Annotated in this window: 77 protein-coding genes, 1 tRNA gene and 5 pseudogenes; 43 read left to right on the forward strand and 40 right to left on the reverse strand. The window is 71.2% G+C overall.

The genetic code is table 11. The features are described 5' to 3' along the window. Nucleotides 1-482: pseudogene (locus AC792_RS17190) on the forward strand (hypothetical protein); the annotation flags it as partial. A gap of 31 nt (nucleotides 483-513) precedes the next feature. Here the strand turns inward: AC792_RS17190 and AC792_RS02525 are convergent. Beyond that, entirely contained in the window at nucleotides 514-1,008 is a 495-nt protein-coding gene (locus AC792_RS02525) for an ArsR/SmtB family transcription factor (RefSeq protein ID WP_049829019.1), read from the reverse strand. 166 nt (nucleotides 1,009-1,174) lie between these two features. On the opposite strand from AC792_RS02525, the gene AC792_RS02530 reads away from it, so the two are divergent. Next, nucleotides 1,175-1,516 (forward strand): hypothetical protein, encoded by a 342-nt coding sequence (locus AC792_RS02530; protein ID WP_049829020.1) that lies wholly within the window; start codon nucleotides 1,175-1,177, stop codon nucleotides 1,514-1,516. A 15-nt stretch (nucleotides 1,517-1,531) separates the two neighbouring features. Here AC792_RS02530 and AC792_RS02535 read toward each other — a convergent pair whose 3' ends face one another. Continuing rightward, the gene (locus tag AC792_RS02535) at nucleotides 1,532-1,786 is read right to left on the reverse strand and encodes a putative acetyltransferase (protein ID WP_049829021.1); all 255 of its coding nucleotides are present in this window, start codon (nucleotides 1,784-1,786) and stop codon (nucleotides 1,532-1,534) included. 144 nt (nucleotides 1,787-1,930) lie between these two features. Here AC792_RS02535 and fdxA point away from each other — a divergent pair, with 144 nt between their 5' ends. From fdxA to AC792_RS02550, 3 genes are all read left to right on the forward strand, one after another. Then, the gene (gene fdxA / locus AC792_RS02540; RefSeq protein WP_049829022.1) at nucleotides 1,931-2,257 is read left to right on the forward strand and encodes a ferredoxin; all 327 of its coding nucleotides are present in this window, start codon (nucleotides 1,931-1,933) and stop codon (nucleotides 2,255-2,257) included. Further along, nucleotides 2,258-3,412 carry a succinyldiaminopimelate transaminase gene (gene dapC, locus AC792_RS02545; protein WP_268753331.1) on the forward strand — a complete coding sequence of 385 codons (1,155 nt, stop codon included), beginning with the start codon at nucleotides 2,258-2,260 and terminating at the stop codon, nucleotides 3,410-3,412. A 166-nt stretch (nucleotides 3,413-3,578) separates the two neighbouring features. Then, entirely contained in the window at nucleotides 3,579-4,862 is a 1,284-nt protein-coding gene (locus AC792_RS02550) for a citrate synthase (protein ID WP_049829023.1), read from the forward strand. Nucleotides 4,863-5,039: 177 nt separating this feature from the next. Here the strand turns inward: AC792_RS02550 and galE are convergent, their stop codons facing one another. From galE to dapD, 3 genes are all read right to left on the reverse strand, one after another. Continuing rightward, a complete protein-coding gene (gene galE / locus AC792_RS02555) occupies nucleotides 5,040-6,059 on the reverse strand; it encodes a UDP-glucose 4-epimerase GalE (RefSeq protein ID WP_049829024.1) in 1,020 nt (339 codons plus the stop codon). An 84-nt stretch (nucleotides 6,060-6,143) separates the two neighbouring features. After that, nucleotides 6,144-6,968, reverse strand: coding sequence for a hypothetical protein (locus tag AC792_RS02560; protein WP_152915984.1), 825 nt, complete (start codon nucleotides 6,966-6,968; stop codon nucleotides 6,144-6,146). 51 nt (nucleotides 6,969-7,019) lie between these two features. Continuing rightward, nucleotides 7,020-8,018, reverse strand: a complete 999-nt coding sequence (gene dapD / locus AC792_RS02565) for a 2,3,4,5-tetrahydropyridine-2,6-dicarboxylate N-succinyltransferase (RefSeq protein WP_049829026.1) — start codon at nucleotides 8,016-8,018, stop codon at nucleotides 7,020-7,022. A 33-nt stretch (nucleotides 8,019-8,051) separates the two neighbouring features. Between dapD and dapE the strand changes: the two genes are divergently transcribed. Further along, nucleotides 8,052-9,143, forward strand: a complete 1,092-nt coding sequence (gene dapE / locus AC792_RS02570) for a succinyl-diaminopimelate desuccinylase (RefSeq protein WP_049829027.1) — start codon at nucleotides 8,052-8,054, stop codon at nucleotides 9,141-9,143. A gap of 188 nt (nucleotides 9,144-9,331) precedes the next feature. On the opposite strand, the gene AC792_RS02575 is transcribed toward dapE, so the two are convergent. From AC792_RS02575 to AC792_RS02590, 4 genes are all read right to left on the reverse strand, one after another. Then, a complete protein-coding gene (locus AC792_RS02575) occupies nucleotides 9,332-10,201 on the reverse strand; it encodes an amino acid ABC transporter permease (protein ID WP_049829028.1) in 870 nt (289 codons plus the stop codon). Next, nucleotides 10,198-10,875, reverse strand: a complete 678-nt coding sequence (locus AC792_RS02580) for an amino acid ABC transporter permease (RefSeq protein ID WP_049829029.1) — start codon at nucleotides 10,873-10,875, stop codon at nucleotides 10,198-10,200. Before AC792_RS02580 ends, AC792_RS02575 begins: the two co-directional genes overlap by 4 nt. Before the next feature lie 76 nt (nucleotides 10,876-10,951). Then, a complete protein-coding gene (locus AC792_RS02585; RefSeq protein ID WP_049829030.1) occupies nucleotides 10,952-11,791 on the reverse strand; it encodes a glutamate ABC transporter substrate-binding protein in 840 nt (279 codons plus the stop codon). Between the two features lie 56 nt (nucleotides 11,792-11,847). Next, nucleotides 11,848-12,624, reverse strand: coding sequence for an amino acid ABC transporter ATP-binding protein (locus AC792_RS02590; RefSeq protein WP_049829031.1), 777 nt, complete (start codon nucleotides 12,622-12,624; stop codon nucleotides 11,848-11,850). Between the two features lie 116 nt (nucleotides 12,625-12,740). Between AC792_RS02590 and AC792_RS02595 the strand changes: the two genes are divergently transcribed. The 5 genes from AC792_RS02595 (at nucleotide 12,741) to AC792_RS16010 (ending at nucleotide 16,213) form a co-directional block, all read left to right on the forward strand. Further along, a complete protein-coding gene (locus tag AC792_RS02595; protein WP_082177307.1) occupies nucleotides 12,741-13,586 on the forward strand; it encodes a TIGR00730 family Rossman fold protein in 846 nt (281 codons plus the stop codon). Between the two features lie 34 nt (nucleotides 13,587-13,620). Next, nucleotides 13,621-14,025 (forward strand): DivIVA domain-containing protein, encoded by a 405-nt coding sequence (locus tag AC792_RS02600; protein ID WP_049829032.1) that lies wholly within the window; start codon nucleotides 13,621-13,623, stop codon nucleotides 14,023-14,025. Between the two features lie 8 nt (nucleotides 14,026-14,033). Then, the gene (locus AC792_RS02605; RefSeq protein ID WP_235436313.1) at nucleotides 14,034-14,639 is read left to right on the forward strand and encodes a DNA-3-methyladenine glycosylase I; all 606 of its coding nucleotides are present in this window, start codon (nucleotides 14,034-14,036) and stop codon (nucleotides 14,637-14,639) included. Then, nucleotides 14,636-15,880, forward strand: a complete 1,245-nt coding sequence (locus AC792_RS02610; RefSeq protein ID WP_049829034.1) for a hypothetical protein — start codon at nucleotides 14,636-14,638, stop codon at nucleotides 15,878-15,880. Before AC792_RS02605 ends, AC792_RS02610 begins: the two co-directional genes overlap by 4 nt. Before the next feature lie 165 nt (nucleotides 15,881-16,045). Then, nucleotides 16,046-16,213, forward strand: coding sequence for a DUF3117 domain-containing protein (locus tag AC792_RS16010; protein ID WP_082177308.1), 168 nt, complete (start codon nucleotides 16,046-16,048; stop codon nucleotides 16,211-16,213). A gap of 54 nt (nucleotides 16,214-16,267) precedes the next feature. Here AC792_RS16010 and AC792_RS02615 read toward each other — a convergent pair whose 3' ends face one another. Next, nucleotides 16,268-16,906 carry an O-methyltransferase gene (locus AC792_RS02615; RefSeq protein ID WP_049829077.1) on the reverse strand — a complete coding sequence of 213 codons (639 nt, stop codon included), beginning with the start codon at nucleotides 16,904-16,906 and terminating at the stop codon, nucleotides 16,268-16,270. A gap of 283 nt (nucleotides 16,907-17,189) precedes the next feature. Between AC792_RS02615 and sigE the strand changes: the two genes are divergently transcribed. The 3 genes from sigE (at nucleotide 17,190) to AC792_RS02630 (ending at nucleotide 19,319) form a co-directional block, all read left to right on the forward strand. Next, nucleotides 17,190-17,831 (forward strand): RNA polymerase sigma factor SigE, encoded by a 642-nt coding sequence (sigE, locus tag AC792_RS02620; protein ID WP_235436317.1) that lies wholly within the window; start codon nucleotides 17,190-17,192, stop codon nucleotides 17,829-17,831. Nucleotides 17,832-17,838: 7 nt separating this feature from the next. After that, nucleotides 17,839-18,816 carry an anti-sigma factor family protein gene (locus AC792_RS02625; protein ID WP_049829036.1) on the forward strand — a complete coding sequence of 326 codons (978 nt, stop codon included), beginning with the start codon at nucleotides 17,839-17,841 and terminating at the stop codon, nucleotides 18,814-18,816. A 95-nt stretch (nucleotides 18,817-18,911) separates the two neighbouring features. Next, nucleotides 18,912-19,319, forward strand: a complete 408-nt coding sequence (locus AC792_RS02630) for a sec-independent translocase (RefSeq protein ID WP_049829037.1) — start codon at nucleotides 18,912-18,914, stop codon at nucleotides 19,317-19,319. A gap of 37 nt (nucleotides 19,320-19,356) precedes the next feature. Here AC792_RS02630 and AC792_RS02635 read toward each other — a convergent pair whose 3' ends face one another. Genes AC792_RS02635 through AC792_RS02645 form a run of 3 tightly spaced genes read right to left on the reverse strand, consistent with a single transcriptional unit; the run spans nucleotide 19,357 to nucleotide 22,371 of the window. Further along, a complete protein-coding gene (locus AC792_RS02635) occupies nucleotides 19,357-20,499 on the reverse strand; it encodes an Mrp/NBP35 family ATP-binding protein (RefSeq protein WP_082177310.1) in 1,143 nt (380 codons plus the stop codon). Then, on the reverse strand, nucleotides 20,496-21,095 hold the full coding sequence (locus AC792_RS02640) for a DUF1003 domain-containing protein (protein WP_049829079.1): 600 nt from the start codon (nucleotides 21,093-21,095) through the stop codon (nucleotides 20,496-20,498). Before AC792_RS02640 ends, AC792_RS02635 begins: the two co-directional genes overlap by 4 nt. Continuing rightward, complete coding sequence (locus AC792_RS02645; RefSeq protein ID WP_049829038.1) at nucleotides 21,088-22,371, reverse strand: magnesium transporter MgtE N-terminal domain-containing protein; 1,284 nt, start codon at nucleotides 22,369-22,371, stop codon at nucleotides 21,088-21,090. The genes AC792_RS02640 and AC792_RS02645 overlap by 8 nt, the downstream gene beginning before the upstream one ends. 115 nt (nucleotides 22,372-22,486) lie before the next feature. On the opposite strand from AC792_RS02645, the pseudogene AC792_RS17985 reads away from it, so the two are divergent. Then, nucleotides 22,487-22,753 (forward strand): annotated as a pseudogene (locus AC792_RS17985) (general stress protein); the annotation flags it as partial. A gap of 813 nt (nucleotides 22,754-23,566) precedes the next feature. On the opposite strand, the gene AC792_RS02650 reads toward AC792_RS17985, so the two are convergent. Further along, on the reverse strand, nucleotides 23,567-25,147 hold the full coding sequence (locus AC792_RS02650; RefSeq protein ID WP_049829039.1) for an aminopeptidase P family protein: 1,581 nt from the start codon (nucleotides 25,145-25,147) through the stop codon (nucleotides 23,567-23,569). A 114-nt stretch (nucleotides 25,148-25,261) separates the two neighbouring features. Here AC792_RS02650 and AC792_RS02655 point away from each other — a divergent pair, with 114 nt between their 5' ends. After that, nucleotides 25,262-26,104, forward strand: a complete 843-nt coding sequence (locus tag AC792_RS02655) for a PHP domain-containing protein (protein ID WP_049829080.1) — start codon at nucleotides 25,262-25,264, stop codon at nucleotides 26,102-26,104. A gap of 106 nt (nucleotides 26,105-26,210) precedes the next feature. Further along, the gene (locus AC792_RS02660; RefSeq protein ID WP_160317592.1) at nucleotides 26,211-26,831 is read left to right on the forward strand and encodes a hypothetical protein; all 621 of its coding nucleotides are present in this window, start codon (nucleotides 26,211-26,213) and stop codon (nucleotides 26,829-26,831) included. 189 nt (nucleotides 26,832-27,020) lie between these two features. Here AC792_RS02660 and AC792_RS02665 read toward each other — a convergent pair whose 3' ends face one another. The 4 genes from AC792_RS02665 to AC792_RS02675 all read right to left on the reverse strand — a co-directional run bounded on the left by AC792_RS02665 (nucleotide 27,021) and on the right by AC792_RS02675 (nucleotide 31,422). Next, complete coding sequence (locus AC792_RS02665; RefSeq protein WP_049829041.1) at nucleotides 27,021-27,890, reverse strand: DNA-methyltransferase; 870 nt, start codon at nucleotides 27,888-27,890, stop codon at nucleotides 27,021-27,023. A 6-nt stretch (nucleotides 27,891-27,896) separates the two neighbouring features. Beyond that, nucleotides 27,897-29,564: a DEAD/DEAH box helicase gene (locus AC792_RS02670; RefSeq protein ID WP_442853593.1), complete on the reverse strand. Its 1,668-nt coding sequence runs from the start codon at nucleotides 29,562-29,564 to the stop codon at nucleotides 27,897-27,899. 314 nt (nucleotides 29,565-29,878) lie between these two features. Next, a complete protein-coding gene (locus AC792_RS17635; RefSeq protein WP_235436318.1) occupies nucleotides 29,879-30,040 on the reverse strand; it encodes a hypothetical protein in 162 nt (53 codons plus the stop codon). After that, a complete protein-coding gene (locus tag AC792_RS02675; RefSeq protein ID WP_235436314.1) occupies nucleotides 29,989-31,422 on the reverse strand; it encodes a ribonuclease catalytic domain-containing protein in 1,434 nt (477 codons plus the stop codon). Before AC792_RS02675 ends, AC792_RS17635 begins: the two co-directional genes overlap by 52 nt. A 147-nt stretch (nucleotides 31,423-31,569) precedes the next feature. On the opposite strand from AC792_RS02675, the gene AC792_RS02680 reads away from it, so the two are divergent. Beyond that, nucleotides 31,570-32,364 (forward strand): ferritin-like fold-containing protein, encoded by a 795-nt coding sequence (locus tag AC792_RS02680; RefSeq protein WP_082177312.1) that lies wholly within the window; start codon nucleotides 31,570-31,572, stop codon nucleotides 32,362-32,364. Between the two features lie 117 nt (nucleotides 32,365-32,481). Here the strand turns inward: AC792_RS02680 and AC792_RS02685 are convergent, their stop codons facing one another. Both AC792_RS02685 and AC792_RS02690 read right to left on the reverse strand, forming a co-directional pair. Further along, nucleotides 32,482-32,706, reverse strand: coding sequence for a DUF3107 domain-containing protein (locus tag AC792_RS02685; RefSeq protein WP_049829042.1), 225 nt, complete (start codon nucleotides 32,704-32,706; stop codon nucleotides 32,482-32,484). A gap of 47 nt (nucleotides 32,707-32,753) precedes the next feature. After that, nucleotides 32,754-33,374, reverse strand: a complete 621-nt coding sequence (locus AC792_RS02690; RefSeq protein ID WP_049829043.1) for a TetR/AcrR family transcriptional regulator — start codon at nucleotides 33,372-33,374, stop codon at nucleotides 32,754-32,756. Between the two features lie 99 nt (nucleotides 33,375-33,473). On the opposite strand from AC792_RS02690, the gene moeB reads away from it, so the two are divergent. Beyond that, nucleotides 33,474-34,652, forward strand: coding sequence for a molybdopterin-synthase adenylyltransferase MoeB (gene moeB, locus AC792_RS02695; protein ID WP_049829044.1), 1,179 nt, complete (start codon nucleotides 33,474-33,476; stop codon nucleotides 34,650-34,652). On the opposite strand, the gene AC792_RS02700 is transcribed toward moeB, so the two are convergent. From AC792_RS02700 to AC792_RS02710, 3 genes are all read right to left on the reverse strand, one after another. Then, complete coding sequence (locus AC792_RS02700) at nucleotides 34,649-34,882, reverse strand: hypothetical protein (protein WP_049829045.1); 234 nt, start codon at nucleotides 34,880-34,882, stop codon at nucleotides 34,649-34,651. The genes moeB and AC792_RS02700 overlap by 4 nt on opposite strands. Before the next feature lie 85 nt (nucleotides 34,883-34,967). Next, a complete protein-coding gene (locus AC792_RS02705; RefSeq protein ID WP_235436315.1) occupies nucleotides 34,968-35,597 on the reverse strand; it encodes a DinB family protein in 630 nt (209 codons plus the stop codon). A 25-nt stretch (nucleotides 35,598-35,622) separates the two neighbouring features. Beyond that, the gene (locus AC792_RS02710) at nucleotides 35,623-36,987 is read right to left on the reverse strand and encodes a glutamyl-tRNA reductase (protein ID WP_049829046.1); all 1,365 of its coding nucleotides are present in this window, start codon (nucleotides 36,985-36,987) and stop codon (nucleotides 35,623-35,625) included. A 181-nt stretch (nucleotides 36,988-37,168) separates the two neighbouring features. Here AC792_RS02710 and hemE point away from each other — a divergent pair, with 181 nt between their 5' ends. The 8 genes from hemE to hemL all read left to right on the forward strand — a co-directional run bounded on the left by hemE (nucleotide 37,169) and on the right by hemL (nucleotide 45,860). Then, the gene (hemE, locus tag AC792_RS02715; protein ID WP_049829047.1) at nucleotides 37,169-38,230 is read left to right on the forward strand and encodes a uroporphyrinogen decarboxylase; all 1,062 of its coding nucleotides are present in this window, start codon (nucleotides 37,169-37,171) and stop codon (nucleotides 38,228-38,230) included. A 41-nt stretch (nucleotides 38,231-38,271) separates the two neighbouring features. Beyond that, a complete protein-coding gene (gene hemG, locus AC792_RS02720) occupies nucleotides 38,272-39,720 on the forward strand; it encodes a protoporphyrinogen oxidase (protein ID WP_049829048.1) in 1,449 nt (482 codons plus the stop codon). Nucleotides 39,721-39,792: 72 nt separating this feature from the next. After that, entirely contained in the window at nucleotides 39,793-40,509 is a 717-nt protein-coding gene (gene hemQ / locus AC792_RS02725) for a hydrogen peroxide-dependent heme synthase (RefSeq protein ID WP_049829084.1), read from the forward strand. Next, nucleotides 40,506-41,711, forward strand: coding sequence for a ferrochelatase (locus tag AC792_RS02730; protein WP_049829049.1), 1,206 nt, complete (start codon nucleotides 40,506-40,508; stop codon nucleotides 41,709-41,711). The genes hemQ and AC792_RS02730 overlap by 4 nt, the downstream gene beginning before the upstream one ends. After that, nucleotides 41,711-42,652, forward strand: a complete 942-nt coding sequence (hemC, locus tag AC792_RS02735) for a hydroxymethylbilane synthase (protein WP_049829050.1) — start codon at nucleotides 41,711-41,713, stop codon at nucleotides 42,650-42,652. The genes AC792_RS02730 and hemC overlap by 1 nt, the downstream gene beginning before the upstream one ends. A 7-nt stretch (nucleotides 42,653-42,659) precedes the next feature. Continuing rightward, entirely contained in the window at nucleotides 42,660-43,547 is an 888-nt protein-coding gene (locus AC792_RS02740; protein WP_049829051.1) for a uroporphyrinogen-III synthase, read from the forward strand. After that, entirely contained in the window at nucleotides 43,544-44,524 is a 981-nt protein-coding gene (gene hemB, locus AC792_RS02745) for a porphobilinogen synthase (RefSeq protein WP_049829052.1), read from the forward strand. The genes AC792_RS02740 and hemB overlap by 4 nt, the downstream gene beginning before the upstream one ends. Nucleotides 44,525-44,534: 10 nt before the next feature. Then, nucleotides 44,535-45,860, forward strand: a complete 1,326-nt coding sequence (hemL, locus tag AC792_RS02750) for a glutamate-1-semialdehyde 2,1-aminomutase (protein WP_049829053.1) — start codon at nucleotides 44,535-44,537, stop codon at nucleotides 45,858-45,860. 147 nt (nucleotides 45,861-46,007) lie between these two features. On the opposite strand, the gene AC792_RS02755 is transcribed toward hemL, so the two are convergent. After that, nucleotides 46,008-46,769 carry a 3'-5' exonuclease gene (locus AC792_RS02755; RefSeq protein WP_049829054.1) on the reverse strand — a complete coding sequence of 254 codons (762 nt, stop codon included), beginning with the start codon at nucleotides 46,767-46,769 and terminating at the stop codon, nucleotides 46,008-46,010. A 73-nt stretch (nucleotides 46,770-46,842) separates the two neighbouring features. On the opposite strand from AC792_RS02755, the gene AC792_RS02760 reads away from it, so the two are divergent. The 3 genes from AC792_RS02760 to AC792_RS02770 are packed head-to-tail and all read left to right on the forward strand — an operon-like array spanning nucleotide 46,843 to nucleotide 54,128. Further along, complete coding sequence (locus AC792_RS02760) at nucleotides 46,843-47,259, forward strand: MGMT family protein (RefSeq protein ID WP_082177315.1); 417 nt, start codon at nucleotides 46,843-46,845, stop codon at nucleotides 47,257-47,259. Nucleotides 47,260-47,310: 51 nt separating this feature from the next. Then, nucleotides 47,311-50,601: an ATP-dependent helicase gene (locus AC792_RS02765; RefSeq protein WP_082177316.1), complete on the forward strand. Its 3,291-nt coding sequence runs from the start codon at nucleotides 47,311-47,313 to the stop codon at nucleotides 50,599-50,601. Further along, a complete protein-coding gene (locus AC792_RS02770) occupies nucleotides 50,598-54,128 on the forward strand; it encodes an ATP-dependent helicase (protein ID WP_049829055.1) in 3,531 nt (1,176 codons plus the stop codon). Before AC792_RS02765 ends, AC792_RS02770 begins: the two co-directional genes overlap by 4 nt. Before the next feature lie 86 nt (nucleotides 54,129-54,214). Here the strand turns inward: AC792_RS02770 and AC792_RS17990 are convergent, their stop codons facing one another. Next, entirely contained in the window at nucleotides 54,215-55,732 is a 1,518-nt protein-coding gene (locus AC792_RS17990; protein WP_082177317.1) for a phosphotransferase, read from the reverse strand. Between the two features lie 160 nt (nucleotides 55,733-55,892). Between AC792_RS17990 and nudC the strand changes: the two genes are divergently transcribed. The 3 genes and pseudogenes from nudC to AC792_RS02790 all read left to right on the forward strand — a co-directional run bounded on the left by nudC (nucleotide 55,893) and on the right by AC792_RS02790 (nucleotide 59,506). Next, nucleotides 55,893-56,849 (forward strand): NAD(+) diphosphatase, encoded by a 957-nt coding sequence (nudC, locus tag AC792_RS02780; RefSeq protein ID WP_049829057.1) that lies wholly within the window; start codon nucleotides 55,893-55,895, stop codon nucleotides 56,847-56,849. 56 nt (nucleotides 56,850-56,905) lie between these two features. Next, nucleotides 56,906-58,956: pseudogene (locus AC792_RS02785) on the forward strand (ATP-dependent DNA helicase UvrD2). Further along, nucleotides 58,949-59,506: a M48 metallopeptidase family protein gene (locus tag AC792_RS02790; protein WP_049829058.1), complete on the forward strand. Its 558-nt coding sequence runs from the start codon at nucleotides 58,949-58,951 to the stop codon at nucleotides 59,504-59,506. The pseudogene AC792_RS02785 and the gene AC792_RS02790 overlap by 8 nt, the downstream one beginning before the upstream one ends. 10 nt (nucleotides 59,507-59,516) lie before the next feature. Here the strand turns inward: AC792_RS02790 and AC792_RS02795 are convergent, their stop codons facing one another. Then, complete coding sequence (locus AC792_RS02795) at nucleotides 59,517-61,022, reverse strand: zinc-dependent metalloprotease (protein WP_049829059.1); 1,506 nt, start codon at nucleotides 61,020-61,022, stop codon at nucleotides 59,517-59,519. A 315-nt stretch (nucleotides 61,023-61,337) separates the two neighbouring features. On the opposite strand from AC792_RS02795, the gene AC792_RS02800 reads away from it, so the two are divergent. From AC792_RS02800 to AC792_RS02810, 3 genes are all read left to right on the forward strand, one after another. Continuing rightward, nucleotides 61,338-62,432, forward strand: coding sequence for a YlbL family protein (locus tag AC792_RS02800; protein ID WP_049829060.1), 1,095 nt, complete (start codon nucleotides 61,338-61,340; stop codon nucleotides 62,430-62,432). 287 nt (nucleotides 62,433-62,719) lie between these two features. Continuing rightward, a complete protein-coding gene (locus tag AC792_RS02805) occupies nucleotides 62,720-65,653 on the forward strand; it encodes a UPF0182 family protein (RefSeq protein ID WP_049829086.1) in 2,934 nt (977 codons plus the stop codon). Between the two features lie 65 nt (nucleotides 65,654-65,718). Continuing rightward, nucleotides 65,719-65,792, forward strand: a tRNA-Met gene (locus tag AC792_RS02810). Between the two features lie 163 nt (nucleotides 65,793-65,955). Here AC792_RS02810 and AC792_RS02815 read toward each other — a convergent pair. The 3 genes from AC792_RS02815 to AC792_RS02825 form a co-directional block, all read right to left on the reverse strand. Continuing rightward, on the reverse strand, nucleotides 65,956-67,344 hold the full coding sequence (locus AC792_RS02815; RefSeq protein WP_049829061.1) for a cryptochrome/photolyase family protein: 1,389 nt from the start codon (nucleotides 67,342-67,344) through the stop codon (nucleotides 65,956-65,958). Between the two features lie 99 nt (nucleotides 67,345-67,443). Further along, nucleotides 67,444-68,226, reverse strand: coding sequence for a PspA/IM30 family protein (locus tag AC792_RS02820; RefSeq protein WP_049829062.1), 783 nt, complete (start codon nucleotides 68,224-68,226; stop codon nucleotides 67,444-67,446). Nucleotides 68,227-68,285: 59 nt separating this feature from the next. Continuing rightward, on the reverse strand, nucleotides 68,286-70,382 hold the full coding sequence (locus tag AC792_RS02825; RefSeq protein WP_326947593.1) for a TPM domain-containing protein: 2,097 nt from the start codon (nucleotides 70,380-70,382) through the stop codon (nucleotides 68,286-68,288). Nucleotides 70,383-70,735: 353 nt separating this feature from the next. Between AC792_RS02825 and AC792_RS02830 the strand changes: the two genes are divergently transcribed. The 4 genes from AC792_RS02830 to AC792_RS02845 all read left to right on the forward strand — a co-directional run bounded on the left by AC792_RS02830 (nucleotide 70,736) and on the right by AC792_RS02845 (nucleotide 75,073). Further along, nucleotides 70,736-72,253, forward strand: coding sequence for a S1C family serine protease (locus AC792_RS02830; RefSeq protein WP_049829063.1), 1,518 nt, complete (start codon nucleotides 70,736-70,738; stop codon nucleotides 72,251-72,253). Between the two features lie 251 nt (nucleotides 72,254-72,504). Beyond that, entirely contained in the window at nucleotides 72,505-73,329 is an 825-nt protein-coding gene (locus AC792_RS02835) for an electron transfer flavoprotein subunit beta/FixA family protein (RefSeq protein ID WP_200903346.1), read from the forward strand. 40 nt (nucleotides 73,330-73,369) lie between these two features. Continuing rightward, a complete protein-coding gene (locus AC792_RS02840; RefSeq protein ID WP_049829064.1) occupies nucleotides 73,370-74,317 on the forward strand; it encodes an electron transfer flavoprotein subunit alpha/FixB family protein in 948 nt (315 codons plus the stop codon). A 3-nt stretch (nucleotides 74,318-74,320) separates the two neighbouring features. Further along, nucleotides 74,321-75,073, forward strand: coding sequence for a PIG-L deacetylase family protein (locus tag AC792_RS02845; protein WP_049829065.1), 753 nt, complete (start codon nucleotides 74,321-74,323; stop codon nucleotides 75,071-75,073). A gap of 19 nt (nucleotides 75,074-75,092) precedes the next feature. Here AC792_RS02845 and AC792_RS02850 read toward each other — a convergent pair whose 3' ends face one another. The 5 genes from AC792_RS02850 to AC792_RS02870 form a co-directional block, all read right to left on the reverse strand. Further along, nucleotides 75,093-75,986, reverse strand: coding sequence for an anti-sigma factor (locus AC792_RS02850; RefSeq protein ID WP_160317593.1), 894 nt, complete (start codon nucleotides 75,984-75,986; stop codon nucleotides 75,093-75,095). A 16-nt stretch (nucleotides 75,987-76,002) separates the two neighbouring features. Then, entirely contained in the window at nucleotides 76,003-76,611 is a 609-nt protein-coding gene (gene sigK / locus AC792_RS02855) for an ECF RNA polymerase sigma factor SigK (protein ID WP_082177318.1), read from the reverse strand. 157 nt (nucleotides 76,612-76,768) lie between these two features. After that, nucleotides 76,769-77,599, reverse strand: a complete 831-nt coding sequence (locus AC792_RS02860) for a class I SAM-dependent methyltransferase (RefSeq protein WP_049829067.1) — start codon at nucleotides 77,597-77,599, stop codon at nucleotides 76,769-76,771. A gap of 19 nt (nucleotides 77,600-77,618) precedes the next feature. Beyond that, nucleotides 77,619-78,086, reverse strand: coding sequence for a tRNA (cytidine(34)-2'-O)-methyltransferase (locus AC792_RS02865; RefSeq protein ID WP_049829068.1), 468 nt, complete (start codon nucleotides 78,084-78,086; stop codon nucleotides 77,619-77,621). A 9-nt stretch (nucleotides 78,087-78,095) separates the two neighbouring features. After that, complete coding sequence (locus tag AC792_RS02870) at nucleotides 78,096-79,079, reverse strand: DnaJ domain-containing protein (RefSeq protein ID WP_049829069.1); 984 nt, start codon at nucleotides 79,077-79,079, stop codon at nucleotides 78,096-78,098. A gap of 322 nt (nucleotides 79,080-79,401) precedes the next feature. Between AC792_RS02870 and AC792_RS02875 the strand changes: the two genes are divergently transcribed. From AC792_RS02875 to AC792_RS16020, 3 genes are read left to right on the forward strand one after another with little or no spacing between them, the layout of a single operon-like run. Then, entirely contained in the window at nucleotides 79,402-80,628 is a 1,227-nt protein-coding gene (locus AC792_RS02875; RefSeq protein WP_049829070.1) for a cysteine desulfurase family protein, read from the forward strand. Beyond that, nucleotides 80,625-81,764: a tRNA 2-thiouridine(34) synthase MnmA gene (mnmA, locus tag AC792_RS02880; protein WP_049829071.1), complete on the forward strand. Its 1,140-nt coding sequence runs from the start codon at nucleotides 80,625-80,627 to the stop codon at nucleotides 81,762-81,764. Before AC792_RS02875 ends, mnmA begins: the two co-directional genes overlap by 4 nt. A gap of 40 nt (nucleotides 81,765-81,804) precedes the next feature. Further along, the gene (locus AC792_RS16020; protein ID WP_082177322.1) at nucleotides 81,805-82,227 is read left to right on the forward strand and encodes a chorismate mutase; all 423 of its coding nucleotides are present in this window, start codon (nucleotides 81,805-81,807) and stop codon (nucleotides 82,225-82,227) included. A gap of 957 nt (nucleotides 82,228-83,184) precedes the next feature. Here the strand turns inward: AC792_RS16020 and yczE are convergent. The 6 genes and pseudogenes from yczE to AC792_RS17195 form a co-directional block, all read right to left on the reverse strand. Continuing rightward, a pseudogene (yczE, locus tag AC792_RS18125) lies at nucleotides 83,185-83,844 on the reverse strand (membrane protein YczE); the annotation flags it as partial. A gap of 19 nt (nucleotides 83,845-83,863) precedes the next feature. Further along, nucleotides 83,864-84,532 carry a DUF4166 domain-containing protein gene (locus tag AC792_RS02890; protein ID WP_049829072.1) on the reverse strand — a complete coding sequence of 223 codons (669 nt, stop codon included), beginning with the start codon at nucleotides 84,530-84,532 and terminating at the stop codon, nucleotides 83,864-83,866. Further along, a complete protein-coding gene (locus AC792_RS02895; RefSeq protein ID WP_049829073.1) occupies nucleotides 84,529-85,515 on the reverse strand; it encodes a phosphotransferase family protein in 987 nt (328 codons plus the stop codon). Before AC792_RS02895 ends, AC792_RS02890 begins: the two co-directional genes overlap by 4 nt. Further along, nucleotides 85,512-86,804, reverse strand: a complete 1,293-nt coding sequence (locus AC792_RS02900) for a DUF58 domain-containing protein (RefSeq protein ID WP_049829074.1) — start codon at nucleotides 86,802-86,804, stop codon at nucleotides 85,512-85,514. Before AC792_RS02900 ends, AC792_RS02895 begins: the two co-directional genes overlap by 4 nt. Before the next feature lie 77 nt (nucleotides 86,805-86,881). Further along, nucleotides 86,882-87,979 carry an AAA family ATPase gene (locus AC792_RS02905; RefSeq protein ID WP_082177320.1) on the reverse strand — a complete coding sequence of 366 codons (1,098 nt, stop codon included), beginning with the start codon at nucleotides 87,977-87,979 and terminating at the stop codon, nucleotides 86,882-86,884. Further along, nucleotides 87,976-88,484: pseudogene (locus AC792_RS17195) on the reverse strand (DUF4350 domain-containing protein); the annotation flags it as partial. The gene AC792_RS02905 and the pseudogene AC792_RS17195, both read right to left, overlap by 4 nt.

The raw sequence follows: 88,484 nt of genomic DNA on the forward strand, positions 1-88,484 counted from the left end.
GGGTGATGGGGGACAGGGCCCGGACCGTGGGCACGGACGGCGGCGGGGCGAGCGTGTCCGGTCGTGCCGCCGGTGATCGGCCGCAACGCGGCCCGGGCCGGCTCGTCGCGCTGCTGGGAGCCGTCGTGGGCGGGCTGGTGGCGGGGGTCTTCGGCACGCTCCTGCACGGCCACCTCGTGTACGCCGGCGGAACGGGGATCCCCGTGGGGGCCCTCGGTGCCCTGGTGCTTGCGTTCAGCGTCTTCCTGCTGTGCGGACTGTGGGCGAGGAACATCCTGACGACGGCGGTGGCGGGGGCCGCGGCCTACGTGGTGGTGGCCGTGCTGTCCACGTCGCGGCAGACGCTGGTGGTCACCGGGTCGAACGCCGCAGCCCCCGCGGTCTCGCTCGCCGGTAATCTCTGGCTGTTCGGGGTCGTGGTGACGACCCTCGCCGCAGTGGTGGTCACGAGCGTGGTGCTGCGGAGGTCGGGGCGCCGGTAGGGGCCGAACAGGTCAGGCGGCGTCCGGCACGTCAGTCGGCGGTGCGGTCGAGGTGGTGCGCCAGCAGGATCGAGGTCGCGGTGCCGTCGGCGTCCGGGCCGCGCCGCGCGTAGTCCTCCAGGACCTCCCGGAGCCGGTGCATCATCTCGGTGCGGTGCTCGTCGTTCAGCTTCACGCCGAGGCGCCAGACGTCGATCTCCTCGGGCTGCAGGCCCTCGATCTCCTGCAGGAAGGTCTCCACCAGCACGGGGGCGGCGTTGGGGATGCGGCTGGTCCAGGACAGGCCGGTGGCGCGGTACGGGATCTCCTTCGCGCCGCGGTTGCCGGTCCGCGGCTGGTCGGCGACCAGGAAGCCCGTCGCCAGGAGCGTGCGTACGTGGTGGAGCGCGGTGGCCGGGTTGAGCTCGAGGACCTCGGCGATCTCCTTGTTGGTCCTCGGCTGGTGCAGGCAGAGCCGGAGGATGCGGAGCCGGACCGGGGAGCTGAGCGCCCGTCCCCGGGCCTGGAGGTCCTCGTTCGTGTCCATCCGCCCAGTGTACGGGAGGACGAGCTTCTGATTGATGGGTCCCAATCGCTGATTGACCGGTGGTGCACGGCGGATGGTCGATGGTTCCCCACGAACCATTGCTTGCTGGGATGAAAGGTGGTTCGGTGAAGCTCCGGATGCTGTGCAGGACCGGAGGGGAGACATCATGGGTGAACAACGGGCGGCGGACGAGGAACGGGAGGTCGGTGGAGCGAAGCCCTGGGAGGTGGTCCTGACCTGGGGTGTGATCCTCGGGCTCGTGGGGATCCTGCTCGCGGTCCTCGGTCCGCAGCTGATCAATGGCGGCATGGGCGGCACTACCGCCCTTCCGATCTGGACCCTCGGGCTGTACTCGGTCGTCGCCTCGGCGATGATCCCGTTCTCCGCCGCATTCATCGGCGCTGCCATCGTCATGCGGTTCCTCCACCCTCTCGCTCCGATGCGGCGGACGGGCGCTGTGACCGGGGAGTCGCTGTCACATGGGGACGACGGGTCGCCCTCGGACTGAGGTTCCTGCCGTCCGTCACTCCTGTCGTGAGGCGTCGGTGCCGTGACGTCGCGGTCCGCGCCTGGGGGGCGGTGGCGGCACCTGCCGGGCAGCCGTGATCTCGGCGAGCAGGACGACGTCGTCGCCCTTCCGCGTGCGCACGGTGCAGGTGGTGTCACCGAACTCCACCAGCTCCCCCAGCGAGTCGGTGAACCCGTGCTCCAGCCGGCGCCGGATCACCACCCTGGTGTCCAGGGGCAGGGAGGCGAGGAGGGCGAGGGGGCTCTGCACCCATCAAGGGTAGGCCCGGACGGCGTCGGGGGGAGCCGCGCGGATGCCGATCGGTCAGGTGCCGGTGGCCCGGGCCCTTGCGTTAAGCTGGAACCCGTACCCAAGGTGCGTCAGCCACCCCAGTCACCAGGAAAGGCGTGGGAAGTGACCTACGTAATCGCGCAGCCGTGCGTGGATGTCAAGGACAAGGCCTGTATCGAGGAATGCCCCGTCGACTGCATCTACGAGGGTGAGCGGTCGCTCTACATCCACCCCGACGAGTGCGTGGACTGCGGCGCGTGCGAGCCGGTCTGCCCGGTCGAGGCCATCTACTACGAGGACGACACCCCGGAGCAGTGGGCCGAGTACTACAAGGCCAACGTGGAGTTCTTCGACGACCTCGGATCACCGGGCGGCGCGGCGAAGGTGGGCAACACCGGGTTCGACCACCCGATCATCGCGGCGCTGCCGCCCCAGAACCAGCCGGCCTAGGTGGGGGACGCGGAGCCGAGGTCCTTCGGCCTGCAGCTGCCCGACTACCCGTGGGACGCCATGGTGCCCTACCGGGACATTGCGTCCCGTCATCCCGACGGGATCGTGGACCTGTCCATCGGCACCCCCGTGGATCCGACACCGCGTGTGGTCCAGGATGCCCTGGCCGCCGCGACCGATGCCCCCGGTTACCCCACCACGCACGGGACGCTCGCGCTGCGTGAGGCCATCAGCGGGTGGTTCGCCCGGCGCAGGGGAGTGCCCGGGATCGATCCGCAGCACATCCTCCCCACCGTGGGATCCAAGGAGCTCGTGGCCTGGCTGCCGCTGCTGCTGGGTCTCGGCGAGGGCGACGTGGTGGTGCGCCCCCGGGTCGCGTACCCCACGTACGACGTCGGCGCCCACCTGGCCAGGGCCACGCCCGTGGCCGCCGACTCGCTGGACGAGCTGCCCGAGGACGTCCGTGCCCGCGTCCGGCTGGTCTGGGTCAACTCACCCGGTAATCCCACGGGGGAGGTGCTCGACGTCGCGGGTCTCCGCTCGATCGTGGACGCAGCACGCTCGCTCGGTGCCGTGGTGGCCTCCGACGAGTGCTACGGCGAACTGGGCTGGGGTCCGTGGGACCCCGCCGAGGGCGGCGAGCCCGTGCCGAGCGTCCTCGACCCCCGGGTGAGCGGGGACTCCCACGAGCTCCTGCTGGCCGTGTACTCCCTGAGCAAGCAGTCCAACCTCGCCGGGTACCGGGCCGCCTTCACGGCCGGCGACCCGGCGCTCATCGCCACGCTCGTCAACTCCCGGAAGCACGCCGGCATGATCGTCCCGTACCCGGTGCAGGAGGCCATGCGCGCGGCGCTCGGCGACGACACCCACGTGGCCGGGCAGAAGGACCGCTACCGTCGACGTCGGGCCGCGCTGGTCCCGGCGTTGGAGACCGCAGGATTCACCGTGTCGGGTTCGGCGGCGGGCCTGTACCTGTGGGTGTCCGACGGCAGGCCCACCTGGGACGCCATCGCCGCACTCGCCGAGCTCGGCATCCTGGCCGGACCGGGAACCTTCTACGGTGAGGCCGGGAACGGCTTCGTCCGCGTGGCGCTGACCGGGAGCGACGAACGGATCGACGCCGCGGTGCGGAGACTCACGGGCTCCGGGCGCTGACGCGCGCCGACATTGCTGTTCCACAACGAAGGCCGTCCGGATTAGTGATCATGGGCGCCTGGAGGTAGCGTGTGGCCTGAATGTGCCGGCGCCTGCACGGACCACCGTCCGCGGGCGCGGCGATGATTGCGGCGAGAACCTCGCTCCAGCTCCTGAAGGGGAATCCATGACCGAGCAGAATGCTGCTTCCCTGCACTACGACGGCGGGGAGCTCAGCCTGCCCCTGGTGCCCGCAGCCGAGGGCAACCACGGCTACGACGTGTCGAAACTGCTGAAGCAGACCGGCCAGGTCACCTACGACCCCGGGTTCATGAACACCGCGGCCACCACCTCCGCCATCACCTACATCGACGGCGACGCCGGGATCCTGCGCTACCGCGGGTACCCCATCGAGGAGCTCGCGAAGCACTCCAGCTTCCTGGAGGTCTCCTACCTGCTCATCTACGGGAACCTGCCCACCCCGGAGGAGCTGAGCTCCTTCGACGGACGCATCCGCCGCCACACCCTGCTGCACGAGGAGCTCAAGGGCTTCTTCGGCGGCTTCCCCCGCGACGCGCACCCCATGCCCGTGCTCTCCTCCGCGGTGTCGGCGCTCTCCACGTTCTACCAGGACTCCCTGGACCCCTCCGACGACGAGCAGGTGGAGGTCTCCACCTTCCGGCTCATGGCGAAGCTCCCCGTGATCGCGGCCTACGCGCACAAGAAGTCCATCGGCCAGCCGATGCTCTACCCGGACAACTCCATGAATCTCGTGGAGAACTTCCTGCGACTGTCCTTCGGTCTGCCGGCCGAGCCCTACGACGTCGATCCCATGATGGTGAAGGCTCTCGATCTGCTGCTCATCCTGCACGCGGACCACGAGCAGAACTGCTCCACCTCCACGGTGCGCCTCGTGGGCAGCTCCAACGCGAACATGTTCGCGTCCATCTCCTCCGGCATCAACGCCCTCTCCGGCCCGCTGCACGGCGGGGCCAACGAGGCCGTGCTCAACATGCTCCGGGACATCAAGAGCAAGGGCACGAAGCCCGAGGACTTCATGGAGAAGGTGAAGAACAAGGAGGACGGGGTGAAGCTCATGGGCTTCGGTCACCGCGTCTACAAGAACTACGACCCCCGGGCGAAGATCGTCAAGGCCACCGCGCACGACATCCTCAGCAAGCTCGGCGGCAACGACGAGCTCCTCGACATCGCCATGCGCCTGGAGGAGAAGGCCCTCGCGGACGACTACTTCATCGAGCGGAAGCTCTACCCGAACGTGGACTTCTACACGGGCCTGATCTACAAGGCCATGGGCTTCCCCGAGAAGATGTTCACGGTGCTCTTCGCCATCGGCCGCCTGCCCGGCTGGATCGCCCAGTGGCGCGAGATGATACAGGACCCGCAGACCAAGATCGGGCGACCGCGCCAGCTGTACATCGGCGAGGGCGAGCGTCACTACCCGACGCACTGACCCGAGAGGGACCGGCTCCGGCCGACCTCGCTGCGGGTACGACGACGGCGACCACCCACCTCCCGGTGGACGGTCGCCGTCGTCGTTCCTGCTGTGGTCCTGCCGTCGTTCTTCCGCCGCGGGAGCCGTCCTCGACCGGATCGCGCTCGAGCGGATCGCGCCGGCCCGGGTCGGGCGCTACCCGGCCGAGGCGTACCCCTCGGGGTTGTTCTTCTGCCACCGCCAGTGGTCCTCGCACATGTCGGCGAGGCTGCGGGTCGCGGACCAGCCGAGATCGGCGAGGGCCGAGGACGGGTCCGCGTAGCTGACCGCGGCGTCGCCCGGCCGGCGGGGGGCGAACTCGTAGGGCACGTCCCGTCCCACGGCCGCGGAGAACGCGGCGAGCACCTCCAGCACGGAGGAGCCGTTCCCGGTGCCGAGGTTCCAGGTGTGCACGCCGGGGTGCCTCGTGAGGTAGTCGAGAGCCGCGAGGTGACCGGCTGCGAGGTCCACCACGTGGATGTAGTCCCGTACGCCGGTGCCGTCCGGGGTGGGGTAGTCGTCACCGAACACCAGCACCTTCTCCCGCCGTCCCACGGCCACCTGGGCCACGAAGGGGAGCAGGTTGTTCGGCACACCCGTGGGGTCCTCGCCGATGGTGCCGGAGGAGTGGGCGCCCACCGGGTTGAAGTAGCGCAGCAGGGCGATGTTCCAGCGGGGGTCCGCGGCACCGAGATCGGAGAGGATGTCCTCGATCTGCTCCTTGGTGCGGCCGTACGGGTTGACGGCGTCGAGCGGGAGCTTCTCGGTGAGCGGCACCTCCTCGGACGCGCCGTACACGGTGGCGGAGGAGCTGAACACGAGGGTGCGGACGCCGGCGTCGTCCATGACGCGCAGCAGGTTCAGGGTGCCGCCCACGTTGTTGGTGTAGTAGTACAGGGGCTTCGCCACGGACTCGCCCACGGCCTTCAGGCCCGCGAAGTGGATCACCGCGTCCACCTGCTCTTCCGCGAACACGGCGCGCAGGCCCTCCTCGTCGAGCAGATCCACCCGGCGGAAGGCGGGGGTGCGGCCCGCGAGCTCCGCCACGCGGTGCAGCGAGGTCTCGGTGGAGTTCAGCAGGTTGTCCACCACCACCACGTCGTGGCCGTTCTCGAGCAGGGTCAGGACGGTGTGGGAACCGATGTAGCCGCTGCCACCGGTGACGAGGATCTTCATGCCCTCCATCCTAGGACGCGGCGCCCGGTGGCCTGCCACCCGCGGTTCCCGTTTCGCCGAGGTGCTCGTCACCCGGGCCGGGGCTCAGGGGACGGCTCCCGCGACCGTGATCCTCAGCCCGTCCGTGGTGGCAGGACCCCACCCCTCGGTTCCCCGCACCCAGGCGAGGTCGGCGTACTCCACGGAGGTGATGGAGAGCTCCGCGGCATGGGCCACCGCCCACTGGGCCACGGCCCACCCGGTGGTCCCGGTGCTGTCGAGGACCAGGCTCGTACCGTCCACCGTGCCCCCGAGCGGTCCGAACACCTCGTCCGCCGCGCTGCGTACGACCAGGGGATCCCCGGCCCCCGTGGCCTCACGCAACGTGCAGGTGAGCGCCGCGGGGGACTGCCCGGTGAGTGCGGAGGCGAAGGCCCGGCCCTCGGGCTCGCGCTGCGCGTAGGCCTCGGGGAAGGCGGAGCGCTGCACGGTCTGCGCGGCCTCGGTGAGGGGCAGGAGCTCGTACCCGGGCACCTCCACGAGGGCGTCGTAGAAGGCGCCCGCGGCGTAGGTGGGTGTCATGACCTGCTCCTGGGTGCCCCAGCCCTGGGACGGGCGCTGCTGGAACAGGCCGCGCGAGTCCGGTCCGGCGTCGTCCCCGTGGTCCAGGTTCCGCAGGCTGGACTCCTGGACGGCGGTGGCGATCGCGATCGAGGCGGCCCGCGGCGGCAGTCCCCGGTCCACGGCGACCGCGGCGATGAGGGCGGCGTTGGCGGCCTGGTCCGGGGCGAGCTCGAAGCTCCCCGCGGCAACGGTGGCGGTGCAGCGCTCGCGCACCAGGACCTCGCGTTCGTCCGGCTCGGAGAGTGCCGCGTACGCACCGCCGAGCACCACGGCGGTTCCCAGCAGCAGCACGGCCGCAGTTCCCACGCGTCGCCGACGACGGCGTACGGCGGGGGAGGGCGGGCGGGCGGGCACGGGTCAGTTGGCGTGGAGCGCCGGGTTGAGCGCGACCCCTTCCCCGGTACGCGGCCGTGCCTCCACCGTGCCGGTGGTGGAGTTGCGGCGGAACAGGATGCCGGGTTCACCGGAGAGCTCCTGGGCCTTCACGAGCGAGCCGTCCTGCAACGTGATCTTGGTGCCCGCCGTGAGGTACAGGCCGGCCTCGATCACGCAGTCGTCCCCGAGCGAGATCCCCACGCCTGATTCCGCACCCAGGAGGCAGCGCTCGCCGATCGTGATGCGCTCCTTGCCCCCGCCCGAGAGCGTCCCCATGATCGAGGCCCCGCCGCCCACGTCGGAGCCGTTCCCCACCACCACGCCCGCGGAGATCCGCCCCTCCACCATGGAGGTGCCGAGGGTGCCGGCATTGAAGTTCACGAAACCCTCGTGCATCACCGTGGTTCCCTCGGCGAGGTGCGCGCCGAGCCGCACGCGGTCCGCGTCGGCGATCCGCACGCCCGCGGGCACCACGTAGTCCACCATGCGCGGGAACTTGTCCACGCCCCACACGGACACCGGGCCCCGGGCGCGCAGGGCGGCCCGCACGGTCTCGAAGCCGTCGACGGCGACGGGGCCGAAGTTCGTCCAGACCACGTTCGCCAGCAACCCGAAGACGCCGTCGAGGTTCACCGAGTTCGGCTGCACCAGGCGGTGGGAGAGCAGGTGCAGCCTCAGGTAGGCGTCCTCGGTACTCACCGGCGCGGCATCGAGGTCCACCGTCAGCTCCACCACGCGCTGCGTCACCTTCCGGGCGTCGTCCACGCCCGCCACCGCGAGTGCTTCCAGGGTGTCCCGGAGCTCCGCCTTCCCACCGCGCCCGCCGTCCGCGGAGCCGTCACCGGTGGAGTCGTCGCCGAGCCAGGGGGCCGGGAACCAGGTGTCCAGTACGGTGCCGTCCGCGGTCACCGTCGCGAGGCCGAGCCCGCCCCCCGTACGGTGGGCGGCGGGCACGGCGGAGGTGGGGGTGGGAGCAGTCATGGGCAGCAGTCTACCGAGCGATAGGGTTGCGGCATGAGTGGAACGACGCCCCCCGACCTCGATCTCACCTCCGACGTGGCGCAGCTGACCGCCCGGCTGCTCGACCTCGAGAGCGTCTCCGGGAACGAGGGACGGATCGCCGACGCCGTGGAGGACGCCCTGCGCCGGCTCGACCACCTCGAGGTCCTCCGGGACGGCGACTGCGTGCTGGCGCGCACGAACCTCGGGCGTGCCGAGCGCGTGATCCTCGCCGGTCACCTCGACACCGTGCCGCTGCCCACCGTGCCGGGCTCCCGCGGCACGGTCCCCTCCTCCTGGGAGGGGGAGGTCCTCTACGGCAGGGGAGCCACGGACATGAAGGGCGGCGTCGCGGTGCAGCTGGCGCTCGCGGCCACGCTGCCAAACCCGTCCCGGGACGTGACCTTCGTCTTCTACGACCACGAGGAGGTGGAGGCCTCGCTCAGCGGTCTCGGCCGGGTCGCCGCCTCGTCCCCCGACTGGCTGGTGGCCGATTTCGCCGTGCTCCTGGAACCCACCGACGGCACCGTGGAGGGCGGCTGCAACGGCACCGCCCGCTTCGAGGTCCGGGTGGCCGGCCGGGCGGCGCACTCGGCGCGGGCCTGGATGGGACAGAACGCCATCCACGACGCCGCCGAGGTGCTGGTCCGGCTGCGGGACCACACACCTGCCACCGTGCACGTGGACGGCCTGGACTACCGGGAGAGCCTCAATGCGGTACGGATCTCCGGTGGCACGGCGGGCAACGTGATCCCGGACGGCACCGTGATCGAGGTGAACTACCGTTTCGCGCCGGACAAGTCACCCGCGCAGGCGGAGGAGTACGTCCGGGCGCTCCTGGACGGATTCGTCGTGGAACGCACCGACGCCGCCGCCGGCGCACGCCCGGGCCTGCAGCATCCCGCAGCAGGCGCCTTCGTGGCGGCGGTCGGTGCCGCGCCCAAGCCGAAGTACGGCTGGACGGACGTAGCCCGGTTCAGCGCCCTCGGGGTGCCGGCGGTCAACTTCGGCCCCGGGGACCCGCTCCTCGCGCACACCGACGACGAGCACGTCGAGGCCGATGCCGTCCGTGCTTGCCTGCGAGCACTGACCACCTGGTTGTCCTGAGCGAGCTGTCCTGAAGTGGCCGCCCCTGGGACGATGAGCCGGGCCGCGCGGTCGTCGATGTGAGCGACCGCCGCCCTCGCTCGCCGGGGGCGACGGTGCTCGGAGCGGGGACGGCGCAGGGAGGTTCGGGCGGAGGACGCGGTAAGGGCCCGGCGGAACCGCCGGGCCCTTGCGCTGGAGTGCCTGTCCTAGGTGGACGCCGGATCCATCGTCATGCTCCCGCGCGCCGCGGGCCGGCGTCCCCGGGTCCGGAAACTCAGGAAGCCGGACAGCCGGGTGGCCAGGGAGGAGAGCGCGAAGTTGATGGCGATGAAGATCGCCGCGGCGACGAGCAGCGACGGGATCACGTTGCCCTCGCCCACCCCGAGCCGCCGGACACCCTGCAGCAGCTCCGGGTACGTGATGATGAAGCCCAGCGCGGAGTCCTTCAGGATCACCACGAACTGGCTGACGAGCGCCGGCAGCATGGCCAGGAGGGCCTGGGGGACCTCCACGTTCCGCAGCGACTGCGTCCGGGTCAGGCCGATCGCCATCCCCGCCTCGCGCTGGCCCTTCGGCAGGCCGTGCACCCCCGAGCGCACCAGCTCGGCGATCACGGACCCGTTGTAGAGGGTCAGGGCGATCACCACGGCCAGGAACGGGGCGTCCTGCGGCTGGACGACACCCGAGCGGCCGAGTGCCAACCAGAAGAAGATCATCATCAGCAGCACGGGGACGGCGCGGAAGAACTCCACCACCGTCCCGGCCACCCAGCGGATCGGGGCCGCGTGGGAGAGCCTGCCTACGCCGAAGACCAGACCGAACAGCACGGCGCCCACGATCGACGCCCCGGCGGCCTTCAGCGTGTTGAGCAGCCCCGGCAGGATGAAGAACTCCCAGGTCCTGCCCTCGAGGAAGGGCGACCACATGCTGCCCGCCAGCTGACCGCGATCGGCGAGCGCGGAGACCACCCAGGCGAGAACACCGAGGGCGACGAGGACGCCGACGATGTTCCCGATCAGGATGGTGCGCCGGGCCCGGGGTCCGGGTGCGTCGAAGAGGACCTGCTGCGCGCTCATCGGGCCACCGCCAGTTTCCGTGAGGCCCACGTGGTCAGGAGCCCGATGGGGATCACCAGGATCACGAACCCGAGGGCGAAGGTGAAGAAGATGGGGATCACGAGGTCCGAGCGGAACTCGATCATGGTCTTCATGAGGCTCGAGGACTCCGTGGCCACCGAACCCGCGGCCGCGACCGTGGAGTTCTTGATGAGCGCGATCAGCACGTTCCCGAGCGGGGCGACGGCCCCGCGGAAGGCCTGGGGGAGGATCACCAGGCGTGCGGCCGGCAGGAAGCTCAGACCGATCGCGCGGGCGGCCTCGGCCTGACCGAGGGGCACGGTGTTCACCCCGCTGCGGATCGCCTCGCACACGAAGGCCGCGTGGTAGAGCGCGAGCCCGAGGATGGCGATCCGGAACAGGCTCGATCCGAGGTTCTCCGCGAGGCTGATCTGCATCACGGAGAACAGGCCGAGGAAACCGAACGCCAGGATCACGGTCAGGGGCGTGTTGCGGAAGATGTTGACGTAGGCGGCACCGAACCACTGCAGGCTCTGGATCGGCGAGATCCGGAACAGTGCCAGGACGGTACCGAGAACCAGGGCCCAGATGGCCGCCCAGAAGGACAGCTGGATGTTGACCCAGAACGCCGCGGGTACGTCGTAGGTCTCGAAGAGCGTCAGGTAGTTCTCCACGGTTCACCCCTTTCCGGGTGGGAACACGTCACTGGTGGGGTGGTCCCTCGGACCCACCCCACCAGTGACGAGGGTGCTAGGACGCGCAGGGCGCGGGGGTCGGCGGGTTGAGGTCCGCATTCGGGGTGTAGTCCGCACCCTCGGTGTTGCGGGCGATCGCCTCTTCCCAGGCGCCGTCGTCGATCATCTTGGTGATGGCCGCGTTGATGTCCTCGCAGCGGTCACTGCCCTTGGGCAGACCCACACCGTAGTTCTCCTCGGAGAAGGTGTTGCCCACCACCTTGTACTTACCGGCGTTGACGGGCTGGGCGGCGAGGCCCGCGAGGATGATGTCGTCGGTGGTGACGGCATCGATCTGTCCGCCGCCCATGGCGGTGACGCACTCGGCGTAGCCGGGCTGCTCCACGAGCTCGACACCGGGGTACTGGTCCTTGATCTTCTGTGCGGAGGTGGATCCGGTGACCGAGCAGAGATTGCGGCCGTCGAGGTCCTCGGGGCCGGTGATGTCGCTGTCCGCGGAGACCAGGAGATCCTGACCGGCCACGAAGTACGGGCCGGCGAAGTCCACGGTCTCCTTGCGGGTGTCCGTGATGGAGTAGGTCGCGAAGATCATGTCCACCTGGTTGTTGGACAGGAGGTTCTCGCGGTTGGCGGAGGGCGCCTCGACGAACTCGATCTGGTTCTCCGCATAGCCGAGCTCGTTCGCGACGTATTTCGCCACGTCCACGTCGAAGCCGGAGTAGGAACCGCCCTCGTCGTAGCCGAGCCCGGGCTGGTCGAACTTGATGCCGACGCGGATCATCTCTCCGCCGCCCTCGCCGCCCTCGGCCGAGGAATCGTCACTTCCACCGCAGGCGGACAGGGTCAGGGCTGCGACGGCAGCCATGGCTGCTGCGGCATAACGGGTCTTGTGCATTGCTTCTCCTTGCGTCGGGCCTCGCGGAGGCCTCATGGGGTACGGGGCGAGCTGGTTCAGTGGGCGAGGATCTTGCCGAGGAAGTCCTTGGCCCGTTCGCTCCGCGGGTTGGTGAAGAACTCCTCGGGCCGGGCCTCCTCCATGATCTGGCCGTCGGCCATGAAGACCACGCGGTCGGCCGCCTTCCGGGCAAAGCCCATCTCGTGGGTCACCACGATCATGGTCATGCCTTCCTTCGCGAGAGCCACCATGGAGTCGAGGACCTCGTTGATCATCTCGGGGTCCAGTGCCGAGGTCGGTTCGTCGAACAGCATGACCTTGGGCTTCATGGCGAGTGCCCTGGCGATGGCGACGCGCTGCTGCTGTCCGCCGGAGAGCTGCGCGGGGAGCTTCTGCGCCTGGTTGTCCACGCCCACACGCTTCAGCAGGGACATCGCGAGCTCCTTGGCCTCACCGCTCTTCATGCCCTTCACCTTGATCGGACCGAGGGTCACGTTCTCCAGGATGGACTTGTGGGCGAAGAGGTTGAAGGACTGGAACACCATGCCCACGTCCGCCCGGAGCTTCGCGAGCGCCTTCCCCTCCGCGGGGAGCACCTCGCCGTCGATGGTGATCTCGCCGTCGTCGATGGTCTCCAGCCGGTTGATGGCGCGGCACAGCGTCGACTTCCCGGAGCCGGACGGGCCGATCACCACCACGACCTCACCACGTGTCACCTCGAGGTTGATGTCCCGCAGCACGTGCAGCTCACCGAAGTGCTTGTTCACGTTCCTGAGGGAGACGAGGGGAGTGGCCGAGGACGCGGGAGTGGTCGGTTGGGCTTCACTTGTCATGGGAGAAATCTAGCGAACTATTGTTTCCAGCAATACACAAGGACCGGCGGGAGCCGAGCGGGATCGAAGTGCAACCAAAGCGGCGTCCGGGCACCTGCGCCGGGTAGCCTTGGGAAATGCCCGAATCCCAGCACCCCTCGACCAGCACCGACGGACCCACCGGACCCGGTGGTGCCGCCTCCTCGCGGTACCCGGACCATCCCACCGCGACGGATCCCTCGACGGGGAGGACCACGCGGCGCAAGGGATCGGTGGAGCTCCGCCGGGGCCAGGCGAGCGCACCGCAGTCGGACCGCATGCTGCTGGACGAGGACGACACCGGGAACTTCACGCGCACCGACCCGTGGCGGGTCCTGCGGATCCAGAGCGAGTTCGTCGAGGGCTTCGGTACCCTCGCGGACCTGGGCCCCGCGATCAGCGTGTTCGGTTCGGCGCGGACGGCGCGGGACTCCCGCTACTACACGATGGGTGAGGAACTCGGACGCCGGCTCGTCGATTCCGGGTACGCGGTGATCACCGGTGGCGGACCGGGTGCCATGGAGGCCGCGAACAAGGGGGCGTGCGAGGCCGGAGGTACCTCGGTGGGGCTGGGTATCGAGCTGCCGTTCGAGCAGGGGATGAACGAGTGGGTGGATCTCGGCATCAACTTCCGCTACTTCTTCGCCCGCAAGACCATGTTCGTGAAGTACGCCAGCGGCTTCGTGGTGCTGCCGGGCGGCTTCGGCACCCTGGACGAACTGTTCGAGGCCATGACCCTGGTGCAGACGGGCAAGGTGACCTCCTTCCCGATCGTGCTGATCGGCGTGGACTACTGGCGGCCGCTGCTCGCCTGGATCGAGGGGACGCTGCTGGCCGAGGGCACGGTCTCCGCCCACGACCTCGACCTCCTGCAGCTGGTGGACACGGTGGAGGAGGCACTGGAGATCGTGGTCTCCTCCGCGGGACACCACCGCCCGGCGTGAGCCCTGCGCGCAGGGTCTCTGGCACCATGATGGCGTGACTGTTTTCCTGGTGATCCTCTCGATCCTGCTGCTGGGGGGTACCGCGCTCCTGGCCTCGGGCCGCTCCCTCCCGGGAGCCCCGTGGCGCAGGGATCCCGGTCCCGGGAACGACCGCGGCGGCGACGGGAACGACGGCGGCGGGACCGTGGGGCGGGCCGCACCCCGGACGGACGGGTTCGGTCTGGTGGAACCGGTGGCCGGGCTCCCGCCGGTGCTGCTGCCGGAGGTCCCCGGTGCCGCCGACGTGGACGCCGTCCGGTTCGGCCTCGGACTGCGCGGGTACCGGATGGACCAGGTGGACGAGGTGCTGGACCGCCTGGCAGCCGCCCTCGAGGAGCGCGACGCGGAGCTCCGTCTCCTGCGCTCGCAGGTCGGCGCACCCCCGGACGCCGAGCGGTGAGCGGCGCGGTGCCCGGCTCCGACGGGCGGCCGCGCTGTGGCTGGGCCGTCTCGAGCGCCGACTACGAGCGCTACCACGACGAGGAGTGGGGCACGCCCGTGCACGGCGAGACCGCGCTCTTCGAGCGGCTCACTCTCGAGGCGTTCCAATCGGGACTGAGCTGGATCACGATCCTGCGGAAGCGGGAGGCGTTCCGCAGCGCCTTCCGGGGCTTCGACCCGGCCGTGGTCGCCGCCTTCGACGCGGACGACGTCGAGCGTCTTCTGGGTGACGCCGGGATCGTACGCAACCGGCGCAAGATCACGGCGACCGTGGCCAATGCGCAGGCGCTGCTCCGCCTGCCCGGGGATGCGCCGCTCACGTCCCTCCTGGAACGCCACCGCCCCGCACCCGGTCCCGCGCCGCGCACCCTCGCCGACGTCCCCGCGATCACGCCGGAGAGTACGGCGCTGGCCCGCGAACTGCGCTCCGTCGGCTTCCGCTTCGTGGGGCCCACCACCGCCTACGCCATGCTGCAGGCCACCGGGTACGTGGACGACCACCTGCGGGACTGCTGGCGGCGGGGCTGCCGGAGCCGGGACGAGGACCCTGCAGTCCTGCCCGGGCCCTCATGAGCACGGCCGTCGGGAGCGTCCCGGTGCGCGGCTCCGTGCACTGGTCCCTCCAGGTCCTGGCGGTGTTCGCAGTGAGCCGGGTGATCTCCACCCTGCTCCTGCTGCTCGCCGCGAGCCGGCAGGGCAGCAGCCCGTGGTCGGGGCCGGCACCCGACTACGCGACGTTCGTCGACTTCTGGGACAGCGGCTGGTACCACCGGATCTACTCCGAGGGGTACCCCACGGAACTCCCGCTGGACGGGGACGGGGTGGTGCTGCACAACCAGTGGGCCTTCCTGCCGCTCTACCCCGGTACGGTGCGGGTCCTCGATCTCCTGACGGGACTCGGGGGGGGCGCCCCCCCCCCCGCCGTGTCCGTGGTCGCGGCAGCGGCGGCCTCCCTCGTGCTCTACCGGCTGTTCCGCCTCGCGGCCGCACACCGCCCGGCCCTGGCGGGGGTCGCCGTCGTCGTCCTCTCCCCGGTCTCCGCCGTCCTGCAGGTCCCGTACGCCGAGTCCCTGCATCTGCTCCTGCTCACCACGGCGCTGCTCCTCGTGGCGACGGGGCGCTACTACACCGCGATGCCGGTGGCCCTGGTCATGTGCCTGGCCAGACCCGCCGGAGTGCCCTTCGCGCTCATGGTGGGGATCCTCGTGGTCCACGCGGCCTGGCGGGGCCGGCGCCCGGCGGGGGGCGCCGGCGGGCGGGAGGGCGCCGCTGTGCAGGAGGGCGCCGCCGTGCAGGAGCGGATCCGGAGGGGCCTGGTCCCCCTGTTCCTGCTCGGCGTCGTCTCCTCCGCGGGGGCGCTCGCCTGGCCCGCGATCGCGTGGCTGGTCACGGGACGCCGGGACGCCTACGTGGACACCGAGACGGCGTGGCGCGGGGAGCACCTCGTGCCCTTCGTCCCCTGGTACCAGGGCGCCGCTGCGACGGTGGGCCCGGTGGCCGGCGCCCTCGTGGTCGCGGGACTGCTCCTCGGCGTCGCCGCCCTGTTCCTGCTGCCCGGGGTGCGCTCGCTCGGCCCCGTCCTCGTCGCCTGGTGCATCGGGTACCTGCTCTACCTGGCCGCGTTCTGGGACCCGCAGTCCAGTACGTGGCGGATCCTCCTGCCCCTGGTACCACTGGCGCTCGCCGTCTCCCGCGTGCGGCACGGCCGCATCCTCTGGGTGATCCTCCCGCTGTCCGTAATGCTGCAGTTCCTCTGGGTGGACCGGCTGTGGGGCTGGACGCCCACCACCCCGACGGGCGACTACCCGCCCTGAGTGTGATCCACGCCGCAGACGAATTAGCAGGTGGTGCGCTTGTGCTGGATAATGTAGCTGATGATGTGCGCCGTCGGCCCTGCCCATGGGTCGGGATGCTGTGCACGGAACTACTGCTGCGTGACCGCCCACTGCGGTTGCGCCCTGTCGAAAGGGACCCCCTCCATGGCTGCCATGAAACCGCGTACCGGCGATGGACCGATGGAAGTCACGAAGGAAGGACGCAGCCTCATCATGCGGGTGCCGATCGACGGTGGCGGGCGCCTCGTCGTCGAACTGAACGCGGAGGAGGCGGGCAACCTCAAGGACTGCCTGCTCACCGTCACGAACTAGTCGACAGCACGGACCGGCCGACGTCACGGACCGGTCCGTGACGTCGGCCTCCTGCTACGCCTGTTGCTTGACCGCCAGCAGCAATCCCGTGCCGGTGGGTATCAGGGCCGACACCAGGGTCTCGTCCTCGCGGATCGTCCTGCCCACCTGCCGCAGCGTGTTGGTCGACTGGTCCCGGACGGCGGGCTCCGCCACGCGGCCCTGGTCGAGGGCGTCGTTGACGATCATGATGCCGCCGGTCTTCAGCAGCCGGGTGGCCTGCTGGACGTAGGTGGGCAGGCCCGCCTTGTCGGCGTCGATGAACACGAGATCGTACGCGGAGTCGGTGAGCCGCGGGAGGACGTCGGCGGCCCGGCCCGAGATGGTGCGCGTCCGGTTCGAGGGGATTCCGGCCTCCGCATACGCCTCACGGGCCGCACGCAGGTGGTCCACGTCGGAGTCGATGGTGGTCAGCACGGCGTTCCTGCCGAGACCACGCAGGAGGCAGACCCCGGACACGCCCGCCCCGGCACCCACCTCCACCGCGGTGCTCGCCTTCGACGCGGCCGCCAGCACAGTGAGCGCCGCGCCGACCGCGGGGGTCACCGGGGCCACGCCGAGTTCGTGCGAGCGGTCCCGGGCCCTGAGCAGGATGTCGTCCTCGGTGGGAAGATTCTCCGTGTAGGACCAGCTGCTGTGTTTGTCGGCGGCCATGGACATCCGTTCTCTGATGGGTGTGGAGGAGTGGACGGGCGTTCTCGACGGCCCGCCCCAACACTACTGTGCGTGCGGCCCGCACTTCCATGCCATGCGCACACCGTCCGGTCAACCCCGCCCGGCATGCCCCTGCCTGCCAGCTCGCTCTCAGCTTGGTGGGAAAGAATTTTCACTCGGGACATCCAGCACGAGTGCAGCCCCGAACCCACGATGGAGTCGCCGTATCCCGGCCGTCCGCCGGTGGGGAGCCGGGAGGACCCGGGGCGAGAAGGGGAACATGATGTCTAGTGTGAATACTGCTCAGAGTGCTGTTCCGGCGGGCCCGGAGCAGGTGCCGCTGGACGAGCACGGGAGCCCGTGGGTCCCGCCGTCCTGGGAGGAGGTGGTGACCAACTACTCACCGAAGGTCTACCGCCTGGCGTACCGGCTCACCGGGAACCGGTTCGACGCCGAGGACCTCACCCAGGAGGTCTTCGTGCGGGTGTTCCGCTCCCTCGCGAACTTCACCCCCGGGACGCTGGACGGGTGGCTCCACCGCATCACCACCAATCTGTTCCTCGACCAGGCCCGGCGGAAGACGCGCATCCGTTTCGACGGATTGACCGAGGAGGCGGAGAGCCGGCTCCCGAGCCGTCACCCCGGTCCGGAACGCAGCTTCGAGTTCAACAACCTGGACATCGACGTCCAGTCCGCCCTGGAGGACCTGCCGCCGGACTTCCGCGCCGCCGTGGTGCTGTGCGACCTCGAGGGTCTGTCCTACGACGAGGTGGCCCAGGCACTGGGTGTGAAGCTCGGTACGGTCCGTTCGCGTATCCACCGCGGGAGGACCATGCTGCGGGAGAAGCTCGCCCACCGCGATCCGCGCAGGCCGGGCAGCAACGGAGTCGCGCTGGGCCTGACGAGGATCGCCGGTCTGGGCTAGGAGCGTCATGCTGCACCCGTACCGTTCCCTCCAGGACCTAGTGGACGGCGAGTTGTCCGACCGCCGGCGCATCGCCGTGGAGCGCCACGTGGCACGCTGCGCCTCCTGCGCCACGGCGCTCGGCCGGCTCCGGGGGCTGAAGAGCTCACTGCTCGGACTGCGCAACCCCGACCCGGACCCCGCACTGCAGCGCCGGCTCCTGGCACCGGGCTTCGCCTCGACGCCGGCGGCTCCCGCTCCCGGTGCGCACGGGCCGGGAGGAGCCACCGCGGTGGGTCCTCACCCGGCCGGCAAGCACGCCGGTCCGGTCCGCCGACGCCGGACGCTGACGGTGGCCGCAGGCGGTACGGCGGTGGTGGCCGGCGCCGTGCTCACGGGAGCCTATGTGATGGGGGCCGAGCAGACTCCCGACCCCGGTCCCTCGAACATCACGGCGATGCGGGCCGGCTGGGACTCCGTGGCCCCGCGCACACCGGCCTCCCTGGACGAGGAGCAGCTCGAGACGCTGCGGGCCGGGGGGTGGTACTGCCCGGAGCTGGAATCGCTCGGGTTCACCCTGCGCAGTGCCGAGGGGATCACGGTGGCCGGCACGCCCACACTCGAACTGGTGCTCGAGAAGGACGGCGACACCGTGACGGTGTACGAGCAGCGCAAGGGCGGCGAGGCGCGGGATCGCGGAGGACCACTGAGCCCCGTCACGGGAGATCCGGTCTCCGCGGACGGCTTCGAGCACATCGGCGGCAGCGGACGCGATCTGTGGCTACGTGAGGGCGATCCCTGGCAGGTGGTGCTGGACTCGCCGTCGGTCACCTACACCGTGATCTCGGACCTGCCGGCGTCGGCGATGCCGCAGACCATGGGGTCGCTCGTCCAGACGGAGCGGGCCCAGCTCTCCTTCGACCCGGACGAGCAGCAGGACTCGATGCTCGAGCGCATCGTGCGCGGACTGGCGACCATCACCACCCCCGGGGGCGCCGGGCAGTGACCCGCCCGCACGGCGTCGGGCGGACCTCCGGATGCGGCCGCCACTCCGCGGGGGCCGCGTGCAGAGCAGGCGGTTCAGGAAGGTAATCTTTTACGGTGGTGGGAATCAACGGTCCGGAATTCGTGGTCCTGGCGATCATCGCCGTGGTGGTGCTCGGGCCGGAACGGCTTCCGGAGTACGCGGCGCAGCTCGCCCGGCTGGTCAGAGGACTCAAGCGGATGGCCACGGACGCGAGGGAGCAGCTGCGGGAGGAAGTGGGTCCTGAGCTCGACGAGGTCGACTGGCGCAAGCTCGACCCCCGGCAGTACGACCCGCGGCGCATCATCAAGGATGCCCTGCTGGACGACATCGAGGACGTGTTCAAACCCGTCAGCCCGGGTGCACCGAAGGCCGCCCCTGCCACCACCCCGCCCACGCCCACGCCGGGCGGATCGCGTTCCGTGCCCGTCGGCACCCGGCTCCGCGCCGGGCAACCCGCCCCCTACGACCTCGAGGCCACCTGAGGCCCAGGCCTCCCGGAAGGGCGGCACCGGGGGTTGCTCAGCGGGGGGCCACGGGGAGTCTCACGCCCTCCAGCCCGCGCGGCCTGCGGGAGAGCGCCGAGGCGATGGAGGTCAGGGCGGCCGCGGCCGGGGTCCTGCCCGCAGCATGCCCGGGGTCGAGCACCAGTGGTGTCCCGGCGTCGCCGCCCTCCCTCAGCGCCACCTCCAGGGGGATGCTCCCGAGGAGGGGGACGTCGGTGCCGAGGGCGCCGGAGAGCCGCTCGGCGACCACGGTGCCACCGCCTGCACCGAACAGCTCCAGGCGTTCGCCGCCCGGCAGCTCCAGCCACGACATGTTCTCGATGACGCCCGCCACCCGCTGACCCGTCTGCACCGCCATGGCACCGGCACGCTCGGCGACATCGGCCGCCGCGCTCTGCGGGGTGGTCACGATCAGCAGTTCCGACGCCGGGAGCAGCTGTGCCACGGAGATCGCGATGTCACCGGTGCCCGGCGGCAGATCGAGGAACAGGGCATCCAGGTCACCGAAGTGCACATCGGTGAGGAACTGCTCCAGCGCCCGGTGCAGCATGGGCCCGCGCCAGGAGATCGGCTGGTTCCCCTCCACGAACATGCCGATCGAGATGACCTTCACGCCGTGCGCCACCGGTGGCAGGATCAGCTCGTCCACGCGCGTGGGCTGCTGGGTGATCCCCATCAGGGCCGGGACGGAGAAGCCGTACACGTCGGCGTCCACGATGCCCACCCGCAACCCCTGTGCAGCCATCGCCACGGCGAGGTTCACCGTCACGCTGGACTTGCCCACACCGCCCTTGCCGCTGGCCACGGCGTACACCCGGGTGAGGGAGGAGTGATCGTTGAAGGGGATGCCGCGCTCGCCGCCCCTGCCCTTGAGTTGCTCCTTCAGGGCGTCCCGCTGGGCCTGGTCCATGACGCCGAGCTCCACCTCCACGGCGTCCACCCCGTCCACGGCGCCGAGAGCGGCCTCGGTGTCACCCGTGATGGTCTCCCGCAGGGGGCAGCCGGCGATGGTCAGCAGCACCCGCACGTGGGCGGTCCCGTCCCGCAGCGTGACGGAGTCCAGCATGCCGAGCTCCGTGATGGGACGGCGCAGCTCGGGGTCGATCACGGAGGCGAGGGCACTGCGGAGGACCTCCTCGGACGGGATCTGTCCGTTCACCGCGACGGCTTCCTCCCGCCGGGCTGCACCTTGGGGATCGAGACCGTGTTCTCGGAGGGCCTGCGGGGCTTGCGCTTGTGCAGCGTGACCTCCTGGCCGTCCGAGGTCTCGAGGAGCTCCTCGAGGACCGAGCGGAGCTCCGAGCGTACGTAGTCACGGGTGGCCACCTCCCGCAGGGCGATCCGCAGCTCGGCGATCTCCCGGGTGAGGTACTCGGTGTCGGAGAGGTTGCGTTCGGCGCGCTGGCGGTCCTGCTGCAGGGACACCCGGTCGCGGTCGTCCTGGCGGTTCTGCGCCAGCAGCAGCAGGGGTGCCGCGTAGGAGGCCTGGAGCGAGAGCATCAGGGTCAGCAGCGTGAACCCGATGGCGGCGCTGTCGAAGCGCAGGTTCTCCGGTGCCACCGTGTTCCAGGTCAGCCACACGGCGCAGAACACCGTCATGTAGACCAGGAACTGGGGTGTGCCCATGAACCGGGCGAAGTTCTCGGTGGCACTGCCGAAGGCGTCCGGGTTGGGCCGGATGCGCGGGAGCAGCCTCGTGCGGCTCGCGCGGGGGGTGTCGAGCCCGCTGGAACTCGATCTGATCTTCTCAACCACGGCGGTCACCTCGTTTCGATCGGGGGGTGCCGTCCTGGGCACGCCAGTCGTCCGGCAGGAGGTGGTCGAGGACGTCGTCGACCGTCACCGCACCGACCAGACGGCCGTCGGAGTTCACCACCGGCAGGGAGTTCAGGTTGTAGGTGGCGAGCATGCGGGAGACGTCGCTGACGTTCCCCTGGTCGCCCACGGCCTCCAGATCGGTGTCGATGATGTTGCCGAGCGGCTCCGGCGGCGGGTAGCGCAGCAGCTGCTGGATGTGCACGACGCCGAGGTACCGGCCGGTGGGTGTCTCCAGCGGTGGTCTGCAGACGAAGATGGAGGACGCCAGGGCCGGGGTGAGCTCCTCGCGGCGGACGTGGGCGAGGGCCTCGGCCACGGTGGCCTCGGGGGGCAGGATCACCGGGACCGTGGTCATGAGGGAACCCGCGGTGTCCTCCTCGTACTCGAGCAGTCGCCGGACGTCCTCGGCGTCCTCGGGCTCCATGAGCTGGAGGAGCTCCTCCTTCTGCACGTCGGTCAGCTCGTTGAGGAGGTCCGCGGCGTCGTCCGGGTCCATCTCCTCGAGGACGTCGGCCGCACGCTCGGGCGTGAGGGAGGTGAGGATCTGCACCTGGTCGTCGTCGGGCAGTTCCTGCAGCACGTCGGCGAGGCGGTCGTCCTGCAGTTCCCCCGCCACCTCGAGGCGCCGTTTGTCGTTCATCTCGTGCAGCGCGTCGGCGAAGTCGGCGGCCTTGAGGTCGTCGTGCTGGGCCACGAACTGGGTGGCGCCCTGGGGTTCGTCCACGGGACCGTGGAAGGCGTCGAGCCAGTCGATGATGAGGTGCCCCCCACCGCGGCGCAGGCCCCGCAGCGGCGAGGTGGAGCCACCCCGGCGGACGAAGAGCTGGGACACGTGCCAGTCGCCGGTCCGGTTGCGTTCCATCGCGATGTCCTCGACCGTGCCGCTGCCGCTGCCGTCGCGCAGTGAGATCCGGCGGTCGAACAGCTCGGCCACCATCAGCATCTCGGCACCGCGCTGCTCGAAGCGGCGCAGATTCACGAGTCCGGTGCAGATGATCTGGGAGGGGTCCATGGAGGTGATGCGCGTCATCGGCACGAAGACCCGCTTCTTGCCCGGTACCTCCACCACCAGGCCCACCACGTGCGGTGGTCTCGCCGGACCGCGGTCCAGTACCACGGCGTCACGGAGGCGGCCGAGGCGGTCCCCGAGGGGGTCGAACACGTCCAGGCCCAGCAGACGGGCCACGAAGACGCGGGTGGGGTTGGTGTTCACCCTCCAAGGCTATCCGGCACCACGTCCAGGGCCCGCATCCACCGGGGTGCACCACCCGGTCCACCCCGGTGGATGCACGCTCCCGTCACCGCGTGGTGTGCGGAACAATGGGGACATGTCTACACCACTCGGAACAACACCCTCCCGTGATCAGGGCCGGACCCTGCCCACCGGTGAGACCATCGGCCGCTACACCAGCTACCTGGATGCCCAGAAAGCCGTGGACTACCTCGCCGACAACAAGTTCGCCGTGCAGAAGGTCGCCATCATCGGCAGCGAGCTGAGGATGGTGGAGCGCGTGACCGGTCGGCTGAGCTATCCGCGGGTCGCGCTCAGCAGCGCGGTCAGCGGTGCCTGGTTCGGGCTGTTCGTCGGACTGATCCTCAGTCTCTTCGGTGGCAGCGAGATGGTCAGCACCATCACCTCCTCTATCGCCCTCGGTGCCCTCTTCTGGTTGCTGTTCGGGGTGATCACCTACGCGTTCCAGCGCGGGAAGCGTGACTTCCCCCCCACGAGCCAGGTGGTCGCCCCCAGCTACGACATCATCGGGGAGCCGGGCCCCGCCGCCGAGGCCCGCCGCATGCTGCAGCAACTCCCCATGAACGGGCAGGCGCAGCACCCCGGTCCCGCACCCACCGGGTGGGGCCAGGGGCAGGGACCCCAGGCGCCGGCGCCCGACCGCCCGGCCTCCTGGGACGATCCGTACCGTTCCCAGCAGCCCCAGCAGCCCGTCGCAGGACAACAGCCGGCACAGCAGCCGGGTGGTCATGCGGATCAGCAGCCGCCGGCGCATCCCGGGACACCCGAGGAAGGGACGGCGGGGCCGGGGCCCACCGGCCCGCGCCGGGGCCGGTCCCCGCACCGCCCGACGGCCGCCCCCGGGGCGGCGCGCGGGGCGCGGCGCACCCCCCCGCCGACCAGCCGGGTGCGCCGGCAGACGGCACCACGGCTGCTACCGACCAGCAGGGCACCGGGCCGGGCGCACCGGGTCCGGGGACGCCGGACGGACGGAACGGATCCTCCTCCACGAACGGTCCCCAGCACTAGTCCCGGGACCCGACGAGCCGCGGAGGACCGTCGGGTCCCGGCCTGCAGGACGTACGACGACGGCAAGGACCCGTCGGGGTCCTGCCGTCGTCGTCGGGGTGGGGCCCTCAGCGGCGTCCGAGGATGCCCCGACCGAGGATCGCCGTGCTCATTCGCCCGTGCTGCCCCAGATGCCGGCCATCCAGTCCTCGACGTCGTCCGGGTCGCGGGGGAGCGCCGCACTGAGGTTGACCGGGCCGTCGGAGGTCATCAGGATGTCGTCCTCGATCCGGACGCCGATGCCCCGGTACTCCTCGGGGACGGCGAGGTCCTCGGCCTTGAAGTAGAGGCCCGGTTCGATGGTGAACACCATGCCCTCCGTCAGGACGCCGTCGAGGTAGAGGTCCCGCTTGGCCTGGGCGCAGTCGTGCACGTCCATGCCCAGGTGGTGGCTGGTGCCGTGCGGCATCCACCGGCGGTGGTGCTGGCCCTCGTCGGCGAGTGCCTCCTCCAGGGAGACCGGCAGCAGGCCCCACCGGTCCAGGTTCTCGGCGAGCACCGTGACGGCGGCGAGGTGGATCTCCCGGAACCGGACGCCCGGCTGCGCGGCCGCGAAGCCGGCATCCGCGGCGTCGAGCACGGCCTGGTAGACCTTCCGCTGGATCTCGGTGTACGTGCCGTTGATGGGCAGGGTCCGGGTGATGTCCGCGGTGTAGAGGCTCTCCGCCTCCACGCCGGCGTCGAGCAGGAGGAGTTCACCCGCACGCAGGTCACCCGTGTTGCGGATCCAGTGCAGCGTGGTGGCGTTGTTCCCCGAGGCCGCGATGGTGTCGTACCCGAGGTCGTTGCCCTCCTCGCGGGCACGGGTGAAGAATGCACCCTCGACCACGCGCTCGCCGCGGGGGTGGGTCATGGCGCGGGGGAGCGTCCGGACCACCTCGTGGAAACCGTTGACGGTCGCCGCGACGGCCGCCTCCATCTGCTCCACCTCCCAGGCGTCCTTGACGAGGCGGAGCTCGGAGAGCGCCTCGGCGAGGATCGCGTCCAGGGCGTCGGCCTTCTCGAGATCCACGCCCGTGTTGATGCGTGAGGTGTCCACCAGGGCATCCGCATTCAGATCCACCTCGCGGAGCAGCCTGATGCCGGTACCGCCGATCGCGGGGACACCGGCGTCCTTGGTGATGGCCACCTCGAGCTCCCCGAGGTCGGCGGTCTCCAGGGCCAGCTGCGCCGTCACCTGCGCCCTGGAGAGGCGTGAACCGATCCAGAACTCCCCGTAGCGGGCATCGGCGTAGAACTCCGCGGTGTCGCGTCCGGCGAGTTCACGGAAGTAGAGGGTGGCGGTGTGGTTACCGCCGTCGTCGCCCGCGCCGTGGTCCACGGGCTCGAGGACCAGCACGGCCTCGGGTTCGTGGTCGAGACCCAGGCCGGTGAGGTGCGCGAAGCCGGAGTGGGGGCGGTAGCGGTAGTCGGTGTCGTTGGAGCGGACCTTGAACGGGCCCGCCGGGATCACCAGGCGCTCGCCCGGGAAACGCTCGGAGACCGCACGACGCCGGCGGGCCGCGTGCGCGGCCACCGGGGACTCCGCGGGGAGATCGGAGGACGAGGCCGCCCAGCCCTCGGCCATGAACGCCCTGAACGCGTCCGAGTCGGGACGCTGGGGGCGGTTCGCGTTGCGGGAGGAGAGCGGCTGGCCCTCCGCCGTGTCGGGAGGGAACAGGTCTGCGGGTGCGGTGTCGTCGGTGCTCATCCCGTCATCGTCTCATCGGAGCCGTGTGCCGGGGAAGTTCCGCCGGGGTCGGCGCGGGTGCCGCGGGTGTCCGGAGGAAGGCCGGCGTCACCGGCGGCGCGTAGATTGGACCCGGTGAGAATCGACCTGCACACACACTCCAACGTCTCGGACGGCACCGAGGACCCCGCCGTGCTCATCGTCTCCGCCGCGGCCGCAGGTCTCGACGCCGTCGCGCTCACCGACCACGACTCCACGGCGGGCTGGGACGGCGCCGCTGCTGCGGCTGCCGAGCAGGGGATGATCTTCGTGCCGGGCATGGAGGTCTCCTGCAGCACGGACACCGGGATCAGCGTGCACGTGCTCTCCTACCTCCACGATCCCGCGCACCCCGGCCTCCGTGCGGAGATCGAGAAGTCGCGCACCGCCCGGCTGACGCGCGCCCGGCGCATGGTGGAGCTCATGGGGGAGGACTTCCCGATCACCTGGGACATCGTCCAGCAGCACGTGAGCGACGGCGCCACCGTGGGCCGCCCGCACATCGCCGACGCGCTGATCACCCTCGGGATCGTCTCCACCCGCTCCGAGGCGTTCGAGCGGGTACTCACAGCGCGCTCACCCTACTGGGTCAGCCACTACGCGCCGCATCCCGCGCGCGCCGTCGCCCTCATCCGGGACGCCGGCGGCGTGCCGGTGTTCGCCCACCCGTCCGCGTTCAACCGCGGCGCCGTGGTGGGTGGGGCGGTGATCGAGGAGATGATCGACGCCGGGCTCCTCGGGCTCGAGGTGGAGCACCGGGACAACCCGGAGGTCGCCCGGGTGGAGCTGCGCCGACTTGCGCACCGTCACGGACTGCTCGTCACGGGTTCGAGCGACTACCACGGCAGCGGGAAGCCCAACCTGCTGGGGGAGAATCTCACGTCCCCCGAGACCTTCGAGGCCCTCGTCTCCCTGGCCACGGGCACCCATGTCGGCTAGGTGTGCTGATGGAGCCGGCAAGGCATGGCGAGGTGGGAGGGATCGCTCCAGGGGTTGAAGGCTCCTGTGGTGTCGTGTTGGAGTGGTGGATATGTCGGACCCGTCGATGACCCCCGGACCGCAGCCGTCGAGCCACTGGCTCGACGCCGAGCCCTCCGGTGAGAACCCTGAAGAGGCCGCACGACCGACACTGTTGCGCAGCCTGGCGCACCGATGGTCTCTGCGCCGGGTGCAGCTCCTGAACTCCTGGGGAGTCACGGTGCTGCTTCTCGTGGCCCTCGTGATCGTTCCCGCCGAGGTGGTCCTTCCCGGCATCCTGGGGCTTGCCGCCGGCCTGTTCCTCCTGTTCGCGATCGCCTTCACCGCCTACTGCAGGTACCGGCCACTTCCATCTCCCGTAGGGCTTGATCGTGAGGTATGGGTCCGCACCCCGGGAAGGGGTGCTCTGGCCGGTGTCCTGGCCGTCATCGCCGTATCCCTGGTCCTGCTGATCCCCTACCTGACGAACGGTGTCGGTCCGAGCACCTGGTCCATCGGCCTCTGGGGCATGTACGGGGCCGTGTGCACAGCGAGCTTCGTCCTGCAGGGCTGGCACCACCGGCACGCCCGCCGGCTGTTCCGCCACCACATCGCGAACAACGGGAAGGCACGGGCCGCTCTGGAAGGACTGTCCATGAACCCGCCGGCTGCCGGCGCCGGCACCCGCGGCGCGTTCGGTCCGCTCTGACGACCACGGGAGCACGTCCGTGGATGCACATCCGACGTCTCGGGGCCCGGACATGATGGGATATCGGGTGCAGCGGATCGGGTATGCCCGACACGGGTGTACCGTCACGGCATCGTCGATGGGCCGGTCGGCTGTATCCGTGGCGAACCGGCATCACGTCCGTGCAGTGCCATGTGTGCGAGGAGCGGGTCAGGTCCAGGGTGCCAGGCGGAGGCGCATGACGTCGACGGCCTGCGGATTGCTGTCCACGCACACGAAGCGCCGGCCGAGCTTCGCAGCCACCGCCCCGAGGGTGCCCGATCCGGCGAAGAAGTCCAGCACCCAGTCGCCCTGACGGCTGCTCGCCGCCACGGTGCGCCGCAGCAGGCCCTCGGGCTTCTGGGTGGGGTACCCGGTCTTCTCCCTCCCCGTGGGGGAGACGATGGTGTGCCACCACACGTCCGTGGGGAGTTTCCCGAGGGCGGCCTTCTCGGCGGTCACGAGCCCGGGCGCCATGTACGGCTCGCGGTCCACCTCGTCGCTGTTGAAGTAGTACCGCGCGGGGTCCTTGACGTACACCAGGATGTTGTCGTGCTTCGCCGGCCACTTCTTCCTCGAGCGTGCCCCGTAGTCGTACGCCCAGATGATCTCGTTGAGGAAGCACTCCCGTCCGAACAGGGCGTCCAGCATCACCTTCGCGTAGTGCACCTCGCGGTAGTCCAGGTGCAGGTAGAGCGTGCCGTCATCGGCCAGCAGCCGCCAGGCCTCGGCGAGTCGGGGGGCGAGGAAGTCCCAGTAGTCCTCGAAGGCGTCGTCGTAGGAGGCGAGCACACCCTTCACCGTGGAGTAGGACATGCCCTTGAAGCCCACGCGATCGCCCTCGCCCTCGGCGGCGCGCACCATGGACGTCTGCTGCCGGCGCTGCACCCGGCCCGTGTTGAACGGGGGGTCCACGTAGATCATGGTGAACGCGCCGTCCGGCAGCGTGGCGAGGTACTCCGCGTTGTCGGCGTGCACCACGAGGTTGGCGCCGTCCGCCCTCCAGACCGGGGGAGCGGACGGCGCGGGGAGCCCGGTCACCGAGCGCTAGTCCTCGGTGCCACCGGCGGGCTTCACGACGACGTCGCCGTTGCGGCGGCGTGTGCGGCTGCGGCGCGGCCGGTCACCCGAGGGTGCCTCGCCCTCGCCAGCAGTACGACGGCGTCCGCCGGACGTGGCCGCGGCGTCGGCTGCGGGCTGCACCGGCTCGGCACCTGCCGTGGTGCCCCGGCCCCGGCCGCGTCCGCGTGAGCGACGTGAGCCCTCGGCATCGTCGGCTCCCGTCCCGCGTCCGGAGTCGCGGTTCGAACCACTGCGTCCACCGGACCGGCCCGAGCCGCCGGCGCGCGAGCCACCGGACCGGCCCGAGCCGCCGGTGCGCGCGTCGCCGCGCTTCCCGGTCTCGCCGAGGTCCTCGAGCACCTCGGCGTGGATGCCGGCGAGCTTGCGGTCCTTGCGGGGGAGACGACCCTTGGTGCCCTCGGGGATGTCGAGATCCGTGTAGAGGTGCGCGGAGGAGGAGTACGTCTCCACCGGCTCAGGTGTGTCCAGTCCCAGGGCCTTGTTGATCAGGCCCCAGCGGGGCACGTCGTCCCAGTCCACGAAGGTCACGGCGGTGCCCTTCTTGCCTGCACGGCCGGTGCGCCCCACGCGGTGCAGGTAGGCCTTCTCGTCCTCCGGGCACTGGTAGTTGATCACGTGCGTGATGTCCTCGACGTCGATCCCGCGGGCTGCCACTTCGGTGGCCACGAGGACGTCGATCTTATCGCCGCGGAAGGCCCGCAGCGCCTGCTCGCGGGCACCCTGGCCGAGGTCACCGTGGATGGCGCCGGCCGCGAACCCGCGGTCGATCAGCTCCTCGGAGAGCTTCGCGGCGGTGCGCTTGGTCTTGCAGAAGACGATGGCGCGGCCCCGGTTGCGGGACTGCAGGATCCGGGCCACCACCTCGGCCTTGTCCAGGTTGTGCGCCCGATAGATGACCTGGCGGATGTCCTTCTTGGTGATGCCGTCGTCCTCGGGATCCGCGGCGCGGATGTGCGTGGGCTGCGTCATGTACCGGCGGGCCATGGCGATCACGGGGCCGGGCATGGTCGCCGAGAACAGCAGCGTCTGGCGTACGGGGGGCGTCGCGGCGATCAGCGTCTCGACGTCGGGCAGGAAGCCGAGGTCCAGCATCTCGTCGGCCTCGTCCAGCACCACGATCTTCACGTTCTTGAGCACCAGCAGCTTCTGCCGGTAGAGGTCGATCAGGCGGCCCGGGGTCCCCACCACGATCTCGACGCCCTGCTTGATCGCCTCGATCTGCGGCTCGTAGGCACGGCCGCCGTAGATGGTGACGATCCGCGCGTTGCGCTTCTTCGCCGCCGTCGTGAGGTCGCTCGCCACCTGCACGGCGAGCTCACGGGTGGGGACGACGACGAGCGCCTGCGGGGCGCCGGGGACCGGCAGCTTCTCGTAGCCGGCGTCGTCGGGGCCCACCACGCGCTGGATCGCCGGGATGCCGAAGCCGAGGGTCTTGCCCGTGCCGGTCTTCGCCTGGCCGATGATGTCGTGGCCCCCGAGGGCGATCGACAGCGTCATCGCCTGGATGGGGAACGGGTGGGTGATCCCGGCGTCGGCGAGCGACTCCACGATGTCGGGGCGCACGTTGAAGTCCGCGAAGGTCTGCTCGACCGCTGCGTGCGGCTCCTCCGTGGTGACCAGCGTCCGGTCCACGTCGACGGAGTCCGCCGAGTTGTCCGCCACGAGGTGCTGGGCGTCCGTGGCCGCAGCGATGTCTGTTCCTGTGTTCTGCACGTTCTACCGTTCGTTTCAGGCCCCGCGGCCACTGAGGCTCGACGCCCGGCTGGGATTCACCGGTGCGGAGCGTATCGGCGGGCGCGGAGCGTCCAGTGGAAGCCGATCGCGGGCTTGCGACTGCGTGCGGGCTGCGGCGAGGGCCTGCGCCTGCTGGGAGGACTCGGGATCGAGGAGGTACTGCGGGTTATCGAGGTGACAACGACCGGGCATCCATGACTACGCCCCCAAGACTACCCTGCGCGGCTCCCCGGGACGGCATCGTCCGGCTGCGCAGGAGTGGCGTCCGCGGGCTTGGCCTCGAACCGGATGCGCCGCCGGGCGATGTCCGCCTCCACGAGGATCACCGTGACGCGCTGACCTGCGGTGAGTTCGCCGTAGCACGTGGCCTCCAGCGGCGGGGCGGGGACCCGGACGACGCCGGAGAGGCGGGGGGCCTGCCCCCCGGGGCGGCCTCCCCCCCGGGCGGGGGGCCCTGGAGCACGACGGCGGAGAACGCCTCGCCGACACGGTTGCTCAGCAGGGCGGCCTGGACGGCGTCCATCGCCCCGGAATCGAGGCGTGAGGCGAGCTGGTTCGAGGCGGACATGAGCGAATTGAGCTGCGGCAGGGCCGTACGCGCCCAGTCCGGTACCTCCTCGCCGGCGCAGAGCGAGGCGCAGATGACGAGGACGAACCGGTCCACGAGGCGCCGCAACGGTGCGGTGGTGTGGGCGTAGGGGGCGGCGATGGCCGATTGCACCACGAGCTCGGGTGTCTCGCCGTCGAACGCCGTGTACCCGGCGCCGCGGAAGAGCGACGCCGCGGCATGCATCAGCGCGAGCTGCGGTGCGTCGGTGACGTCCAGCGAACGGAGGAACGCTCCGTAGGACAGGTCCTCGGGCCACGGGTGCTCGAGCGCCTCGGCCTGCCGGCGGAACTTCCCGAGTGCGCCCTCGTCCGGTACCGGCAGTGTGCGCAGGATCCCCACGCCGCCGTCGAGCATCATGCGTGCGGCCGCCATGCCGGTCATGAGGGAGATCTGCGCGTTCCAGTCCTCGCAGGGGAGCGCGGGCTCGGTGAGGATGCCGTAGGCCTCGCCGTCGTGGGTGATCTCCTGGCGCGGCAGGTTGAGGCTCGCCCCTCCGCGGTCCAGTTCCAGCCGGATGCGCAGCAGGCCGATCTCGCGCAGCAGGAGGAGCTCCTCCCCGGCGGTCCCGGCGTCGAGGTCCGCCTGCACCTGCCCGTAGGTCAGCTGACGTCGGCTCCGGACGACGGCGCGGCGCACGGTCACGGACTCCACCCCGGCGCTCGCGTCCAGGCGGAAGTGCCAGACGAAGGCCGGGCGGTCCTGACCGGGCAGCAGGCTCGCGGCGTCCTCGGAGATGGTCTCCGGGTGCAGGGAGACTCTCCCGTCCGGTGCGTACAGGGTCTGCCCGCGGAGTCTCGCCTCGGTGTCGATGGCGCCCGACGGGCGGACGAAGAGGGGGACGTCCGCGATGGCGTACCAGACCTCGTACCCGCTCGGGGCGTGCTCGGGGTCCCCGGGGACCGCGCGTCGCGCCAGGTGCACGGCCTGGTCGAGGTCCGTGGACCCCGGGGGATCGATGGTGACCAGGGGCAGGTCCCGGAGGTCGAGCTCGGGGAGGGTGGAGTCCGCCACCGCCGCCGCAGCCTCACGGAGCACGTCCTCCGGGAAGTGCTCGCGGACGTCGAGTTCTGCACGCAGGGCCCGCAGCGACTCCGTGAGGCGCTGCTGTGACTCCCGGTCCCTGAGGTCCATATGCTGTGCGGGCACAGGCCAAACGTAACGCACGGCACGGACATCGGGCAGGAGCACGGATCACGGGCAGCGGCGCGGCCGTGGGGCACGGACGCGGGACGGGTCACGGTGGAGTGCCTCCGGGAGGTTGCCCCGCCCTCCCGATTGCGTAGTGTTAGCCGAATGAACAACGGCTCCTCCCCTCGCACGGCGTCCGCGACCGAGCCGGATGCGGGTCACGCCCCGCAGGCCCCGCCCTCAGCGCCTGCGGGGGGATCGTCGTCGCCCGCCCCCTCCCTGCCCTCCGCGCGGACCGCGGACCCGCTGTCGGATCCCCGCTACGCGCGGTTCGTCGCGGACCTGCTCGGTGTCATCGCGTACGGCGAGCTGTCGGGGTTCGAGCGGCTCTCCTCGGACGCGCGGTTCTCCCCGAGCCTCGCCGACCGCGCCAGCCTCGGCCGTCTCGCGGTCCAGGAGTTCACCCACTTCGAGCACGTGAGCGCGTTCCTGGAGGACCTCGGCGTGACGGCCGAGGATTCCATGGCCCCCTTCCAGGCCTCCGTCGACGCGTTCCACGAGCGCACGCGGCCGGGTGACTGGTACGAGTCCCTCATGAAGGCCTACGTGATCGACGCCTTCTCCGGCGACTTCTACCGATCCCTCGCGGACAGCCTGGACGGCCGGACACGGGAACTCATCGGCACGATCGATTCGGGCGACGGCGCCGAGCACCTGCACCGGCGGCTCAAGGAGGCGCTCTCGGACGATCCCCGGCTCGCGTCCAGACTGGCCCTGTGGGGACGGCGGCTGGTGGGTGAGGCGCTGACGCAGGCGCGCCGCGTGGCCAGTGAGCGCGAGTACCTGGCAGGGCTCTTGTTCGCCGACGAGGCCGACCACTACCGGCAGGCCACCGAGCTGTTCTCCCAGCTCACCCGCAACCACTCACGGCGCATGAGTGCACTGGGCCTCACCGCCTGAGGCCGACGGCGTACCGGACGTCCACCGGGCCAGGACGACGACGACCCCCGGGATCCGTGGGGATGCCGGGGGTCGTCGTCGTTCCGTCGCGGCGTCCGCCGCTCAGGTCGGGAAGGGTCAGAGGGCGCCGAATCCCACGCGCCGGGTCTCCTCGGCGCCGATCTCCACGTACCCCAGGACCGAGGCCGGCACGATCACCTGACGGCCCTTCGCGTCCTTCAGGCGGAGTTCGGAGCCGCCGCTCATGGCCTGCGACACCAGCTCGGCGATGGCGTCGGCGCTCTCGGCGGAATCCACCACGATCTCCCGGTTGACGTTCTGGATACCGATCTTGATTTCCACGGCGGTGCCTCCTGTGTAGCGGACGTTGGTTCGTACGGAAACCTACTCTAGATCTCCTTGGGGAAGCGGCTGATTCCGCGCCAAGCTAAACGGTAGATCAGCTCCGCGGCGGCATCGATGTCCAGGCTGCCGTCCGTCTCCAGCCAGTAGCGGGCGCCGATCTGCGCCATCCCCGCCAGTCCCCGGCCCAGCAGGGTGGCCTCCACCACGGAGAGCTGGGTGTCGTCCGCGATCACCTCGGCGATGGCTCCGGCGAACCGGGCATTGAACGTCTCGAGTCTGCCGCTGACGTCCGGTTCGTTGCCGATGTCCGATTCGAAGACCAGCCGGTGCGCCTGGCTGTCCCGCGCGATGAACTGGAAGTAGACCCGCATGGTCGCGTGGACGCGCTGCTTGTTGTCCTCGGTGGAGCGCAGCGCGTCGAGGAGCAGCTGCGTGAGTTCGGCGAGGTGGCTGTCCAGGAGGGCGAGGTAGAGGTCGCGCTTGCCCGGGAAGTGCTGGTACAGCACGGGCTTGCTGACACTCGCCGCCACCGCGATGTCGTCCATCGCGGCACCGTGGTACCCGTTGCTCACGAACACCTCCTGCGCGGCGGCGAGGAGCTGCCGCCGTCGCTCGGTCCGGGGCAGACGGACCACCTTCCCGGTGGCGGGGGACCCCGCACTCACAGGCGGCCGTCCTCGGAGGGGGTGTGTTGGGCCATCCGTCCAGCTTACCCACGGGCTGCGGGCTGGCTGGGGGTGTGAACCGCGGAATACCCTGGAGGGATGACGGCTCTCCCGAATCCCCTCCCGGCACTCGTCGAGGCCCGCGGCAGCCTGACGCCCGACGAGACGCTGCGCTACTCACGGCACCTGATCATCCCCGGCTTCGGGCTCGAGGCGCAGTTGCGCCTGAAGAACGCCCGGGTGCTCGTGGTCGGCGCGGGAGGGCTCGGATCGCCCGCCCTGCTGTATCTCGCGGCCGCCGGCGTGGGCACCCTGGGGATCGTGGACGACGACGACGTCGAGCTCTCCAACCTGCAGCGGCAGGTGATCCACGGCATGCCGGACCTCGGGCGGTCCAAGGCCGCGTCCGCGCGCGACAGCATCCTGGCACTCAACCCGCTGGTGGAGGTGGTGCTGCACGAGGAGCGGCTGGAGCGCTCCAACGCCCTGTCCCTGCTCTCGGGGTACGACCTCGTGGTGGACGGCACGGACAACTTCGCCACGCGCTACCTGGTTAACGACGCCGCCGCGATCCTCGGCCTCCCCTACGTCTGGGGGTCCATCCTGCGCTTCGACGGGCAGGTGAGCGTGTTCTGGCAGGACCACGGACCCACCTACCGCGACCTGTACCCGGAGGCACCGCCACCGGGCTCCGTGCCCTCCTGCGCCGAGGGCGGGGTGCTCGGGGTACTGTGCGCGCAGATCGGCTCGGTGATGGTCAACGAGGCTGTCAAGCTCATCACGGGTACGGGCACCACCCTCCTCGGGCGGCTGCTCGTGTTCGACGCCCTGGAGATGAGCTGGCGCGAGCTGCGCGTGCAACCCGACCCGTCGGCGCAGCGCATCACCGAACTCGTGGACTACGAGGCGTTCTGCGGTCTGACGCCCGCGGGGAGCGAGGACGACGCCGTCCCGACCGTGACGGTGGACGAGCTCGCGGCGCTGCTGGCGGACCGCTCGGCGGGCACCGCGGACTTCGAGCTGGTGGACGTCAGGAGCCCCGAGGAGCACGCGATCGTGCACATCGACGGCGCGCGGCTGGTGCCGAAGGACACGATCCTCGACGGCGAGGTGGCCGTGGACCCGTCCCGGCCCGTGTACGTGCACTGCAAGAGCGGGGTGCGGTCCGCGGACGTGGTGCGGTTCCTCCGGGCGCGGGGTCACGACGACGTGTACTCCGTGGAGGGCGGCATCGCGGCGTGGGTCGAGCGGATCGAACCGGCCAAGCCCCGCTACTAGCGGGACGATCCGGCGCATCCATCCCTCGGTGGGTCCTGACCTTCCCGATGATTCCGGATGGTCGCGACGGTCATGGCGAGCGCGACCAGCAGGAGCGGGACCAGGACCGGTCCCATCTGGAGCAAGGACCACTGCAGGCTCAGGAACAGCAGGGTCGCGAGCAGCAGTACGACCCAGACGGTCGAGGTCAGGTGGATCGTCGAGAAACTCCGGAATCCGGGTCCAGCCACGTCGGGTCTCCTTCTGTGGTGGTGGGGAACTGGTCGAGGCAGAGGTCGGCTTCCCGTGGACGTGCGGCCGGCGTGCTGGTCTCCGTCAGGACCCGCCCGAGGCGTGACGCTCCGCCGCGTGCTGCACGCGTGCCCGGTGCTGTGCCCACCGGCCCGCATCCCCTGCGAGGAGGTTCTGATGGCCCGGGCGCAGTCCCACCGCGCCGTCGACGAGCTCGCGGACGATGTCCGCGTGGCCGACGTGCCGGTGGGTCTCGGCGATCATGTGGACCAGGATCCGGTGGAGCGTGACCTCGCGGCTCTCGGGGCGCCACCACCGCACCGAGCCGATGGCCTCGAGGTCGAGCAGCTGGATCGTCGCGTCGGCGTGCGCCCAGGCCCGGTGGTAGAGGCCGATGATGTCCTCTCGTGACTCGTCGGCTCTCGCCCACATGTCGGCTCCAGGCTCCGCGTCGTCGTCGAGCCAGACCGGGGCATCCTCGAAGGGTCGTCCGAAGACCACACCGAAGTACTCGATCTCGCAGCCCGCCACGTGCTTGACCAGGCCGAGGAGATTGGTGCCGGTGGGGGTCAGCGGACGGCGGGCGTCGTACTCCGACAGTCCGTCGAGCTTCCACACCAGGGCATCGCGGCCCTCCTGGAGATAGCGGTGGAGGACGTCCCTGGGTGGTTGCGGCATGGACCCCAGCGTGTCATGGACGAACGAGGTGTCCACAACCGGTCCTGCGCGGAGATGGTCGTCAGGCGCTTCGCGCGGGTGGTGCCGGCGCCGCCGTGGTGTGGTCGACGGGGCAGGATGCCTCGGGAGCAGTACGTCCCGCGGCAGCCGCAGGGCGCTCGTCATCGGCGGCGGGGGCGACGTCGATCCCGTACAGCGCCTCGAGGGCCGCGGTGTACTCCTCCTGGCGCCCTTCGGCGGCGAGCTGGCGGGCTCGGACGGTGGGCACGTGCAGGAGCTGGCGGACCATGCGGCGCAGTGCGAACTCCACCTCCTCGGCAGCGGCCGTGCAGCCGTGCTGAGCTCGCACGCGTTCCATCTCCGAGTCCAGCGCCGCCTGCGTGTGCCGGCGCAGGGCCACGATCGCGGCGTTCATGGCCCGCGTGCTCTGCTGCTGCTCGAAGGTCCGCGCCGCGTCCCGCACGAGGTCGGCGGCCCGGCTCAGGGCATCGGCCTGCTCCTCGGGTGCGGCCACGCGCACGGACTCGAGGGTGATGAGCTCCACGCCCTCGAGCGAGCCGACGGAGGGGTCGAAGTCGTGGCTGAGCGCCAGGTCGATGATCACCAGGGGGCGCTCCACGCCGCGACGGACGCGCTCCACGTCGGCGGCGTCGATCCTGGCGTCGCTGCCGCTGCAGCCGATCACCACGTCGGCCTGTCGTAGCGCCCCCGGGAGGTCGTCCGCGGTGAGCGCGGTGCCGCCACGTGTGGCCACGAAGGCCTCTGCGCGCCCGGAGGAGGAGAAGACGGAGATGTCCGTGCAGCCCCTGTCCTTCAGGGCGGCCATGGTGGCACCGGCGTAGGCGCCGGTACCGAACACCACCGTGGTCTTGGTGGACCAGTCGGCATCCTCGGAGAGGTCACCGGCGAGTTCCAGGGCCACGGAGACGATGGATCGTCCGCGGGTACCGAGCGCGGTCTGCGCGCCGACGTCCTTCGCGGTCCTGGAGGCCGCCTGGAACAACCGGACGAGCCCGCCGCTGGCCGCCCCCGCCCCCGGGGCCGCGACCGGGGCCCGCCGCACCTGACCGGCGATCTCCCGCTCGCCGATCACGGCCGAATCGAGGCCGGCCCCGACGGCGAAGAGGTGCTCGGCCACGTCCTGGCCGGTGTGGGTCTCGAAGGAGGAGGACACGGAGTGCTCCGGGATGCCGGAGTAGTCGCTGATCGTGGAGACGATCGCGGACCGTGCGGCCTCGACGTCGTCCTCGGACGGCGCCTCCGCGTAGATCTCGAAGCGGTTGCAGGTGGCGAGCACCACGGCGCCGGTGACGCACGTCCTGTCGGCGAGCACCACCGAGGGGACCTGGGGCGCCCCGACGCTGAGTCGGGCGACGGTTTCCAGGTCCGCGTTCGAATGTGTCGCAACAAGTGAAAGAAGTACCACAGTCCGACTATCCTACCGAGCACCAGTGCGTTCCACTGAATAGGTTCGCCTTACCGGAGCTTGCGATCCGCGGATTCGCGGGGGCGACACGGATCCGCGCCCAGGGTGATGTTGACCACGCCCGATCATGGCCGGAGCGATCCGGTTATCCATCCGCGTGCATCTTCGGCAGAATCGGAGCATGGATCTCCCCGCAGCGCACCCCCTGGTGGACGGACGCACCTCCGGATCAGCACTCATCTCCGCCTACCGGGGAGGAACCCCGCACCGGCGTCCCGTGTGGTTCATGCGCCAGGCCGGGCGCTCCCTGCCCGAGTACCGTGCCCTCCGTGAGGGCACCGACATGCTGGAGTCCTGCCTGGACCCGGCGCTGGCCTCCGAGATCACCCTGCAGCCGGTGCGTCGGCACGACGTCGACGCCGGGATCTTCTTCTCGGACATCGTGATCCCGCTCAAGCTGGCCGGTGTGGACGTCGACATCGTGCCGGGTGTCGGCCCCGTCCTGGGTTCCCCCATCCGCTCCGCCGCGGATGTCGCAGCCCTGCCCACGCTCACCGAGGAGGCGCTCGAACCGATCCGGCAGGCCGTGGCGCTCACCGTCGCCGAGCTCGGCTCCACCCCGCTGATCGGCTTCGCCGGCGCCCCGTTCACCCTGGCCGCCTACATGGTGGAGGGCAAGCCGTCCCGGGACCACCTCGGCCCCCGCACCATGATGCACGCCGATCCGGAGACCTGGCAGGCACTCACCGAGTGGGCCGCGGACGCCTCCGGACTGTTCCTCCGGGCCCAGCTGGAGGCCGGCGCGAGCGCCGCGCAGCTGTTCGACTCCTGGGCGGGCTCGCTCGGGCTCCAGGACTACCGCGATCACGTGGCACCGGCGTCGCGCCGTGCACTCGACCACGTCCGGGGCCTGGGTGCCCCGCTCATCCACTTCGGCACCGGGACCTCCGAACTGCTGGGCGCCATGCACGAGGTGGGCGTGGACGTGATCGGCGTGGACTACCGTCTCCCGCTGGACGAGGCCAACCGTCGCCTGGGCGGGCGGGTACCGCTGCAGGGCAACATCGATCCCGCACTCCTCCCGGCGCCCTGGCCCGTCCTCGAGCAGCACGTCAGGGACGTGCTCGCCGCAGGCGCGTCGGCTCCCGGGCACGTGGTGAACCTCGGCCACGGCGTGCCGCCGGACACGGACCCCGACGTCCTGACCCGGGTGGTGGAACTCATCCACTCCGTCGAACCGTGACCGGGCGCGCGGAGGGGGCGGCGACGTCTGCCGGACCCGGCATGATCCCTCCGCCCGCCGTGGTCGTGATCGGTGGCGGGATGGCCGGGCTCACGGCAGCCCGTACCCTGGTGCGGCGCGGTCTCCGGGTCACCCTGCTCGAGCGCTCCGGGCGTTTCGGCGGGACGGTGGACGCGCGCATGCTCGGCGGCTTCCGCCTGGACAGCGGCGCGGAATCCTTCTCCACCCGCTCCGCCGTCGTCCCCGCCCTCGCCGAGGAGCTGGGCCTCACCGGCCGGATCGTGACCCCCGATGCCCCGGGCGCCTGGGTGCAGCTCCCCGGCGAGGATCTGCAGTCCGCCGCGCAGCCCCTGCCCAGTTCCGGTGTGCTCGGTATTCCCGCCGACCCCACGGACGCCGCGACGCGCGCCCTCCTCGGACCCGCCGGCGCCCTGCGTGCCGCCCGCGACGCGGATCTGCCCCCGGGACCACTGGCCACCCGCCCGCACGTCAGCCTCGGTGAGCTGGTACGCACGCGGATGGGGGAGGAGGTGCTGACCCGGCTCGTGGCACCCGTGGCCGGCGGCGTGTTCTCCGCGGACCCGGACGATCTCGACGTCGACTCCGTGGCCCCCGGTCTCCGCTCCACGATGGGCCGTCTGGGCTCACTCGGGGCGGCGGCCGGAGCCCTCCGCCAGGCCGCGCCCGCCGGTTCCGCCGTGGCCGGACTCGTGGGCGGGATGGCGCAGCTGCGCGACGCCCTCGTGCAGGAGCTCCTCACCGCCGGGGTGGACCTCCGCACGGCGGAGCAGGTCTCCGGGCTCACCCGCGACGGCGCCGGCTGGACCCTCGCCACCGAGCACGCCGCAGGCAGGCGCACCCTCTCCGCGGACGGCGTGGTCGTGGCGACCGAGGGGGGTGCCGCCGTCGACCTGATGGCCCCCGCCCTCCCCGCGCTGCTCCCCGAACGCCCCGGCTCGGTCCCCGGCGTCGCGCTCGTCACGCTGATCGTGGACTCTGCGGACCTGGACGCCCACCCGCGGGGGACCGGGGTGCTCGTGGCCCGCGGCGTGGACGGCGTGGCCGCGAAGGCGCTGACCCACGCCACCGCCAAGTGGGCGTGGTTGCGCGAGCAGGCCGGCCCCGGGGTGCACGTGCTCCGGCTCTCGTTCGGGCGGGTGGGGGACACCGCGGAGGACGTCGGGCTCCTGACACCGGACGCGGACCTGTACCGGCACGCGCTCGCCGACGCCTCCGCCCTGCTCGGGGTGCGCCTGACCGACGCGGCCGTGCTGGACCGGGACGTGGTCCGCGGGGCCGGTGCACTGCCGCACGCCTCGGTGGGACACCGTGAGCGCGTGGAGCGCATCCGCGCCGTCGTCGCGGACGCTCCGGCACTGGCCGTGACGGGTGGCTGGCTCGCCGGCACGGGGCTCGTGTCCGTCATCGGCGATGCACGGCGGCGCGCGGACCAGCTCGCCGATGCGCTGGGTGCGGGCGGGCCGCTGTGATGTTCCTCTCTTCTACTACGTGTAGAACTGGAAGATTTCGAATCGTCACCGGGCAGGAGCAAGATGGGGAGCATGACCGAGTCATCAGGTAGCACGCACGCACACCCCGCGCAGCAGGTCGAGGAGGGCGCGGATGCCCCCGGTGAGCTGTTCTACACCCTCTGGACAGTCTTCAAGCGCGGCGGGTCCGCGACGACGGCCGGCGCCCCGCTCACAGATGCCATCGCCGCCCTCGAGGCCGACGGCGTCACGCTCCGCGGCTTCTACGACGTCTCGGCGATGCGCGCCGACGCGGACGTCCTGGTCTGGGTGCACGGCCCCCGCGCCGAGGACCTGCAGACCGCGGTCCGCTCCCTCCGCCGCACGGACACGTTCTCCGGCTCCACGATCGTCTGGTCCGCCATGGGCGTGCACCGCGACGCCGAGTTCTCCAAGTCCCACAGCCCCGCGTTCTCGCGCGGCGTGGCACCCGCCGAGTGGGTGTGCGTGTACCCGTTCGTGCGGTCCTACGACTGGTACATCCTCCCCACGGAGGAGCGCCGCTCCATGCTGATCGACCACGGCATGAAGGGGCGGGACTACCCGCAGGTCATCTCCAACACGGTGTCCTCCTTCGCACTCAACGACTACGAGTGGATCCTGGCCCTCGAGGCGCCGGAGCTCGTGGACCTGGTGGACCTGATGCGCTACCTCCGGGAGACCGAGGCACGCCGCCACGTCCGCGAGGAAGTGCCCTTCTACACCGGCCGCCGGATCAACCACGACGAGATCGCAGAGGTGCTCGCATGACCACACAGGCTTTCAACCCCCTCGACGGGGTGGACGAGAACGGCCGCATGGCCCCGAAGGCGTACGACGCCGTGGTACTGGCCTCCTTCGGCGGCCCCGAGGGGCAGGACGACGTCATCCCCTTCCTGCGCAACGTCACCCGCGGCCGCGGCATCCCCGACGAGCGCCTCGAGGAGGTCTCGCACCACTACCGCGCCTTCGGCGGCGTGAGCCCCATCAACGGCCAGAACCGGGCGTTGCGCGCCGCCATGGAGGAGGAGCTGCGACGCCGCGGCATCGACCTCCCGGTCTACTGGGGCAACCGCAACTGGGAGCCCTTCATCGCCGACACGCTGCAGGAGGCGTACGACGCCGGTCACCGCAAGGTGCTCGCCGTCACCACGAGCGCCTACTCCTGCTACTCGAGCTGCCGCCAGTACCGCGAGGACCTCGGCATGGCACTCGTGAGGACCGGCCTCGAGGGCCGGCTGGAGGTGGACAAGGTCCGCCAGTACTTCGACCACCCCGGCTTCGTGGAGCCCTTCGTCGAAGGTGTGGGTGAGGGCCTCGCGAAGGTCCGCGCCGGCCTCGCCGAGCGGGGTGACGCCGAGGCCCCCGTGCACATCATGTTCTCCACGCACTCCATTCCCATGGGCGACGCCGAGGCGGCGGGTCCGCGGGACGCCGAGGGCGGCCCCGTGCACGAGGAAGGCGCCTACGTGGCACAGCACCGCGCCACCGCGCAGGCCGTGCTGGACCGCATCCCCGAGGCCGCCGGCGTCGAGTGGTCGCTGGTCTACCAGTCCCGCTCCGGTGCCCCGCACATCCCGTGGCTGGAACCGGACATCAGCGACGCCCTCCGCGACCGGTACGAGGGCGGTGCGCGCGGCGTCGTGATCGTGCCCCTCGGATTCGTGTCCGACCACATGGAGGTGGCCTGGGACCTCGACACCGAGGCGCTGGAGACCTGTGGCGAGCTCGGGATGGTGGCGGACCGCGTGCCCACCCCCGGCACGCACCGGAAGTTCGTGGAGGGCCTGATCGACCTCATCCTCGAGCGGACGGTGGAGAACAACATCGCCGACCGCCCGTCGGCCACGGCACTCGGTCCCTGGTACGACGTCTGCCGGCCCAACTGCTGCGCCAACCGGCGCGGTGAGAAGCCGACCATCGCGGCCGTGGACTCCACCGTGGGGACGCCGCTGCCCAACCCGTCCGTCTGATGGCTCCGGGTATCCGCGTGGGCACGCGGGGCAGTGCCCTCGCGCTGACGCAGACCACCACCGTGGCGGAGCGGGTCTCCGAGCTGGCGGCGGAGCCCTACGAGCTCGGGCGCGTGCGGACCGAGGGTGACGTCTCCCGGGCGTCGCTCTCGCAGATCGGCGGCACCGGCGTGTTCGTGGCGGCCCCCCGGGATGCTCTGCTGGAGGACCGGTGCGACGTCGCGGTGCACCCCCTCAAGGACCTCCCCACGCTCCCTGCGCCCGGTCTCACCGTGGCCGCGGTCCCCCAACGCGAGGACGTCCGCGACGCCCTGTGCGCACGGGACCGCCTGACGCTGGCCCCCCTGCCCGACGGCGCACGCGTGGGTACCGGGTCCCCGCGCCGGGCCGCCCAGCTCCGGGCTGCGCGCCCGGGCCTGGAGGTGGTGGACATCCGCGGGAACGTGGACACCCGGCTCGGCCGGGTGGCAGGTCTCGTGGTCGGCGCACCGGGTGACCTCGACGCCGTCGTCCTCGCCGCCGCCGGGCTCCTCCGGCTGGGGCGTGAAGAGGCGATCACCGAGTTCATCGACACCGACGTGATGCTGCCCGCCCCGGGGCAGGGCGCCCTCGCGGTCGAGCGCAGGGAGGAAGCCGCCGCACCGCTGACGGATGCGCTCGCCTCCTACGACCACCTCCCCACCCGGCTGGCCGTCACCGCGGAGCGTGCCGTCCTGCTGCAGCTCGAGGCGGGCTGCGCGGCGCCCATCGGCGCGCTGGCCCGCATCCGCGGCGACGAACTGGCCCTGGAAGCCGTGGTGTGCAGCCTGGACGGACGCTCGGTCCTCCGCCTGACGCGCACCGCCCCGGCCACGGATGCCGTGGCTGCGGCCCGGCTCGGCCTGGAGCTCGCCGAGGAACTGCTCGCTGCGGGCGCGGCCGACATCGCGCCCCTGAACTAGGCGCCCCGTGACCGGACCGACGCCCGGGACCGTGGTGGTGCTGCGGCACCCGGCGCGGACCGTCCGGATCGCCGCCGAGCTGGCCGACGCCGGCCTGCGGACCTATGCGATGCCGCTCACCGACGTCGAGCTGCCGCCGGACACCGCTCCGGTCCGCGCAGCACTCGCGGACCTCGGCCGGGGCACCCACCGGTGGCTCGTGGTGACCAGCGGCAACACCGTCCAGGCGCTCGGGGTCCTCGCAGCGTCGCTCGGGAGCCCCCTCGCGGACCTGGTCCGCGGGACGGGTACGCGCGTCGCCGCCGTCGGCCCGGCCACCGCACGGGCGCTCGCGGACCAGGGCGTGCCCGTCCACCTGGTCCCCGAGGACGACGCCTCCTCCGGGGGTCTGCTGCGGCAGTTCCCGAGCGGTCCCGGAACCCTCCTGCTCCCGCAGGCAGATCTGGCGCCGGACGATCTCCGCGCCGGACTGACGGAGCTCGGTTGGTCGGTGCGGCGGGTGGAGGCCTACCGGACCGTGCCCCACCCGGCGGAGCCGTCCCGGCGGTTGCCCGGCATCGAGGAACCCGGGACCAGACCCCGGCTGATGTCACCGCAGCAGTTCGCGGACCTCGTACGCTCCGGTGTCCGGCCGGCCGTCGTGTTCACCGCCCCGAGCGCCGTGGCGCAGTTCCGTGAAATGCTGGTCGACGTGCCGCCCGCCTTCCACCCCGTGTCCATCGGGCGCACCACGTCGGCCGCCCTGCAGCAGCAGGGCTGGGGTGCGGGGACGACGGCGCCGAACCCGAGTCCGCAGGGCGTGGCACGCGCCGTCACGGCCGCCCTGACCCCCCGACCGGCGGACCCCGCCGCCGACGACGCACCCGCAGGACCATCGAACGGAGAACGGCCATGAGCTTCCCCCAGCACCGCCCGCGCAGACTGCGCTCCACCCCCGCCATCCGGCGCATGGTGGCCGAGTACCGCGTGCACCCCTCCGAACTGGTCCTCCCGGCCTTCATCCGGGAGGGGCTCACCGAGCCCTCGCCCATCCTGTCGATGCCCGGCGTCGTGCAGCACACCTCCGACTCCTTGAAGCGCGCGGCCGCCGAGGCCGTGGAACGCGGCGTGGGCGGCATCATGCTCTTCGGCATCCCTGAGCACCGCGACGCCACGGGCAGCGCGGGGATCGATCCCGACGGCGTGCTGAACCGGGCCATCGCGGACGTCCGCGCCGAGGTGGGTGACTCCCTCGTGGTGATGAGCGACGTCTGCCTGGACGAGTTCACGGACCACGGGCACTGCGGTGTGCTCGACGACGCGGGTGCGGTGGACAACGACGCCACCCTGGACCTCTACGCGCAGATGGCCGTGGAGCAGGCCCGGGCCGGCGCCCACGTGCTCGGCCCCTCCGGGATGATGGACGGGCAGGTGGCGGTGATCCGGCAGGCGCTCGACACGGCCGGGTACCAGGACACCGTGGTGCTCGCCTACGCCGCGAAGTACGCCTCGGCGTTCTACGGTCCCTTCCGCGAGGCCGTGGACTCCCAGCTCACCGGGGACCGGAGGACCTACCAGATGGACGCGGCGAACCGCCGCGAGGCACTCCTCGAGGTGGAGCTCGACCTCGAGGAGGGCGCCGACATGGTGATGGTCAAGCCGGCCATGAGCTACCTGGACATCCTGGCCGACGTCGCCGCCATGTCGCCCGTGCCGGTGGCGGCGTACCAGATCTCCGGCGAGTACGCGATGATCGAGGCCGCGGCGGTCAACGGCTGGATCGACCGGCGCCGCGCCATCGAGGAGTCCGTCCTCGGCATCAAGCGCGCCGGTGCGCAGCTGATCCTCACCTACTGGGCCTCGGAGCTCGCGCTCTGGCTCGACGAGCACTAAGGAGCCTTCCATGACCATCTCGGAGAACCTGTACGAACGCGCACGCCGGCTCATGCCCGGCGGCGTCAACTCACCCGTCCGCGCCTTCGGCTCCGTGGGGGGTACGCCGCGCTTCCTCGTGGACGCGCACGGCGCCTACGTCACGGACGCCGACGGGCAGGAGTACGTGGACCTGGTGGGCTCCTGGGGGCCGGCGCTGCTCGGCCACTCCCACCCCGAGGTCATCGCCGCCGTCCACCGTGCGGTGGACCACGGCCTCACCTTCGGGGCCTCCACACCGGACGAGGCCGAACTCGCGCAGCTCGTGAAGGACCGCGTGCCCGCCGTCGAGCTGCTGCGCATGGTGTCCACCGGGACGGAGGCCACCATGACCGCGGTACGGCTGGCCCGCGGGTTCACGTCCCGCAATCTCATCGTGAAGTTCGCCGGCTGTTACCACGGCCACGTGGACAGCCTCCTCGCCGCGGCCGGTTCGGGCGTGGCGACCCTGGCGCTCCCGGGTTCGGCCGGTGTCACGGAGGCGACGACGGCGGAGACCCTCGTGCTCCCGTACAACGACGTCGAGGCCGTGGAGGAGGCCTTCCGGGTGCACGGCGAGCGGATCGCCGCCGTGATCACCGAGGCCGCCCCCGCCAACATGGGCGTGGTCACGCCCGCGCCGGGCTTCAACGCCTTCCTGTCCCGCATCACCTCCGAGCACGGAGCCCTGTTCATCGTGGACGAGGTCATGACCGGGTTCCGCACGCACCCCGGCGGCTACTGGAAGCTCACGGGCGGCGCGGACGACGCCGAGCACCCCTGGACCCCGGACCTGCTGACCTTCGGCAAGGTGATCGGCGGCGGCGTGCCCGCGGCGGCACTCGGCGGCCGTGCCGACGTCATGAACTACCTGGCGCCCATCGGACCGGTGTACCAGGCGGGCACCCTGTCGGGGAACCCGCTCGCCATGGCCGCGGGCGTGGCCACCCTCACCGCCGCCACGGACGAGGTGTACCGGAACGTGGACGCGCGCTCGCTCGAGGTGAGCGAGGCCCTGAGCGCGGCGCTGTCCGGTGCGGGCGTGGACCACTCCATCCAGCGGGCCGGGAACCTGTTCAGCGTCGCCTTCGGGACGGCCGAGCGCGGGGTGTCGGACTACGCCGATGCCCAGGGCCAGGAAGCCTTCCGCTACGGCCCGTTCTTCCACTCCATGCTGGACTCCGGTGTCTACCTGCCGCCGTCCGTGTTCGAGGCCTGGTTCCTGTCCGGGGCCCACGACGACGCCGCGCTGGAGCGCATCCATGCGGCGCTCCCCGCCGCCGCGAAGGCAGCGGCGGAGGCAGTGCCGGTCGACTGACGGACCCTCCGTTCCGTGGGCCCCGGGTGCGTCGTCGCCCGGGGTCCCGGCTCCGCCGACCGGTGCGCTGCTCGTCGGCACGGGATGTCGGCCTGGGATGTCGTCCGGGCGATGCCGTTTCGGACCTAAGCCGCCGGGCCGGAGCGGTCAGCTCGTGACGCCGATGGCGGTGGCGCCGGATTGCGGGGAGCCGGTGAGGGTGTCCGCTCCTGTGGGCGGCGGTACGACACCCACCACCGGCCAGGCCCGCTCGATCACCGCCGTCGGGTCCGTGCGTCGCAGGTACTCCTCGAAGCTGGCGGACTGGCGCTCCGCCCAGCCGATCAGGGAGGCATGGAGTTCGATGGCGGGGCAGCGCAGGAAGGGGTAGTGCTCGGCGAGGACCAGGCCCACCTGCAGCGTGGCCAGGACGTCCGCGGCGGAGGTGTGGGCGTTCTCGAAGCGGATCCCGTAGTGCTCGCAGAGCGCCGTGAGGGTCCGCTTGCCCTTCCGGTAACGGTCCGCCTGCTTGTCCATGATGTACGGGTCGATCACCGGGGTGGGGGTCGGGACGGACACCCCGAGGCGGGCGCCCTCGCGGGCCAGCACCGTGAAGTCGTACCGCGCGTTGTAGGCGAGGACCGGCACGCCGGCGTCGAAGCAGCGGGAGAGGACCGCGGCCACGCCGTCGACCACCTCGACGGCGGGCCTGCCGTGCGAGCGTGCGTGCTCCGTGACGACGCCGTGGATCGCCGCGGCCTCGTCCGGGATCACCACGCCGGGATCCGCGAGCCACTCATGGTGTTCCAGGAGTGCCCCGTCGGCGTCCACGAGCACCACCGTGGCGGGGACGATCCGGGCCGTGCGCGGGTCGCGTCCCGGCGGCGCCAGGTCGAAGGCCGCCCGGGGGCCCTGATGCCAGCTCGTCATGGCCCAACCGTAGCGACGACCTCCGACCAAATGGCCGCATTCTCCGGCGCGGGGCGTCGATAGGGTGGTGCGCATGGAGTCGTTCCCTCCGCGCCAGGTGTTCTCGGTCGCGTACGTGGCCGCCGTGTTCGCCGTCGTGCGGTCGCCCCCCCCGGCGACGGTGCTGACCTACGGGGACGTCGCCGAGCTGCTGGAGAACGGCGGCGCACGCCAGGTGGGGCGGGCGAGGTCCATGAGCACGCCGGGGACCCCGGGGTGGCGGGTGCTCCGGGCGGGCGGTCGCCCGCCCCGGGGGCTGGAGCTGCGCGCGCGTCCGCACTACGACGCGGAGGGTACGCCGCTGCTCCCTACGGCAGACCCGGACCCGATGGTCTACCGTGTGGATCTGCGCAGCGCCCGCTGGTCGCCGTCGTCGGTGGACCAGCTCCGGTTCGCCCGACTCGGTGCGGTGCTCCGTGGCGAGGCGGACCCGACGGACGCCCAGCCGTAGTGTCCTCGCACGGATCCTCCGTTTGTCCGTGCAGTGTGATGATGTTGAGCCATGACCAGCACCCTCCCCGACGCCGCGTCCCCGACTCCCGGGAAGGCGCGGACGGCTTCGGACGCCGAGGCGGGGTACGCCGCCGTGCTCGACTCCCTGGTGGCTGCGCACGGGCAGACCCTGGTACTCGGGGCTCCCGGCAGCGGGAAGTCCTCCCTGCTCACGGACCTGGCCGTCGGCCGCATCGAATCCGGTGCGGTCCGTCCTGAAGGTCTGCTCCTGCTCAGCCCCACCCGCGCCACCGCGACACGCCTGCGGGACGAGCTGACCGCCAAGCTGGACCGCAGTATCAGCACCGCTCCGGCGCGCACCTGGGCCTCCTACGCCTTCGACCTCATCCGCCGGGCGAAGGCCGAGGGCCGTACCCCGTGGATCCCGCGCCCGCCCCGTCTCCTCTCCGGCGCCGAGCAGGATCTCATCATCAAGGAACTGCTCACGGGCCACGGTCGTGACGGTGCTCCGGAGCTGCGGTGGCCGGCCGGTCTCGCGCTGGCGCTGCCGACGCGCGGGTTCCGGCAGGAGATCCGCGACCTCTTCGACCGCGTGAGCGAGTACGGGGTGTCCGCCGGGGAGCTCGCCTCCTGGGGTGAACGCTTCGACCGCCCCGACTGGGTGGCCGCGGCCGCGCTGTACCGGGAGTACCGGGACGTCCTCGATCTCCGGACACCGGAGGCGTTCGACCCGGCCGGGATCCTCACCGCCGCGCGGGAGATCCTCGAGACCGACGAGGAGTTCCTCGACCAGGAGAGATCCCGGTTGCGGCTGGTCCTCGTGGACGACTACCAGGAGGCCAATCCTGCGGAGCACGCACTGCTGGGGCTCATCGGGACGGGCACGGACGTGTTGATCACCTCGTGCCCGGACACCGTGGCACAGGGTTTCCGTGGAGCGCGGCCGGAACTCACGGGACGGTTGTCCGACCTGTTCGAGGGCGGCAGCGGCTTCCGCACGGTGACCCTCCCGACCTCGCTGACCCTCCGGGGCCATCTCGCCGATGCCTGGGGACAGGTGGCGGAACGGATCGCGACCACCGGTGTCCCCACGGGCTATCGATTTCCAGCAGCACGCAAGGAGACAGGACGGACCGAGGACGAGGGCGGGGACGGGGAGAGCCCGGTGGTGTCCGCGCACGTCCTGGACAGTGCCTTCCACGAGCAGCGTTTCATCACGCAGCGGATCCTGGAGGCGCACCTGTTCGAGGAGCGCGGGCTGGACGACATCGCCGTGATCGTCCGCAACGGGGCCCAGGTTGCCGCGGTGCAACGTTTCCTGACCTCCCAGGGCATCGCCGTCAACGTCCCGGCCGCGGAGACGGCGATCCGCGAGGAGCCGGCCGTCCGGCCCCTGCTGGACCTCTACGCGGTGGTGGTGGGGCGGGCGGAGCTCGACACGGAGCTCTGCATCTCCCTGCTCACCTCGAGGATCGGCGGGGCAGGGAGCCTCGACGTGCGACGGCTCCGGCAGATCCTGCGCCGCAACGAGCTGCAGCACGGCGGCGGGCGCACCAGCGACGACCTCCTGGCCGCGCTGTTCTCCTCGCCCGAGGAGATCGCGGCACTGCCCTCCGAGGGCACACCCGTCCGGAGGCTCCACCGGATGCTCGAGGAGGGGCGCTCGGCGACCCAGGAGGCCGGCGCCGATCCGGAGAGCGTGCTCTGGGCGCTCTGGTCGGCGTCCGGACTCGCCCGGCAGTGGTCCGTGGCGGCCCTGTCCGAGGGGCCCTCCTCGGTACGGGCGGATCGCGACCTCGATGCCATGATGGCCCTGTTCCACACTGCGGAGCGGTTCGTCGAGCAACTACCCGGTGCGGACCCCGAACTGTTCCTGGACTACATCCTCAGCCAGGACATCCCCATGGACACCCTGACCCAGCGCACTGCCCGGCAGGCCTCGGTGTCGGTCCTGACACCCGCCAGCGCGGCCGGGCGTCACTGGCCCCTCGTGATCGTCGCCGGTGTGCAGGACGGCGTGTGGCCCGACCTCCGCCTGCGCGGTGAGCTCCTCGGGTCGGGGGAGCTGCGTGCACTGCTGGATCACGGTGCATCCTTCCGCAGCACCCGGGACCCGGTCGCGCTCCTGCAGGACATCCGGTTCGACGAACTCCGCACCTTCTCCCTCGCCGTGTCCCGTGCCAGTGAGGAACTGGTGGCCTGCGCCGTCTCGTCCCAGGACGAGCAGCCCTCCCAGTTCCTCGACGTGCTCGATCCGTTGCCGGCGGGTACCACGCAGCGCCCACGCACCGAGGTGCTGCGCCCGGTGACCCTGCGCGCCCTCGTGGCGGAACTGCGGAAGTTCGCCCAGGACCCGGAGGTCGCGGAGTCGCTCTCCGGTGAGGCCGTACGCCATCTGGGACGCATGGCCGCACTGGAGCCGCCCGTACCCGGGGCCCACCCCGCGCAGTGGTGGGGTGCCCTCGGCCTGAGCAGCGAGCAGCCGGTGGTACCGCACGACCAGCCCATCCCGGTCTCGCCCTCGAGGGTGGAATCCGTCCTCACCTCACCGCTCAGCTGGTTCGTCTCGGCCGCGGGAGGCGAGCGCACCACCGACTTCGCCCGGTCGCTCGGGACCCTCGTCCATCAGATCGCGCAGGATCTGCCCGAGGCGAGCGGCGGCGAGTACGTCCGGGAGCTCGAGCGCCGGTGGCCCCAGCTGGGGATCAAGGACACGTGGGAGGGATCGGCCGAGTTCCGGCGCGCCGAGGCGATGGTGCGCAAGCTCGCGGGCTACGTGCTCTCCATGCGCTCGGCCGGGCGTACCCTGCAGGACACGGAGGTGGACTTCTCGGTGGATCTCGATGTCAGGGTGGACGGGGCCGGGCGCATCGCGCGGCTCCGCGGTCAGATCGACAGGCTCGAGCTGGACGCGGAGGGCAGGTTCGTCGTCGTCGACCTCAAGACGGGGCGGAGTGCGCCCGTGGGCGCCGACATCGCACGGCATCCGCAGCTCGCCGCCTACCAGACGGCGGTGGCCGCCGGGGCGCTGAGCGAGCCGGCCGGGGAGGACCCCGGTGCGGGTGCCCGTCCGGCGGATCCCCCGGAGGTCGCGGAGCCGGGAGGCGCGGCGCTGGTGCAGCTCGGGACCGGGACCAAGGATGTGTCCGTGCAGGAACAGTCCGCCGTGGGTCCCGCTGACACCTGGGCCCGCGGCATGATCGAGGACGCCGCCGGTCTCATGGCCGCGGCGACGTTCGAGACCATCCACGACCCGCGCCGATCGGGGTACGGCGGCAGCGGCTGCCGCCTGCCCGAGGTGTGCCCGTTGTGCGAGGAAGGCAAGCAGGTGACCCAGTGACCTCCGCCCCCCGGACTCCTCCTCGGCCGGACCCCGGCGCCGGAACGCGACCGGAGTACACCGCCCGGCGCCTCGCCGAGCTCCTGCACACCGACCCGGACTCCGCCGTGCAGTACCCCACGGAGGATCAGGTACGCGTCATCGAGGCGCCGCTGGAACCCCTCCTCGTGATCGCGGGTGCCGGGTCGGGGAAGACCAGGACCATGGCGGACCGGGTGGTGTGGCTCGTCGCGAACCAGCTGGTCCGGCCGGAACAGATCCTCGGTGTCACCTTCACGCGGAAGGCCGCCGGTGAGCTCGCCACGCGCGTGCGGCAACGACTGGCGCAGCTCTACACGGCGCTCAGCGAGCAGGAGGCCCCGCGGGCGGGTGCAGACGCCCTGGACCGACTGGACCCGAGCATCTCCACCTACCACTCCTTCGCGAACGGGATCGTGCAGGACTACGGGCTCCGCATCGGGGTGGAGCGCGATTCCGTGATGCTCGGGACCGCCCAGTCCTGGCAGCTCGCCTCCACCGTGGTCGAGGCGTACGACGGCGAGTGGGAACACCTCACCGCGGCGAAGAGCACGCTCGTGCAGGCGGTGCTGACCATGGCGGGGGAGTGTGCCGAGCACCTCGTCCCCCCGGCACGGGTGCGGGAGGAACTGCGCCGGCAGATCGACCACGTGGCGAAGCAGCCCTACGTGGCCGGCTCCACCCGGGCAACTGCCCGGAAGGTGCCCGACCTGCTGGACAAGCTGCGCACGCGGATCACCGTCACCGAGCTCGTGGAGCGTTACGCGGCCGGTAAACTCGCACGGCGGCAGCTCGATTTCGGTGATCTGGTGTCCCTGGCCGCGAGGATCGCCCAGGAGGTCCCCGAGGCGGGGCACCTGGAGCGCGAGAAGTACAAGGTGGTGCTGCTCGACGAGTTCCAGGACACCTCCCACGCCCAGATGGTGCTGTTCTCCCGGTTGTTCGCCGACGGGCGCGCGGTCACCGCGGTGGGGGACCCGCACCAGTCGATCTACGGGTTCCGGGGGGCGTCCGCGGGCCAGCTCGGTACCTTCCGCACGGCCTTCCCGCGCTCCGTCGCGGACGGCCGGGCGCCGTCGGACGTGGCGCACCTCTCCGTGGCGTGGCGCAACTCCACCTCGATCCTCGCGGCCGCCAACAAGGTCTCGGCGTCCCTGAACGTGCCCCCGCCCTGGCTGCGCAGCACGGTGCAGCAGGTGCCCGGGCTCGTCGCGCGCCCCGGGGCCCCGCTCGGAGAGGTGCTGCTGGGCCGCTTCCTCACCGACGCGCCGGTCCCGGCGGACCTGCACGTCCCGGAGGCTGCTCCGGCCGACGACGCCGGCACGCACGCTGCGGGGGATCCGGGACAGCCCGGTGGGACGGTGCCGCAGGCGCGGGCCCCCCGGGAGGTGGAACAGCTCAGTGAGGCGGAGGCGATCGCGCGTGAGGTCCTCCGCCAGCGCGGGCGGAGTTTCGAGAGCGGCGAGGACGGCACCGCACTGCGGCCCACCATGGCCGTCCTGTGCAGGGGACGGCGGCAGTTCGACCCGATCCGCCGCGAGCTCGAACGTGCGGGGGTCCCGGTGCAGGTGGTGGGGCTGGGCGGTCTCCTGCGCACCCCCGAGGTGGTGGACCTGCTGGCCACGCTGCGGGTGCTCGGTGATCCGGACCGGTCGGACTCGATGCTGCGGCTCCTGGCGGGAGCCCGCTGGCGGCTCGGACCGGCGGATCTCATGGCGCTGGGGGACTGGTCGCGTCAGCTGGCGAGGAGCAGGGAGGCGATGTTCCGTCCTGCTACCCGCCCGGCGGAGGATGCCACCGCCGGGCAGGGCGAGGATGCCGTGGTGGCACCGGATCTCGCCGAGTCGGGCAGTCTGGTGGAAGCCGTGGACCACCTGCCGCCGGCGGACTGGGTGTCCTCGGCGGGTCGGGTCCTGAGCGGTACCGCGCGTCAGCGCCTCGATACCCTCCGGCGCGAGCTCCGGTTGCTCCGTACCTTCGTGGGCGATGACCTCACCAGCATGATCGGCGAGGTGGAGCGCACCATCCTGCTGGACATCGAGGTGGCGGCCAAGCCCGGCGTGAGCATCCACGAGGCCCGGAGGAACCTCGACGCCTTCACCGAGGCGGTGGCGGGCTTCGTCTCCAGTGCGGAACGGGTGGACCTCCCCGCTTTCCTGGCATGGCTCGAGGCCGCCGACCAGGAGGAGGACGGCCTGCCCGTGACCCAGCTCGAGGCGAGCAGGGACGCGGTGCAGCTGCTGACCGTCCACGCGTCCAAGGGCCTGGAGTGGGACGTGGTGTTCGTCCCCGGCCTCAACGAGGGCTCCTTCCCGAGCGGCAGGGATTCACGCTGGAGCAGCGGGAACTCCTCGATCCCCTGGACCCTGCGGGGGGACGCGCCCGAGCTGCCGCAGTGGGACTGGGAGCAGCAGGACCAGAAGCAGTGGCTGGCCAGTGAGAAGGAGTTCGCCGACGACGCGCGGGCGCACGCCGAGCGGGAGGAACGCAGGCTCGCCTACGTGGCCTTCACCCGGGCCAAGCACTCCCTGGTGTGCACGTCCTCCGCCTGGGGCGGCGGGCGGTCCAGGCCGTCGGGGCCGTCGTCGTTCCTGTCGGACCTGATGTCCCTCGCCGAATCCTCCGAACCCGGGTTCCGCGTACCGTCCTGGTTGCCCGAGGACCAGATGGGCGACACCAATCCGGCCACGGCCCGCCCGGAGCGCGCCACCTGGCCCGTCGACCCGCTGGGGGCCCGGCGGCAGATCCTGCAGCGGGCGGCCGATGCGGTTCTCCGTCGTACCGCCGAACCGGTGCAGGAGGTCATGAGCGAGGACGAGGGGCGCTGGGGGCGGGAGGTCCGCCTGGCGCTCGCGCGTCAGTCACGGGAGCGCGAACGGATGCCGGTGACCCTCCCGGCACACATCTCCGCCTCCACCCTCGTGGAGCTGGGCGAGGACCCGGAGGCGGTGCTGCAGCAGCTGCGCCGTCCGCTGCCGCGCCGGCCGGGTGCGGCAGCCCGGAAGGGGACGGCGTTCCACGCCTGGATCGAGGAGTTCTACGGCGCGGGAGGAACCCTGGACCTCGGGGAGTACCCGGGTAGTGCGGACGCCCATGTGGACGAGACCCTGGGGCTGCAGGAGATGGCCGCGGTCTTCGAGAGATCGGAGTGGGCGCTTCGGGAACCGGCGGCCGTGGAGGTGCCGATCGAGACGAGGATCGGCGACGTGGTGGTCCGTGGACGCATCGACGCCGTGTTCCGGGACAACGACGGCGGGTGGGACCTCATCGACTGGAAGACCGGCAGGCCCCCGGCCCCGCAGCATCGCGCGGCCAAGGCCGTGCAGCTCGCGGTGTACCGGTTGGCCTGGTCCCGGCTCCGGGGCGTCCCCCTAGACTCGGTACGCGCGGCATTCTTCTACGTCGCGGACAACCTGGTGGTGCGCCCCCACGACCTGGCGGGCGCCGAGGAACTGGGGCGCATCATCACCGGAGCCGGAGCCGGAGCCGGAGGCCCCGTCCCAGGCTGATCCGGGGGCCGGGCGGGCCCCGGACCGCGTGTCCGGGGCCGTGGCTGCTTCGCACCCGGCAGCTCGTCCGCGGTGTGCCCGAGCGGTCAGCGTCCTCGGAAGGTGACGATCGGCAGGGCCGAGGTCTCGACGTCGTCGGAGGACTCCTGGCCGGCGCCGCTGGTGCTCAGCAGGGTGACCTTCGACGATCCCGTGCTCTGCGGACGTGCGGTCACCATGCGCGCACGGGCCTGGGAGGCGCCGGACGGCTGCTGTGCACCCTCCTGGACGGCCCGGTCCGACACCGTGTCCGGGATGCCACCGGGACGGTGGACATGGCTCCCGGTCCTCTCCTGCTCCGCCGCGTCCTGCTGCACGCCGTCGTCGGAATCCCGCCCGGCGGGGGGCCGCGCGGCCCCGCCCCCCGCCCCGCCGATGTGCTGCACAGCGTCCGGAGCAGGTGCCGGGCGCGCCGTGCCGGTGCCCGTAGGGGCGTCCGCCTGCTGACCGGAGGCGGCATCGCCCAGGGCCCGGCGTTCGACCACGGGGTCCTCCTCCGGCGGTGAGGGCAACCCGATCGAGTTCGTCCCGCTCCGTTCCGCGACGTGCGGGGAGCGGTACCGGAAACCATCGGTCCCGTACTCGTCACCCCACTCGCGGCGCTCCTCCTCGGCCCGCCGGGCACGCTCGGCGGCCTCCTGCTGCTCGAGCTCGATCGACTCGACGTCCTCCGCGAGGGTGGCGAGCATGTCCTCCGCCTCGGCGACCATCGTGGCGTCCTCGCGGGCCACACCGCGCACGAGCCACTGGGCCAGGGCGAACTCCGCGGCGAGGGCGGCCCGCCGGGCAAGATGCGGGTCGGCGGCCGATCCCCGCTCCTCGGTGTAGGCGGCGTAGACGGCATCCACGAATCCTGTGTCCTCGGCGGCGGCGAGCCAGGCGAAGTCCTCGGCCGGGTCCCCGATGCAGAGGTCGGTCCACCCGGTCACGGCGGACACCCTGCCGGCTGCCACCAGGAGGTGGTCCTCGTGCAGGTCGCCGTGCATCACGGTGGGGCCGAAACGCCACAGGGTCACGTCCTCGAGGGCGTGCTCCCAGCGCCGTAGGAGGATGCTCGGGATCTTCCCGGTGGTCGCGGCCTGGTCCAGTTCGTTGAGCTTGCGCTGCCGGTACTCCTCGGCCTCGTAGCTGGGCAGATCGGCGCGCTGCACCATCTCCTGGGGCAGGTCGTGGATGGCGGCCAGGACACGTCCCAGTTCCTGGGCCATGGTGCGGCCGCCCCGGGTGAGCGCGTCGAGCGGACGGGCCGTCCCGGTGAGGTGCGAGTAGACGAACGTACTGAGCTCACCCTGCCGGACACTGCCCGCCATGTGGGGGATGAGGAACGGCAGCTCCGCCTTCACCGCCGGGGTGAACGCCCGCAGGGCCTGTACCTCCGTCTCCAGGCGCATGCTCGCCTCGGCATGCCTGGGGGAACGCACACTCCACTGTTTGCCGGCGCCGTCCACCAGCAGTGCCGAGTCGAAATCGGCGGCGTCGTCGGGGGCTCCGGCCACGCCGGTGGGCGCGAGGCCAGGTACTGCGGCGCTCGCTATGGCGGCTAGTTCCATGGGGGTGCGTTTCACAAGGTTAACCGTAGGGCGTCGGCCGACCGGCCCGCCCCTTTCCGGCGCGGCGAGTCGCCGGATGCACTACTCGTCTTTGCTCGTGCGCTACTGTTCCACCTCTCCTCCACGGAAGCCCTCCGGAATGTGTTTTGGGAGACCGAGAACGTACCGTAGGAGCATGACCGACCCCCTCCGGACGCTCGTCCTTCCTGCCCTCGGATCGCTTCCGCTCTCCCGGGCCGGGTCGGACCGCGACGGCTATGCGAGAACCACCGGGAACCTCCTGGACACGCTGTGGGCCGCGCCGGAGACCCGGGTCCTGCCGATCGCCGGCGGGAAGGCCCCCGTACGGGGGAGCGATCTCGTCCTCCTGTCGCCCGAGCGGGTGACGCGCCCGGAGCTGGTCCTCTACCTGGGCCGGATCGACGAGGGCATGGAGGACGCCGGACGGCAGGTGGTCGCAGCCGTGCTCCCGGAGATCGACACCGGGCTGGCCCCTGCGGAGCAGTGGATGGGTCTGCGGGACATCGCCGCCTCACTGGACGGCAGGGACACCGGGCTCTTCGTGGAGGCCGCAGGTCTGGCGAACTGGCACGCGACGCACACCCACTGCTCCCGGTGCGGGGCCCCCACCGAGGCCGAGGACGCCGGATGGGTGCGACGCTGCACGAAGGACGGCTCCAGCCACCACCCGCGCACCGACCCGGCGATCATCGTCTCGGTGGTCGACGACGACGACCGGCTGCTCCTCGGGTCCGCGGCCGCCTGGCCGGACGACCGCTTCTCTACCCTCGCCGGATACGTGGAGCCGGGGGAGTCCCTCGAGGCGGCGGTGATCCGGGAGGTCGGCGAGGAGTCCGCGGTGGAGGTCCGCTCCCCGGAGTACCTCGGTTCCCAGCCCTGGCCGTTCCCGGCGTCCCTCATGCTCGGCTTCACCGCACGGGCGGTGACCACCGATGCCGTGGCCGACGGCGTGGAGATGCGTTCCGTGCGGTGGTTCACGCGGCAGGAACTCTTCACGGAGGTCCGCGACGGGACGATCGCCGTCGCCGGTGGTGTGTCCATCGCACGCGCCCTGATCGAGCGCTGGTACGGCGGTCCGCTGGACGGGGAGCCGTCGGAGGCGCGCCCCTAGTGTCCGAGCAACTGCTGGAGCAGAGCATCCTCGCGGGGCTCGACGACGAGCAGCGCATGGTCGCCGGCCCCCTGACCGGCCCCATGTGCGTGCTGGCCGGGGCGGGTACGGGGAAGACGCGGGCCATCACGCACCGCACCGCCTACGGGGCGCAGACCGGCGTGAACAAACCGCGGCAGGTCCGGGCCGCCCGTCCACCGCGCGTGCCGCCGCCGAGTGGCGGCCCCGCCTGCGTGACCTCGGTGCCGGCGGCGTGCAGGCGCGCACCTTCCACGCCGCAGCCCTGCGTCAGCTCCAGTACTTCTGGCCGCAGGCGGTCGGCGGCCCGCTCCCGGCGCTCGTGGACCACAAGGCCCAGCTGATCGCGGAGGCCGCCCGCCGGCTGCGGGACTCGACGGACCGGGCCACCATCCGCGATGTCGCCGCGGAGATCGAGTGGGCGAAGGTCTCCATGCTCACCCCGGACGCCTACATGGCGGCCGCCGCCGGGCGCGCGGAACCTGCCGGGATGGACCTCGTCACCGTGTCCCGCATCTTCTCGGCCTACGAGGACCTGAAGATCGACCGCAACCTGATCGACTTCGAGGACGTCCTGCTGACCACCGTGGCCATCCTCGAGGAGGACGAGAAGGTCGCGGCGACCGTCAGGGCCCAGTACCGGCACTTCGTGGTGGACGAGTACCAGGACGTCTCACCCCTCCAGCAGCGTCTGCTCGACCTGTGGCTCGGTGAGCGCCGGGAACTCTGCGTCGTGGGGGATGCGAGCCAGACCATCTACTCGTTCACCGGTGCCACGTCCCGCCACCTCCTCGACTTCACCACGCGCTACGAGGGTGCGCAGGTGGTGAAGCTGGTGCGCGACTACCGCTCCACACCCCAGGTGGTGCGTGCCGCGAACACCCTGCTCGCGGCGAGGAACGCCGAGGCGGACCGCCGGGCGACCGGCAGCTCCTGGTCGACGCCCCTGGAACTCGTGGCCCAGCGTCCGGCCGGCCCGGACCCCGTGTTCACCGAGTGCAGCGACGACGAGGCGGAGGCGGCCGAGTGTGCGCGCCGGATCGGCGTACTCCTGGACGAGGGGGTCAAGGCCAGCGAGATCGCGATCCTGTATCGCACCAACGGGCAGTCCGAGGCCTACGAGCAGGCCCTGGCCACCGCCGGCATCGGCTACCAGCTGCGCGGCGGCGAGCGCTTCTTCCAGCGACGCGAGGTACGTGATGCACTGCTGCAGTTGCGGGCCGCTGCACGCACGCAGGGCGACGACGACGTGCCGCAGCAGGTGCGCGACGTCCTGGCCTCCCTGGGATACACCTCCGTGGCCCCGCAGAACTCGGGCGCCGTGCGGGAGAAGTGGGAGTCGCTCGCGGCCCTGGTGGGTCTCGCCGACGAACTCCAGCGGGTGCGCGGCCCGGAGGCCTTCACCCTGCAGGTCTTCGTCGCGGAGCTGGAGGAGAGGTCCGCCGCCCAGCACGCACCGACCGTGCAGGGAGTCACCCTCGCCTCCCTGCACTCGGCCAAGGGGCTGGAGTGGGACGCCGTCTTCCTCGTGGGTCTGAGCGAGGGGCTGATGCCCATCTCCTTCGCCGACACCCAGGAGGGCATCGACGAGGAACGGCGGCTGCTCTACGTGGGGATCACCCGGGCCCGGGTCCACCTCTCGATGTCCTGGTCCCTGTCGCGCTCGCCGGGCGGGCGGGCCTCGCGGAAACCCTCGCGGTTCCTCGACGCACTGCGTCCCGCGACCGCCGGTCAGGCGTCCTTCCGCCAACCCCGCGCCAGGACGTCGAGGAAGTCCTCCGCCCCGGCGGTGTGCCGGGTGTGCAGGCGTCCACTGCTCACCGGCTCCGAGCGGAAGATCGGGCGGTGCAACGACTGCCCGGCCACCTACGAGGAGGAGACCTTCGAGGCACTGCGCGCCTGGCGGCGCGACGAGGCACGGGAGAAGGACGTCCCCGCCTTCGTGGTGTTCACCGATGCCACGCTGATCGCGATCGCCGAAGCGCGGCCCACCACCGTGGAGGAGCTGGGGGAGCTGGCAGGGGTGGGATCCACGAAGCTGGAGCGCTACGGGGAGGCCGTCCTGGAGATCCTCGGCGACAATGCCTGACCCGCCCGCCCCGGCGCCGCGACCACCGGTCGAGGTGGTCCGATCGGCACGCCGGAAACGGACGGTCAGCGCGGAGGTGCGCGACGGCGTCCTCCGGGTGTCCGTCCCCGGCCACTTCTCCGCCGGCCAGGAGAAGCTGTGGGTGGAGCGGATGGTCGAGCGCATGAGTGCGAAGTACCCGGCGGTACCGGCCGTCGATCACGATCAGCCCGTCCCACTGCTGCTGGAGCGCGCCGAACGCCTGGCGCGGACCTACCTCGACGGGAGGGGGATCCCGGCGACGATCGGGTGGGTGACCAACCAGAACACGCGGTGGGCCTCCGCGACCCCTGCCCGCAGGACCATCCGCCTGTCGCACCGCCTCCGGGGCATGCCAGAGAGAGTGGTGGACTACGTGATCCTCCACGAGATGGCCCATCTGATCGAGCCCTCGCACAGTCGGGTGTTCTGGGACCTGCTGAGGAGCTATCCGCACACGGAGACCGCGAAGGCCTTCCTCGAGGGTGTGGCCTTCGCGGCGCGGCATGCCCCTCCTGCGGCGCAGGACTGAACGGGCGCGGTCAGCGCGGAGCCGTGTCTCCGTCCGGAGTATCCGGGCCGTCCTGCTCGTCCCCGCCCGAGGGAGCCGGCCGGTCGGTCCCGTCCGTCCCACCGTTCGACGTCGGAGCGGGTCCATCGGCTGCTCCCGGAGCGGCTGCCCCGGTGTCCTCGTCCGTCTCCTCGAAGTCACCCGCGAGCAGGCGTTCCAGCGCGGCATCGACGTCCGCCTCCGAGGACTCGATCAGCCGGCGTCGTCCGGAGAAACCGGCGGGGTCGTCGAGGTCCTCCGCCGTGGGGAGGAGGTCCGGGTGCTGCCAGAGCGCGTCCCGGCCCTCGATGCCGCGTTCCTCGGCCAGCATGGCCCACAGCGTCGCGGCGTCGCGCAGGCGGCGCGGCCTCAGTTCCAGGCCCACGAGGGGCGCGAAGGCGTGCTCGGCGGGTCCGCCCGTGGCCCTGCGCCTGCGGACCATCTCCCGCAGGGATCCTGCCGAGGGGAGGTTCGCCGTGGCGGCGGCGGTCAGCTCATCCACCCAGCCCTCCACGAGTGCGAGGGTGGTCTCGAGCCGGACCAGTGCGGCATCCTGCTCGGAGGTGCGCTGCGGCATGAACACGCCCTGGGAGAGTGCGCCCTGCAGGCTCTCCGGATTGGTGGGGTCGATGTCCCTGGCCGCTTCCTCGATCTTGTCCATGTCGATGTGGATGCCGCGCGCGTAGCGCTCGATGCTCCCCAGGAGGTGACCGGTGAGCCACGGGATGTGGGTGAACAGGCGCACGTGGGCCGCCTCGCGCACCGCGAGGAACAGCTGGACCTCCTGCTCCGGTACGTCGAGCCCTTCCCCGAACGCCGCCACGTTGGCGGGGAGGAGGGCCATGCGTCCCTCGGCGAGAGGTACGCCGATGTCGGTGGAGCCCAGCACGTCCTTGGAGAGTGCACCGACCGCCTGGCCGAGCTGCATCCCGAACATGGCACCTCCCACGTTCTGGAGCATGGAGGCGGGTCCGCCCATCATGCCCATCATCGATTTCATCTCCTCGGGGAGCTGCTCGGAGATGACGTCGGAGAGTGCCTTGGCGATGCTCATGGCCACCGGCTCCGTGAGGCGACGCCAGGTACCCATGGTGGCCTCGACCCACTCCGCACGGGACCAGGCCCGGCCCAGCTGGTTGGTGCTCGGGAAGTCGGTCACGGGATCCAGCCACAGCTCGGCCAGCTTCAGCGCCTCGTCCACGCTCCTGCGCTGCAGGGCGGTGACCGAGGGGTCGTTGTCGGCCGCCGCCACGCGGCGCGCGTGCTCGTGGGCCAGCTGCCAGTTCACCGGGCCGTCACTGCTGGAGGAGAACATGGCCTGGACCTGCTGCATCATCATGGCCATCGCGTTCGGGTCCGAGGGCAGTCCTGCAGCCTTCGCCAGTTCCTGCGGATCGAAGCCGCCCTCCCCGCCGCCGAACATCCTCCCGAGCATCTCCGACAGGGGATCCTTGGGCGTGTCGTCGTCGCCGTTCGAAGGGTTGGAGGGGTTGGACATCGATACCACCGGTCCTGGGAGTAGCTTGGCGGGTCCGCGCAGGGGGAGGACACCCCGCCGGCTGTCCCCCTCACGCTACCGGCCGTACCTGCCCGGGTCCCCCGCGCCGAGTGCCGTTCGCTGGGGGCAAAGCGGCGGGCGGGGGACTCGCGTTCCGCCTACCGGGTGCGCAGGACGACCCGGTGGGGAACCGTGAGCCGTTCGGGGCGAGGTGTCAGGACGAGCGTTTACGCTGGGGTGCGGCAGATCGAACCGTCCTCCCGGTTCGCGCCCCTCCGTGCCCCTTGCGGGACGCACCGTACAGAAAGAAGCACAGTGACGCAGCCTGTCCAGTTCGAGCCCTACAGGTCAGCAGAACCCGCCCGACCCCGGGATCCGCGATTCCGGGCCATGGCCGTCTCCGGCGGGCTCGCCGTCGTCCTGTGCGCCGTAGCCGTGCTGCTTCCCGCCCCGTATGTGATCGAGTCCCCGGGCCCCACGTTCAACACCATCGGTGAGGTGAACGGTCGACCCCTGATCCAGGTGGAGGGCACGGAGAGCTTCCCGCCCGAGGGGGAGCTGGATCTCACCACGGTGTTCGTGAGCGGCGGGCCCAACGGTCAGGTCAACGTCCTCGACACCTTCCGTGCATGGCTGAGCCCCACGGAGAACGTCCTCCCCGAGCAGCTCGTGTACCCGGCGGGCACCACGCCGGCCGAGCTGCAGGAGCAGAACGCCGTGGCCATGACCTCCTCGCAGGAGTCCGCCATCGCCGCGGCGCTCTCCTACGAGAACATCGCCTTCACCGAGGAGCTGACCGTGGCGGGGGTGGTACCGGACTCGACGGCCGACGGCGCGCTGGAGGAGGGGGACATCCTCCGCAGCGTCGACGGCGAGGAGATCAGTACGATCTCCGTCCTGAGGAGGGAGCTGAACGACGCCGACGGGGCGCCGGTGACGATCTCGATGGTCCGCGACGGAGTGGTGACGGACGTGGAGATGACGCCCACCCGTTCACCGGAGGGCGACTACCAGCTCGGCATCGTGCTCGCCTCGACCTTCGACTTCCCCTTCGACGTCACGATCCAGCTCGACAACGTGGGTGGCCCGTCCGCCGGCACCATGTTCGCCCTGGGGATCATCGACAACCTGACGGAGGGTGACCTGACCGGCGGACGCCACTTCGCGGGTACCGGCACCATCGACTCGGCGGGTGCGGTGGGACCGATCGGCGGGATAGCCCAGAAGCTGGTGGGGGCGCGCTCCGCGGGCGCCGAGTTCTTCCTGGCTCCTGCCGAGAACTGCGACGAGGTGGTGGGCAACATCCCGGACGGACTCACCGTGGTGAAGATGGAGACCCTCGACGACGCCGTGGCCGCGGTGGAGCTCCTCGGCTCCGGCGGTGACGCCTCGCGGCTGCCCTCCTGCTGACAAGGACACGGTTGGAGAACGATCCGGCGCACAGGGTGCCGGGTGGGAACCTAATTGGTCCGCCCGAGCGTGGACAGGGCAGAATAAAAAGACGAAGAGCGTGACTGCACGCTGTCTTCTGCCCGTTCGCGCGGTCGCGGGAGCGTGTGGAGTGATGGTCGTCGTGACCCGCAGCCGCTAACGATGAGGTAGATGTGACATCCGGACCAGACCGTCCGTTCGGCAGTAGCCCGAGCCCAGCACGTGCCCAAAGATCCCGGCGGAGGAACCCGCTGATCCCCACCATCATCGTCGTCGCGGTGATCGTCATAGCCTTCGTCTACCTGTCCCAGGTCTACGCGGACGTGCTGTGGTACAACCAGCTCGGATTCCTCGAAGTCTTCATTACCGAGAACGTCTCCCGGATCCTGCTGTTCCTCGCCGCGTTCGTCGTGATGGCGGGAGCGGTGTACCTGAGTTTGCGGCTCGCCTACCGCAACCGGCCCATCTACGCCCCGGACAGCGCCATCCAGGACAACCTGAACCGCTACCAGGCGCAGCTGGAACCGATCCGCCGTCTGCTGATGCTCGGTATTCCCGTCGTCCTCGGCGCCTTCGCCGGAACAGCCGCCGCCTCGCAGTGGCAGGGCGTGCTGCTCTTCATCAACCAGGAGTCCTTCGGGCGGGTCGATCCCCAGTTCCAGCTGGACTACTCCTTCTACATGTTCACGCTGCCGTTCCTGAACTTCGTGGTCGGCTTCCTCATCAGCGTGGTCATCATCAGCGCCATCGCCACGATCCTCACGCACTACCTCTACGGCGGTATCAGGTTGGAGGAGAAGGGCCTGTTCACCACCAAGTCCGCCCGCGTGCAGATCGCCGTGGTGGCTGCCCTCTTCCTGGTCCTGCAGGGCGTCAACTACTGGCTGGACCGTTACAGCACCCTGCTGAACCAGAACGACTGGGCCGGCGCGCTCTACACGGACGTCAACGCCGTCATCCCCACCAAGGCGATCCTCGCCGTCGCCGCCGTCATCGTCGCCATCCTGTTCGTCGTCTCGGCCATCATCGGCCGGTGGCGGCTGCCGCTCATCGGCACCGCGGTGCTGGTCATCACGGCGCTGCTGGCCGGTGGCGTGTACCCGGCCGTCGTCCAGCGCTTCCAGGTGGACCCGTCGCAGCTCAGCGCGCAGGGTGAGTTCATCGATCGCAACATCGAGATGACCCGGGAGGCCTACGGCCTCGATGCCGTCGAGGTCCAGCCCTACGAGCCTGAGGACACGCCCGTGGCGGGAGCCCTCAACGAGGACGGCGTGACCACCGCCAACATCCGTCTCCTCGATCCGAACCTGGTCTCCGACGCGTTCAGCCAGCTGCAGCAGTTCCGGCAGTACTACCAGTTCCCGGAGACGCTCAACGTGGACCGCTACGAGATCGACGGCGAGATCCAGGACACCGTGATCGCCGTCCGTGAACTCGACACGAGTGGTATTCCCGAGGGCTGGGTCAACGAGCGTGCCTTCTACACCCACGGCTACGGTGTCGTGGCCGCGGCCGGCGCCACCGTTCAGCCGGACGGCCGGCCCGAGTTCCTGCAGTCCGGGATCCCGTCCACCGGTGTGCTCGGTGACGAGTCCGACTACGAGCCCCGCATCTACTTCGGGCAGAGCTCACCCGACTACTCCGTGGTCGGCGCCCCCGAGGGTTCGGCCCCCGTGGAGATCGACCGCCCGCAGAACGAGAACTCCGACGAGGAGTCCCGCACCACGTTCAACGGCAGTGGCGGTCCGGTCGTGGGTACTGCGTTCAACCGGCTCGTCTATGCACTCAAGTTCCAGTCCACGGACCTGCTGCTGTCCGACCAGGTCAACAGCGAGTCGCAGATCCTCTACGACCGCGACCCCGTGGACCGCGTCCGTAAGGTGGCGCCGTACCTGACGCTCGACGGCAACAGTTACCCGGCCATCGTGGACGGACGCGTGAAGTGGATCATCGACGGGTACACCACGAGTGCGAACTTCCCCTACTCGGAGCAGCAGTCCCTGGAGACCGCGACGCAGGACTCCCAGACGGTGGGTGGTCTCGCCACCGCGCTTCCCGCGGTGCAGGTCAACTACATCCGCAACGCGGTCAAGGCCACCGTGGATGCCTACGACGGCTCCGTGACGCTCTACGCGTGGGACGACGAGGACCCCGTCCTCAGGTCCTGGCAGAACGTCTACCCGTCCTCGCTGACCTCGTACAGCGAGATGTCCGCCGATCTCATGGCGCACGTGCGCTACCCGGAGGATCTCTTCAAGGTGCAGCGCGAGCTGCTCGCCCGGTACCACGTGACCGCCACGCAGGAGTTCTTCAACAACAGCGAGGCCTGGAACGTCCCGGCGGACCCGAGCGAGGGTGAGGACGCCGCGGTGACGGCGAACGCGCCACGGCAGCCCCCGTTCTACCTGACGCTGCAGATGCCGGGTCAGGAGGAGGCGGCCTTCTCGCTCACCACGCCGTTCATCCCGTTCGTTCCTGCCGGCCAGACCCCGCGGAACGTGCTCTACGGCTTCCTCTCCGCGAACGGCGATGCCGGGACAGGCGAGGACGGCGTGAAGAACGAGAACTACGGTCGGCTGACCCTGCTGGACAGCTCGGGTGAGGATTCCGTCGTCGGGCCCGGCCAGGCGCAGAACCTCTTCAACTCGGACACCACGGTGTCGCAGGAGCTCAACCTGCTGCGCCAGGGTGCCTCCGAGGTGATCAACGGGAACCTGCTGACCCTGCCGATCGGCGGCGGTATCGCCTACGTGCAGCCCGTGTACGTGCAGTCATCGGGTAACGCGTCCTTCCCGGTCCTGCGGCGCGTACTCGTGAGCTTCGGTGACAACGTGGGCTTCGCGCCCACCCTCGCCGAGGCCCTCGACCAGGTGTTCGGCGGCGACGCCGGAGCCACCACGGGGGACAGCGACAACGTGGGGGAGACTCCGCTGGATCCCGCCACGCCGGCCGAGGCCGGGGACGACGCCGGCACGCCGGCTCCGACCCCGACCCCCAGCCCGAGCGCCACGCCCGGGGCCACCACCGGTGATCCGGCGACGGATCTCCGTACCGCCCTGGACGACGCCAACACCGCCATCCAGGAGGGCAACGCGGCACTCGCAGCGGGTGACTTCGCCGCCTACGGTGCCGCGCAGGATCGCCTGCAGGACGCGCTGCAGCGAGCACTCGACGCGGAGGAGCAGGCGTCCGGCGAGTAGGTCGAGGACGGTCCACCTCCTCGATTTGCTTCTCCACCCCGCGGCCGGTAACGTTGGTTGCACGCCGCGGGGTGGAGCAGTTCGGTAGCTCGCTGGGCTCATAACCCAGAGGTCACAGGTTCAAATCCTGTCCCCGCAACGATCAAGAAGATCCGGTCCACCACACGGTGGGCCGGATCTTCTGTTGTACCCGTCCGTGACGCTCTCCTCCACCGCCCCGTCCGCAGTGCACCTCACGGGCCCGCCTTGACGGGGCCTCCGAGCCGTCATCGCGGGAGGGCCCGGCCGGGCCCTTCGACGGATCAGCCGGACATCGCCCTGTAGGCGCTCAGAGCACGTTCACGGCTCTCCCTCAGGTCCACGATCGGCTCCGGATAGCCCGGGGCCGATCCCTTCCACGGCTCGTGCATGTTCGTCGCATGGCCGAGTTCCGGTACGAAGCGGGTGAGGTAGGCACCCTCGGGATCGAACCTCCTGCTCTGCAGCACCGGGTTGAAGATCCGGAAGTAGGGGCTCGCATCGGCACCCGATCCTGCCACCCACTGCCAGCTCGCCGTGTTGTTCGCGGCGTCCGCGTCCACCAGGTGCTCCCAGAACCATCTCTCGCCCACACGCCAGTCGATCATCAGATTCTTGACCAGGAAGGACGCCGTGGCCATCCGGACCCGGTTGTGCATCCAGCCGATCTCCCGTAGCTGCCGCATCCCGGCGTCGACCAGGGGGTACCCGGTCCTGCCCTGCTGCCAGGCATGTACCTCGTCCGGGGTGGACTCCTCCCAGGTGAAGGCATCGAACTTGGCCCGGTAGTTCCTGGTGGCGAGGTCGGGGTTGAAGTACAGCAGCTGCCAGTTGAACTCCCGCCACCCGAGTTCGGAGCCGAACACCCGCATGTCCTCCGCCGTCGAGGCGTCCTTGTGGTTCTGAGCCGCGTGCCAGACCTCGAACGGGCTGATCTCGCCGAACCGCAGGTGCGGGGAGAGCATGCTGGTCCCCACCCGCGCCGGCAGGTTGCGACCGTCCCTGTACCCGGCGGCGGCACCGTCGAGGAAGTCATCGAGCCGTTCGTGGGCCCCGGCCTCACCCGGGGTCCAGGTGTCGTGGAATCCTCCGGCACCATCGGCTGCCGTGGGGAGCAACCCCCAGGTCCCCAGGTCCTCGGAGTCGAGCCGTGGCCCGGAGAGCGATTCGGGAGCAGGGAAGGGCTCACGCGGCGTCCGTGTGGCCAGGCAGGCGCGCCAGAACGGGGTGAAGACCTTGTACGGCTCACCCGCACCCGTGGTGATCTCCCACGGCTCGAACATCAGGTTGGCCTGGTAGCCCGTGGCGTCGATCCCCTGCCCGGTGAGGGAAGCCTCCAGGGCGGCATCGACGTTCCGCTCCGCCAGCCCGTAGCGCCGGTTCCAGTGCACGCTCCCTGCGGAGGCCTCCGTCACGAGCCGGGGGAGTACCTCCGCAGCGGCACCCCGGCGGAGCACCAGCGGCACACCCAGGTCCTCGAGAACGGCGCCCAGGGCCATGAGCGAGTGGTGGAGCCACCACTTGGACGCGCTGCCGAGCGGACGGATGCCCTCGGAGCGCTCGTCGAGCACATAACACGCGACCACCTCATCCCCGCTGCGCACCGCTTCCGCCAGCGCGGGGTTGTCGGAGATCCGGAGGTCGTCGCGGAACCACACCACTGTCACAGCCATGACGTCAATCTACCCGCGGGTACGGGAGGTCCTGTCCACGCACCGGGGGAACCGTGGCCGTGGCCGCGGTTCCCCCGGGAGAGCGTGTGATCCGGTGGATCAGTAGGTGGTCTCACCCGTGGTGGACGACGTCGCTGCCCCCGTACCCTGGTCGATCGCCGACCGCGGGGCCGAACCGGACTTCAATGCAGCGAGACGCGCTTCGATCTCGGTCTGCTCCCCCAGGTCCTCGAGGCTCTCGAACTGGGCGTCCAGGCTGGAGGACGCCAGTTCCTGCTGGCCGCGTACCTTGGCCTCCTCGCGTCGGATCTTCTCCTCGAACCGTCCCACCTCGCTGGTGGGATCCATGAAGTCGATGCTCTTCACGGCGTCGTGCACCTGCTGCTGGGCCTTCGCGGTACGTGATCGCGCGATCAGCTGGTCACGCTTGGCCGACAGCTCGTCGAGCTTGCCCTTCATCTGGGTGAGGCCGTTCTTGAGCTTGTCCACCACCTCCGTCTGCGACGCGATGGTGGGTTCGGCGCCCTTGGCCTCGTTCTCGGCGGCCATCTGGCGCTGGATCGCCACCTTGGCGAGGTTGTCGAACTTCTGGGCGTCGACCGTGTCACCGGAGGCGCGGTACTCATCGGCCTTCCGGGAGGCGGCGATCGCCTTGTTGCCCCAGTTGCGTGCGTTGTCGAGGTCCTCGTTGTAGTCGTCCTGCATCATGCGCAGGTTGCCGATGGTCTGCGCCACGGCGCTCTCCGCCTCGGCGATGCTGTTGGTGTAGTCGCGCACCATCTGATCGAGCATCTTCTGCGGATCCTCCGCGGAGTCCAGCAGCGCGTTGATGTTGGCCCGTGTGAGCTGGGCGATCCTGCCGAAGATTGACTGCTTCACCATGTGTTTCCCTTTCGGTCCTGCGTTCGAGTGATCCGTGCCGCTACTACGTTCCTACCTGCTCAGAAGCTGCCGCCTCCTCCGCCGAAACCGCCGAAGCCGCCCCCGCCGAAGCTTCCGCCGCCTCCGCCGAAACCGCCGAAGCCACCGCCTCCTCCGCCGCTCTGGCCGCCACCCATCCCGCCGCCGATGCCGCCGTTGAGAATGGAGCCGAGCAGGATGCCGCCGAGGAGGGCGCCCCCCATGCCGTCACGCCGCCCTCCGTACATCCCACCCATCCCGCCGTACTGGCCGAACCCCTGGACGTCCTGTTCTGCCAGCTGGGCCGCCTGGTCGGCGAGGAGCGAGGCCTGCTGGGCATGGGAGAGGGCGGCCACGGGATCGGAGCGCCGAAGGTCCAGTGCGGCGTCGAAATTGCGTTCGGCCGCGGCGAGGCGGGCCCGTGCCGCACCTCGCGCCCCGCCCCGGCGGGCCCGGATGTAGGCGGCCGTCCCCGAGATCCCCGACTGCGCCGCGACGAGCGCGTGCTCCAGGGATTCCCGGGCACGACGCGCGTGCTCGGCCTGGTCACGGACGTCACCGAGGGCGTCGTCGAGCTGACCGTGGGCCAGCTCGAGGCGCTGGAGGAGTACGAGCGGGTCGATGCGATCCTCCGCTCGTCCCGCGCGCACGGTGGACAGGGCGGTCTCGAGCGCGGCAAGGGGACCCGCGAGGTCGCCGTGCCGGCCCGCGTCCGCCATGGCCCGGGCCTGCGCGAGATCCTGCTCGCACTCCGGGATGGCGCGCTCGAGCTCGGATGCGGCGGTCGCAAGCTCCTTGGCGCGCTTGTCGATCGCATCCAGCAGCACGCTGCTCTGGTGGACGGATTCCTCGGCCGCGCGCACGGCGACCACCGCCAGCCCGGTGTCGCCCTCGTCGAGCTTCTGCTGTGCCTCCGCGGCCGCGCTGTCCACGAAGGAGAGCCGCTCTCCCGCCTGCTCGATGTTGTCCGCCACCTGCGAGGTCGCGCTCTCGAGGTAGCGGCTGCGGAGTGCACGGAGCGATTCCTCGGCGGCGTCGAACCGCGTACGCGCCGTGACGGCCGCCGCCTGCGCGCTGCTCAGGGCGGAGGGGACGTCCCGCTCGAGCTCGCGGAGTGCGTCGAACTCCTGCTTGTGCTCCTGGAGTGAGGAGTTGACGTCCTCGCACCTGCGGATGATCTCCCCGAGCCATTCACGCTGCTGCTGCTCGGTGTCGGGGATGTGGTCGTCGAGCTGCTGCTGCAGCTTGAACGACTCGCTCATGTGCTTACGGGCGGCTGCGATGTCCTCGGCGAAGGTGGTGATGGCCCCGCTGCCGTACTGTGCCTCGGCGAAGCCCAGTTCCTGCTCACTCGACTTGATGGCGTCGTCGGCCGCGACCAGCAGGCTCCCGGCCCGGGTGCGGAGCTCCTCGACGCTCAGTGCGGCGAGGGGATCCACCACCTCGCCGTCCTGCGCCTCGGACGGGCCGTAGCCGTACTGGCGCCGCTTGCGTTCCGCGCTGTTCCCGCCGCGGTTCCGGAGCAGGAGATAGCCGCCCGTGCCCGCCACGGCCACCACGCCGCCCACCAGGACGAGGCCACCGAGTCCGCCGCCCGAGCTCGCGCCGGTGGTCGTCCCACCGGGTGCGCTTCCAGCCGAGGAACCGTTCTCCAGGCGGTCGCCCACGGCGTCGACCGCCGCCAGTCCCGCTCCGGCGAAATCACCGGCTCGGAGTTCGGCGCCGATGGCCTGGTCGTACAGCGCCTGTCCCTGACCTGCGAGCGAGGAACCGTCCCCGGTGACGAATGCGGCGTCTCCTTGGCCCACGGCAACGGCCAGCACGGCCTCGTTCTCACTGGCGGCGTTCAGCTCGGCCGTCGCATTCGCCCAGCTCTCACGGTCGGTGGGGTTCTCGAAGCTGTCGACGTACGCAATGCGCACCGTGAAGTCCTCGCTGACGCGCAGGTCCTGGATGGCGGCTTCGAGCTCGGCCACCTCCTGCGGGTCGAGGACGCCCGCGCTGTCGATCACACGTTCACCGGTCGGGAACCGCTCCGGTTCCTCGGCCAGCGCCGCCGACGCCACGACCAGCGGGAGGGCCACCACCAGGCCCAGCACTCCGGCGGCGCAGGTGCGCCTGCCACTTCGTCGCATCATCGACCCCTCGTCACGCTCCCGGACCCGCCGCTCCCGGGACGGGCGGCGGACGCCGAGGGCTCCCTGACTCCCGATTCTATGGTCGGCGCCCGGGGGCGTCCACCGACGTCGTAGGCCTCTCGAGGAGCGGCACCGGACGGGTACCGTACCAGCATGCTCGGTGCTCCGACGGGGGAACGGGCGGCAGAGGCCCTCCCGTCGGTGGTCGGGAGGATACTGGAGGAGCGAGCTCGACGGACCGGAGTGGTGTTCCGAAAGTCTCCAGTGGGCTCCCAGAAACCACCCAGCGCACACACGCTCTGTCTCCAGAGAACGTTGCCAGGATAGTGCCAACAGCAACGAAAGGATCTGCCATGAACGAGCAGCCAGAGATGGGTAACCCGGACCGTCCTCTCCCTCCGCGTCCCTCTCCCCCGCCGGCGTGGGCCGCGGGCCCGGAGGACGGTGCCGCACCGGCGGAGGAGCCCTCGGCAGCTCGGGCCCGGCAGGGCGATCGCACTGGCGGGTACCCGGATCCCGTGCAGCACACCGACGGCGGGACGCCCACCGGGCAGTTCGCAGGACCCCAGCACGGGTTCCAGGACCCCAGGGCGGCATCGCACCCGGCCTATTCCGCCCATCAGCCGTTCTACGGCGGCCGCCCCGCGGGCCAGGCCGACACCGGCACCACGAGCAGGGGCCGCAGGAAGGTCGGGCTGGCGACCTTCGCCGCCGGGGTGCTCGCCGCAGGACTGATCGGCGGTGTGGTCGGGCCCGCAGCGGTCGACGCCCTGAACGGTTCGTCCTCGGGCACCATCTCGCAGGCCGCCCCCGAGACGGTCGTGGTGAACAACTCCGACGACGTCAACGCCATCACGGGAGCCGCGGTCACCGCGTCCCCCAGCGTGGTCACCATCGCGGTGAGCGGTGACGGATCGGGCGGGTCCGGTTCGGGGATCATCCTCGACACGGAAGGGCACATCCTCACCAACACGCACGTGGTGACACTGGGCGGTCAGGTCTCCGATCCCACCATCGAGGTCAAGCTCAACGACGGGCGGGTGTTCGCCGGGACCGTGGTGGGAACCGATCCGCTCAGTGACCTCGCCGTCGTCAAGATCGATGCCCCGGACCTCACGGCCGCCACCCTGGGCAACTCGGACGAGCTCAACGTCGGTGACAGTGCCATCGCCATCGGCGCCCCGCTCGGCCTCAGCGGGACGGTGACGGACGGCATCGTCTCCACCCTCAACCGCACCATCAGCGTCGCGTCCTCGGCGGTGCCGGAGAACGCACCGGACAGCGCGGGGGACGGCGGCGAGGGCTTCAACTTCCTGCCCCCGGACCAGCAGGGGGCGCAGCCGTCAGGTGGCCAGGGCTCCATCTACCTCAACGTGATCCAGACGGACGCAGCGATCAACCAGGGGAACTCGGGCGGTGCGCTCGTCGACTCCAGCGGACACATCATCGGTGTGAACGTGGCGATCGCCTCGGGTGGCTCGGGCGAGTCCACCGGGAACATCGGGGTGGGGTTCTCGATCCCCATCAACTACGCCCAGCGGATCGCCGGCGAGATCATCGCGAACGGCGAGGCGACGCACGGCTTCCTGGGTGTCCGGGTCAGCGCCGCCTCCGGCGACGGCACGCAGAGCAGGTCCACCTTCTCGTCCGGCGCCCTCGTGGAGTCGGTGGAGCCGGGCTCGCCCGCAGCCGCTGCATCCCTCCAGGCGGGTGACGTCATCACCAAGGTGGGTACCTACACCGTCGACGACCCGAAGTCGCTGACCGCCGCCGTGCGCATCCAGAGTCCCGAGCAGCAGGTCCCGATCGAGATCATCCGCGGCGGGAACACCCAGACCCTCGAGGTCACGCTCAGTACCGCCCAGCTGTAACGGGCACGGCGGACGGACCGGGTGAAGGACTCCGCGCCGGAACGCCGATCCTGCTCCTCGACGAAGGGCGGTCCCGCACTCACCGGGGCCGCCCTTCGTGCCGTGCACAGTGGTCCCTGCGTACGGATCCCGACGGCGGTGTGAGCACCGTACCGGGATCCCGCTCCGGGCACCGCTACGGCGGAGTATGGTCACCGCGCTGTGGTTAGCTAGGAGCCGGAAGTGCAGGCCCCGGAGGAAGTAGGTCAGGAATGGACGAGGTACCAGCTGGACTGCGGGTGGCGGTACTGGTCAAGCACGTACCGGACGCGCAGTTCGACCGGCACATCGACGCGGAGGACCTCACCACGGTGCGCAACGAGAGCATCCTCTCGGAGCTGGACGAGTACGCCCTGGAGGCAGCACTCCAGCTCGTCGAGGCACAGGGCGGAAGTGCGGCAGGTCACCGCGTCACGGCACTCACCATGGGCCCGTCGGCAGCGGTCGGCGCGGTGAAGAAGTCGCTCCAGATCGGGGCCGACGACGGCGTCCACCTCACCGATGCCGCCCTCGGGGGCTCCGACGCAGCGGCCACGTCGAAGGCGCTCGCCGCGCTCCTCGAGCACACCGGGCCGTTCGACGTCGTCCTGACGGGGATGGCCTCGACGGACGGGGAGACCTCGCTGGTCCCGGCGCAGCTCGCGGAGCGGCTCTCGCTCCCGCAGGTCACGTTCGCGGCCTCGCTCGAGCTCGCGCGGGAGGACACCGGATGGACGCTCACGGCGCGCCGCGACAACGACACGTTCGCCGAGACGGTCGTGGCCCCGCTCCCCGCACTGGTCTCCGTGACGGATCAGATCAACGAACCGCGCTACCCGAACTTCAAGGGCATCATGGCGGCGAAAAAGAAGCAGATCCGCATCCTCTCCCTGGCGGACGTGGGGCTGGACGCCGACGAGGTGGGCCCTGCCGGTTCCTGGACGCGCGTCGAGGCGGCAGCGCCGAGACCCCCACGGACCCAGGGGATCGTGATCACCGACGAGGGTGACGCAGGGATCAGGCTCGTCGATTTCCTCGCCGGACAAAAACTCCTCTGATCCGCATCATGCTCGCCGCACCGTTCCAGGAGATCTCCCCATGACAGCTGTCCTCGTGTTCCTCGACAACCCCGGAGCCACACTCGCCAGGAGCGAGCGGGAGCTCCTGTCCCTGGCCTCCACCCTGGGGGACGTGAGTGCGGCGCTCGCGGAGGTGCCGGGCCAGGCGTTCCTCGACGGCGTGGGTTCCTACGGTGTGCAGGAGTACTACCGGCCCGAGGACGCCTCCGTGGCGGATGTCCTCGTGGCGGGCAAGGCCGCGTTCCTCGCCGAGGCGGTCCGTGCCTCGGCGGCGGACGTGGTGCTGCTGGGGAACAGCTACGAGGCCAAGGAGATCGCCGCCCGCGCAGGGATCCGGCTCGAGGCGGGGGTGATCACGGACGTGGTGGGACTCGACGCCGATCTCACGGCCACGAAGGCCGATTTCGCCGGTTCCTACACCGTGACGTGCAGGGTCACCACGGACATCGCGATCCTCACCGTCAAGCCGAACAGCGTGGAGGCCGCGGAGGCCGGCCTCCCGTCCTCGCCCCGCGAGATCCTTTTGCCGGTGGAGGTACCCCGTGCTGCAGCGAGGGTCACCGGGCGTGCGGACAAGCCCGTCAGCGGCCGGCCCGGACTCGCCGAGGCCCGCGTGATCGTGGCGGGCGGCAGGGGAGTGGAGGGGAACTTCGCCCCACTCGAGGACCTCGCCGATGCCCTCGGGGGTGCCGTGGGTGCGTCCAGGGCCGCGACGGATGCCGGCTGGATCGAGCACTCCGCGCAGATCGGTCAGACCGGGAAGACGGTGTCGCCGCAGCTCTACATCTCCGTCGGGATCTCCGGCGCGGTCCAGCAACGCGCCGGGATGCAGACCTCCCAGGTGATCGTCGCCGTCAACAAGGATGCCGATTCCCCCGTGTTCGAGATCGCGGACTTCGGGATCGTCGGTGATCTGTTCTCGGTGCTGCCACAGGCCACCGAGGAGATCCGGAAGCGCGGGCTGTAAGGCATGTCCGCCGAGCAGCGCGACCACACGCCAGAGCGGGTCCTGGTGTTCGCGGCCCATCCGGACGACATCGACTTCGGCGCGGCCGCGACCATCGCGGGGTGGACGGCCGCGGGCGTCGAGGTCAGCTACTGCATTCTGACGGACGGGGACGCCGGAGGTTTCTCAGACCATGACCGCCCCGGTGTCGCCGCCCTGAGACGCCAGGAGCAGCTCGTCGCCGCAGGACTGGTGGGGGTCACGGACGTCACCTACCTCGGTGAGCCGGACGGTCACCTCGAGGCGTCGGACACCGTGATCAGGGAGATCGTGCGCCGCATGCGGGAGGTCCGGCCGGACATCGTGCTCTCGATGCATCCCGAGCGCGCCTGGGACCGTATCCAGAAGAGCCATCCCGATCACCTGGCCTGCGGTGAGGCGGTGACGCGGGCGATCTACCCGGCGGTCGAGAACCCGTTCGCCTACCCCGAGCTGGCCGCTGCGGGGCTGCAGAGCTACAAGGTGCCCTGGCTCTGGTTCTACGGCGGGCCCGCACACCTCGAGAACCGGTTCGTGGACGTGACGGGCTCCGAGGACGCCAAGGTCGCGGCGATCACCGCGCACCGCAGCCAGCACCCGGATGTGGAGCGGATGCAGGCCAGGGTGCGCTCGATCCTGCGGGACAATGCCTCGCGCGGAGGTCTTCCCGCGGGACGCAGCGCCGAGTCGTTCCACGTGGTGGGAGTCAACACCGAGGACACGATCGCGGGCTTCTGAGCCTCGGGGGTGTCCCGGTTCAGGCGTCCAGCGGTATCTGGGCGACGATCGGCAGGGTGGGGGTCGCAGATCCGCCCTCGGGTTCCACGGTGATGGCGATGGCGCTGAAGCCGCTGATGTCCCGGAGCTCCGTCTGCTTCGACCCGGAGACGTCGTCACCGTTCATGGTGCCCACGGACACCGGCGAGGAACCGTCGGAGGGGATCCGCCACATCTGGTACACGCTTCCCTCGGCCGGCGCCGGGACATCGTGCAGCGTGACCACCGCGGCGTTCTCCTCGTTCGACAGGGCGAGCTCCGCGGTGCCCCCGGCGTCGAGGGTCAGCTCCTCCGTCCTGACGTCGGAGGCCTGCAGCACCTGCTGCTCCAGACCGGTCTGCTGCAGGTTCTGAGCGAGGGTTACCCCGCCCACCGCCAGGACCGCCGCGGCTGCGGCACCGACCATCCAGCGTCCGGCGCGCAAGAGCCCGGAGGCCTTCGCCGCACGCCGGCCCGCCAACTCGTCCTGTACGGCGGGCGGGTCGGACTGCCGCGGGGACTTCTCCTCGGCCGGGCCGGCGGGGAGTGCGATCGGATCGGGATCACCCGGTGTCTGCACAGGGACGTCCCGGGCGCCGTCGGAGCGTGGGGCGTCGACATCCTGGGCGGGCGGGAGCTGGGCCAGGATGCGGTCGAACAGATCGACGGGCGGTTCCACCTCGTCGACCGCGTAGGCCGTGGTCACGGTCTCCCTGCAGGTGCGGACGCGGTCGGCGAAGGCTCTGGCGGTCCCGGGGGCCGCCTCGGCCAGGAAGCCGTCCAGGAGACCGCGCTCCTCCTCGCCGATGGCGTCGAGCGCGTACAGCTCCGCCCACTCGAGGACGTGCCCCTGGGCGAGATCCGTCTCGAGGTCTGCTGCGAAGTCTCTGTTCATGTCCTTGTCCTGCATGTCAGGCCACTCCGAGGCATGTCTTCAGCCGGAGGAGGCCGTCACGAATTCTTGATTTGATCGTCGGTACCGCGACGCCGAGCTTCTCGGCCACCTCACGGTAGGTGAGCCCGCCGTAGTAGGCCAGCCGGACCGATTCCTGCTGGGTGGCGGTGAGCGTGGTCAGGCACTCCACCACGTTCTCCGCCTCGAGGCGCTGCGTCACGGTGTCCACGACGTCGTCGTGGTCGATGCTCTGCGATGCCGCACCGTAGCGGGCCTCGCGATCCGTGGCGCTCTGCTCCGAGCGGACCTTGTCCACCGCGCGCCGGTGGGCCAGCGTCATGAGCCAGGCCATGGGACTGCCGAGGGCCGGGTCGAAGCGGTCCGCGGTCCTCCACACCTGGAGGAACACCTCCTGGGTGGCGTCCTCGCTGAGCTCCGGGTCGATCAGCACGCGCCGGGCGAGCCCGTACACGCGCCGGGAGGTCTGCTCGTACAGTGACGCGAACGCGCCGCGATCCTGCTGTGCCACCCGGAGCAGGAGGTCGGTCAGGGTCGGGCCGGCATCGGGCTCGACGTCTGCTGCGGGGGTGATGGGACCGACCCGGCTCTTCCCTGGCGTTTCCATAGGGCTCCAGCATAAAGTGCCGACAGCCCTGTGCCGAACTCCCGACGGTGATCCGGGGGAGGGCGCACGTGGCCGTTCGAGTTGCACCTGCACCGTCCCACCGCCCTCACCGTCTTCCGAGTCCTGCTGCTGACACCTTCCATTCGGAGCTGCTCAGTCACCGGATGGCTCCGGGTCCGCCGCCGGACGGGGAGGTCCCGACGGCGATCAGCGAGTCGGCGTTCAGGACCAGGTCCCGGTCCACGCGTTCCAGGAAGGCCGCCCGGATCCGCCCGAGTGCGTCGGGCTCGTCCGGCAGGAGCCCCCGGTATCCGCTCCCGAGTGCCAGGGACCAGGCGTGGTCTGGTTCGAGGGGGACGGTGAGGCGCAGACGTTCCACGGAGACGTCCGTGAGGCCGCGGTCCACCAGCCAGGCGTGCAGGGCCTCCGGTGAGGCGAGCCGCGCACTGTTCTGCGCGAACACGGGGGTACCCGGGACGTCCGGGCCCTGCGCGACGTCCTCGAGGACGCTCCTCAGGAAGTCGTCGAACGGTTCCAGGGCGCCGTCGTCCCAGCTGCTGAGCGCGATCCGTCCGCCCGGACGCAGCAGGTCGAGCAGACGGTCCGCGGAGCGGTCCATCTCGTCGAGGAGGACGATCCCGTAGCAGCTGATGATCGCGTCGTACGCGTGATCCGGCGTCCAGGACACCGGATCGGTGGCGTGGAAGGAGACGTTGCCGAGGTGCAGCGCCCCGGTCTTGGCCGCCGCGAGCTCCAGCATCGCGGCGGACCGGTCGACGGCGTCCACGTGGCCATCCGGACCCGCGAGCTGGGCCGCCGGTACCGTGCCGGTCCCGGTGCCGGCGAAGAGGTCGAGGACCCGCTCGCCCACGAGGATGTCGGCTGCCGCCACCACGGCGTTGCTCACCGGGTTCCACACGGCGGGGGCGAGGCGGTCGTAGTCCTCCGCGCCGCCGTCGGGCAGGGTTGCGGCATGACGAGCGGGCATGGCGGCTCCTAGGCGTGGGTCATCGTCGCGCACCCGCGAAACCCTGTTGGCGCCAGGCCTCGTAGAGCACGATCGATGCGGTGTTGGCGAGGTTGAGGGAGCGGCGTGCGGGCAGCATGGGCACCCGGACCCGGGAGGTCACGCGGGGGTCCTGCTTCACCTCCGCGGGGAGACCGTCGGATTCCCGGCCGAACAGCAGGACGTCGCCGGGTTCGTAGGCGATATCGGTGTAGGAGGTGTCGCCGTCGGAGGTGTAGGCGAAGACCCGCCCCGGCAGAAGCGCGGTCCATGCGTCCTCGAGGGTGGGGTGCACGTGCAGGACCGCGAGGTCGTGGTAGTCCAGCCCCGCACGCCTCAGCTTCGAGTCCTCGAGGCTGAACCCGAGCGGCTCCACGAGGTGCAGCTCCGCACCGGACACCGCGGCGAGCCGGATCGCCGATCCGGTGTTGCCGGGGATCTCCGGGGCGTGGAAGAGGATGCGGAACACGGCTTCATCCTAGCTGTCGGTGGCGGAGAGGAGCTGCGCGAGCAGCGGGAGCTGCACCACGTTCGGGGCTGGTCCGGAGGCGAGGAAGGCGCGGATGGTCCGCACCATGGTCCCCGCGTTGACCACCTGCACCACGGTGGAGGACGAGCGGTCGAACGAGGGCGGGACGTCGATCACGGGCGCGAAGGGATTGTCCGGCGCCCCGTGGATCACCAGCCAGCCCGCCACGTTGAGATCGGGGAAGAGCTCCTGGACGGCGCGCACCGTACGGGGCAGCTCGAGCTCGACGGGCCGGCCCTGATGGCGCAGCGACCTCCCGTCCCAGGAGAAGTTCCCCGGTGGCGCGGTGAAGGAGTCGACGACGGCCAGCCGGTACCCGGCCAGGAGCACCTGCCCCGCCGTCGTCCTCTCGCGGTCGTCGAACTCCAGGCCGCTGAGCAGGCGGACCGCGGGGTAGGTGGGCAGGAGCGCACGTTCGAGGATCGCGGCGGTGCGCGACTCCCCGTCCACGCGGGCCCTCGCTCCGGAGGCCAACCGTGCGAAGCCGCGGGGCTGGCGGGGTTCGCCGTGCAGCTGCTTGCCGGCGAGGATCAGGGGCACGGCCGGTGGCTCGTTCGGGGTGAACGGCGGCAGGTACTCCGCGGGGGACCCGGCGGCGTCGTCCTCCGTGCGCCGCGGGTCCGGACGCCGCGGCTCGGCGTTCCGCGGTGCGCCCGGTGCGGGCGAGGTACCGGGCCGCGCCTGGGAGGAGCCCGCCCCGGGCGCTCCGGAGGTGCCGTCACGGCGGGTCCCGGCCTCGCAGCGCGCGCGGCGCCGTGCGTCCCCCAGGGGCTCGAAGGCCACGGCGACGGCGGGGAACCGCTCGGCGCTGCCCCCCAGATCCGGGGGCGCGCTGCGGACCGCGCGGCGGGAGGCGGCCTTGATGTCCTTGCTGCCGGCCTCCGGGGGCACACCGAGGACGTCGTAGTACGACTTCCGGGGGGCCTCTGCCATGGATCCGGCCTTTCTGCTGCGGTTCGATGCGTCCGGTACCCGGACGCGGTGGATGCTGACGGGTGGAGGACCCGACGGTCACGACCCACCGCACGGACGACGGCGGTGCGACTTCACCTGACCCTAGAGCCACCGGCTGCTGCTGACAAAGCCGCCCACCCGGTCCTCCGGTACACCGGCACCCATCAGGACAACGGTGCGGACGGCCCGGGAGTTCACCCCGTCCGCCCACGGCGGAACCGGCCGCCGCGCCGCGCGGGCCTCCGGGGGCGGCGGAGGCCGCGGGAGCCGACCTGTCGGCGTGCCGCCGTAGCATGGGGGCATGCCCGGGTACGCCGACCACGCGGCGCCCACGCCGAACCCGGCCCCCGCGCTCGCCGCCCTCACCCGTGAACTCGCCCGGAGCGGGAACCCGTCCTCCCTCCACACCTCGGGGCGCCGCGCCCGCCGCTCCGTGGAGGACGCCAGGGAGACCATCGCCGCCGCGGCCGGCGCCCACGCCTCGGAGGTGATCTTCACCTCGGGCGGCACCGAGGCGGACAACCTCGCGCTCAAGGGGCTGTACTGGGCGCAGCGGGCCGCCGATCCCGCCCGCACCCGGATCCTCTGCAGCTCGATCGAGCACCACGCGGTGCAGGACACCGTGGAGTGGCTCGAGCGCCACGGGGGGGCCGAGGGGGTGTGGCTGCCCGTCGACGCCGCGGGTCTCGTGTCCCTCGGGGCACTGCGGTCAGCCCTCGCCGAGGCTCCGGAGCGGACGGCCCTCGTGACGGTGATGTGGGCTAACAACGAGGTGGGTACCGTGCAGCCGGTCCGAGAGGTGGTGGCCGAGGCCGCCCGTCACGGAGTCCCCGTGCACAGTGACGCCGTCCAGGCCTTCGGCTCGCTCCCGGTCTCCTTCGCGGACTCCGGGCTGGCCACCATGGCGGTGAGCGCCCACAAGATGGGCGGGCCGGTGGGGGTGGGCGCCCTCCTCGTGGGACGCTCCGTGACGCTGACGCCCGTGCAGCACGGAGGGGGTCAGGAGCGGGACATCCGCTCGGGCACCCTCGACGGCGCGGGCATCGCCGCCTTCGCCGCCGCCGCCGAGGACGTCGCGGCACGCCTCACGGAGGAGGCGCTCCGACTGGCGGCCCTGCGCGACCGGTTGATCGAGGGCATCCGCCGTGAGGTCCCCGAGGCGGTGCTGCGGGGTGTGGCGCACCCGGCTCCACGCGGTTCCCGGCTGCCGGGCAACGCCCACTTCACCTTCCCGGGCTGCGAGGGCGACTCCCTGCTCTTCCTCCTGGATCTCGCCGGCATCGAGTCCTCCACGGGTTCGGCCTGCACCGCGGGAGTGCCTCGTCCGTCCCACGTCCTGCTGGCCATGGGGCTCACCGAGGACGAGGCCCGGGGTGCCCAGCGCTTCAGCCTGGGGCATACATCCACGGCCGCGGACGTTGACACCGTGGTGGCCGCCATCGGCGAGGCGTACTCACGCGCCCGGACGGCGGGCATGGCAGGACACGCATCACGTATTCGGACAGCAGGGACGGGTTTCTCATCATGAAGGTACTGGCGGCAATGAGCGGCGGCGTGGACTCGGCGGTGGCGGCGGCCCGCGCCGTGGAGGCGGGGCACGACGTCGTCGGCGTCCACCTCGCGCTCTCCCGGATGCCCGGGACCCTGCGTACCGGCAGCCGCGGCTGCTGCACCATCGAGGACTCCCGGGACGCCTGGCGGGCGTGCGACATCCTGGGCATCCCCTACTACGTCTGGGACTTCTCCGAGCGGTTCAAGGAGGACGTGGTGGACGACTTCATCGCCGAGTACGCCGCCGGCCGCACCCCCAACCCGTGCATGCGGTGCAACGAGCGCATCAAGTTCGCGGCGCTCCTCGAGAAGGCGCTGGCCCTCGGGTTCGACGCCGTCTGCACCGGTCACTACGCCAAGGTGGTGCAGGACGCCGACGGGAACCCGGAGCTGCACCGGGCCGCCGACTGGGCCAAGGACCAGTCCTACGTGCTCGGGGTCCTGACGCACGAGCAGCTGCAGCACTCCCTGTTCCCGCTCGCCGAGACGCCGTCGAAGGCCGAGGTGCGTGCCGAGGCGGAACGCCGGGGACTCTCCGTGGCCAACAAGCCGGACAGCCACGACATCTGCTTCATCCCCGACGGCGATACCCGCGGCTGGCTGGAGGAGCGCATCGAGCTGAGCGAGGGCGACATCCTCGACGTGGACGGCGAGCGGATCGGCTCCCACCCCGGGGCCAACGCCTTCACCGTGGGCCAGCGCCGCGGACTGAAGCTCGGGACACCGGCCGCCGACGGCAAGCCCCGCTTCGTGCTCGAGATCCGGCCCAAGCAGAACGAGGTGGTGGTGGGTCCGGAGCACCTGCTCGCGATCGACGAGCTGCGCGGCATCAAGGTCTCCTGGGCCGGTCTCCCCGTGGGCGAGGTCGCCACCGGTGAGGAGTTCGCGTGCACCGCGCAGGTCCGGGCGCACGGCGACCCGGTGGCCGCGCGGGCCCGCGTCGAGATCATCGACGACGCCGAGCAGCTCGTGGTGAGCCTCGTGGAACCGATGCGGGGTGTGGCGCCCGGCCAGACCGTGGTGCTGTACCAGGGAACGCGGGTGCTCGGGCAGGCCACCATCGATTCGGCCAGGTCCGCACTGCGCCCCGACCTGGTGTCCGCCGAGCAGTAGCAGTTCACGGACGCCGGGTCGGTTCTGCTTGACTGGGACCATGACGACGCATCCACGCAGCGGCTTCGACCCGGCGGCCAGTTCCCTCACGGGGGACGTGGCTCCTGAGGTCCTGGCGGAACTGCTCTCCGTGCGGAGCTCGATCGACAACATCGACGCCACCCTCGTGTACCTCCTGGCCGAACGCTTCAAGGCCACCCAGCGCGTGGGACACCTGAAGGCGGAGCACGAGCTGCCCGCAGGTGACCCCCAGCGGGAGGCGGCGCAGATCGCCCGGTTGCGTCTGCTCGCCGAGGAGGCGCAGCTGGACCCGGCGTTCGCCGAGAAGTTCCTGAACTTCATCATCTCGGAGGTGATCCGTCACCACCAGGCGATCTCCGAGAACCGCAACTCGGCCCCGCTCACCGGCGAGGCGGCCGGCGAGGCGGCCGGCGAGGCGGACACCTCCGATGCCGGACACTGACCCGGGGCGCTCGCCGTCGGTCCCGCCACCGCGGCAGGGGAGTGGCCGGGTACGGATCCGCTCGAGGCGAACCGCGCCGTGCGCGGGGAGCTCGGTGGCGCGAATCTGCCGTTCCTGCCGTTCCTCCCCGCACGCGGACCGGGCAGCGACGCCGTCGGGCGGACCCTCGGGATGCCCGTGGAACTCCCCTTCGACCTCCAGCCCCACGGCTGGCGGTTCGTGCAGCGGCCGGGGCTCGACCAGCGGCGGGCGGAATCGGCGCTGTCCTCGGACATCAACGCCCGCGGGGACGTGGCCGGTGCCGAGGCGCCCCCTGCCGGTCAGCGGGTGCTGCCCCTGCGGGGTCCTCTCTCGCTCGCCGCCGGCGTCCACCTGCACAGCGGCGAAGGGGTGCTGGCCGACCCGGGGCCCCGCCGTGAGCTGTACGCGTCGTTGGCAGCCGGTGCCGCCGAGCACGTGCGGCGCGTGCGGTCCGTGGCACGCGGCGCGGAGATCCTGCTCTCCATCGACGAACCCCAGGCGGAGCCCGTGCTCACCGGGAGGGTCCCCACGGCGAGCGGGTACCGCACCCTGCGCGCCGTGGACCGTCGTGAGGCCACCGAGGCGTGGGAGGTGCTGACGGCGTCGGTCGTCGACGCCGGTGCCACCGGTACCGTGCTGTCCACGGACGGCGGCGAGGTCTCCCTCGATGCCGTCCGGCCGGTCCGTGCCGCATTCGCGCTGCCGCTCCGGAGGCTGTCCGACTGCGTCTGGGACGTCCTGGCTGAGGAGATCGAGGCGGGACGTCAGCTGGAGCTCGGCATCCTCCGGCCGGGCGCCGTCCTCCCCCAGGTCGGCGCGCTGGTGGAGGAGGTCCTCACCGCCTGGCGACGGGTGGGCCTGCCGACGCCGGCGCTCGCCGCACTCACGATCGCGGCGGGGGCCGGGACGGGGGCGCAGTCCCCCCCCCCGGCCGGCCGGGTGCTCACCCGGTCGGGCAGACGGCCGACGCCCCCGACCGGGAGGGGGGGGGGGGCGGGCCCGCCGCGGGGCCGGCCCGAGGCGGAAGAGCGGCAGGGTCAGGTTGCCCAGCGGACCGATCAGCAGGGCCGCAGCCACGGTGCCGAGGCCCACCGGTCCGCCGAGGAGCCACCCGATCAGCAGCACCGTGCCCTCGATGGCGGTGCGGACCGCCCAGATGGGCAGCCCGGTGCGCCGGTGCAGCCCGGTCATCAGCCCGTCGCGCGGTCCGGGCCCGAACTGCGCACCGAGGTAGAGCCCCGTGGCCACCGCGAGCAGGACCAGACCGCCGGAGAACAGGAGCACCCTCGCCCAGAGGGCGTCCGGCTCGCCGAGCAGCGCCAGCCCCACCTCGGCGCTCGGACCCACGAGGAGCACGTTGAGCACGGTCCCGATCCCGGGCTTCTGCCGCAGCGGGATCCAGAGCAGCAGCACCACGATCCCGATGATGTTGGTGATGAAGCCGAAGGGGATGCCGGTCTGCAGGGACGATCCCAGGCCGAGCACGTCCCACGGGGTGACGCCGAGGGTGGCCCGGATCATCATGGCGAGCGAGAAGCCGTAGAGGAACAGGCCGATCAGGAGTTGGGCGCAGCGGCGCACGAGCAGAACGGTCATGGGGTGGGCGGGGTCGGGGTCAGACCCGCTCCTCCCACCGCTGTGGCTGGGCCTCGGCGGGCAGCACGCCGTCGAAGTCCTCGAGCGTGTAGTCGAACGCCCCCGCGTACACCAGCAGTGTGCCGAGCTGGCGATGGACCACCCGGGTCTTGATCCGGAACCGTCCGGCGTCGTCGTCCCACCACTGCTCCACGTAGGCGAGCGCACCCACGGCGTCCGGCAGGGGGATCCGTACCCCGGCGAACACCCGGGTCTGCGAGGACACCATGCGGATCCGCCCCTCCGGGGTGGCGGAGCAGGAGAGGAGCGTGGCCATCCGCCGGTGTTTCCCCACGTAGTCCGTGAGGACGCCGTCCTGCAGGGACGTGGTGTCCTCGAAGACGCGCACGGTGCCCCCGAAGTCGAGCTCACGCCGGGCGGTCAGCGCCGGGCGGCCGAAGGGGTCCACGTGCGGGTAGTTCCTGATCGTGAACGGGACGTCGTCCGAGTACTCGGGGAAGAACGCGTTCTCCAGGGCGGTGAGCCGGAAGGCGGGACGCGCGAACCAGGCGGGGCACCCGGCGACGTCGAAGACCCCACGTCCCACCCCGGACCGGCCGCTCCCGGCCGCCTCGCCGAAGTAGTCGCGCAGTTCGGGCTGCAGCCTGCCGAAGTCGCTGCCCATCGCCGTCTCGTAGATCGAAGTCATGGTGTCCACTTCCGTCGCTCGGACACCCAGTCAACCATGATGCGTGCGCTGAACCGTCCGTGCGCGCGCAGCCGGGGACTAGTGGGAACCTCGCTGCTGAGACCGCTGACGGTCAGGTACGCGGCGAGCACCGCCAACCAGGTGTCGATCGTCCCGCCCTCCACGCCCGCGGTGAGGGGGGAGGAGACCAGCAGGGTGTCGGCGTCGAGACCGTCGTGGTGCAGGTAGGGGAGCAGTCCTGCCCAGTCGGACCAGGCCGGGCCCCGCGTCAGGAAGTTCCAGTCGCAGACGTACGCGCGGCCCGAGCCCCGCTCGATGACGATGTTGTCCGGACGCAGATCGTTGTGCAGGGTGTCGCGACCGTGCAGCACCGACGCCGCCTGCTCCACCAGCTGCTGCAGGTCGAGCCAGCACTCCGCCGGGGCGTCGGGCAGGAACGGGAGCGCCAGCTCGTTCCGGGCGCGTCGCCCGAAGACACCTAGGACGTCGTCGTCGTCGACCAGTCCGTCGGTGGAGGAGCCGGTGACGAGGTGGGGCGGCAGATCGGCGAGCCCGCTGTTCAGCTCGACGAGCGAGGCGTGGACGGATCTCGCGTCCGACGACCTCCACGGGGCCCCGGGCATCACCCCCTCGATGTGCTCGATGCAGAGCACGATCCACGTGGCACCCGTCCCGCGCTCCGGGACGGTGGAGGCGGTGAGGAGCCGGGGGACCGGCAGCCCGTCGGGGAGTGCAGCCAGGATGTCCGCCTCCCGTCGGTACGCCGGGTACGTGAAGGTCCCGGTGTCGGGGGCCGCCTTAACGAACAGTGAGGTGCCTCCGCGTCGCACTGTTGCGGCGAAGCCGGGGGTGAGGCCACCGCCCGCCGGTCGTACGTCGTCGGGCGGACCTCCCAGCGTCGTGACGATGGCGTCGCGGACCTCGTCCGGCAGCGTCGCGTACGCGGGACGGCGGGCGGTGGAGGAGTAGTCGAACGGCGTCACAGGCGGCCCGCGGCCTTGGGCCGGATGTAGGTGTCGGCGAGCAGCGGGGGCAGGTCCGCGGGGACGGCGTCCACCACCTCGGCGCCCAGGGCCCGGAGCTGGGCGGCCACGGCGGCACGGTCCAGCAGTGCACGCTCCGCCGCCGCGGCACGGAAGGTCGCGGCCGCCGTCGTCCGGTCCGCCCGCAACTCCTCCAGCCGCGGATCGCGGACCGACGCCACCACCACCACGTGCCGCTCGGTCAGGGCGGGCAGGGTGGGCAGCAGGCCCTCCTCCACCGCGCCCGAATCGAGGGAGGTCAGCAGCACCACGAGAGAGCGGTGCGCCGAGGTGGCGCGGACCTGCGCGGGAAGGCGCGACCAGTCGGCCTCGATCAGCTCGGGCGCCGGGGGCGCCAGGGCGGTGACGAGGGAGGTCAGCAGGTTCCCCTTCGCGGTCGAGTCAACACGCGCCCGGGGCCGGCGGTCGAAGGCGAGGAAGTGCACCTTGTCACCACCGCGCTCGGCGAGGACGGCGAGCAGCAGCGCCGCCTCGATCCCCGTGTCCAGGCGTGGTTCGTCCTCGATGCGGGCGGCGGAGGTGCGGGAGGTGTCGAGGACGACGACGACGTGCCGGTCACGTTCGGGGCGCCAGGTGCGCACCACGGTGTCGCGGCGTCGTGCCGTGGCCCGCCAGTCGATGGACCGGACGTCGTCCCCGCGCACGTAGTCGCGCAGGGAGTCGAACTCCGTGCCGGCCCCCCGGATGTTGCCGGCGGACTGGCCGGCGAGTTCCCGCAGCCGCCGCAGCCTGGACGGGAGATGGCGCTTGGAGTTGAAGGGCGGCCGGACGCGCAGCGACCCCGGGGCGGGCACGGTGACCTGCCGCGCTGCGACCCCGAGGGGGCGGGTACGGCGGTTGGGGACGGTCTCCACGTGGAGGCGCCCGCGCCGGGCGGGACGGGGGGGCCCCCGCGGGCGCGGGGCCCCCCCCGCCGGCCCGGTGGGCAGCTGCTCGGGGTCCCGTGCACCGGCGGAGGGCTGCCACGCCTCGCGGGCGGCGCCCCGCAGGGTGCGGGGGGTGGTGTCCCGCGGCACCAGCACGCGGGTGCGGGCCTCTCCCGGCCGGGCGCCGCCGGGCGGGGTCCGGGTCGGCCCGACACGCCGGGGTGGGGCGGCGAGTGCGAGGTCCAGCGCCGTCACGGCGGGCAGCAGCCCGCTCCAGAGCAGCACCGCCTGCGCGCCGGGGTAGAGGATGATCGGCACGACGCCGAGCAGGGCCAGCAGGACCAGTCGCCCGGTGATGACCACGGGTGCTCCTTGTCGGTGTCGGGCCGGGGGATCCGGCGGGGGGGACGGGCGGGGCTGCCGAACGGACGGGCCCGGCGTCAGCGGGGGACGGGCACGGTGGCCAGGATGCTCCCGAGGACGTCGTCCACGTCCACGCCGTCCATCTGCGCCTCGGGCCGGAGGGACACGCGGTGCCGCAGCGCCGGCAGGGTGAGGGCCTTGACGTCGTCCGGGGTCACGAAGGACCGACCGGACAACCACGCCCAGGCCCTGGAGGTGTTCAGCAGTGCCGTGGCACCGCGGGGTGAGACGCCCAGCTGGAACGACGGCGAGGACCGGGTGGCGCGGACCACGTCCACGATGTAGGCGAGGACCTCCGGGGCCACCGACACCCGGGCGACCGCCGCACGGGCACGCCGGATGTCCTCGGCGCCGGCGACGGAGCGCACACCCGCGGCGGCGAGGTCCCGGGGATCGAAGCCCACGCTGTGACGGCGGATCACCTCGATCTCGTCCTCCCGCTCGGGCAGCGGCAGGGTGAGCTTGAGCAGGAAGCGGTCCAGCTGTGCCTCGGGCAGGGGATAGGTGCCCTCGTACTCCACGGGGTTCTGCGTGGCGGCCACCACGAACGGGGCGGGCAGCGCACGCGAGACGCCGTCCACCGAGACCTGGCGCTCCTCCATGGCCTCCAGGAGCGAGGCCTGGGTCTTCGGTGGCGTCCGGTTGATCTCGTCCGCGAGCAGGATGTTGGTGAACACCGGCCCCTCGCGGAAGGTGAACTCCGAGGTCCTGGAGTCGTAGATCAATGATCCGGTGATGTCACCGGGCATGAGGTCGGGGGTGAACTGGACACGCTTGGTGTCGAGGCTGAGAGCGGTGGCGAGGGTGCGGACGAGCAGCGTCTTGGCCACGCCGGGCACCCCCTCGAGGAGCACGTGGCCGTCGGCGAGCAGGCCGATCAGCAGCCCCGTGACCGCGGGATCCTGGCCCACGATCGCCTTGCCCACCTCGGCGCGTACGCGCAGGAGGGCCTCCCGGGCGGCCTCCCCGTCGACGCCCGCTGCAGGGTCCTGGGCCCGTTCATGGACGAGCGGAGCCCGGACGGACGAGCGGGCGTCCTCCGCCCCGGATGTGACGGTGGCGGGTACGGCGCCCCCATACGGGTCGCCGGCGCGCGGGTCCTCGGATGCGTTCATGATGATGTGATCTCCTTCTCCAGGTCGAGGATCTCCTGTGCCCACAGGACGAGTTCGCGATGGGTGGTCGGTGGATGGTCGAGCAGCTGCTCCAGGTCCGTCCGGGACCGGCCGCCGTGCTGCGCGGCCGCGAGGACGACCTCCTCGGCCGACGCCGAGCGGTCCACCCGGAGCCTGCGCGCGATGCGGGCCAGGGTGGCGGCCCGCAGGTTCGCCGCCGCGTGGGACACCGCCCGGGAGTCCTGGTAGAGGCGTGCCCGACCCTCGGCGGTCTCGGCGGCCCGCACGACGACGGGCAGCGGCTCGACGGCGAGCGGCCCGAGCCGGCGGCCCCGCCAGAGCATCGCGAGGACCGCGCAGACCAGCAGCCACAGCAGCAGCACGTCGAGCCAGTCGGGCAGCAGGGTCATCGGGTCGATTCCCTCACCGGTCGCGACGACGTCCGCGCTCGTCGGCTCCACCCAGACGAGGGTGGGTGAGGAACCCAGCGCGGTGAGAGCGAGCG

Source organism: Arthrobacter sp. RIT-PI-e (genome assembly GCF_001187915.1).
Classification (GTDB): domain Bacteria; phylum Actinomycetota; class Actinomycetes; order Actinomycetales; family Micrococcaceae; genus Arthrobacter_D.

What these genes read in the sequence shown, in the direction of transcription:
- AC792_RS02525 (WP_049829019.1), bottom strand. Translation starts at nt 1,008, where the DNA reads ATGGACACGAACGAGGACCTCCAGGCCCGGGGACGGGCGCTCAGCTCC.
- AC792_RS02530 (WP_049829020.1), top strand. Translation starts at nt 1,175, where the DNA reads ATGGGTGAACAACGGGCGGCGGACGAGGAACGGGAGGTCGGTGGAGCG.
- AC792_RS02550 (WP_049829023.1), top strand. Translation starts at nt 3,579, where the DNA reads ATGACCGAGCAGAATGCTGCTTCCCTGCACTACGACGGCGGGGAGCTC.
- galE (WP_049829024.1), bottom strand. Translation starts at nt 6,059, where the DNA reads ATGAAGATCCTCGTCACCGGTGGCAGCGGCTACATCGGTTCCCACACC.
- dapD (WP_049829026.1), bottom strand. Translation starts at nt 8,018, where the DNA reads ATGACTGCTCCCACCCCCACCTCCGCCGTGCCCGCCGCCCACCGTACG.
- dapE (WP_049829027.1), top strand. Translation starts at nt 8,052, where the DNA reads ATGAGTGGAACGACGCCCCCCGACCTCGATCTCACCTCCGACGTGGCG.
- AC792_RS02575 (WP_049829028.1), bottom strand. Translation starts at nt 10,201, where the DNA reads ATGAGCGCGCAGCAGGTCCTCTTCGACGCACCCGGACCCCGGGCCCGG.
- AC792_RS02585 (WP_049829030.1), bottom strand. Translation starts at nt 11,791, where the DNA reads ATGCACAAGACCCGTTATGCCGCAGCAGCCATGGCTGCCGTCGCAGCC.
- AC792_RS02590 (WP_049829031.1), bottom strand. Translation starts at nt 12,624, where the DNA reads ATGACAAGTGAAGCCCAACCGACCACTCCCGCGTCCTCGGCCACTCCC.
- AC792_RS02595 (WP_082177307.1), top strand. Translation starts at nt 12,741, where the DNA reads ATGCCCGAATCCCAGCACCCCTCGACCAGCACCGACGGACCCACCGGA.
- AC792_RS02610 (WP_049829034.1), top strand. Translation starts at nt 14,636, where the DNA reads ATGAGCACGGCCGTCGGGAGCGTCCCGGTGCGCGGCTCCGTGCACTGG.
- AC792_RS16010 (WP_082177308.1), top strand. Translation starts at nt 16,046, where the DNA reads ATGGCTGCCATGAAACCGCGTACCGGCGATGGACCGATGGAAGTCACG.
- AC792_RS02615 (WP_049829077.1), bottom strand. Translation starts at nt 16,906, where the DNA reads ATGGCCGCCGACAAACACAGCAGCTGGTCCTACACGGAGAATCTTCCC.
- sigE (WP_235436317.1), top strand. Translation starts at nt 17,190, where the DNA reads ATGTCTAGTGTGAATACTGCTCAGAGTGCTGTTCCGGCGGGCCCGGAG.
- AC792_RS02625 (WP_049829036.1), top strand. Translation starts at nt 17,839, where the DNA reads ATGCTGCACCCGTACCGTTCCCTCCAGGACCTAGTGGACGGCGAGTTG.
- AC792_RS02650 (WP_049829039.1), bottom strand. Translation starts at nt 25,147, where the DNA reads ATGAGCACCGACGACACCGCACCCGCAGACCTGTTCCCTCCCGACACG.
- AC792_RS02660 (WP_160317592.1), top strand. Translation starts at nt 26,211, where the DNA reads ATGACCCCCGGACCGCAGCCGTCGAGCCACTGGCTCGACGCCGAGCCC.
- AC792_RS02680 (WP_082177312.1), top strand. Translation starts at nt 31,570, where the DNA reads ATGAACAACGGCTCCTCCCCTCGCACGGCGTCCGCGACCGAGCCGGAT.
- moeB (WP_049829044.1), top strand. Translation starts at nt 33,474, where the DNA reads ATGACGGCTCTCCCGAATCCCCTCCCGGCACTCGTCGAGGCCCGCGGC.
- hemE (WP_049829047.1), top strand. Translation starts at nt 37,169, where the DNA reads ATGGATCTCCCCGCAGCGCACCCCCTGGTGGACGGACGCACCTCCGGA.
- hemG (WP_049829048.1), top strand. Translation starts at nt 38,272, where the DNA reads ATGATCCCTCCGCCCGCCGTGGTCGTGATCGGTGGCGGGATGGCCGGG.
- hemQ (WP_049829084.1), top strand. Translation starts at nt 39,793, where the DNA reads ATGACCGAGTCATCAGGTAGCACGCACGCACACCCCGCGCAGCAGGTC.
- AC792_RS02730 (WP_049829049.1), top strand. Translation starts at nt 40,506, where the DNA reads ATGACCACACAGGCTTTCAACCCCCTCGACGGGGTGGACGAGAACGGC.
- hemC (WP_049829050.1), top strand. Translation starts at nt 41,711, where the DNA reads ATGGCTCCGGGTATCCGCGTGGGCACGCGGGGCAGTGCCCTCGCGCTG.
- hemB (WP_049829052.1), top strand. Translation starts at nt 43,544, where the DNA reads ATGAGCTTCCCCCAGCACCGCCCGCGCAGACTGCGCTCCACCCCCGCC.
- hemL (WP_049829053.1), top strand. Translation starts at nt 44,535, where the DNA reads ATGACCATCTCGGAGAACCTGTACGAACGCGCACGCCGGCTCATGCCC.
- AC792_RS02755 (WP_049829054.1), bottom strand. Translation starts at nt 46,769, where the DNA reads ATGACGAGCTGGCATCAGGGCCCCCGGGCGGCCTTCGACCTGGCGCCG.
- AC792_RS02760 (WP_082177315.1), top strand. Translation starts at nt 46,843, where the DNA reads ATGGAGTCGTTCCCTCCGCGCCAGGTGTTCTCGGTCGCGTACGTGGCC.
- AC792_RS02765 (WP_082177316.1), top strand. Translation starts at nt 47,311, where the DNA reads ATGACCAGCACCCTCCCCGACGCCGCGTCCCCGACTCCCGGGAAGGCG.
- nudC (WP_049829057.1), top strand. Translation starts at nt 55,893, where the DNA reads ATGACCGACCCCCTCCGGACGCTCGTCCTTCCTGCCCTCGGATCGCTT.
- AC792_RS02790 (WP_049829058.1), top strand. Translation starts at nt 58,949, where the DNA reads ATGCCTGACCCGCCCGCCCCGGCGCCGCGACCACCGGTCGAGGTGGTC.
- AC792_RS02795 (WP_049829059.1), bottom strand. Translation starts at nt 61,022, where the DNA reads ATGTCCAACCCCTCCAACCCTTCGAACGGCGACGACGACACGCCCAAG.
- AC792_RS02815 (WP_049829061.1), bottom strand. Translation starts at nt 67,344, where the DNA reads ATGGCTGTGACAGTGGTGTGGTTCCGCGACGACCTCCGGATCTCCGAC.
- AC792_RS02820 (WP_049829062.1), bottom strand. Translation starts at nt 68,226, where the DNA reads ATGGTGAAGCAGTCAATCTTCGGCAGGATCGCCCAGCTCACACGGGCC.
- AC792_RS02825 (WP_326947593.1), bottom strand. Translation starts at nt 70,382, where the DNA reads ATGATGCGACGAAGTGGCAGGCGCACCTGCGCCGCCGGAGTGCTGGGC.
- AC792_RS02830 (WP_049829063.1), top strand. Translation starts at nt 70,736, where the DNA reads ATGAACGAGCAGCCAGAGATGGGTAACCCGGACCGTCCTCTCCCTCCG.
- AC792_RS02835 (WP_200903346.1), top strand. Translation starts at nt 72,505, where the DNA reads ATGGACGAGGTACCAGCTGGACTGCGGGTGGCGGTACTGGTCAAGCAC.
- AC792_RS02840 (WP_049829064.1), top strand. Translation starts at nt 73,370, where the DNA reads ATGACAGCTGTCCTCGTGTTCCTCGACAACCCCGGAGCCACACTCGCC.
- AC792_RS02845 (WP_049829065.1), top strand. Translation starts at nt 74,321, where the DNA reads ATGTCCGCCGAGCAGCGCGACCACACGCCAGAGCGGGTCCTGGTGTTC.
- AC792_RS02850 (WP_160317593.1), bottom strand. Translation starts at nt 75,986, where the DNA reads ATGAACAGAGACTTCGCAGCAGACCTCGAGACGGATCTCGCCCAGGGG.
- sigK (WP_082177318.1), bottom strand. Translation starts at nt 76,611, where the DNA reads ATGGAAACGCCAGGGAAGAGCCGGGTCGGTCCCATCACCCCCGCAGCA.
- AC792_RS02860 (WP_049829067.1), bottom strand. Translation starts at nt 77,599, where the DNA reads ATGCCCGCTCGTCATGCCGCAACCCTGCCCGACGGCGGCGCGGAGGAC.
- AC792_RS02870 (WP_049829069.1), bottom strand. Translation starts at nt 79,079, where the DNA reads ATGGCAGAGGCCCCCCGGAAGTCGTACTACGACGTCCTCGGTGTGCCC.
- AC792_RS02875 (WP_049829070.1), top strand. Translation starts at nt 79,402, where the DNA reads ATGCCCGGGTACGCCGACCACGCGGCGCCCACGCCGAACCCGGCCCCC.
- mnmA (WP_049829071.1), top strand. Translation starts at nt 80,625, where the DNA reads ATGAAGGTACTGGCGGCAATGAGCGGCGGCGTGGACTCGGCGGTGGCG.
- AC792_RS16020 (WP_082177322.1), top strand. Translation starts at nt 81,805, where the DNA reads ATGACGACGCATCCACGCAGCGGCTTCGACCCGGCGGCCAGTTCCCTC.
- AC792_RS02890 (WP_049829072.1), bottom strand. Translation starts at nt 84,532, where the DNA reads ATGACTTCGATCTACGAGACGGCGATGGGCAGCGACTTCGGCAGGCTG.
- AC792_RS02905 (WP_082177320.1), bottom strand. Translation starts at nt 87,979, where the DNA reads ATGAACGCATCCGAGGACCCGCGCGCCGGCGACCCGTATGGGGGCGCC.